Here is a 111164-nt window from a genome sequence, read left to right as displayed (position 1 = left end):
GGTTTCCAGAACGATCAACGAAACGCCCCTGGCGCCGGCGTTGCGGTCGGTCTTTGCCACGATCACAACCAGATCCGCCGTGTGCCCGTTGGTGATGAAGATCTTCGATCCGTTGATCTTGTAGTGGTTGCCATCCTTTTCCGCATAGGTCTGGACGTTCTGGAGGTCAGAGCCCGTTCCCGGCTCGGTCATCGCGATGGCCGCGACATGGTCACCGCTGACCAACTTGGGCAACCACTTTTTCTTCTGTTCTTCGCTGCCATATGCGTTGAGGTAATGGATTACGATAGACTGGATCCCATAGCCCCAACCCGTATCACCGGTGCGCCCTTGCTCGTAAACGGTAATCGCGTCGAACCCGATGCCGCCACCGAACCCGCCATATTCTTCGGCAATCGAGCCGCCCATGACACCCTGTCGACCGACTGTTTTCCAGAAGTCGCGGTCAACAATGCCCTGCTCCGCCCATTTTTCAATGTACGGAGCCATCTCTGTATCGAAAAGCCTGCGTGTACTATCGGCGAACATCTTGTGTTCATCCACTACCCAGCTGGGGGAATTCTTGATCAGAGACATTTATTGTTCCTATCGAGTCATACTTGCATTGAGCAAAAATCAAACAAGCGTTAAATTTCTTGACAACGAACCGGCGCTGTTATGACGGAGCGTCACAAGGCTTCAAACCGTACGAATCCGGGTTTATCCAATCCACGCGCCGCCCATTCGGCTCGTGTAAAAGGCCCGCCAGAGGTTCGGCGGGCCTTTGATGCGTTTTAACCGGTCGTGCCGTGTGCCCTTAAAGCTTTTCGATCAGCTCGGGCACGGCTTCGAACAGGTCGGCGACGAGGCCATAATCGGCCACCTGGAAGATCGGGGCCTCTTCGTCCTTGTTGATCGCGACGATGATCTTGCTGTCCTTCATGCCCGCAAGGTGCTGGATCGCACCCGAAATGCCGACGGCAATATAGAGGTCAGGCGCAACCACCTTGCCGGTCTGACCAACCTGCCAGTCGTTCGGCGCAAAGCCCGAGTCGACGGCGGCGCGTGATGCGCCGACGGCGGCGCCCAGTTTGTCGGCCAGTTTTTCGATCAGCGCGAAATCATCTTCCGATCCGACGCCACGGCCACCCGACACGACCACGCCGGCCGAGGTCAGCTCGGGCCGGTCGCTTTCGGCGACCTTGTCTTCGACCCATTCCGACAGGCCCGAGGCGGTGGCTCCGCCCATGGTTTCCACGGCGGCGGAGCCACCGGTGCCGGCCGCGTCGAAGCTGGCGGTGCGGAAGGACACGACCTTTTTCGCGTCGCCCGATTTCACCGTCTGGATCGCGTTACCTGCATAGATCGGGCGCTCGAACGTATCGGCATCGACCACGCCCGAGACGTCGGTCAGCATCATCACGTCCAGCAGCGCGGCCACGCGGGGCAGCACGTTCTTGGCGTCGGTGGTGGCGGGCGCCACGATATGATCGTAGTCGCCTGCCAGCGACACGATCAGGTCCGCGGTCGATTCCGCAAGGCGATGACCCAGCGCGGGGTCTTCGGCGACCAGTACCTTGGCCACGCCGTCGATTGTCGCGGCTTCTTTCGCGGCGTCGGCGGCGGATGCGCCGGCGCACAGAACCGTCACGTCGCCCAGGGCCTTGGACGCGGTGACCGCCTTTGCGGTCGCGTCCATCGACAGTTCACCATTGTTGACTTCGGCAAGAAGAAGAACAGCCATCACACCGCCCCCTTTTCCTTGAGTTTCACAACCAGCTCGTCGACCGAGCCAACCATTTCACCGGCGGCGCGTTCGGCCGGCTCGGACATCTTGACCACGGTCAGGCGCGGGGTGACGTCGACGCCGTAATCGGCGGCGGTCTTTTCATCCAGCGGCTTTTTCTTGGCCTTCATGATGTTGGGCAGCGACGCATAGCGCGGTTCGTTCAGGCGCAGGTCGACGGAAACGACGGTCGGCATCTTAACCTTGATGGTCTGCAGGCCGCCATCGACCTCGCGGGTGACGACGGCGCTGTCGCCGTCGATGCCCACTTCCGAGGCAAAGGTCGCCTGGCTCCAACCCAGGATCGCCGACAGCATCTGGCCGGTGGCGTTCATGTCGTTGTCGATCGCCTGCTTGCCGCAGAGAACCAGACCGGGCTGTTCTTCTTCCACGACCTTGGCAAGGATCTTGGCCACTGCCAGCGGCTCGATATCCTGGTGTACGTCATCCGCTGCAACGACCAGGATGGCGCGGTCGGCGCCCATGGCCAGTGCGGTGCGCAGGGTTTCCTGCGCCTGCTTGACGCCGATGGATACCGCGACCACCTCTTCGGCCTTGCCGGCCTCTTTCAGGCGGATCGCCTCTTCGACGGCGATTTCGTCGAACGGGTTCATCGACATCTTGACGTTGGCGAGATCGACACCCGATCCGTCCGCTTTGACGCGAACCTTCACGTTGTAGTCGATCACGCGCTTGACCGGCACAAGTACCTTCATAACATCGGTCTCCTTGTATTCTCGATGTGGTATCGACCGCCTCAGCGGTCCTTGAATTCGGGTTTTCGCTTTTCCGAAAACGCTTTCATGGCTTCTGGAAAATCATGCGCGCACAGCAGGACGCTTTGGGCATCACGCTCGATGTCCAGCGCGTCCAGATAGCCACACTCTGCGGAGCTGCGCATCACACGCTTTGCAGTCTGTACGCCGAACATCGGATGCGGGGCGATTTCCCGGGCGATCTCAAGCGCCCGCGCCTCGACGTGCTCGGCCGAAACGCACTCTTCCACGACGCGCAGGTCCTTGGCGGTTCGCCCGTCGATCTCACGACCGGTAAGAACGAGCATCCGCGCCACCCCCGCGCCGGCGCGTTGCTGAAGCAGCCAGCTTGAACCCGTATCCGGACAGCCACCGACGCGCACAAAAACTTCGCACAGCCGGGCATCTTCGGCGGCAACGACAATGTCCGCCGACAAGGCCAGGCTTAGACCCGCGCCAAAAGCCACGCCGCATACCGCGGAAATCAGAGGTTTGCGAAACAGATAGGCCGCACGTCCGCCATCATGAACCTTGTCGACCATTTCGGACGTAGCCCTGGCCCCCCTGGCGACCTCGGACTGGAAGCCGACCAGATCCCCGCCGCTGCTGAAATGTTCGCCACCGGTCATGATGACAGCGCGGATCGTATCGTCTTGGTCGGCTTCTTGCAGGAGCGTCACCAGTTCCTTGACGAACGCAATGCTGTATGGGTTGCGCTTCCCCGGCTGAAGAAAGCGCAGGATGCCAATTGGACCATCCCTCTCAAGGCAAATAAGTTCGGTCATCTCGACATCCATCAGGTTCCGGTCCAGTCCGGCGCGCGCTTTTCCGCAAAAGCCTTGGGGCCTTCGATCGCGTCATTGCTGGCATAGACGACCTCATGCAGGCGCTTTCCCTCTTCCAGACCATCAGCGCAGCCGAGATCCATCGTGGCCCGAACGCTGCCTTTTGCTGCCACAACGGAAAGCGGTGCCGCCCCGGCAATACGCTTGGCAAGCTCATGCGCCCGCTCCCGCACGGCGTCCGGGGAGTCTTCTAGGTAATTGGTAAACCCGTAATCGTGCAATCGTTCGATCGGCATCAGATCGCCAGTCAAAACGATTTCCATGAGGATGGGTTGCGGCAGCATCGACAGCGCCGGAGCCGCCCAAGGCGACCCGCGCCCGATCTTGACTTCGGTAATGCCGACCTTGGTGCCCTTGAGGCCGACACGAAGATCGCAGTTAAGCGTCAGCATCATGCCGCCGGCCATCAGGGATCCGGTCATGGCCGCGATGATGGGCTTCTTGCAGGCGCGCATGGTTTCGTGAAACGGGTCGCGCATCTTGGACAGGATATCGACACCCTCGTCCCGCGCGATCTGGGTGGCTTCCTTGAGATCCAGCCCGGCACAGAACACGCCGCAATCGGCCGAAGTCAGAATGGCCACACGAACGCTGTCGTCCACCTCGATCTTTTCCCAGGCATCCGTCAGCCCGTTCGTTGCGGCCACGGAAAGTGCGTTTTTCCGTTCGGGTCGGTTGATGCTGACGGTCGCGATGCCGTCTTCAATCTTCAGGTCAATAGGGTTCATGATGTCCGCCTCGTTTTATTGGGAAAAACCTGACGCGAATGCCAGGTTTGAGGCTCCCCCGCGACGTGAGGCCGCGGGGGAGCGCAAGGTCATTCAACAGAAAACTTTTCGGAGCTTTCCTCGATCACCTCCCACACCACGTCGAGATAGTCGGCGCTCCAGTCGGTCAGCGGAACCCAGGCCTCGCCGTCCCACTGTTCGATGCGGGTCTTGCCGCCGCCACCGTGGTCTTCCGCAGTTAGCGTGACCGGCGCCATGAGGCCGTTGGCGTCAAAGCCGGAAAGCAATTCATAGCCGGTCTTCATGCTTTCCGGCGTGAGCGGCCAGCCATTCTCGGCAATCGCAATGCGCGCGGCCTCGACCCCGACGGAATAGATTGCCAAGCCGGTATTGTAATACACGTCCCGAACCAGGCTTTCTGGGCCACTGCCCTCGCCGTTGGCATAATAGGTTTCCAGCATCGTCTTGACGATCGGCACTTCCTGGCCACCTGCGACGTTGGTTCCACGAAGAATACCTTTGGCCTCCTCTGTGCCGATGTTGGCGATGTCGACCTCGTTCAGCCAGTTCGATGTCAGGTAACGGTCGATCGGGAAGCGATTGCGACGCATTTCCTTGGAGGCAACCACATGCCCGCCGGCCAGCAGCCAGCTGATCACATAGTCAGGCTTGTCGCGTCGAATCTTGCTCCATGCACCGGACTGGTCCGAACCTGGCAGCGCAACCGGATAGAGTTCCAACTCGAAACCCTCTTTCTCGGAGAGCGTTTTCAGGATCTCGATCGGCTCCTGGCCGAAGGGATAGTCCAGATAGATGAAGCCGATCTTCGCGCTCGCGAGATCTCCGCCCATCTGCTCCTTGATGAAAGCCACATCGTTGGCAGCCTGCTGCCAATAGGTTGGGCCTACCGGGAAAACCCACTCGAACACTTCACCATCCACTGCGTCGCCGCGTCCAACGAACGATTGCATCAGGATGTTGCCATCCTTCATGACGCGGGGCAGGGCCGCGTTTGAAACCGGCGTGGACAGGAAGTTGAATATAAACACCCCGTCCCGCTTGAGCTGCTCATAGCATTCCACACCACGCTGGGGTTCGTTGCCGTGGTCGCGCACGATGATCTCGACCGGATGGCCCTCGATGCCACCGTTGTCGTTGGTGTACATCGCAAGGTCTTGCGCGGCCTGCGCCACCTGAGGCGTCACGAAGGTGTACGATTTGCTGAGGTCAAAGCAAAGCCCGAAGCGGATCGGTTCCTTGTCCTGGGCGGCCGCGACTGTCGCCCCGGTCGCCAATACGGTGGTAAGGGCCACTGCCTTGATATACTGTCTGATCTGCATTGTTATCTCCTGTTGATTGATTGGTGGGCGACTTTATCGTTTGCGGGCGCGGCGCCGCCCCATTGGCTAACTGCCCATCACTCTTTGTATTTGGATGAACTTTCCTTGACCACTTCCCAAACGACATCGCTGTATTCCGCGATCCAGTCGGTTTGCGGCACCCAGGTTTCTCCGTCCCACATCTCGATACGGGTCTTGCCACCGCCGCCGTGATCCTCCGCTGTCACGGTAATCGGTGCCATCAGCCCATTGGCGTCATAGTTTTCAAGCGACTCCAGACCCGACTTGTAGGACTGCGACGTGATCGGAAGGCCTTCCGACTCTGCCGCCCGTCGCGCTGCCTCGAAGATGATCGAGTACATCGCCAGCCCGGTGTTGTAGTAAACGTCCTGGGTATTGACCAGCGGACCCGAGCCTTCGCCGTTATCGTAGAGTTCACTTATGATTTCCGTCCGCAAGGCGATATCCTGCCCGCCCACGACATTGGTGCCGCGCTTCAGCCCGGCGGCCGCCTCTGCACCGATATTGGCGATATCCACCTCGTTCAGCCAGTTGACCGAAATGTACTTCTCCATCGGAATGCGGTTGCGCTGCATCTCTTTCGAGGCAACGACATGCGCGCCGCCGAGCATCCACGAGATCACGTGATCGGGCTTGTCGCGGCGCATTTTCGACCAGGCGCCCGACTGATCGCTGCCCGGCAGCGGAACGGGATAGAGCAGAAGCTCGAAACCCTCCTGTTCCGATAACTTCTGGAGAATTTCGATCGGCTCCTGCCCGAACGGGTAGTCGAAATAGATGTAGCCGACCTTGACGTCCGACAGATCGCCGTCGTGCACCTGCTTGATATAGGCAATGTTGTTGGCGGCCTGCCCCCAGTAGGTCGGACCGGCCGGATAGACCCATTCGAAAACGGTGCCATCCACGGCATCGCCGCGACCGACAAGCGACTGCATGAGAATGCGTTCGTCTTGCATCGCGCGCGGCAGGATCGCCAGAGACACCGGTGTGGACAGCGTATCGAAGACAAAGACCCCTCTCGCGGGTGAGCCGGGTATAGCATTCGATTCCGCGTTGCGGTTCGTTGGCATGGTCGCGCACGATGACTTCAACCGGCTCGCCACCGATACCGCCCTGCATGTTTATCAGCTTTGCCAGATCCATCGCGGCCTGAGAGACCTGGGGCGTGGCAAATGTGTAAGCCTTGCTGAGGTCATAGCAGACCCCCACCTTGAAGGGCTCGGCCGACGCCTGCGACCCGGTGATCAGTCCCCCCACCAGCGAAACTACGGCCAGTGCCTTGGTAAGTTGTTTCATCGTATTCTCCCTGAACGAAATTGGTCTAGTGTCTCAGCTCAGCCAGCGCTTGCGCCGACTGTAATGCTTGACGTTGTGAAAGTCGGTGCCTTCACCGCCGCCAAGATAGAATTCCTGGATGTCGGAGTTGGACTTGAGCGCTTCGGCCGTCCCGTTCATGACGACGCGGCCGTTTTCGATCAGATAGCCTTCCGAAACGATCTCCAGGGCTGCCAGAGCATTCTGTTCCACGAGAAGAACCGACATTCCCTCCTCTTGGTTGATCTTTTTGAGGATGCCGAAAATCTCGGCCACCAGATACGGAGCAAGTCCAAGGCTCGGCTCATCCAGCATCAGCAGGCTCGGCTGGGTCACCAGCGCGCGGCCAATGGCCAGCATCTGCTGTTCACCGCCGGACAGATAGCCCGAGAGCGAATTGCGTCGCTCGGCAAGGCGGGGGAAATAATTGTATATCTTCTCTTTTTCCCCATCCAGGTCCGAGCGGGACATGCCCACCGGTGCGGCTGCCGTCAGATTTTCGTCCGGGGTCAGATGTTCAAAGACGCGCCGTCCTTCGATGACGTGGCAAATACCCATTTCCACACGCTTTTGCGCGAGCATCTCGGTAATGTCGGTACCTTCGAACTTGATCTCCCCCGACTGACCCGTCCGCGTTCGGCTTTCAGCAGACCGCTGATCGCTTTCAGCGTCGTGCTTTTCCCCGCGCCGTTGGATCCCAGAAGCGCGATCATCTCGCCCTTTGGCACCTGGATCGAGACACCCTTTATTGCCAGCATCACGTTATCATACAGCACCTCGACACTGTTCATCGACAGTATGGGCTGGGCTTCGACCTCTTGTTGCATCGTCATTCCTCTTCACTTCCTGAGCTGATCGAAGGGCCAGACCATCAGATAGTCTCTGATGTTGCCGTAGAGTTTTCCCAAACCAAGCGGTTCGATCAGAAGGATAATGACGATCAGTGCGCCATAGACTGCGTTCGGGATGTGAGCGAGTGTTTCAACATCGGTCTGCACGCCAATCCATTCACTCAGCGTGGCGACGAGACCATTCACCAGACCGGGAACAAGAAGGATCAGGGCAACACCAAAATAGGATCCGATGATGCTGCCAAGACCGCCAACGATCACCATCGCAAGAACCTGGATCGAAACCGCAACCGAGAATTGCTCGGGCGCGGCGAGAAAGAAAAAGGTGGCAACAAGCAACGCACCGCTGACGCCCGCGATGAAAGACGAAGTCGCAAATGCCAGGATTTTGTAGTAGAAACTGTTCACACCCAGGATCGCGGCCGCAAAGTCTTTTTCCCGGACAGCGACCAAGGCCCGACCGAGTCCAGTCCGCTTGAGATTAAGCATAAAAATCGTCACCAGCACGCACCATCCGAAGCCAACATAGTAGTAGCCAGTATCAGTGGTAATCTCTTGCCCGAGCAGCGCCAAGGTCGGTGACTGGAGCGACGCGTGTGAGCCCCCCGAGATCGCCGGAGAGTGGGTCAGAACCCAGTCCATCACGAATTGCATAGCGAGAGTAGTGAGAGCGAGGTAGAGGCCCTTGACACGCAAGGCGGCAAAAGCAAACAGGCTGCCGATCACAGATGACGTCAATCCGCCGATGATAAGGGCGAATTCCCACGGCACCCCGAAACGCGCGGCATGGATCGTCGAATAGGCTCCGACAGCCATGACCGCAGCATAGCCGAGGTGAAGCTGCCCCGCCCAACCTGTCACCAGGTTCAGTCCAAGCGCGGCCGCTGTCCAGATCAGCCACGGAAGCATGTAACTGTTCAGATAAAGCGAGGGTAAGATGAATGGCGCGATAATGCCGATCAGGAAGATGAATGCAGCCAGATTCCTGTCAGCAGGTACCTTGAAGATTCGGCTATCCGAAACGTAGTTGGCGTGATGGACGCCAGAAAGTCTGTAAAACATGCCTTATACCCTCTCGATGTCGTGACGACCAAACAAGCCGTGCGGGCGGATTATGACCGTAAGGATGAGCACAGCGGCGACGATAAGCTCACGGCTTCCGCCCCCGACAAGCGGATCGAGGAAATCAGCGCCGACATTTTCCACGACACCGAGGATAATTCCGGCGACCACCGCACCCAGAATACTGTCGAGGCCACCGAGAACGGCAACCGTCAAACCTTTGAGAAGCAGCAGCGACAGCGCCTGGTCGACACCCTGGATCTCGCCCCAAATGACCCCGGCTGCCACGGCGACGACCGACGCCAACGACCAGGACAATCCGACGCCGCGCTCAACCGAAATCCCGACCGACCAGGAAGCCATGTAGTCGTCCGCGATTGCCCGCAGCTTGATACCGGTCCGGCTGCGGAAAAACAGCATGAAGGCAACAAAAAGACCGATCGCGACCCCGGCACCGACAAGGTGAATACGACTGATGAAAATGTCACCGAGGAACAAGGGTTCATAACTGACGCCCAACTCCATGGATCGGGACGTCCCGCCCCAGATCGCGAGCGTCATGCCGCGCAGGAAAATGTCCAGCCCCAGTGTCATCATCAGGATCATGACAACCGGTCGGCCAGCAAGACGGCGCAGAGCAACACGCTCAATGGCAAATCCCAGACCAAACATGATCACCGCGGCAAGCGGGATGGCGAGCCATAGCGGCAGACCCAGGTCGCGCGCCAGAGCAAGAACCACATAGGCCCCGACCATCGTCAACCCGCCTTGCGCCAGATTGGGCACCGAGGAGGCCTTGTAAATTAGCACGAGGCCGATGGCGAAAAGCGAATATAGCAGCCCCGTCAAGGCACCGTTGATCGCAAGCTCTGTTAAAAAGACCCAATCCATTTATACCTCCCTGATGGGAAGGCTTCTTTCGACCTTCCCGACTTCCCCGGTCTCGTAAGTCACCTGAGCGCTTACATGGACCTCTTTTGAACCGTCGTAGAGCGCCGCGATAACATCGGTATAGCGTTCCTCGACGACCTTGCGACGCAGTTTTCGAGTGCGCGTGATCTCGCCATCGTCCGGGTCGAATTCCTTCGGCATGCTGACAAAACGCTTGAGTTGCAGCGGCTCGGTCAGGGCCTTGTTCACCCGCAGGAAAGCCTCGTGCAACAGCGCGGCAACCTCGTCGCGCTGGGACAGATCGGAATAGGATACGTAGGGCACTCCGTTCACCTCGGCCCAGTGGCCGACGGCTTCGAAATCCACGCAGACCATCGCTGTCAGCTCGTCCCGTCCCGCGCCGACTACAGCGGCATCCTTGATATACGGGCTGAACTTCAGCCGGTTCTCGATATAGTTCGGAACATAGCGTTCACCCCCGGCGGTATGCATGACCTCGGAGATACGTCCCAACACCACAAGCTGGCCGTTTTCCTCCAGATAGCCGGCGTCGCCGGTATGCAGCCACCCGCCCTCGAGGGCTTCGGCACTTGCTTCCGGCTTTTTGAAATAGCCGGCAAACACGCTCTCGGAACGCAACAGGATCTCACCGCTTTCATGGATCTTGACCTCGACGCCGGGCGCGGGCTTGCCAACGGTGTGCAGGCGCACCTCGTTCGGTGCCTGCATCGCGCTGATCGCGCTGATCTCGGTCTGTCCGTAGAACTGGCGCAGCTTGATGCCCAGGGCTCGGTAGAAGACGAAAGTGTCTTCGCCGATCGCCTCGCCGCCGGTGAACGCATTCTTCAGGCGGCTCATACCGAACTGGTCCTTGATCGGGCCGAAGACGATCGCCTCGCCCAGCAATCTGCCCACCGGCTCCAACAGGCCGCCGCTCTTGCCGTTCAGTTTACGGGTCTCGGCGGCCGTGGCCCGATCCATGAAGAAGTGGTACAGCCACTTCTTCACCGGGGTTGAATCCTCCATGCCGACCTGGATCGTCGTCAGCATCTGGTCCCAGCTTCTGGGTGCTGCCAGGTAGAAAGTCGGGGCAATTTCACGCATATCCCGCACGACCGTGTCTTGCCGCTCCGGCACGTTCACGGTGAACCGGTACAACAGCGCCGCAGCGACCGTAATGGCGTAATCGCCGACCCAGGCCATCGGCAGATAGGCCAGGATTTCCTCGTTCTCGTCGAATGCGCCTGCCTCATGGCCGTTCCTGGCCGCCGCGAGTACGTTCCTCTGGCTCAGAACGACCCCTTTCGGCTTGCCGGTCGTTCCTGACGAATGCAGGAAAATGGCAGGATCGTCGGGTTTTGCCTTGTTCAGCAGTTCCTCTCGACGGTGCGGATCTTCGTTGAGATCGTGTCGGCCGACTTCGATCAAGTGATCCCATGACATGAGACCGTCGTCCTCATAGAACCCGAGCCCGCGCGTTTCATCGTAGATGACATGAGCGATGCCGCGCGCGCCCGCTTTCCGCACCTCGAGGATCTTGTCGACCTGCTCCTGATCCTCCGCGATGGCTGCAAAAATCTCGACTTCGCCAAGGAAATGCTGAAGCTCTTCAAGCGTCGCCCCCGGATAGGCCGGCATCGCGTAGGCCCCGAGCAGCGAAACCGCAAGCATGCCCTGGTATAGCCGCGCACGGTTGTCGCCCAGAATGAGCACGGCCTTGCCCGGCTTTACACCGAACTTCCGAAGACCGGCCGCGCAGGCCAGAACCTCTTCCACATACTCGGCCCAGGTGCTTTCTTTCCAGATTCCGCGCTCTTTCTCGCGAATCGCGATACTCGACCCATGGATTGACGCGTTCCGCGCCAACAGTTTTCCGAATGTCTCGTTGGCGGTATTCTGCAATGTTACCCCCTCAGCCATGCGACCCTCCAACGTATGCTTCGATCACCCTGGGATCCCTTACGACTTCCTTCGGAACGCCGCTGGCGATCATTTCGCCGTAGTTCAGTGCCAGCATGCGGTCGCAAATGCCGATGATGACATCCATGTGGTGCTCGATCAGAAGGACGCTGACGCCGCGTTCGGCCCGCGCGTCCAGAATGAAGCGGGACATATACCCCTTTTCTTCCTGGTTCATGCCCGCCATAGGCTCATCGAGAATCAGCATCTTCGGTTCTGCAACCAGCGCGCGCGCAAGTTCGACCCGCTTTTTCAGCCCGATCGGAAGCCCATCGACCATCTCGTGCCGGATGCTTTCAAGCTGTAGAAACTCGATCACCTCTTCAACGATCTTGCGGTTCTCGAGTTCTTCGCGCTGCGCGATCCACCAATAAAGCGCCGTGCGCAAGACGCCCTGCTTCATGTGAATGTGTCGCCCGAGGAGGATGTTGTCCAGAACGCTCATCCCGTTGAACAGGGCGAGGTTCTGAAAGGTTCGGGCGACCCCGAGCTTTGCAACCTTGTGCGGCGCCGTGCCCGTGATTTCGTTTCCCGCCAGCCGGACAGTGCCGACATTCGGAGGGTAGAACCCGGTGATCGCATTGGTAAGCGTCGTCTTGCCGCTGCCATTGGGACCGACAAGGCCGAATATTTCCTTAGGTTGAATGACGAGATCCACACCTGTGACAGCGACGATACCGCCAAACCGCCGTTCAATCCCGCGGCACTCCAGTATTGCCCCATCACCGGTACCGACATCTGTTGTTCTTTGCGTCTTCATCTGGATCCTGTTGTCCCCGCTAGGTTCGTCGCTTTTGTCAGGAAATCCGGAAGTAGTCCGGTCGTCCTGTCGGCCAGGGGTCCCCCCACATCTGTTGCCCGCCGTCGATGTTCAGAACTTCCCCGGTCACGAATTTCCCGGAACTGGCCGCCATATATACCACACCTTCTGCGACATCCCATTCGTCGCCGGCGTGCCGCATCGGGTTGGCGTCCTGAAAGGTCGCCGCGCCCTCCTCGGAATAGTTCCCGAAACCGTTGCTTTCGCAGCAACCCGGTGCCACGCAGTTCACTCGGATATCATGCGGGGCCCACTCTACCGCAACGGACTTGGACAGGTAAATAACCCCTGCCCGGGCCGCGCAGGTATGCGCGATGCCGGGCATACCGCGCCAGATATCCGCCACAATGTTGATGATGGAGCCCGATTGCTTGTTGGCAACCCAGTGGCGCGCCGTGGATTGCATCATCCACCAGGTGCCGTTGAGGTTGGTGTCTATGACCGCATTCCAGCCCTTTGGACTGAAATCCAACGCAGCTTGCGGAAACTGACCCCCAGCATTGTTCACAAGAACGTCAACCGCCCCGAATTCCTGGTTCGTCTTGGCGACAAAATCCTCGACCTGCTCAGGCTCCCGGATGGTCATTGGCACAGCGAAAACTTTACCCCCGAAACTTTCGAGGAACTCCCTCGCCAAAGCCAGTTTCTCTTCGTTGCGTCCATTGATCGCCAGATTGGCCCCGAGCCTCGCGAACAGGGTCGCAATTGCCAGCCCCAATCCGCCTCCAGCGCCGGTCGCCACAACGGTTTTGCCGCTGAATAAATCGCTCGCGTAAACGGTTGCACGTTTCGACAGGTCTTCCATCGAAGACCCGAACTGCGTCTTATGCATGACGCCTCCTCCCATTCCCCTTAAGGGGCAGCTGCCGACAATCTAACGCGTGTTAGAAAATTGGTCAAGACACCTTTTCCCACCAGCCCCGCCCGTTATCTCCAATCAGTAAGTCTTTGGAAGTCCGCGGGCTTTTTCTGCTATGAACAACAAAAGCATCTGCGGTGTCACCGGTACGATGCGGAAAAGCAGAGCTTCCCGCACTAACCGCTCCACGTTATATTCCTTGGCGTATCCGAATCCGCCAAATGTAATTTGCGCGGCTTCGGTCGCCTCGACGCCGCAGACCTTTCCCGCATCGTAAAGGGCGGCGGCGTGCATCACCATGAGATTGGCAGATTCCACCCGCGCCCATGCCCGGGCAAGCGGATGCTGAACACCCTGGTTTTGGCCGATCGGGCGGTCAAAAATCACACGTTCGCTTGCATAATGCGCCGCGCGAACCAGTGCGTTGCGCGCAATACCAATACATTCGCCAGCCACCAGAATGCGTTCGGGATTCAACCCGTGCAAAATTTGCCTAAAGCCTTTGCCCTCCTCCCCGATCAGGTCCTCAGCCGGAATCGGTAACCCATCGATGAAGACTTCATTCGAATCGACAGCCTTTCGCCCCATCTTTTCGATCTCTCGCACATCAACGAAATCACGGTTTAGGTCAGTATAGAACAGGCTCAGCCCTTCGGTCGGGCTGCTCACATTCTCTAGCCGCGTTGTTCTGGCCAGAAGCAACATCTTGTCCGCCACCTGCGCGGTAGAAATCCAGACTTCTTGTCCGTGCTCGACATATCTGTCCCCCTGCCGCAATGCCATGGTCGTCAGCTTTGTGGTGTCTAACCCGGTCGCCGGTTCGGTCACGGCGAAACAGGCCTTTTCATCGCCTGCGATCATCGAGCCAAGCATACGCGCGCGCTGCTCATCGGTCCCAAACTTCACCACCGGGTTGAGCCCGAAAATGTTCATGTGGATGGCCGAGGCTCCGCTTGCGCCGGCCCCCGACTCGGCGATTGCCTGCATCATTATGGTCGCCTCGGTGATCCCCAGACCAGCGCCGCCGACAGCTTCTGGCATGGCGATACCCAGCCAGCCGCCATCGGCCATTGCCCTGTGCAGTTCATGGGGAAAACCACCGTTGCGATCCCGATCCAGCCAATAGTCGTCGTCGAACCTTGCGCAAATCCGCAGAATCTGGTCGCGAATCTCTTGTTGGTCGGCGGTCAATCGAGATGTCATAGCGCACCCCCTCCTTCCAATACTACGAGCCCAGCCTCAAACAAGGCAGTGATCCGCTCACCGTCCAAACCAAGTTCACGCAGAATGCTTTGGCTGCCAGCGCCAGGCGGTCGTCCCAGCCAACGAAGTTGACCGGGCGTAGCGCTGAGATGAGGGACATTAGGCTTCATCGGGTTCCGGCCTGACATAAGGCGAGACACACGGACCGTTCGCGCTCTGTCGTCTTGTGGGACAATGCGCGCGCCACAGGTTGACGGCGCGCGTGGGTGCCGCCCAAGGGTCGGAGCTCAGGTCGGTGCTGTGGCACCTGCAGGAGCGCCGTCTTTCTTCGGCGTTTTGATCCGGAAGAACAGCGCATACAGCACCGGCATTGCGATCAGCGTCAGGCCCGAAGCGAACGCGAGGCCACCCATGATTGTGACCGCCATAGACGCAAAGAATGCATCAGGCAAAAGCGGGATCATTCCGAAAATCGTTGTCCCGGCGGCAAGGACCACTGGGCGCAAACGGCTGACCGAGCCATCAACGATTGCTTTATATTCGGGCACTCCATCGGCGCGCTGTTGGTCGATCTCTTCGACCAGAACAATCGCGTTCTTCATCAACATCCCCGAGAAGGACAGGAACCCGAGAAGTGCCGTGGTTACGCTCGGGGCGTTATTCGTGCGCAAGCAGGAGGCCTGAGCGATGCGACCCCGGCATGTGCTCTCCCTTGCGGTCAAAGAGCTTCGCGGGCTGTTGCGCGATCCGCTCCTGCTGGCGCTGGTGTTCTATGCCTTCACCCTTGACATCTACTCCCACGCAACCGCGATGCCCGAGCCGCTGAACCGCGCCAAGATCGGCATCGTGGATGAGGATGCCTCGCCCCTGTCCCGGCGGATTGCTGATGCGTTTCTGCCGCCCTATTTCGTGACACCCGATCAGATCGACATGGCCGAGATGGATGCGCGCATGGATGTCGGCATCGATACGTTCTCACTGGTCACTCCACCAGATTTCCAGAGGGACCTCGTGGCGGGCGCACGCCCCGAGTTGCAGCTCAACGTCGATGCGACAGGGATCAGTCAGGCCTTCACCGGCGCGGGCTATGTCCAGGCGATCGTCGATCAGGATATCGCCGGCTGGACCGGGCAGGAGGCCGTGGCGCCGGTCGATCTTGCGTTGCGCGCCCGTTTCAATCCGGCAATGGAACCGGGCTGGTTCGGCGCTCTGACGGCGGTGATCAGCGCCGTGACCATGTTGTCGATCATCCTGTCGGGGGCCGCGCTGATCCGGGAGCGTGAGCATGGCACGGTCGAGCACCTGCTGGTCATGCCGGTCAGCGCGGTCGAGATCATGACCAGCAAGGTGCTCAGCATGGGCGGCGTGGTGCTGGTGGCGGCAGGGCCGTCGCTGACCTTCATGGTGCAGGGAGTTCTGAGAGTGCCGGTGGCAGGATCAGTGACGCTGTTCCTGGTGGGCGCGGCTCTGCACCTGTTCGCCACCACGTCGCTGGGAATTCTCCTAGCAACGATCTCGGGTTCGATGCCGCAATTCGCCATGCTACTGCTTCTGGTGCTGCTGCCGCTGGAAATCCTGTCGGGTGGGATGACCCTGCGGGAATCAATGCCAGAGGTGGTGCAATACGTCATGCTGGCGGCGCCCAACACCCATTTAATCGCGCTTGCGCAGGCGGTGTTGTTTCGTGGCGCGGGGCTGGCGGTGGTCTGGCCGCAACTGCTGGCGCTGGTGGTGATCGGATTGGCGATGTTCGCCTTTGCCTTGCGACGATTCCGCAGCTTCCTGCGGTAGCACGGCGTAGCCGCTTCCTGGCCATACCTCTTCAGCCGTTGCCGAAAAGCTCTGAATCCTCAACGAGTTTTTGTGCGAGAAGAAGGCTACATTTTAGCGAGTCCCCCAACCCGGCCGCGACCGACCGGCTCATCCAGCGCGTCCAGATGCCTTGCTGGTGATGCCCGACGACGACCAGATCGGCCCCAATTTCGGTCGCAACTTGGGTAATTTTCGCGACGGGATCGCCAAACTCCATGCGGACCTTGGGTGCCAGCCCCAAGGCGGAAAGTCTTTGATGGCCTTCGTCGAGGATCTCCTCGAAATCGGCTTGCTGGTGGGCAAGCGCGCCCGCATCCGCGCCCTGCGCCAGCGCGTTGCCCGCGCCCGTCTCGACCACCGCCAGAAGGATCACATCAGCACCTGTGATCTGCGCCAGCCGCGCTCCCTCGCGCAGTGCCAGTCGCCCTTCGCGCGAGCCGTCGTAACATAGCAGGATCTTGGCGTACATCGGCACGTCTCCGGGACAGGAATAGCACTTGCAAGATAAGTGATATCATCATAATTAGTTCTGCAACTATTGGCAAGCTAATGAAAAGCTAAAACGATGCAGTCCGATTTCGACAAGACCGAGCCTCTGGAGGCTTTCGCACGTTCCATGGCGGCGGCAGCACGCATGTGGAGGCGGTATCTTGACCTCCGGTTTCGCGATCTCGACCTGTCCCAGGCAAGGTGGAGCGTGCTGTTCGAACTATCGCGCAACGAAGAGGTGACGCAGGTCGAACTGGCGCGCACCCTGGGGATCGAAGCGGCGACGCTGGTCCGCCTGCTGGACGGGCTCGAAGGCGCAGGTTTGGTCGAACGCCGACCTTCGGCCAGGGACAGGCGAGCCAAGACGCTCCACCTGACCGAGGCTGCGAGCCCTCTCATCGTCAGGATGGAAGAGATCTCGGCAGCCAGCCGGGCAGAAATTCTTGAAGGAATTTCCCGGCAGGATTTGCGTATCGCAACAAAAGTACTGAGCCGCATCGCGGTCAGATTGGAGATTTTGAGCGATGGTTAAAATGGATGACATAAAGGCGGGCGCAGCCGTTGCGGACGAGGCTGCCCCGGACAAGCCGGTGCCCCCGCGAAGGCGCAGCCGCACAAGATGGACCAGACTGATCGTGATCGGCGCGCTGGTTGCCGTTGCCGTCTGGCTGGCCGCCCCGTGGCTAGCCGCGCGGTTCACGCAGGTGCATATCAACGATGCCCGGATCGCGGCCAAGGTCGTCACCGTATCCAGCGAGGTCGCCGGACGGGTGACGGCGATGCCGGTTCTGGTGGGGGACACTGTCGCAAAAGGCGATCTTGTCGCCGCAATCGACCGCACATCTGCGCAGCCGCAGCTTGATGCCGTCCTGTCGAGACTTGCCGCAACCGATTCGCAGCTGGCCGAGCTTCGGGCACGCAAGGTGCTACTCGAAAAGCAGCTCTCTGCACGGCGGGACGCGGCCCTGAGCGGGATAGCTGCCGCAGATGCAAACCATGAGGCATCGCTCGCCGTATTGACGAACGCCAGGACCCGTCACGAGAGGGCGATCAGTCTTGCCGAGCAGAACATCACGTCGCAACAAGCCCTCGACGAGTCCCAGGCGGCACTGGACATCGCCGCCCAGCAGGAGCGTGCTGCTTTCGCGGCAATCGAAAACGCGCGCGCCAGCCTGGCGATCGTCGAGGCCGACGGCGAGCAGATGAATGTGCTGGAGTCCCAGATTGCGTCCGTTCTGGCCGGACGTGCCGGCATCGAGGCCGACCGCAGCCTGAGGGAAATCGACCTCGCGCATCGCACGATCACGGCCCAGTTCGACGGCATCGTTGATGGGACCTTTGTCGATGTCGGCGAATATGTGACATCGGGCACGCGCATCGCGATGTATCACGCGCCGGATGACTTCTGGATCGACGCAAATGTCAAGGAGACCGACTTCGGCAAAATTCACGTCGGGTCGCGGGCAAGCATCACCGTCGACGCCTTTCCGGGCCGGACCTTCGAGGGCGAGGTGATCGGGATGGGCGGGGTGGCCACCAGCCAGCTTGCGCTTCTGCCCAGCCCCAACCCGTCGGGCAATTTCACCAAAGTGACCCAGCGTCTGCCAATCCGTGTGTCGATCGACGCCGCCGGTACAGAACTCAGGCCCGGAATGATGGTCGAGGTCTATATCGATGTCACAGATTGACCGGTATTTCGAGCGTTACGGCCCCGCCTACAAGTGGCTCGCAACCGGCGCGATCATGGTCGCGACCATTTCGGTCGTTCTGTCCACAACGATCGTCAACGTCGCCATCCCGGCGGTGATGGGCGCTTTCGGCATGAGCGCGGTGCAAGCACAATGGATCTCGACCGGCTTTCTGGCAGCCATGACGGCCACGATGCTGCTGGCCGACTGGACCAACCGCGCCTTCGGGACGCGGCTGACGATGAACGCCGCGATGAGCGTGTTTCTTGCGGGTTCGGTCCTTGGGGGCCTTGCGCCGAACGAGACCATACTGACACTGGCCCGCGTGGTGCAGGGGGCGGCGGCAGGCATCGTCCAGCCTCTGGCCATGATCATGCTGTTCAAGGTCTTTCCGCCCGATAAACGCGGCGCCGCCATGGGGATCTATGGCGTTGGCGTCGTCCTGGCTCCGGCTCTGGGACCCTGGATTGGCGGCTTGCTCATGGACGCTTTCGATTGGCGCTTCGTCTTCTACCTGGGCCTGCCCTTCGCCGGCCTCGCCATTCTGATGTCAAACCTGTTCCTGCCCAGCCGCGAAGAAAGCGGACCGATTCCGGCCTTCGACTTTGTCGGAGTGGCGATCCTGTCGGTCTTTCTGGCCATACTGCTCAGCACGCTGTCGAACGCGCAGCGGCTTGGATGGGAGTCCAACATCATCCTGGCGGGTTTCACGATTTCCGTTGCTTCGGCCATCGGCTTCGTCGCCTGGGAGATGAATACTGCCAAGCCGATGCTCGATATGCGGCTTTTTGCGAATTTCGCCTTCTCCTCGGCCTCGGTCGTGGCCTTCATCATGGGGGCGGGGCTGTTCGGCTCTACCTATCTGCTTCCGGTCTTCGTGCAGCAGATCCAGGGGATGACGCCGACGCAGGCTGGCCTTCTTCTGATGCCCTCGGGCTTTGCGATGCTGCTGGTCTTTCCCATCGCGGGACGATTGTCCGACAAGGTGCCTGCTCCGATCATGATCGCCCTCGGCTTGGCGGTCTTTGCCGGATCCTCTTGGCTAATGGTGGCCGCAAATGTCCATACGGCCTTCTGGACGCTCGCCTGGTGGACGGTCCTTTCGCGCGTGGGGCTGGGTCTCGTGTTTCCCGCTATTTCGTCGGGCGCGCTGAAGGTTCTGCCACCGCACCTTCTCGGCCAGGGCTCGGGCGCATCCAACTTTATCCGGCAACTTGGCGGCGCCTTCGGGGTGAACCTTCTGACCGTGTTTATCGAGCGGCGCACGATCATGCACGCGGATGCCTTTGCCGCGACCCAGACCAGCGACAACGCCACGACGATGGAACTCTTGCGCGAGGTTGCAGGCCTCATGCACGCTGCGGGACTGCCCGACACCCAGCTCATGCCCGCCGCGGCATCTTTCCTGGGTCGGACCGTGATGATTCAGTCCTCGAACGCGGCCTTCCAGGACGGCTTCCTTATCCTATGCGGCATATTCCTGCTCGCGCTGATCCCGACCTGGTTCATGTGGCGCGTCGCTTCCTCTGCTACCTAGGGTCAGGATGCATTGATTTCCGTTGCGCTGCGTGATTCACGGCTCCGAAAACGGAGCGGTGACATGAGCGACCTTTACTGGCTGAGCGATGCGCAGATGGCCAAGCTGAAACCCTTTTTCCCGAAGTCGCATGGCAAGCCCCGTGTGGACGACAAACGGATCTTGAGCGGTATAATCTTCATCAATCGCAATGGCTTGCGTTGGCGCGATGCCCCTGCGGAGTATGGGCCGCATAAGACGCTCTACAGCCGTTGGAAGCGATGGAGCGATAAGGGTATCTTCGCCCGGATGCTTCTCGAACTGGCCGATCAAGGCGGCGGGACTGACACGCTGATGATCGATGCGACGCATCTGAAGACGCACCGCACGGCCTCCAGCCTGGGGCTGAAAAAGGGGGCGCGGTCGCCTGATCGGACGTACCAAGGGCGGGATGAACTCGAAACTGCACGCGGTGACCGATGCGGCAGGCCGCCCGCTACGGATGTTTCTGACGGCCGGCCAACGGAGCGATTACATCGGCGCCCGTGCACTGCTGGACGGCCTTCCTCCCGCCAACCACATGCTGGCAGACCGTGGATACGATGCAGACTGGTATCGCGAAGCCCTTGAAGACAAGGGGATCACGCCGTGCATCCCTTCCCGAAAGAACCGTAAGGTACCAATCCCCTATGACGAAGCCCGATACCGCAAGCGCCACAAGATCGAGAACAGCTTCGCTCGCCTCAAGGACTGGCGACGGGTCGCGACCCGCTACGACAGGTGCCCGAAGGTCTTCCTATCAGCATGCGCATTGGCTGCCGTCGTCATGTTCTGGCTATGAATCCTGACCCTAGTCAGCATTGTCGCCTGGCGAAGCGACCGGGTCTGTGGCACTTCCCAGGCTTTCTATCGGCGAGAGTCGTGCCAGGCTGGTTGTGCCGTCTCGTCACCAAACCCCCCGTCACCATACTGCCACCATCATGTTGTCAGCAGGGAGCGCGGCACGATATGCTGTCACATCGCCGCTCTCTCCTGGTGATGCCCCGATAAGCTCTCCGTATGCGGCGATTCCGGCCCATTGATTTGACATGTTTCTGACGCGTGACGCGCCTGCGAGAAGGTCTGCGTCAGCATATGGAGGTATCACATGGCGGAGGGTGGTGACGGGTTCATGGGGCGGTGCGAGGTCGTGGATCCTCGGGGGCGCGGCAAGCGGCATTGGCCGGATGATGTGAAAGCGCGGATCGTGGCTGGAAGCCTGCAGCCCGGTATCCGGGTAGTGGATGTAGCCGCGCGCTATGATATTCTTCCGCATCATCTTTCGGATTGGCGTCACCATGCACGGCAAGGTCGGCTGGCTCTGCCAGGTCACGTGATGGGCGCGCTTCATGGATTGCCGATGGAGCCTGCCTTTGTGCCGCTGTCCATTCTACCCGAGGCTGCGGGTCAGTGGCTGAGGCATGACCGTATCATCGCCCTTTCTCAACCCCAGGGCAAAAGGGAGATTACCGCAGAGTGTGGGGCAGTTGAACTTTGCGCGTGACACTGCCAAGGATTTTGGATGTCAGCCGTTCCACAACTCTACCAACTGAAAGCCCGCCTTTTAGGGATCAGCCCGATGGGGATTGCTCACCGACTGGGTCGGGCGTTCAACCGCGTTGCAGGAACCGTTGGACGAGCATATCGGCAAGCTGGTGCGCGTCGGACCCGTCGTGTTTCCCGACGACACCCCGGTCAAGATGCAGACCGGCGCGAAGACAGGCAAGGCCCATACCGCGCGGCTCTGGAGTTACGTCCGCTACGAGAGGCCATGGTGCGGACAGGCGCCGCCCTGTGCGTGGTATCAGTTCAGCGTGGATCGGTAGGGGGAGCAGCCCTCCGCCCATCTTCAGGGCCAAAAGGGCACCGTGCATGCCGACGGATTCACCGGCTTCAACAGCCTGTTCGGCGAAGGCCTCGCCAAGGAACAAGCCTGCATGGTCCATGTCCGCCGCAAGTTCGTGGACGGCTTCGAGCGCGATGGATAGATCATCGCGAGGGGCGCCATCGAGCGAATTGCCAGGCTCTCTGCCACCGTTAAACCCGAAAGGCAACTGCCCCACACTTTGCGGTACTCTCTTCCTACCACGCGCTCGCGCAGGCGCTGAAGCTTTGACGCCGGACAGGCCCCGCGAGGACGACGATGCTTGCCACCTACGCGGGCTCCCTGCCCCGGATGCCGGACATGATAGATTTCATCCTTGTCCCTGACCACGGTTCGCGCTGCGATGCCGCCCGAATGGCGGCGGCGGTGTCGAAAATCTGGAAACAGAGCATCCCCAGCGCTGGCATTGCTCCGGACACGGAAACACGCGGCACCCGCCCTGCGACCGGCGTAAAGGACGGGGACACGCGCGTCGACGACCACAGCCCGCACGCTTTGCGGACCGCAAGCAGATTCCCCGCCCCCTCAACCGGCCCCCTCATCCCGGTTCAATGCCGAGGCCTCCGCACCCGAAGGGCTGCCTTCGAGAAAGCCCCGGCCCGACCGGCTGCGCCCCGGCGTCACCTCGCCCGTGTCACCGCCTAGACCGATGTATCCGGTTTTCCGCAGTCGAGGAACAGTTCCCGGCCTTTCGGAACAGGTCAAATCAACTGGAATCCGTGGCGGAGGGCATAGTCCCGACGTCCGGCAAACTCTGCCATCCGGTGTTCCGAAAGTGACACCTGTGACCCGTTTCCATTGCGTTTCGTCGGATGCCGAGGGTGCTCAGAGTATAGTGCAGCTGGAGATCGACGAAGAACTCTCCAATGGCGACGCCTTATCGACGGTTCCCTCCAAAACCTCACAAAGTTCAAACATATAGCGAAGGCGTAGGGAGAAGACCGTCACGCCCGTGCGGCGATGGCCCCCCCCTTGTGCGGTTCCCTCATCATCCTAGGAAGACCGTCCAAAAAACCAAAAACGAACAAGCATTAGAAATTCCTTGTGCCTGTATGATCGGTCAGCTAGGATTCCCTTGTTTTCTGAGGGTTGTTGTGCCGGGCAGACGCTGCCCGGTCCGGATTGGAAGGCGGGGGAATGACGGCTACATCGCTGACATATTGTCTGGAAACGGCGGCTACCCTGCTTCGCGATCGACCCTTTCTGATCAACGACGATGGCGAGACCACGTTCGGAGAATTCGACGCGCTTTCCGGTCGGCTGGCCAATGTATTGTTGGCGCATGGCGTCGCACGGGGCGACGCCGTAGGGCTCTACCTGCCGAGTTGTCCGTTTCTCAGCGCGGGCTATTTCGCCTGCCAGAAGATCGGCGCCATCGCCGCGCCGATCTCAAGCATGAATCGCGCGCAAGAGCTTCGCCCGCTTCTGGAGCGGACGCAGATGCGCGTGATGTTGGTGGATACGGACACAGCAGCCGAGGCCGTATGTGCCTGCAAGGACGTTGCGCACAAGGTGACGATCCTCGCCAGCGGAGATGCGGTTGCCGGCACCGTTCCGCTCGACCTCGCTCCAGCCAGCGTGCAGTGCCCACCACTGCCGCTGCGCCCGGAGGATCCGGCGGCGCTCTTCTTCACCTCTGGGACCACCGGCGCGCCCAAGGGGGCGGTGCAGACCCAGCGCAGCATCACCACGACGCTGCGGGACATGGCGGTTCACGCCGGTTTCAGTTGGGACCGAGAGGTGTTCCTTTGTGCGCTGCCCGTGTTCAACAATTTCGGTGCCACGGTCATGGTGAACGGCGCTGTCTACAATGGCGCCCGCGTTGTCATGCTGGAGCGCTGGGATACCCAAAAAGTGCTCGACGCGATCACTCGGCACCGGGTGACCTATATGGCCGGCGCGCCGACGATGTTCCTGTACATGCTGCGTGAGTTCAATCCCGATCGGCACGACCTGTCCTCAATGCGGCTTGCGGTCGCTGCCGGGGCCCCGGTTTCACCGGAGATTCTGGCGGAGTTCGAAAAGACGACCGGGGTGCCGATACTTGAGCTCTACGGGGCGACCGAGGTTTCCGGCGGAGCCACCGCCCAGCCGCTTGTCGGCGTGCGCAAGCGCGGCTCTGCCGGCGTTCCACTCGGCAATGCGCGCATTGCGATCGTGGACGAGGACGGTGCGCCGGTCCCCACCGGCGAAACCGGCGAGGTGCGTATCTCAGGCGAAATTGTCGGCGCCGGCTACTGGGACGACGAAGAGACGACCGTGGCCAGCTTTTCCGAAGACGGCTGGCTCAGTGGCGACATCGGCTACGTCGACGAGGACGGCTATCTGTTCATCGTCGACCGCAAGAAGGACGTGATCATCGCCGGCGGCTACAACATCTATCCCATTGAGGTGGAAGATCTATTGTTCAGCCATCCGGATGTCGGCGTATGTGCGGTGATCGGCGTGCCCGACGACGTGAAGGGCGAAATCCCTGCTGCCGTTCTCATTCCCCGCGCCGACCGGTCGCTTGACCCCGCCGCGCTGATCGCTTTCTGCCGCGAGAACCTTGCAGCTTACAAGGTCCCGCGCCGCTGGTTCACGGTCGCAGAAATGCCCCATGGCCCCACCGGCAAAATTCTGAAACGCACGCTGCGCGTCTGAGCTTGGCGAAGGGCGCCTGACGGAGGTAACGCCATGAGTTCTTCTGAAAAACCGCTTGCCGGACGGGTGGCTTTGGTCACCGGCGCAGGCGGACCGATGGGTCAGGCCATTGCAACGCGGCTTGCTGCGGATGGGGCCAGCCTTGCGCTCACCGACATCTCCGGCAACCGGCTTGCCGCCGTGCGTGAGGCGATTGCCGAACAATATCCCGACACGGCCCTGCATGCGGTACGCACCGACGCGCGCCGGCACGAGGAAGTAAACGCGGCGGTTGCCGACTTCAAGGACGCCTTGGGCGCTCTCGATATCCTTGTAAACGTCGTCGGCGGGATCCGCGGCGGCGCCTTGATGGAGCCGCTGGTCGGGATGAGTGAGGAGCGTTTCGATTCGACCTTCGAGCTTAACCTCAAGCCGCTGTTCTGGATGGTGAATGCAGTCGCGCCTGATATGGCGCAGACCGGCCGGGGCGCCATCGTCAACGTCTCTTCCGTCACCTATGCCGGCGACGGCGATCAGCCGGAATACGCCGCAGCCAAGGCCGCCGTCGCGTCATTGACGCGCTCGCTCGCCGCTGAACTGGCGCCGGCGGTGCGGGTCAACGCCGTGGTGCCCGGCCTGATCCAAACGTCGGTCATGGACAACGCGCCGCGCGAAATGATCGAGACCTACACGTCGCGCACACTCTTGAAGCGGCTCGGTCGGCCCGAAGACATCGCCGGCGCGGTCTCGTTCCTGGTCGGGCCGGATGCCGACTATCTGACCGGCGTGCTCTTGCCGGTGGCCGGTGGGATTGTCGCAATTCTCTAGGCCGCCCGCATGAGCCTGGAACAACGATCTAACCAACGGAGGAGATATAGAATGAACATTGGCAAATGGACCCGCCCGCTCGGGGCGGTGACCCTCATGCTGTTGCTTGCCCAGGCAGGCGCGGCGCAGGAGACCCTGAAACTCGGTATTTCGGCGCCCATGTCGGGCTCGGCTGCCACCTGGGGCCTCGGTATGGAATGGGCGGCCGAGCAAGCGGTTGAACACGTCAACGAAGACGGCGGCGTCACGGTGGACGGCAAGACATACAATTTCGAGGTCGTGACCTACGACAACAAGTACAGCGCCACCGAAGGTGCGCGCAATGCCCAGACGATGTTGAACCGGGATGGCGTCAAATTCATCGCCGGCAGCATCGGCACCGCGCCGGTCCGCGCGATGCAGGCCCTGACCGAACGCAATGGCGTCATCCTGTTCAATACCGCCTGGGGCAAGAGTGTGAAGGGGCCGCAGTTTCCCTATACCTTTACCCAGATGAACACGCCGTTCGAAATTCTGGAGCCGTTCTACAGCTTCATCAAGGAACAGCACCCGGACCTCGAGACCGCGGTTCTCATCAGTCCGAACGATGCCACCGGGCAGGAACTAGAGCCGGTGGCGGTAGAGACCTGGAAGAGCCTCGGGGTCGAGATGTTGGCAAGCGACTGGTACGAACGCGGCACCACCGAGTTCCAGCCGATTGCCACCAAGATCGCATCGCTCGATCCGGGTCTCGTTGATTTCTCGGCCGCGCCGCCGACCGACGTCGGATCGATCCTGAAAGAGCTTGACGTGCTGGGATGGGAAGGCGTGAAGGTCATGACCGCCGGTACCTCTGTCGAAGCCTTGATGGCGGTGGCAGGGGACGCGGCCGAAGGTGCCTATCTCGGCGCATCGGCGGACTTCAGCAGCGACTCGGCGACCGAAGTGCAGAAAAAGCTGAACGCCGGGGCCCGCGAGGCGCTTGGCGAGCCGCTGAATGGTATCACCATTTCGTCCTACGACGCGATCCTGGCACTGCGCGCCGCGATGCAAGAGGCCGACAGCGTCGATCCGGAGAAGATCAAGGACGTGCTTCCTTCGGTGCGCTTTGACTCGTCGTATGGCCCGTCCGGCTTCGGTGGTGCGGATGTCTACGATTATCCGCAGCAGATGCTCATCCCGGTGATCGTCACTCAGGTGGTGGACGGCAAGGCAGTCGAGTTGACGCGGAGCAATCCCGCCGAACTCGAGGCGTTGAGCAACGACTGAAAAGGTCATTGCCGCAGGCGATTGTCGCCGCCTGCGGTGCCACGGATGAGGTGTCATGGAACTGTTTGTCCAACTACTCGCCAATACCCTGCAAATCGGCGCGGTCTATGTGCTGTTCGCCCTCGGGCTGACGCTGATCTTCGGGGTCATGAAGATCGTGAATTTCGCGCATGGTGCCTTTTTCACTGCTGCGGCCCTGATCGTGACATCGATGGTGCCCTTTGCCACCGTCGAGCTTGGGGTGCCGCTTTGGGCTGGCTACCTTCTGGCGGCCTTCGCGGCGATCGCTGTCGTCCTCAGTATCGGTGCACTGGTCTACAGTATCGGCTTTCAGCATGTGCTGAAGGATCTCAACGGGTCCTTCATCCTGTCCATCGGACTGCTTCTGATACTCAACGGGGCCTATCTTGCGATCTACGGCGGCGCGCCGCGTTCCGTACCGCAGGTCCTGCCCGGCACCGTCAACGTCTTCGGCGCCACCCTGACGGCACAGCGGCTGGCGCTGGTGATTGTCGCCGCCGTGGTGACCGGCGGACTTTATCTTCTCATCGAACGGACGCGGCTCGGGCTTGCCTTGCGCGCCGTGGCGATGGATCAGGAGGCGGCGATGCTACAGGGCATTCCGTATCGTCGTGTCGCTCTATACGGTTTCCTGATCGGCGCCGCGCTTGCCGCCTGTGCCGGCGTTCTGATGGCGCCTATCAACGCCGTGACTCCGGTCAGTGGCGATGAGTTCCTGATCAAGGCTTTCATCATCATAATCATCGGCGGTCTCGGCTCTGTCACCGGCGCCATCACCGGCGGGCTTTTCATCGCAATGGTCGAGAGTGTGGGCGGGTACTTTTTCGACCCGTCGACCGCGACCCTGGCCATGTTCATTCTGGTCATCGGCTTCTTGCTCGTACGTCCTCAGGGAATTCTCGGAAATGTGGAATAAATCGTTCGGGGTATGGGTCTGCGTGGCCCTTGCCATAAGTTCCGTGTTGTTTGCCTTGCTGGCGACGAATGGCTATTACGCCTCGCTTCTCGTCTGGATCCTGACGAATGCGGTGCTCGCCTCGGCCTTGCGTTTCGTGTTGCAGATCGGCGAACTCAATATCGCGACAGCGGCTTTTTTCGGCATCGGCGCTTACACCACGGCGACGACGGCAGTGCTGCTGGGTTGGCCGTTCTGGCTGACGCTTCTGCTTGCGCCGCTGATGGCGGCCGTGCTGAGCGCGCTGTTCGGCTGGGTCACGCTACGCACCAAAGGGCCATACTTCTTGCTGGTCTCGTTCGCGGTGACAGAGGTCATCCGCCTGATATACACGCAAACCAACGTGATCGGGGGCAATTCCGGCCTTGTCGGCATGTTCCCCCCGATGGCGATCGACGCCTATTATCCCGCGCTCGCTATCGCGCTTCTGGCTGCAACGCTGTTCGCCCTCTACGGGTTTGAACGCAGCGATCTCGGTCGGCTGTTCAAGGCGATCGAGAACAACGACGCGATTCCTCGTTCGGTCGGTCTGAATGTTGTCTTCCTGAAGGTCTTGTGCGTCGTAATCGCATCTGCGGCGGTCGGGTTGGCCGGCGGGATCCACGCCTATGCAAACACTGTCATCGCGCCGTCCGACTTCGCCTATTTCGTGGCCGTCCTCGCGCTGGCCTACGTCAAGATCGGCGGCGAGGGACACCCCTTCGGGCCCATCCTCGGGGCGGCGGTGCTGACCCTCGTGGGCCAATGGGTCGCCGGTATCTCCGCGTGGGAGAACATCTTTTACGGCGCGGTCATCGTGATAACGCTTCGCGTCTTTCCGGGCGGTCTGGTCGGTCTGGCCGAACGCGCGCGCGGACTTGTCACAAGGAGCGCACGATGAACGCGGCGACGAGCACGCCCGCGGGTGGCGACGTGATCCTGCGCGCAGAGCATCTGGAGCGACGCTTTGGCGGCCTGACAGCCGTCAGCGACTTCACCTTCGAACTGCGCCAAGGCGAGATCCTCGGTCTTATCGGCCCGAACGGCGCCGGCAAGAGCACAACCTTCAACCTGATCAGCGGCTTTCTGCGACCGAGCGGTGGCCGTCTCTTTTTGAAGGGGCGCGACGTGACCGGCGCGAGCACCAAGACGATAAGCCGTCTCGGCCTTGTGCGCACTTTTCAGCACCACAGCCTGCTCAGCGAAATGAGCGTTGTCGACAACATCCTCATCGGAACCTTTCACCAGCGGCTTGCGCATGAAAAGCGCATGGAAAAGGTGCGCGAAGTCGCATCGATGACCGGTCTGGCCGACCATCTGCAAATAATTGCCGGCAACCTGCCGCATGGCCTGCAGCGAATGTTGAGCATTGCGATCGCCCTCGCCGCCGAGCCGCAAATCCTGTGCCTCGACGAGCCGCTAACCGGGTTGCAGGGCGCCGAAGTTGGTGCGGCGTTGGAACTCTTCGAGAAACTCCGCACGACGCATGGTCTGACCATCCTGCTTGTCGAGCACAACGTGCGGGCGGTCATGCGCGCCTGCGACCGGGTGATTGTGCTCAACTACGGTCGCCTCCTGGCCGAGGGTTCGCCGGAAGCGGTCAGTCGCGATGAGGCGGTGATTGAGGCTTATTTGGGGCGCGGACGATGACTGCTGACACCGAAATTCTATCCGTCGACGGGCTGTGCGTCAGCTACCATGGCGTGCCGGCCTTGCTGGATGTTTCGCTCGAAATCGAGCGTGGAGCCATCACGACGATCGTCGGCTCCAACGGCGCAGGCAAGACGACGCTGATGAAGGCAATCGCCGGATTGCTTGTTCCCGACCGCGGAAGCGTTCACCTCTTTGGCCAGGACGTCGGCGGGAGGACGCCGGCCGAGATGGTGCAGGCAGGCGTGACGCTGGTTCCCGAAGGGCGCCGTCTGTTCGGTCAGATGAGCGTGCGCGACAACCTGATGACAGGCGCCTATAGCCGCGACGACCGGTCGGCAATCCCGGCGGATTTCGAAACCGTGCTCGGACACTTTCCCGCGCTGCGCGACCGGCTGAACGCGCCCGCAAGCGACCTCAGCGGGGGGCAGCAGCAGATGCTGGCCGTCGGGCGCGCATTGATGGCATCGCCTCGTCTCGTGCTGCTCGACGAGCCGACGATCGGTCTCGCTCCGGCTGTCGTTAACACCATCTGTGACATCATCGAGACGATTTCTCGCAACGGTGTCGAGGTCCTGCTGGTAGAACAGAACGCGCATATTGCTCTGGAACTCGCCACTCGAGCCTACGTCATTGAGAACGGGCGCATCGTACTCAGCGGCAGCGGAAAAGAGCTAAAGCACAACGATCAGGTGCGCGAGGCCTATCTCGGCCTTTGAGCGAGGCGCTGCTGGAAGCAGCGGCCCGTCGCGCTCGTCTTCGCTGGCGCTTTGGGTCGAAGATTACGCGCGCATAGGAGTGGGCAAAACCTGGTGGTCGACATGGTAGGTGTCTAACGTCAGCGCCAATGGGGCAGTTTAGGGCGATTTGATAAGAGAGGGTTTCTGGCACATCGTAACCTCTTAGAGTCCGATTCAAAATGGAGTGAGGCTTTTCAAGCCCTTGCGAGTAGCCTTGTCATGCGCCTGATATGCGCGATGATAATCCAGGCTTCGGCACTCTCGATGGTTTTCTCCAAATCCTTTGCCAGGCGGCGGCATTTGCCGAGCCAAGCGAAGGTGCGCTTGACCACCCATCTTCGGGGCAAGACCTCGAACCCAACGGTCGTGTCCGAGCGTTTCACGATCTGAATGACCCAGCGGCCGATGCCGGTCAGAGCGTCGCGCAGCTTTGGACCGGCATATCCACCGTCCGCAAACACATGACGCAGTTTCGGAGCCTCCCGGGCCAGTTGACGGTAAGCGCTTTGCCGATCCCCTCCTGCCGCTCTGGGATCATCTGTGGGAGTCCTGTGCTGAGATTAGGCACAGGAGAGGACGGCAAAATGGACGGCTCTTTAGACGGCTCAGCGGACGGCTACGCGGGCAGGATCGAGATTTACGAGGGCCGGTCGGGTCGGCGAATGCGGAGCGAGGCGGAACGGGCTCGGATCGCGGCGGAGAGCATGGCGCCCGGAGCGAAGGTCTCCGATGTGGCGCGTCGGCACGCAGTGACCCGCTGGCAAGTCTATGACTGGCGCAAGAAGCTGATGGCCGGCGCGCTGGCGCTGCCTGCGGAGACAGCTGACGAACCGATGTTCGCAGCGCTTGTCCTGGAACCGGAGCGGGGCGGGCCTGAAACCAGCCCGAAAGGGTGCGGCAGTGCGATCAAACCCGGCAGGATCGAGATGGTGGTCGACGGTGTGACCCTGCATGTGCCGCCGGATATCGACGACGCGCAATTAACCCGAATGATCCGCGCGATCCGGGCAGCATCGCAATGATCTCGCCGACTGGTGGGCTGCGCGTCTATGTGGCCACGCGCCCGACCGATTTCCGAAAGGGCATGGATGGTCTGGCGCTGTTGGTTCAGGAGACGATGGAGCTCGATCCGTTCAGCGGCGCGGCCTTTGTATTCCGCGCCAAGCGCGCGGACCGCATCAAGGTGCTGGTCTGGGACCAGACCGGAATCGTGCTGATCCACAAGCGCCTGGAAGGTGCGAAATTCGTCTGGCCCAAGGCGCAGGAGGGCGTGATCAAGATGTCGCCAGCGCAGTTCTCGGCATTGTTCGAAGGTCTCGACTGGCGGCTTGTTCGCCCCGAGCGTGTGCGGCGACCAGACTTGGCGGGGTAGGAGCTGCGGCGGAATGACTCGGGGATGATTTGTCGGTGGCAGGGCGCCGCCCCGTGTGCTTGATCGCAGTCATGACCGACACCGCTCTGGCCGAAGAAAACGCACTTCTGAAAGCCCGCCTCGCCGAGACCGAGGCGGCGCTTGTGGATGCGGTCGAGGCGCAGCGGCGACTGGAAAGCATCGTCAGCGAACTGCGGCGAGAGAAGTTCGGGCGGAGATCCGAGAAGCTCGATGCGGAGCAGTTCAATTTGCCGCTCGAAGATGTCGAACTGGCGCAGGGCGTGCTGGAGGCGGCGCAGGAGAAGGCGCGACGCGCCCTGAAGGGACAAGGCGCGGCCGAGAGCGGCAGGCCGAACCGCAATCGGGGTCACCTTCCAAACCATCTGCCCCGGATCGAACGGGTCATCGAACCCGAAAGCACCCTCTGCCCCTGCGGTTGCGGCAGGATGGCCAGGATCGGCGAGGACGTTTCCGAGCGGCTCGACGTGGTTCCGGCCCAACTCCGTGTGCTTGTCACCCGCCGGCCCAAATATGTGGTCCCGGCAGAAACCAGAGATCCTCTTTGTCGCAATTGCTTTGCCGTTTCATCAAAAAGTTCTTACAGGATTCCAGTAGGATGAAGCGTAATCCGACGTGGGTTTTTACGTTTCGATTTCAATTTTTAGCTCGCGTTTCAACAAGCGAGAGAACGGGGCAGAATATGGGGTTTAGAAACCGTGGAGCCGCGGGTTCATGACGCTGCGCGAAAACGAAGCGTCTGACGACGCTTGGGCCAAGGCAACGCGTATCGCGCGAGAGCTGGATCGCATTCTGGACGGGCAAGAGCCTGTGCGCACCGCAGTTTCTCGGGCCGCATCCGAATTGCGTCTCTCGACGCGCCAAGTCTACAACCACCTGCGCCGATATCGCACCGAACGTCGGGTGTCTTCACTGTTGCCAAAGACCGGTGGGGCGAGGCGCGCAAGGATCAGCCCGGCTGTTGAGGAGATCATTTCGGCGACGCTTCGGGAGATGTGGCTTCGGCCCGAGCAACCGGACCTTGCGCCGATCGTCGATGAAATCCGCGCCCGATGCGGCAGCGAAGGGCTTGATCCGCCCGCCTATGTCACCGTTTCCAAGCGTATCCCACGACTGTTCACGCCCGAGGAGATTGCACGACGGCGACATTCAGGAGGGAAAAGCCTGCGGCGTCTGAAACCCCGCCCGGGCTATATCCGGGCCAATCACGCACTCGATGTCGTTCAGATAGACCATACCCCGCCGACATCCAGTTTGTAGAAGTCATCGATGGTCAGGGCATCTATGTCGGACGCCCCTATCTCACTATCGCAGCCGATGTTGCAACACGCGCGATTATTAGCTTCTGCCTGACCCTTGAGCAGCCCTCACGCCTGTCGGTCGCCCTCTGTCTTGCGCAGGCGATGTGCCGCAAGGAGGACTGGCTCGCAGCGCGCGACATCAATCATTCCTGGCCGATGTTTGGTCGCCCGAAGAAGGTCGTCGTGGATTCCGCCATGGAATTCAGAAGCGCCAGTTTTATCCGGGGTTGTGCCGAGTACGGCATTGCAATTCAAAGCCGAAACAAGGGGACCGTCCATCGTGGCGGGGTTGTCGAGCGGCTTCTCGGCAAGGTGAATACGGTGCTGCGCTCCCTGCCTGGCAAGACCGGGCGTTCCATCGCGGATCGGGGTGAGTACCAGTCTGCAGACCGTGCGAGGCTCAATTTTGCAGACCTCGAACGCTGTATCGCGCTGGCGATTATCGATCACAATCTTAGCCAGAATGAACGCAAGCTGACGGTCCCGACCAAGGAATGGGAACGAAAATGCCGTCAGCCGGATGGCCCGGAAGACAACCCTTTCGACGTTCTGCTCAGCTTTCTCCCGAACAAGACACGCAGGATTTCACCTCAAGGTGTCAGCCTGTTTGCCAACGACTATTTCGATCCATGGATGGGCCCATTGGTCGCCCGCCGTGATCGATTGGATGCTCTCGATGTTCGTTTTGATCCTCGGGACATTAGCCACATCTACATCAAGGATCCCGATACAGGAGCTTGGCGCCCTGTGGGGCGGCGGGATGGATTGCTTGAGGCGGTCACCCTCTGGCAGCACAGAGCCGAGAGAAACCGAGCGCGCGAAACCGGCCGCCGCCGCATCGAGGAAAAGACCGCGATCCGCCGCGAAATCGCGGCGACCGTGGATGCCTCAGCAACGAAGAAGCAAAGGCTGAAGGAGATCGCACGGGCCAGGCATGCGGCTGATGCGCCGAAACCCTACCAGAGCCTGACTCCTGCCCAAACACCAATCAGGGAAACGCCTGACCCCGAACGCCCGCGCCGCGTCTTTCCGGTGGAGGACTGGTAAAATGACGGATCACCTCCTGGACTCTGCCGCATCACTTCTCGATGCCGGTGACGCGTGCCGCATCGCCCATATCCGGACGGCCCGTTGGATCAGCCATCCGGTTGCAAGTCGCGCCCATGACGCCATGCGTCTGCTGCTCGATCGGCCAGTAGCTTTGCGCCCCAGAGGGCTCTTGCTGACGGGCCCTTATCATAATGGCAAGACGATGATCGCCGAACGCTTCGCGATTGAACATTTGCGTCAGTCAGAACGTCAAAGGATCTGGGTGATCCAGACCCGAGAGGGTGCCGGGCTGTCTCACTTCTATGCCAGCATTCTTGCCGGGTTGCGCGCGCCTCAGGCGTCTGGTTGGCGGAGCCTGTCGCGCGCGGGCGAGCAGGTGGATCATTTGCTGGACAACTTGAAACCCCGCCTGCTCATCTTCGATGAGTTTCACAGCGCCCTTCGAGGGCGCCGACAAGACGTGAAAGCTATCTTTTCGTTCCTGCGCCGTATCGCACGTGTCCACGACATCTCGCCCGTATTGGTCGGCGAGGTTGCGGTCTATGACGCGGTACACGACACCGAGGAAATGGGATCGCGGTTCGATACGATCCCTGTTCCCAGATGGGCGTATGACGAGGATTTCGCGACGCTCCTCGATAGTCTTGAGACCAGCATGCCTCTCGCCCGAGGCTCGGACCTGTCGCGACCGTCACTGGCTGAGATCATCCATGAATTGTCAGAGGGCTTGATCGGAGAGGTCGTCGATATCGTGAGCAACGCGGCTATCACGGCGATAAGGAACGGCGAGGAACACATTTCTGAAGCGACCATCACCTCGCTTGGTTACACGCCCCTGTCGAAACGCCGAAATGCTCCTTTGCGCCGCGAAATGATGTGACCCAGTCTGCGTCCGAGATCACAGTCACACCTGCGCGCGACTACGGCAATGAGGTGGGGCAAGGCTGGCCCGGCGTTGTTGCACCGGCACCCGGAGAGCTTCTGTCGAGCTGCCTGCATCGGCTGGCCATGGCCAATGGAATTCCACCTCAATATTTTGGGCGGGTTCTGGATATCGTAGGAGGAGATTGGTCTGCGAAGCTTGACCGAGACCTTCCCGGGCGAACCCTCAGTTTGCTAGTCGAACGAACGGGGTTGCCTGCCGAGGACATCGATGGCCTGGCTTTGAACCGCGACCCACTGGCCGGGTTGCGTTTGCGGCAGATCATTGGATCTGGGAGCGCCCGCACATCGGCGTCATCGACCAATCGCCTACAATACTGCCCAGTGTGCCTGAAAGAAGATCACGAGTCCTACTTCCGGCGGGGCTGGACTTTGGTGACGCGTGTTTCCTGCTTTCGGCATGGATGCCGCTTGCGCGATCACTGCCCTACCTGCTGGGGCGGCATCGCGCCTGCTCGACAAAACCGGCTTCTGCCGCAACATTTCTGCGTCTGGTGTGATGCCGATCTGCGAAAACCCACCCTGCCCGCCGAGTATGATGTGCAGCGTCTCGAACGGCTCATCGACGATTTGCTTCGAATGCATGTTGCGGGACATGGACGGCATGAAAATCCATCCCTGTCCGACATGCTTGGGACGACTTGTTTCACGTTCAATGGCGAGCCGACGTCAATTTCGCGCTTGCCGCACCGGGTCCGCTACGCATTGTTCCGCCAGTTGGCCGATGGATTGACGCACCTCCAAAAACGTTCCAAGCATCCTGCAATTGATCTCTGGACCCGCATTGCACTGGCTGCGCCCAAGCATTCCGACTTGGTGGCATCATTGAGTGCAGAGATCACGTTACAGATCACACCGGGACCAAAGACGCGCTCCAGACATCCTGATTTGGCGGACTTACAACAGGTCATCGTTCGCCTTCATTCAAACCGCCGCACATCATTGGCAACGGCTATGCCTGCGAATTGATGACCCCTGCATCCTCCATCTGCTCCCGATCGGGCAGGTCCTGCAGCGACTCCAGATCGAACGCGACCAGGAACTGCTCCGTCGTCACATAGGTATAGGGTGCTCCACGCCGCGGCGACCGTGGGCCGGTTCCGATCAACCCGCGCGCGTGCAGTCGCCCGATCAGATCGCGGCTGATCTCCTTGCCGAAGATGTCCTTCAGCCCGTCCCGGGTGATCGGCTGGTGGTAGGCGATGGCAGCGAGCACCGCGACATCATATTCGTCCAGGTCCAGAAGCTGTTCGCCCACATCCGCAGCGGCCCTGATCGCTGGGGCGTAGGTGGGCCGCGTGCGCAACATCCAGCCGCCGGCCACCTGCGCCACTTCGAAGGATCGTCCTTCGAGATCGGCGACCAGGTCTTCGACCAACAGATCGACCGAAGCCCCCTGCCCCACCACGCGCGCGAGGTCCTCGCGCGGCACCGGCGATGCACTGGCGAAGAGAACGGCTTCAATCCGCCGCATCCATTCACGCCAGCGCAATTCGGTTGGCAGATCGTCCAATTCCCGATCGAAGTCAGTTTCGGCGTGATCCTTGGCCATCGCTCAGATCCCGTAGAGCCGGAAGGTGTCGCGGCCGGTCAACTCGCGTACCGCGACGAGATCGACCAACCGGTCACAGAGCCGTCGTGCGGACCGGTCCGGAAGTGGCAGAGCCGCAGGCGCGACGGCATCTTGGGTCAGGAACATCGAGACGGCGGCCTCCGCGCCTTTGGCGCGCAGCTTCGGAGCGACCGCTTTGAGATGCGCTGCCCGCCGCGCGAGGTCAGTTGAGAGACGCACGGCATCCACCGCCGATGAAACGAGCGCACGATGACAAGCCGAGCGTAGGTCTTCGCCTCGCTTGCGCATGTCGGCCTGTTTCAGGCCTGCGGCCAGAAGCGGCACGACATGATCCCAACCAAGCGCCTGAGCGAGGGTCGCGTCAGCAAGGACGAGCGCGGGCACCTCGGCACGGGGGGCATCGTTTAGTACCGCCTCCAGCACCATTGCCGCGCGACTGACCGGTGCCCCCTGCCCGGCATCGAGCCAATGCGCGATCTGATCACCCTGAAGTTCAGGCAGCGCCCGGACCAGAGCTTTCACGGTCACCGGCCTTTCCGTGGCACGACGCCACGCCAGACAGGTTTCGCCTGCCGGGCCGGGCAGGTCGCCGGGGCGCAGCAGATGGACCACGTCGCGCAGCTCCCTTGCCCGCTCCGGCCGACCCAAAAAAGCGACACAAGCCTCCGTTGCGCGCAGTGCCAGCCGATCCCGTAACAAGGCTTGGGGAACCGCCTCTCGCCCCAACACAAGATGCAGGTGGCTCAGTGCTGCGCCCGACAAAAACGCCACATCTTCAAGGGTTTCGGCGCGTGCCGAGGTGACCCAGGGCGGCATCCGGGGTAAGCTATCACGGTCGCTGTCGAAGGTTGAGCGGGCATATGTCATGCCACAACACTATCTCGCGGCGGCGCTTTTGACTACCATATAGTGTAGAAACCGCCCCTCTTTGTCGAACCTTTATATGTCCAATAAGTTTGCAATATCGTGCCCTTCGTGAGACATAAAACATCCGCTACGCGCGACAGGTGCAGCGACATAGACAGTGTTTGGACTACGCAGACAAGATTCCTTATCCTTAGCGCGTAGTTTTGCATTCATCATATTGATATTGTTAACTTTTACTTGACTGAGCGTAAGTTTCCCGCCCTCGGATGGTCTGGACCACTCCGACGCCATCATCAGCGCCTCATCGCTCGCCAAATCGGCGGTTTGGAAGGCGAGAAAATTGGCCTCTTCGGCCTGTTCGGTGTCGGAAACACCTTCTGAGGCCCCCTGCCCTTCCCCACTATCGAGTGACGCCAGATCGCTACGGCGAAGCACCTCCAACAACCGGCTGCTGCTTTTCAACTGACGCTCGGCTTCGGTCGCCATCTCGCCCTTCTTCAGGTGATCAAGGTGTTGCCCGGTGCCCTCGCCTTTCGCCTCACGCACTGCTTCGAGGATCCGGGCCTTTGGCACACCGTTTAGGTAGGTATCGACCGTCGGCTCCCATCCCGCCTCGTCCATGTCGAGGTCAGCCGCCTGGGCAAGCAAGTGGGCTTGCGCCATCCTCCGTGTCAGACCACTGGGAAGATGCCGGCACCGTAGGCCTTCACCTTCTCGTGGAGTGCGTTGATCCCAAAACTGAGGTAATGCGCGAGCAAGGACAGCCGGCCCCCTTGATCAAGGGAGGTCAGGTAGTCCCAGAGGGCGGCATCGTCGCCAAGCGATAGGTCGGCCTCCCACTCCGTGTGGCGTTCGTCCATCAGCTTGGCCGCCACGCTGTCCTTTAGATCGCGCGCGTGCGCGGACATATAGACGTGAGGCACCGAAGCCTCGAGGCAGTTGCCGCCGAACTGGACGTCCTGAAGGTGTCGTTGACGAGCTTCAGAAGCAGCAGTTTCAAGGCGCCGTCAGGCGAACACCCGACAGCTTCGCGCAGTGCTAGTGTCCGGTGCGCCGTCAACTCCATCCAGCCGCTCGGGCACCCTGCCCCGCCCCACATCTGTCGAATTCCTGACCTGAGTCCATAAGAGCTTCTACGACGAGATGCTTAACGAGTTTCGGATCATTGAACATCCAGACAGCGCACACGAGCCCATCGTTCCAGAACGCATGCGTCAGGATGACGATCGGGAAGTTACTGTTGGGCGCCACCTACCTTTTTCACCGTCGCGCGTCGCGGCATTCATGGATCACTTTGACAAACGGTTTCAGATTGCGGCGCGGTCCTTGAGCGGACGGATCATCGCGATTGCATCCGCCCATCACCGGCTGAACTACATCCACCCTTTCCCAGATGGCAACGGACGTTTCAGCAGGATGATGTCTCATGATATAGCCCTTACAGCTGGGATTGAAGGCCAACGGGCTCTGGTCCTTTTCGCGTGGACTGCCCCGCGGGCTGACCGATTTGGGCGAGAATAAACGAATGATGCATCTTGCCGACAGCCCCCGACGAGGAGACCGTGACGGGCGCGGCGAATTATCCGAGACGGCATTGAAGACGTTCAGCGAATGGCTCCTAAAGGTGACACTCGGCCAGATCAGCTTTTCGGCAAAACTCTTCGTTCTTGGCGAACTGGATCAGCGGTATCGTCGTCCTGTTGCAGAAACCATCGATGACAAGCGAGCGCCGGAACTGATCTCCGCCGTTCTTCGGTACGGCGCCCTCGATAGGGACGACGCGCAGATTGTGCTCAAGACGTCCGAGCGTACTGCTCGCAAAACGCCGAGCAAACTGACCGCTGCCGGATATCTGGCTTCCACCTCGCCCAAGACGTCCGTTTGGTTGGCGTTTCCGTTGGATTATCGAGAACGGCTCTTTCCAAACCTTTTTGGCGATGCTGACCTGGCGGTGGAGCGCTAGAATTACAACGAGAGAACACTATCGTATCCTGCAACGATTGGCGTCGGGAACCACTGTGTCCATTTGGTGCCCAATTTGTCCACCGCGGTGGACATCTTCTGTTCCGAGGCAAGCTAATGATTGCACATCTTCCCTTGAGCTGGTCTTGGCGCGACCGCCTTTGTAGCTCTCGGAAAGATGGCGCTTTCATAAGCGCGGTTTTCAGTCGGACGTCCACCGCGGTGGACGCTAGCCGACACACTCGTTGGTCTTGGACAAGCGTTTAATCAGAGCGGCCGGATCAAATTGGGGTTGACGTTGGCCCAGAGTGATACTGTGAAAGTAGGCTCCAAAATCTCTGATGCGTTGCCCTAGCTGTAGCATGATGAAAATCGCGCACGAAGCCTTCTGTGCTCCTATAGTTTTCTTTGCTTTCTCGAACGTTTCTGGGTGAATGCCCATCATCGGCGCAAGTGTTCGGGCATGGTTTTCAATGTCTAACCAACTTCTAAGTTTCTCTGTCGAGAAAGATGTCGCTTGATTGCAGACTGAAGTTAACAAGTCAGGAGTCAGGGCTTCAGTGCCTACGTTGCTTTCTAAATCTTTTTTTCCTTTTTCAGACTTAGATTGGTGCCGGACAGTTTGTCCGTCATTGGCGGGCAATTCCATCGTTTCTGGTGGGTCATCCGGGGTGGGCAAATTCTGGCATTCTGCGTCTGTGTCGGCGAGCAGTGCGCGGTATTCGGGGAGGCTCAGCTTCCTTCGTAGCGTTTTTCGTGCGTGGTTGATGAATGTGTTGCTGGGATCATGCTCTTCCAAATGGGCGAGCTTTGTAAGGATCTGTTTGCGGACAAATATCCGATCCCGCCGGTTATTCTCTATTTCTTGCGCGATGGTGATAAGCTCGCTCGCACGTTGGAGTAGGGGGGCGAGCGATAATCCATAACTGATGCACTCCCCGCCGGATGAACGAACGCGGTAGCGCTTTCGGTTCGAGCTGTCATTGCGCTTGATGAGTCCGAGTTCAACGAAGCGGTTGATGTGTCTGCGAAGTGTCCGTTCGTCGATCCCGCCAACGCGATGGCAAATGGAGTAATTTGATGCAAAAACCGTTTCGCCATGGCCAGGCTTCAGAAAGCTGAGCATTGCTTGAAGGGTCTGGATGTGACCAGGGCGAAGCCCGAAAACGCTGCGCGCGTCTCTCAGTGCTCGGAAGATGGTCCAGATATCGATTTCAGATGAGGGAGTTGAGCCGCGCGATGCATCGGCACCAGCAGCCTCGATTGATAGTTTTGTAAATGCCATGGTTTGATCACGATGACCGTTTGGCCCACAGCTTCCCTGTCTCTTCCCAAGATTTCATCTGGGAAAAGGCAATAAAAATCAGTTCACCGAATCGGTGACTCTTGACCGGTTTACTGGAGGTTGCTACATCATGAGTGCTAATCGAATGATGAGGGCTCTCCAGGGGAAACTTTGGGGGGCTCTTTTCTTTCTGGCCGTCGCTTTTCTCCTTTGCTCGGGTTCCTCCATGTGGCTTGGGTTAGGACCCAGAGCCGCTCTCATTCCGCCACGTATCGAAGAGTTGCAAAAGCGCAGCTTCCGCATGCTCCTCGAGCCACTGGCCGAATTCAGGGTTGTCCTTTTTGGCGATCTTGATGGCGATCGATTTCTGATCGACTGTCAGCGTTCCGACAGTGTCGCCGCTCTCATTCTTGACGACGGACGTCACGTCGCGATTGGCCGGTTTCTTGTCTGCTCGCGCCTTGTGCGAGCAAGCAGAATAGACCGCCTGAAATCTCTCGGGGCTTGGAGTGTCGTCGGGCAGGGCGGCAATCACCTCTTTGGCCGAATTCACCAAGTCTACCTTGTCCGATAGGGCCGCCAAATCACCCCACTGCCGTCTTCCGATGCCATGTGCCGGCCCGATAAGCTGAACAAGCCCATCAGGCAATTGATCGATAACGACTCGGTGGTTGGACACGCCTTGCCGGGTTAACCCCAAAGCATCCTGAATGACACTAGGTTTATATCCAATCTCCTGCATCTCTTTGATAAACATAGATTTTTCTATGAACGACGGATCGAGTCGAAGGTTGTTCTCCTGACCCTGTGCAATAAGCGAGGCGTCGTCGTCTAATGTGCGAACGATTGCCTTGACCGGTCCTCCGATCTTGCGGATCGCCGCCAGCCTACGGCGCCCGTAGACCACGCGATATCTGTCGGGTTGGCCCGATGGGCGAACCATGATCGGCACTTGTTGGCCATGCTTGCGAATGCTCTGGGCAAGCTCGTCTATGCTCGTATCTTCCAGCACCAACCGATCGCGAAGGCCATCCATGTCAATCTGATCGGGTTCTATGTCCCGGATCGAATTGGCCGTGATTTCGCGCAACGAGTCCCGTAATCCACCAACAGAGCCGGGCAGTTTTGCAGCTTTTTGCAAGGTAGGGGAGGGAGCCGCGCTCTCTTTTTCGTCCTTCGGAGGTTGGTTGAAAATGTTTCTGGCCATCAGCGACGCCCCCATGCCATTTGAATCGTCTGCTCCAGCTCATCGGCAACGCCGTTCACGCTGGTCAGAGCGCGATCAATCGTTTTGCGGATGAACTGGCCGGGATCAACTTCATAGACGGTTTGCTGGGTCATTCCGGCGTCAGAGATTGCGGTAGACTTTAGCATTGGCTCGGTCATGACCTGGCCGGCGAGAATTGATCTCAGGTAGCCAGCCATTTGGGTCTGTGGCCCGTCCGACGGCTCATATCTAGTGATCAAAAATTTCACGAAATCCCATGTCACACGTCGACCGATCGCTTCTTCCACTGCCTTGACCGTTTCTGACGCAAGTTTCAGGAATTGGCTCATGGAAGCGATGTCCAGCATGCCTGGTACGACCGTCACCAGGAGCCCCGTAGAAGCCGCCAATGCTGTGAGGGTCAGAAAGCCGAGTTGAGGGGGGCAGTCGATCAGTACAATGTCGTAATTTGCCTCTACCTCCTCGAGGGCCAAGGCGAGGCGCTCCGCAAAAATGGGCTGCATCCGACGGGCGAGCGCGTTTGCTGTCTCGGTTTCGTACTCCGAGAGCATCAAGCCCGCCGGAACCATGTCGAGCTTGTGAAAGTAGGTCTTCTGGATCACGTCAGCGAGCGGAACTTGGTCCTCATACCTCAGAGCATCATAGATTGTTCCGCCTTCGGCGAACTCGAGTTCAGGCCGAAAGCCGAAAAATGTGGTCAAACTTGCTTGCGGATCGAGATCCAAGACCAAAACACGGTAACCGCGCAAGGCATACCGCTGTGCAAGATGTATCGTCGCTGTTGTTTTTGAAGAACCACCTTTGAAGTTCACGACGGACAGCACCTGAAGCCGGTCGCCATCGCGTCGGCCTGGCCGATAAGATTCGGCGTTCTTTCCCGTGCGCTCCAAGATGTTGCGCAATTCGTCTACTTCTTGGGCTGTGTAGAACCGGTGCCCGCGATTATCAGTATGCACTTCCGGGAAGCTACCGTCCTTGTGCCGGTTGCGCAGGTTAGACGTGCTTACACGCAGGAGACCGGCAACTTCGGTCGAGCTGAAACGCCGCAGGGCTTTACGCTCTTCGGGTTCGAAGGCGATCTTCATCTGCCGATCCAGGGACTCGGCCAGATTGTCGGCAAACGTGCCGATGTCAGAAGAGCCTATGCCTTGCGCATATCCAACGTTACGATCATCCATATCCTGCCGCCCGCTCTTGGCCTCTGTAAAGGCTCTTGATCATTTTGACGGCGCACAACGTGAATGACGCAATTTGCCGTCAGAATGGGAATGCCACGATCCAGCGAGTCCGGCAAGAAGAATCTAGATGTAGTACAAAAGTTATCCACAGCACCAATTGCGATCAATCTGTTGGCGCTTATTTAAGTAATTGAAAGATTATAATATAATCTCGATCCAGTAGATCGTTTCTTGCGAAAGCAGGGCAAACTTACCTGCTGAGAAACCGGCTTGGTATCATTGGTCGATGGTTCCGCTGGATCAATGCGAACCGGATGATTCTTCAAAATATTGGACGACAACAGGTTCAGTTGCGATGGCTTGTAGGCACATTTTCTACGCAGTACCGGCACGGCGATGGGTTTGCTCTTGGAGCAAGATGGACGTACATTGAACGTCGTTTCTCCATACCTTGAGAGGACAAGATGCGGGTCGCCAAATTGGGGAATTATCTGGCTGTCCGTTTGCCCGCCGACCTTGTGCGTGAACTTGGCTTGAAGGATGGTGATGAGATTGACCTGTTAAAGGACGATGAGACTGTGCATGTTCGGCGTCAGCCTCGCGCGGATGAAATCTTCAAAGCACTGAAGCGGTTTCGGGGCAAACTGCCCAGTGAGACGCGTCTGTGCCGCGACGCTGTGCACGAGCGCTGAAATCGCCGAAACGAATGCCGTTTTTTTCTGATCGCGGATGATCCAAAGGCGGATCGAGCGAGGACATCCAAGGGCAGGGGCCCTGGACTTGAATGAGGCTGTAGTAATGCAGGGTTCAGCCGTGAGACCACCGCATCCTCTCTTCTGGAAAGTTATGACATGGCTGTTTTGCGAAGGAGCAAGCCGCTCGATGCTTTCCAGCAGCATTCTACACTGCCTTAAGCTTTTAGCCGGATGCCCTAGCAATTGGGCTATATCCAAGAGTGGCACAAAGTGGTTTGCTTTAAGCGTACTTTATGTGCCATTGACTTATATGCCAATGAAGCATAATTGGTAATCCGAGATGACACGACTGCAGACGGTGGTGGAACTGCCCGAATTCCAAAGGCGCGCCAAAGCAATCATGTCGGAACAAGAGCGCGAGGCTGCAATCAACTTCATTGCTGCTAATCCTAATGACGGAGTGTCACTCGGCGGCGGGCTTCGCAAGGTCCGCATCCCAAGAAGCGGGGGTGGCAAGAGCGGCGGCTTCAGGACGTTGTATGTATTTGGTGGGAACCATATGCCAATCTTTCTGATCACGGTCTTCGCCAAGAATGAGAAGGCCAACCTGTCCAAGTCTGAGCAAGCCGCGGCAGTTGAAATGAGCAAGACGCTTGTCGCTAAGTATGGAGACGGAACATGACTGCATATGAATCGGTGTCGAAGGGCCTGGAGGAGGCGTTGGCATTCGCCGATGGCGACGTGTCCGCCGCCAAGGTTCATGAGGTATCTGTTGGCAATGTCGATGTGGCCGAAGTTCGCCAACGAACTGGTCTCTCACAGACCGAATTCGCTCGAAGCATAGGAGTAGCAAAGGGCACGCTCTTGAACTGGGAACATGGGCGTCGACACCCGACGGGCCCTGCTCAAGTCCTGCTGGCCTTGATCGCAAAGAAGCCATCGGTGGTTCAGGACCTATTGCGAGGGGCTTGATCCGTGGCGCACGCGATCCCTTTGATACTCCTGTCGACGATACCCTGAATGAAGCCTGAGAACTTCTGAGCTCGGAAGCACGGTGAGTGATGTATCATCGGTTAGGAGATAGCGGTAATCCTACATCTACTCCAACATTCCTAGCTTTTCTGCACGTTCAACCAACATCTTCACCGAAGGCGGCTGCCAGCTGGTGCGGCCACGCGGGGTGTGCTCACGCATGGATTCCAGCCTTTCACAAATCGCCTGTAGCGTGATTTCTGGGTCCGCGCCTTTGATGGCAGCCACGATAGCCGGCAGGCGGTCGTCGGTTTCGCGGCGTCCGGCGGGGCCAAGCACTTCATCGGGCAGAAACCCGTCGCGCGTATATGCCTTCACGGCGCGGAGCAGTCGGCTTTGGGTCCAATGACGATCTGGGGGCAGGGGGCCCATTGATGATCCGCAGCACGTCTTCCCAGGCCATATACAGGCGCAGGCGGCGCACATGGGGCACCCTATCTTGCGCGGTCTCGTTCAGGCGCTCCATGTAGCCGTCCTGTCGCGCCAGCCGCACCTTGCGCAGCGCGGCGGGGTCTTTGGTGCGAAGCCCAAGATTGCATCCAACGCGCCCTTTGGCGTGCGCAGAGGCGAGCCCGGCCTTTGTGCGTTCGCGGATCAGAGCGCGTTCGAACTCGGCCGCAGCGCCCAGAACCTGCAGCGTAAACTTACCCTGTGGTGAGGACGTGTCGATTGGGTCTTGGAGCGAGCGGAAGAAGGCGCTTTTGGCCTCCAGTCGCTCAATCACCTTGAGAAGATGCGACAAGGACCGCGCAAGCCGGTCGATCCGCACGACGACCAGTGTGTCGCCGCTCTGGACCCGCTCAATTACACGAGCAAGCACAGGACGCGCGCGATTGCCGCCAGAGGCGTGTTCTTCGAATATCTCGACGCATCCCGCGGTTTGCAGTGCCTCAGACTGGGGTAGGGGGATCTGATCTTCTGTCGATACGCGCGCAAAACCTATCAGGGGCATGAAATCGGGCCGTTTACAATTCAGGGTATCGCCAATAAACGACCATTTGACCACGGCGACGCAAGTCACCCTGCTGGCATTGACGGAATTCGGCCATTGGCATATATTGCCAATGATGGAGGCCCGCTACATGGTGACACGAAACGTCGTTCTGACCGAAACCCAAGACCAGCTGGTCCAGGCTTTGGTGGCATCGGGACGCTATCAAAACGTGAGTGAAGCAATGCGAGCAGGGCTACGGTTGCTCGAACAGGAAGAGGCTCAGTTCGCAGAAATCCGTCAAGGACTGCTCGAGGGATTGGCGCAGGCCAAGGCGGGCCAGTTCGCCGAAGGTAGCGGAGATGATGCGATCCGGCGCGCCTTTCGACAAGCACGCGCGGCTCCATGAGCCGATCCTTTCGGCTGACACGCCGCGCGGAGGCCAGCTTGGTCGAGATTGCTAAGTGGACGATAGCGAAGTTTGGGCACAAGCAGGCCGAACTTTATGAAACAGAATTGCTCAATCGTTGTAAGGAGATCCTGAACGGTCAGGCGCACAGCCGGAACTGTTCAGTTTTGGTCGATAATGCTGAGGATTTACGGTTTGCGAGGGCAGGGGAGCATTTTATGGTGTTCTTAGATCGGTCGAACGAAGTGGTCGTCGTCGATATCCTGCATTCGCGCAGCAATCTTCCACGCCAAGTTGCATCATTGACGGCACTTCGGCATGATTCATCATAGCCCTGCGGCTTTGGTCAGGTTCACGCGGAACCGATCTCGTCGGCGTTGGTAGCGGCGGGTCATTTCGGCCGAGGCGTGGCCAAGCTGTTTCTGGACATAGCGCTCGTCGACCTCGGCCGAACTCGCGAGACCGGCGCGCAGGGAATGGCCGGAGAAGAGGGCCGAGCGGTCTTTTTCTGGAAGGTCGGATCGGATGCCGGCATCGAGGACGCATCGCTTGATCAGCCGCGCGACATGCTTGTCGTTGAGCCGCGTTTCCAATGCGCGCTTGCCATCGCGTGAGGTGCCAACGAAGACCGGCCCGAAATCGATCCTGGCGAAGTGCAGCCATTGCTCGAGGGCGTGGACCGGGCAGCTCTGTTCCTTGGAGCCGCGGCCGATCTCTACCTCGCGCCAACCGGTCTTTGCATTGAGGGTCAGGAGGGCGCCTTTCTCCAGGATCTCGACCCATCCGCCACTGTCTGGCGTGTCGTCCTTACCCGCATCGAGGCTCACGATTTCCGAGCGACGAAGGCCGCCAGCGTAGCCCAGGAGCAGGATCGCGCGATCCCGCAGCCCGCGCAGATCGAAGGGCAAGGCGGCGACCATCGCGAGAATGTCTTCGGCGAGAATTGCGGCCTTCTGTACCGGCGGGCGCGCCTGTTTCCGCTTGATCCCCGCGAGGACAGTCGCGATGTGGCGGTTCTTGCGATCGAGAGTGAATCCCCTTTGTGCGTAGTTCCAGGCGAGACCCGAGAGGCGGCGGTCAATCGTGCTGACCGCGAGGGCAGGGGGGGGCCCGACCCGGCCGCCAGGTCCGCGAGATAGAGTCCGATCATCTCCGGGGACGGGGGCAGTGGCTCCGCGCCTTTCATGCGGCACCAGCGTGCGAAGTGGTCCCAGTCCTTGGCGTAGGCCTTGAGCGTGTTCTCGGACGCCGCAGCCCGGGCGTAATCGCGCGCGGTGTCGACCAGGCGATCCAGCGTGCCCGACCCGGCGACATGGGCGGGCAGGGCGATGCTATTGCCTGCCTCTTGTTCTCTCTCGTCGCCGCGCACATCATCGCGCGCACCGGAGGGCGCTGACGTCGATTTGTCGGTCTCTGAGTCCATCGCTTTCCCTGAAAATCCGCTGATTTTGAGGCTGTGCCGCAGCGTATCTCTTCATGTCCGATAAGGCAAACTTATTGGACATAGCGGAGGCCGGCAAGGTGGGGCGGTTTGCACATCATATTGTAGACGAAAGCGCCGCAAGGGACTAGTGTTGTGGCATGACATATCAGTCCGCCACCATCTCTGAGGACCTGAGCACCCTACCTCGACTGCCCTCTTGGGTCACCTCTGCGCGGGTCGAAACCCTTGAAGATGTGGCCTTTTTGTCGGGGGCGGCTCTCAGCCACCTGCATCTTGTGTTGAGCCGCGATGATTTTCCCCAGACCTTGCTTCGCGAGCGTTTGGCGCTGCGTGCGGCGGAGGCCTGTGTAACCCATCAAGCTCGAGCAGAACGGGCCAGTGAGCTGCGCGACGCGGTAGCATTTTTGCAGCCCGGCGACAGTCCGGGTCCCGCGGGTGAAGTCTATCTGCTCTGGCGCCGGGCGGTCGAACGGCCCGTATCTGTCAAGGCGCTGCATCGGGCATTGTCCGAGGTTGAGGCGGAGCAAATTGCGATTTGGTTGGACGTCGGGCAGGGAGCGCCGATTGCGCGAGCGGCGAGCGTGCTGGGGGCGGTCCTAGAGGATCGACCGCGAGACCACGCCACTGCGCTCGTTTTGGCGGACGCGGCTTTGGGGCAGGCGTTTGGCTGGGCCCACGCCCTCCCGCTCGTCGCGCTTGGCTTCAAGCGAGGGGACTTGCGGAAGACTGGTGATGAGATGCGCTTGGCATGCCACCGTGCGGTTGTCGCCGCGGCTGTCGAAGCGACGCGCGAAGCTGCCGACCTGGCACGGCGGGTGGCCCGGCTGAGAGACCTCGCGCCCAAGCTGCGTGCCAAAGGAGCGGAGGGAGCGGTCACGTTGTTTCTAAACCAAGACGCCGTGGCACCGGCGGCGCTGACGTCCCTCCGCTCGGACAGGGCGGCGCGCCGGTTTTGCGACAGGCTGGTCGAACTGGGTGCCGTGCGCGAGTTGACCGGGCGCGACACGTTTCGGCTCTATGGGGTGTGACGATGGCAAAGGATCACCTCGACAGCGATCTTGATCGAGAGTTGCAGGACCTGCCCGCCGATCTACGCTGGCGGGAATGGATGCGCCGGATCGAGGCGGTGCTCTTTGCGTCCGCTTCGCCGGTGCCGCGTGAGGATCTGGCCCGGGTGGTCGGGCAGGGGTTTCGATCGATCTCATCATCGACGATCTGGCTGCCGATCTTGACGGACGGTCGTTCGAACTCGCGAAGGTCGCCGGCGGATGGCTGTTGCGGACGCGGTCGGCCTATGCGCCAGCGATCCGTGCGGCCGCCGATGTGGGCGAGCAGGATCCCGATCTGCGCGAGTACGACGTCGCCGTGCTGGCGGCCATCGCCTATCACCAGCCGATCACCCGCGACGGACTCAAGGACATTTTCGGCAAGGAGATCAGCCGGGACTTGCTCGGGCGGCTGCATGCACGCGGTCTCATCGGCACGGGACCACGATCCCCACGACGCGGCGCGCCCTACACCTACGTGACGACAGAGCGGTTCCTGGTCGCCTTCGATCTGGGGACGCTCCAGGACCTTCCTGACCGAGAGCAGCTTGCGGATGCCGGATTGGCGGAAGGATGATGCCTGTGCGTCGTGCCATCCGCCCTATCGCTCAAATCTGCGCCATTCATGAGTTATAGAATGGCATCCTATAACTCACGACAAACTCAGGGCAGAGGATTGGCGGACCGGTGGTCAAAGCCGAGTCGTCTTCCAATCGACAGGTCCGTCGCAATCAGGGCGTGTTGATTTCGGCTTCCAGCGCCGAGATTGCGCTCATCACATCATCAAAGCTCGGCGCGTCGCCTATGATCATCTCGCGCATCCCGGCGTAATCCCGGCGGAGGGCTGCCTCGAGCGTCTCGTTTGGAAGCAGGCGCAGTGAGCCTGGCTTCGCGTCTTCGTATCTTGCCCACGCCGCCTTGAAGAACACCGACTTGTGGTGGCCGACCTCGTCGAGGAGGCCGATGTCGGCCAGCGCACGCGTCTTGGCATCATGCCCGATCAGCTGGGACATGTCGTAGTAGTGACGGGACATTCGGTCGGCGAGTGGTTTCTTTACATCCTGATGGAAGAGCATATGGAGGATCGTCGCTTTCTCCCAGAACGTTCGTTCGATCCCGAGCGTTCGGACATCGACAGCATTCAACCCAGGCAGATCAGGAAAGGCTTGTTGGACGTAAGTCACAATTGGCCGTAGTTCAGCCGGGAGCTGTGCCCCACGTGCGCCGAATTCGAACCGAATGACCGGCTGGATGTAGCTGTCACCGTCGGCACGTAGCGAGGGATAGGCGAACAGCACGGTTTGTGGGTCGCCCTCATCAATCGCGAGGGAGAATGGCTGTTCGAGGATTGCGGAGAAAACCGAATTTATCTCTTCAAGCAGGGGCCCGGCGACTGTGGCCTCGGCGGCATCCTGAAGGTCTTGCAGCAGAGATTTGCGTTTGCCGCTAGAGAGGTCAGGGTTCTCTGGATCGCGATCTCCCTCAAACCCGAGTTGGGTGCGGTCGAGCGAGAGATCCACGTCCTCGGAAAACCGGTGGATCACGTCGTAGGCTTTCGAGAGCGACGTGCCTCCTTTGAAGATCAGGTGATCGCCAAAGGAGGGCAGGGCGAAGAGATGCTGGAGCGACCAGCACACCCAAAAGTCCTTCTCGACAATGGCCTTGGCAAACCCGAGTTCCGATGCGGCTTGTCCAAAGGCTTCGTCACGATGCTCATGTGTGTCGTTCGCGAAAGCATCCATGCTCAGGCGTGTGCCACAATCTGCTGGACGACCGGATGCATCCAGGCCGGGGCATGTCGGCTTTGCTTTGCGAGCTGTGCTCGATCCTTGTCGTCCAGCGCCCGGGCGATCTTGCCGATCACTTGATCGTCCACGCGATCCTTGCCGACATAGCGGAGCGCCTGGAAAACAGTGCCTGTCTTCGACCCAGCCCCGACCAGTGTCTTCGGAGAGGCATTGCGGAACTGGATCACCTGCCGCCCGACCGTCTTCGTTCGGGTGGGCCCGTCGGTCATGTAGATCGGATTGGACGGGACCTGGGTGGACAGACCTAACTGGTTCGCCGCCATGGCAGGGGAGGGTTGCAGAACCTGGTTGTCCTTCCGGGCAACAGCGCACGCAATATCATCGGCGGAGGGTGCCAAGAGCCCGAAACGAGGGCTTTGCTTCGGATAGTCGTAGAGCCCACGTGTCAGCCGCCGGATTACACCTTGATCGGCCAGGCGCGATAACGCCTGATCCACGCTTGCGCGCGATCCGATATCGAGGAAGTCCGACGGCGCGAAGATGGCGCCTCGGCCCTTCCCTAGGATGCGTTGCTTGATTTTCGACGTGATCATGGGTCAACTCCATGTCAGAAAATATAGCATGTTTTTCTGAACGTCAAGTGGAGTGGTTTCGGTGAAAATTCGGCACAACGGGCGGAGAGTTGACCTTCGCTGCGGACGGTATGAATGTCGGCTGTCAGGACATAATCCTGCCATGCGTAACAAGTGCTCGATTTGCGCTAAAGCTGCGAAGCAGCTCCGGTATGAGGGCAGCAAGCGTCTGTTCATCGCAAATGCAAAAATATCGAGAAACTCTGGGAGAATTTCAAGGCAAAACAAATGGCGAGCGAGACACGCCACCATACCGAAATCCCTGAACGCCAGCGCAATGATGGAAACTTAATGTTTGTCCACGTCCCGCCAGTCACGGGATTGCGGCGGCGGCAGATTCAACGTTCATGAGGGGCGTCGTGTTTTGACGGACGCCCCCCGTTTGATTGCTGGCGCGACTTGGCACTGTCCTTCAGGACGCCGAGTTCGCCACGGGCTGGGATCTGACCACCCCTTCGTTCAGAACAGATACCGCGGCGCCCGCAACCAAGGCCCAGAAGGGCGCGCTGATGCTTAGGAACGACACGTTCGACATCGCCACTATCAGGGCGACGAAGGCTCCGATCTGGTGGCCCGCTTTCCGGTCGAAGGCGGACTGGAATGCGCTCAGTAGAACAGTGATCATCGCCAGGCCCGCCACCGCGCCGATCAGGGGCCCTGGCAGCGCCATGATGAGCGGCACCGCAACCCCGGCGAATATCCCAAAGACGGCGAAGAGCACGCCGTTAAGCACCGTGGCCGCATAGCGCCTTTCAGGATTCTCACCTGCCTGATCGGAGGAACAGATCGCGGTCATGGGCCCCGCGATATTGGCGTTATGCCCGCCGATGAACCCGGCCAGCATGCCGCCGATGCCCGAGATCACGGTCATAGCGTTGATCGGAGGACGGTAGCCCTCGGCGTAGAGTACCCCGATGGCCTGCGCGTTCTCGGCCCCAATCACGAGCACGGCCAGCGGCACGGCGATGGCCAGGAACGCGTCGACCGTAAAGACGGGTGCGGTGAATTCCGGTGCGACAAAGCTGATTGCCGCCTCGCCCCCCTGGAAGCCTCCGGTTAGGGCTACGGCCACGAGGCCGACGACCAGCGCCGTCAGCACCGGCGGGACGGCCCGCAGGAACCGCATCGACAGGAAGAAGGCGATGGTCGCCGCACCGACCACGATGGGCAGTTTCTCGATTGAGGTAACCGCGCCGATACCGAAACGGATGAGCGCCCCCGCGATCATCGCCATCACGATGGGCATCGGAAGCCAGCGCATCACCTTGCCGATTAGCCCGGTGATCCCCAGCACGAAGACCATCGCGCCCGCCATCAGGAATGCCCCGACCGCCTGTTCGAACGGGAATGTCCCAAGCGCACCTGCGACCAGCGCGGCCCCGGGGATTGAGTAAGCCCCCGTCACAGGCAGCTTGTAGTAAAGCGCCATGAATAGGCTGATCAGCCCGCCGAGCCCGTAGATCGCCAGAAGCCAGGCCACGGTCTGACCTTCGGTCAGACCGCCATTATTGGCGGCACCGATCACGATCAGAGCAGGCCCTGAGCATCCGAAGATGGCCGCGACCAGTCCCGCGCTCGCCGTTTTGATTCCCAGCGCGTCGCGCAGGCCCGAAAGGCCTGCGCCGAAGCCCGGTCCTTTCTCAATCCAGTTTGTCTTTTCCGTCCGTTCCATTTAGGTTTCCCTCCCTTGATTTTGGTTGCGTAGCCGTCTCAGCGGCCGGTAAATTCGGGCTTGCGCTTGGCGTGAAAAGCCTCGACGCCCTCGCGGAAATCTTCCGATTGACGCAAGCGGCTGTAGTTCAGCCCTTCCATCTCGATCGCGGTGCTGAGAAGCGCGTCGTCGGTATCGTTCAGCAGCTTCTTTGCGGTGCGTTGCGCAATCGGTGAAAATTCACGGAGTTCGTTCACGAGGTCGGTCACCGCCTGTTCGAGATCGCCATCTGGCACGCATTCGGTAGCGATGCCCCAGTCAAGCGCCTGCTGGCCCTTGATGCGCTTTGAACGCATGACGATGTCTTTCGTCCGTGTCACTCCGACGATCTTCTGCAGCCGGGCGGAACCACCCGATCCCGGGATTTGGCCAAGTTTCTGCTCGGGCAGCGCATAGCGGCAGGTCTCGGACACAATGCGGAAATCGCAGGCCAATGATAGCTCGAACCCCACGCCGAAAGCGTAGCCGCGATTGGCCGCGATCACCGGCTTAGAGCAGCGTGCAGGGGCCGCGACGTTCCAGGCGAGGTGCGAGACATGCTCGGGACTGGCCTCGAGGAAGCCTTTGATATTGCCGCCCGAGGAAAAATGCTCGCCCTCGGCGGAGACGACGATGATGCGCACGCGGTCATCTTCATCAAGTGCCTCGAAGACAAGGCGCAGCTGATCGCGGGCACCCATCGAGATCACGTTGTAGGGCGGCCGCGCGAGGACGATGTCCGCGCGTTCGCTGGCTTCATCGAGCTGAACGCGAAAACCGTCGAGCTTGGAGAGGCGCGGATCGGTGAAGGTCATCGTCTCGGTCATCGGAGTTTCTTTCATCTGGATGTCTTTCTCTGGAGTTACGCAGTTGTGGTTTCGGCTGGTTCGACCTCGTATTCGCCTGCAACCAGCAGGCGGCGGAGGAGCTTGCCGACAGGGGATTTCGGGATTTCGCGCACGAAGACGTAGCGGCGCGGGCGGCGGAAATTAGACAAGTCGGAGTCGCGGCAATGGGCGTCGAGTTCGTCTTCGGTGACCTTTTCGCCGCGCTTGACGAAGGCGGTAACGACCTTGCCCCAGCGTGCATCCGGCAGGCCGACCACGGCGACCTCGGCCACGGCGGGGTGCAGCGACAGGCAGCTTTCGACCTCGACGGGTGATACGTTCTCGCCTCCGGTGATGATCATATCATCGGCCCGGCCGGTGACGAACAGATCGCCATCTTCGTCGAAGTGCCCGCAATCGCCGGTGAAGTACCAGCCGTCGCGAATAGCCTTCTTGTCCGCTTCGGGGCGGTTCCAGTAGCCCTCGAAAGCTTCATCTCCCTGCATGGAGGCGACGATTTCGCCTTCTTGTCCGGGTGCACAGGTCTGGCTGACATCGGTCGTGCCCAGCGGAACCACGCGCAGTCTCTGGTTGATCGCAGCGCGGCCCGCTGATCCGGGTTTGGCGGCAGCGTCCTGGCAGATGGAAAAGGTGTAGATCTCGGAAGAGCCGTAATGATTCACGAAAAGCTCGGGCTGGAAAGCCTCTGCCAGTTTCCGCAAAAGACCGTCTGTCATGGACGCCCCGGCAAAACCGAGCTTGCGCACGCTGGCCACCCGGTGCGGTGTGAAGCTCGCGTGATGTACGATGTCATGATAAAGCGTCGGCACCAGATAGAGATTGTCGACATCATGTCTTTCGATCGCATCGAGCGCGTCTGGTACATTGAAGCGCGGCAGGCACACGAAGGCACCGCCGATCACGCTGGCCGACAGGAGCGAACGGATCCCCATCGTGTGATAGAGTGGCATCACGCCCAGCGTGCGCTCGCCATGCCCGTACATGTTCTGCGCCACATGGGCGATGGCCGCGGCCCGTTCGGCCCGGTGGCGGCGCGGCACGCCTTTGGGCTTCGAGGTCGTGCCGGATGTGTAAAGCATGACGGACATATCGTCGGCCCCGGCTTGCGGCGCCGCATCGGCGGCACGGCCTGCCAGCATTGCGGCAAGGCCCTGATCGCCATCCAACGGCAGTACGTTGAGGTCCGCCGCAAGGGCCGATCCGGCCACGGCCTCGGACGCGGCATCGTCATGCACCAGAACGCGGGCCTCACTGTCGCGCAGCGCATGGTCCAGTTCATCGGCGGTGACGCGCCAATTCACGGGCGTGATGACGATCCCGGCAATCTGGCAGGCCCAATGCAGCGAGGCATTCTCCCACCGGTTCTGCATCGCCGTGACCAGCATGTCGCCCTTGCGAAGTCCGATCTGGCCAAGCGCATCCACAAGCGCGCTGATCCGGCAATACCAGTCGGAATAGGTGATCGTCCGGTCGACTTCGGCAATTGCCATCGCGCCGGGATCGCGTTCGACGGACGCGATAAAGCTGGTTCCGAGGTCAAGCATCGATTGGTCCTCCCTTGATGCGGTTACGGGCGGCCAGCGCCGCCTGAACGATGGGCGCATAGCCGGTGCAGCGGCACAGGTGGCCCGAGAGCGCCTCGCGGATCGCGTCTTCCTCCGCGTCCGGTTGACGCGAAAACAGCGCGTCGAGGGTCATCAGAATGCCGGCCGTGCAGAAGCCGCATTGCAGCGCGAAATGTTCGCGGAAGGCCTCTTGCAGCGAGGTCAGCGCATCGCTCTTGCCCAGACCCTCGACCGTGCGGATCTCGCAGCCCTCGGCCTGTTGGGCGAGCATCAGGCACGCGCGGGCAGGCTCGCCGTCCACCTGCACCGTGCAGGCACCGCAGACGCCGTGTTCGCAACCAACATGGGTGCCCGTCGCGCCGATCTCGTGGCGCAGCACGTCGCTCAGAAGTTTGCGCGGGGAGACGCGGAGCGATACGGGCCGCCCGTTCAGGGTGAAGCGCAGCGCGTGCGTCTCGTCTTGGGTCAGTCGCGGCATGACGAAGCCTCCTTCAAGGTTGCGCGGCCGAGCTTGCGGACCAGGTCGCGGCGATAGCGCGCGGTGGCATGCAGGTCGTCGCGGGCCTGAAGGTGCCACGCGAACTCGTTCAGCCGGTCGTCGAGATCGGCTGTGTCTGCCGGCAGCTCGAGTGTGCATGGCGTGTCGGCGACGCCGCCCACGGTCAGCGCGGCGGTGTCGTCAGGTCGGGCCACCGCAGCGCAGGCGACGATGGCAAAATCACCATGGCGGCGGGCGACCTCGCGGAAGGAGTAGCCGGTGCCCGTCTGCCTGGTCGGGAAGGTGACCGAGGCGATCATCTCTCCGGGGGCGAGGTCTGTGGACATCATGCCCTGAAAGAAATTCTGCGCCGCGACCGTCCGCGTCTTGCGGCGGCGGCGCAGGGTCACGCTGCCGCCGAGCGCGATCAGGCACAGCGGCAACTCGGCGCTGGGATCGGCATGGGCGACGGAGCCGCAGACCGTGCCGCGATTGCGCAGCTGCATGTGCCCCACCCAGGGAAGCGCGGCATGCACCAGCGGCAGGCGGTCTGCAAGATCGGGCCAGCGTTCCAGCGTGCTCTGGCGCACGGCGGCCCCAAGGGTGACACGGTCGCTCTTGGTCTCGATCCGCGACAGCTCGGGGATGCGGGTGATGTCGACAAGCGTTGCGGGACGCGCGAGGCGCATGTTCAGCATGGGCACCAACGACTGGCCGCCGGCGATGACGCGGGCCTCTGTGCCGCCCTGATGCAGCGCTTCCAGAGCCTCACTCATCTCCGTCGCCGCGACAAGATCGAACGGGGCGGGTTTCATGACCTGCCTCCTTTGGTGACTCGATTGAGAAGACTTCTCAGGCGGGCCATGGGGCCGCTCTGCGCGCCGCCGCCGCAATGGCGGGCCAGGGCGCGGAAAAACTCGCCGATCACGACCTTCGCCGCGCCGTCCAGAAGCCGTCCGCCGACCGAGGCGACCTTGCCGCCGATCTCGGCCTCGTAGCGATAGGCGATCTCGGTGCCGCCTTCGGTGTCGGTCAGCGTGATGCGGCCTTGCCCGCCGCCCGTACCCAGTGCGCCCACGACTTGCCCTGAAAGGGTGACCGCATTGGGCGGGTCGAGGTCTGACAGGTCGATACGAGCCTTGTAGCGCCCGCGCACGGGTCCGACGCCAAGCGTCACATCCGCCTCGAAGCGCGTCTTGCCGACCTTCTGGACGCCATGCGAGCCGGGGATGATCGCGTCGAGCGTCGCTGGGTCGAGCAACATCTGCCAGACATCCTCGCGGCTGGCCTGCACCACGGCGCGGCCTTCGCCGGTGAGCTTGCGGCCGCCTGCCGTGGCCTCGGCTTTCGTCTCGGGCACAGGCTCTTTCGGCGCGGGCTCCGCGCCGAAGATCAGAGGCGCAAGCTTGGATGCCGTCGCAGGCAACACGATGTCGGGCGCGCCTTCCTCGGAGGCCAGTGCGTCGGCCACCGCATTGGCGATGCAGACTGGCGTCGACATGCAGTTGCCCTCGCCCACACCCTTGGCCCCAAGCGGCGTGAACGGCGACGGTGTTTCGTGATGCAGGATGATCGGCTCGGGCACCTCCATCACCGTGGGCAACAGGTAATCGGCGAGCGTGCCCGACTGGAACGAACCGTCGGCACCGTATGAATATTCCTCGAGGAACGCGGCGCCGACCGCCTGGGCAAAGCCGCCCCGCACCTGGCCATCGACCATGGCCGGGTGCAGGATCCGTCCGCAATCGTGCATGGTCACGTAGCGGTCGATCCTTGGCTCGGCTGTTTCGGGGTCGATTTCTATTCCACAGAAATCGAAGATGAACCCGTGACAGAGCGAGGAATTCACCCCATCCTGCGGCGTCGGTGCCTCCAACTGCGGCGGGGTCCAGTAGACGGTCTCGCGCATGGTCTGGTCCAAGCCATCGGGCAGCGTGCCCGGCGCCCAATGCGCCGTGGCGGCAACCCGTGCGAAGGACACGTTGTTGTCGGGATTGCCTGCGGCACCGATGCGGCCCGCCTCGAAGGTCACGTCGCCCGGCGGGATATTCAGCTGCGAGGCCGCGACCTTTGCCAGCTTGTTGCGCAATCGATCCGCCGCGATTTCGGTCGCACCAGCGACGGCGGGGGCAAAGCGCGACGCGTAATTTCCCGACGCGATAGACCAGCTATCGCGCATCGTGTCCACATCGGCCAGAACGCGCACCGCGTCTATCGGCAGGCCGAACTTGTCAGCCACGACCTGAGCCAATACTGTCCGGTGGCCCTGGCCCTGGGGGACCGAGGCGACCTTGACCGTCACCGAGCCGAGCGGGTCGATGGAGATGGTCGCCGTGGCCTGCGCACCGTTCTTCGGCCCGGCCTTGGCGCGCTCTTCGGGTGTCAGGACGGTGGTGATGTAGCCCATGTTCGACACCGAGGGCTCCACCACGCAGGCAAAGCCTATGCCATAGCGCCGGCCTTCGGCGCGGGCCTTGTCGCGGCGGGCGTAAAGCTCGTCCAGCCCGCCTTCCGCGACGGCGCGGTCCAGCGCCGTGGCGTAGTCGCCCGAATCGTAAAGGGCACCGCTGGCCGTGCGGTAGGGAAAGGCTTTGGCGGGGATGAGATTGCGGCGGATGACCGCAAGCGGGTCCAGCCCGAGCTGCCGCGCAATGGTCTCCATCAACCGCTCCAGCGCGAAATAAATCTGCGGTCCGCCGAAGCCGCGATTCAGCCCCGTCGGCGTCTTGTTGGTCAGCACGATGCGGTTGCGGATCGCCAGGTTCGGGATGTCGTAGGCACCGGTCATGTTGCCGTGCATCCGGTAGAGCGTGGCAGGCTCTGGCGCGCGCAGATGAGCGCCGCAATCCTCGACCTGGTCCCAGTCGAGCGCGGTGATCCGTCCATCCGCCGCCACCGCCGCCTCTATCCGTGTCTGACGATTGGTGGCCGAGACGCTGGCCGACAGATGCTCCAGGCGGTCCTCGATCCACTTGACCGGTGCGCCCGCAATTCGCGCAGCGATAGCCGCAAGGATCATGTAAGGAAAAACACCCTGCTTGATCCCGAAGGAGCCGCCTGAATCGGGCGGCGTACGCAGCCGCAGCCGGTTGCCCGGCACGTTCAGCGATCGGGCAACCACCGCATGGATCGAGAAGGGTCCCTGGAAATTCGCGGTGACGTCATAGGCATCCTCGCCGGCCTCGTAGCTGGCGATGACGCCGTAAGTCTCGATGGGCGTGCAGGCACTGCGCGGATAGGTGACGTCGATGCCGATCCGGTGCGGAGCGGCGTCGAAGGCCGCCTCGGGATCGCCGTAGCGGAAGCTGCGCTCGTTGATGAGATTGCCGCCGAGGCTGGGATGCAGCACCGGTGCGTCCGCGGCCAGCGCTGCCTCGGGCTCCAAGACGGCATCAAGCGGATCGTAGTCGACCTCGACAAGATCCGCGGCATCCTCGGCAAGGTAGCGGTCGGTCGCGACGATCATCGCCACCGGCTCGCCGACATACCGCACGCGGTCCACCGCCATGGGCCAGCATTCGACATCGGCTTTCACGCCGACGGTCATCGACCGGGTGCGCGCCGCAACATCTTCTCCGGTGATCACGGCAACGACGCCCGCCGCCTGCGCGGCCTTGACAGTTTCGACTGACCGGATCGCCGCATGGCCGTGGGGCGAGCGGACAAAGGTCAGCGCCAAGGTGCCCGTGGCAACCGGCAGGTCGTCGATATAGCAGCCGCGACCGGACAGCAGCGCCGGGTCCTCGACGCGCAGCGCGGACCGGCCAAGCAGCTTCTCTGAAACTGTATCGTTCATGTCTCCTCCCGGCTTGGCATAAGCAAGCCCTTGGGAGAGGACGTTAGACGCAGGTCTGCTGGCCTTGCGATCCCGCCAGGTCTCAGACCTTACCAAGGAGTCTCAAAAAGCGGGATCAGATGGTACGCGCAGGGTCGAGACATTGCGGAAGACGCTGGGCGAGGAGCCGGCATGGTCGTGGAAGAATCGCGAAAAATGCGCCGGGACAGAGAAGCCAAGATCGTTGGAGATGGCCGAGAAACTGCGCGTTTCCTTGGCCACGGCCTGCACCGCACGCTCCACCCGCTGGGTGTTCAGGTAGACCCGGGGCGAGATTCCTGTATTCGCCTCGAACAGCCGGAAGAAATGCGCACGCGACAGGCCGCATTCGCGGGCGAGCCAATCCATCGAGACGACGCTGGCCGGATCCTCGCGGAGAAGGACCAAGGCCCGTGCGATCCGTCGGTCGGGCATGCGCGTCGCTTTGGCCTGTGCCCGAAGCGAAGGTTGCACATCGCGCCAGGGGGCCAGCCGCTCGATAATGGAGATCATCAGCCGCCCGATCAGCCGCTCATGCGTTGCGGCGTCACCGGGCGCCCGCACCATCGCCTCTGCTGTCTCACCGACCTGCCTCCGGATTTGCGGCGAGATGGCACCGCCTGGCTGCGGAAAAAAGTCCGGTCCGGCGCTCGCCTCCCAATTGCCGCGAAACGCGCCAAGCCAACTCGGTTCTATATACATTGCGAGGATGATGGTTGGCGGTTGATCCGTGCGGTGGACGTAGCTGTGATGCGCCCACGCATTGATTAGAACCGCGCTTTCGTCGGTCAACATCACGCGGCGCCCACCCACATCGAACTCGGTATCGACACCTTCGACCTTCAGAAGGACGTGGCATTGCGCATGGGCGTGCTTAACCAGAGGCCGGTCCATATCAAGCAGAGCGACCCGCCCGAAAGGCCCAATAGCAATCCTCAGAGCAGACGACATTCGAAATCGTTACCAGTTTTTTTGATCGGGTCAATCTTGCTCGACTGCAGGCATTTTGACGGCTCCGTGTTTCAGCACGTCTTCGGTGTCACTTGATAAGTCTGTGACGCTACGCGTTTCGCGCCGTTGCCGGATACCAAGCTTTTTCATTTTGGAACGCATTCCGATAGACCAAAAATGTTTCGTTGGTGTTGGCATCGCTCCGTCTAAGCGCAGCGGTGCGTTGCCATCTCAAAGACCCTCGGGCGACAAGGTAGCCATGTTCTTCCTATCGCACCTAAGCCCGAGCTTTTCCAGATCTCAGGTGTATGTGCGGAGCAAAGCCTTGCATCGTTATTCGTGTTTCACAGATGCGGCGATTAGACACCGAATGGTCGATCCGAAGGACACAGGGCTACTTCCGGTCCTTCGCCGCAAAGTCCGTGAAGGTCGGGTTTGGGCCGTCCAACTCAAGTATTTATGCTCGATGCATCTCTTCTGATCTTTCCTGCTTGAACCCCAAGTGTCAGAGCAAACAAAACTTGGATCCAAAAGGACGCTTGGCCACCAGAAACGAATTCATAGAGTGTTCTTGATGCGCTGAGTTCGGCATGCTTGGAAGTCAGTTCGAGATAGGATTCCAAGTTGGAGCACATGCCGATATCTTCCGCACCATCGTAGCAGATGTTCATATGCAGACCTGATGCAGCCTCATGTTCTTCGGTCGGAGAATACGTTTGCATTCTATGTTGGCCGACAAAGTGAGCTGCGCGACAAGAAGACTCGCAGGTCGTACCGACTATCGTTGGATAAGTCTGAAAACACGCTGGCGGCGTATCATTGGTTTGGTTCAAAACGTCATTCCACCAAATCCCGCAGGAATTCATTATCCACTCCGTGCGGTAATTGAGTCTGGACTTGGCCGATAGGGAAGCAGCCGCGGCGTCAGAAACCGCTTGTTGCTTCCGGGACGCACTTATGTCGGCAACGGCTGCAGCAATACCGACCAAAGCAACTGACAAAAGTATGTACTCTGTAAGCTCCCAAAATCTATCCGAGCGCTTTGACAACACGAAAATGGAGGCCAACGAAGTGGCCAGAAAAACTAGAAAGACTATCAATAGCTGCATGAAGAACCCTCGGTATCCACTCCGATAGCGCCACAATGCGTATGAATTAGTAGACCAATGTCCTCACTGGAGAAGCTGCAACGCAGCACTGACTACTTTGTCGGATGTCTCCTAAGGGCCGGGTCTTGACAACCTACTGTGTAAGGCTCATTTTCGATTCAGGCCAATGCGCTGGCCGGTGTGCCCGCCATGCGAAGCTATGCAGCGTCTCATTCACGAATATAACAGACATCATGCCATAGGCAGGGTCTGATTAGCAGCGGGCACCTAGTCGGATCCGGTTGGAAACGGATGATGACAAAGACATCAAAAATCGACGCGCTGAAGAAACTCGCTAAGCATCACGCAAGGTCTTCTCGAACAACTCAAGCCAAAGCGCTGGACCAAATTGCTGTACACTTGGGGTTCTCGCATTGGGGTGCGCTAAAGGCACAAGAGAAGAAAGGTTGGCAACCGACTGACGAGTGCATTGCGTCGTTGAAGGAAGCGGTCGAGAGTACAAACCCATTTGCGAGGGGTGCGGAGGGCAGCTTCGGAACTCTTGGTGCAAACATGGATGGTCCAGAAGTTCAAAAGAGCGGAACCGTTGATGGCGTCCCATACCTCATGTTTGTTTTTCAAGATGACATTCAAATGGAAGGCGAGGGCTGGCGAATTGTAGTTCCAGAAGCGCCGAATGCGTCTCCGATTGTGAGTATCGATGAGCGGTTTTCGGAGGAGTGCCGTCTGAACGAGCCAAAGCTTCTGAGTGAGGCTTTGGCAATTGCTGAGGTCGAAGCGAAGAAGGTCCAGGCGCGCATTTCATCGGACTGGTCTCGACGCTCCACAAAGCCAAATGCAAAAGGTGTCGTTCGGCACCCACTTTTTAGTGAGATGGACAGACGACGCATAGAGTCGGATACTTGGTACTGCCTCCATTGCAATTCGAAGGTCTCAGGGCATGAGATTGCAAAGAACCTATGGCATTGCCCATCTTGCGGGGCGTCGCCTATTGATATCTTCAGCGTGCCTTTCTGGCTCGAAGAGGGTGACGATCAACCAACGCCTTATCGCTCGCCGAAAAATGGTGGTCGCGGCGAGCCAGTGATAGAAGTCATCGACAATCGTCTCAGGCTCGAGTTGAGCGAGGATAACGTAACGCTTTTGATCCGAAGCGCGCTTCTTGATGATGCGGCAAACGCTGGTGAACGCTTGGGGGCGCTTTTGGCCGAGATCAGCTTTGATGAAGAACTTGGAGTTTGGGTCACTTTTGAAACTGACTATTGGCCAGAGGAAAAAGAAGCTATCCAAGCCCGAGCCGTGGCCAAAGCGCTTGGAGTTTCGTTTGATCAAGACATCGTACTTTGCGAGCCGCCATTCGCCTGGCCAGGGATTGCTGAGTTCAGCTCGAATACGCTTGAGTACACACAAACGATGTTGCGTGCCTACGAAGAGCAAACGACGGGACAAGCCAAGCCCAACGAGTAAGAGAAGCGTGGCCGGGGCCTAGCGAACCCGGTCACTCCTTAGGGGTGTGTCACTAAGTGTAGCATCAGATCTTCGCATTTGATGACCACTTTGGGCCGTGGGTGGCGGCCCTGACCGGACATCCAAGAGTCGGCTTGGTTGCCAGACAGATGGTCGCATTCCGCACATTCGCTGCAGACGCGAAGTCACTGCTAAGACGGCGTCCTTGATTGCAGACTTTGCCGCCGTACAGAGGGTGTTCACCCGGCGGTCAAGCGGTTCTGAGCTATTTTCGACATTACCCGCTCTGAGGAACTATGTTGTTAGAGTGAACATCTCTTGCTGGCGCGTTGTGTACGGTTGAAATTGGTGGTCTTGTGAATAGATGGAAGCACTCGAAAACCTTCTTCAACTGCCCTATCAAACGCTCGCGATCTTGGTCGCGGGATACCTGTCGTATCGTTTGGCTTACACAGGCCGTGACACTACACACCGCACGCTAGACACTTTGGCGATAGCGCTTGTGTTTGCATTCGTTGCGCAGGCTGCGACAGCGGGCCTCTTGATCCTCTATGACTGGAAGTATCTTGTCTCGACGGATAGAGAATTGCCGCTGTGGGTGGGCTACGGGGCAAGCGTCGGCGGGATCATCTTCGCCCTTATTACTGCGGCGATTTGGCGACGTGCCAGCGTAAATAGCCTTCCAGCGTTCTTGCGAAAGGCAGGAATTTCTTCATCGGATAGAAACGTCGCGGCATGGGAAACCGTTATCAACCGCGAAGAATCCGGCCCGACCCAGATTACCGTTCTCAAAAAAGATGGGATGACGGTTCAATGCGAGCGGCTTGACGACTTCAAAGATGCGCCGTTCGGTCCGGTGATATTAGGGCAAGACGGCTCAATCGCAATGTATGTGACGGATTTCCGGGACAAAACCGGACAATGGGAAACGGTCAGCCCAGAGCATGGCGACTGGGGACCGGAAATTACAGTCATTCCTGCCACGGAGATTTCGGAAGTGCGTATTCGTCACAACCCGTCACTTCTTAGGCGGTGGAGGCGAGGACGGAGCGCTGGGAGTGGGTCTGGCGTTATCGGGGATGTAGACGGGTCCACCCCCTGACTGCATTTCAAATACTTGCATAGTGCTACCTCTTGGGTGGTGGCGGCGAAGATGGTGCCGCTGGTGCGGGACGGGTATTTGTTTCGGGGGTTGGTCGTGATGGCGGCAAAGAAGGACGCGGCGGTGTTGGTGGGGCTGATGGCCTTTTAGTCATTGACCTACCTTTTCGGCTTAGGGGGCGGCGATGATGCGGGTTTGCTGGCAACCGGTTGCTGCGATCTTTCGATCAACACTCGTGAGCTAGACTGGCGCGGGGCAGGTCTAGGCGATGGCTTGGACGATAGTGACTTGGCCATGTATTCTACCTCTTTGGTTTGGGTGGTGGAGGCGCGCCCGGCGCAGCGGCGCAGGGCTGCTGTGATCGTTGGACCCGGACTTCACCCCGCTGCCGCGGGATTGGCTTGGGCTTTGGTGGCGGTGTTGGTTTCTTTGCCATGCCTACCGCTTTGGCTTTGGAGGTGGTGACGCCGAAGGGGCACTTGCCATCGGTTGTTGTGAATTGATCGAGACGCACACACCATTCTCAGGCCTAGCAATCAGAATTGTGACCTTCTCAGCCTTACTTTCGTTTCTGCTTTTACTCATGCCAAAATCTTTCCGAGTCCACAGTATGCCAGAACATAATGAAAACACGGCGATGTTTCTAGCATGATCTGAGATGTGGTCACATGCAGACCACAACATGTTGAGTGGCGCCATTTTGGAGGATCCCACGTGAAGGGAAGACCGAGACTAAGGCTCGTTTATTGATACGAAAGGGAAAGCGCTGAAGGAGGCGCGGCAGATGATCTGCTAGCTCACCCGTTTTTCGCTTCCGCTTCGATCCGTAGCTCTAGCTCATGAGCTTCTGACACACCCAAGCTGACAAGACGCCCCAGGATGGCATCGATGCGGCTGCGTGATGGGTGAGACCTGCTATACAAAGACGGATCATCGACCGCCGCCTCATTCAACCATTCCGCGACTTTGCGACCGATTCCGAGCTCATGCCACATCGAGCGGTCGCCGTCTGTTACTTCGAGCCAAGTTTCGATCGCATTCAACAGAAAATCGAGATGTCGTGCAGTCGGAGCGACATTTAGGGTGTTCATCGTGCAGAGCGCGACGAAAGCGGTAGGACCGCCTGACATCATCGGGCGTAGCGTTTCAAGAATTGGATCAACTCTGTCGAACACAGCCGGAACAAGATAAGTCTTTGCTCCAGAAAAGGGGTTGTGGAGGTTCATAAGCAACATGCCGATCATTGGACCGGTTTCTATGTCGATCCCGAGTTCTCCCCGGCGCCGATCCCAAGACCATCGATTCAACTCAATCGCACGCGCAACCATCTTCTGCCGCAAAGCTGACGCCCGAACTGACGGCCGGTCCGGCTCATTAAAATAGTGAACATCAGCGGCATGTATGACCGTTTCAGCAACATCGCAAAATGACCGATCAGGTAGCTCAACTATCAGCAGAAGAAGCGATAAGAACTGATCCTCCGCACAGTCCATCAAAGCGGTTGTTGCCAAGGCGTAGAACTGATTGTTCCAATCGCTTGGTGTCTGACTGAGCTCAGCATCAGCGGAATAGCCGTGACCATTAATTCGTGCTGACCATGGCGCGTATGATTCAATGATCTCAACGTACCAGGCGGGCCGAGCGCTTCCTTCAATATTCAGTAGACTCAACCAGCGTGAAAGCTCTTGATCATTGGCGTGAACGACCGCCTCCCTGAAACTACGCCTCTGGGATGCGCCATCACTTTCGAGATTAATTTCTTCACCGTTCAGTTTGGCAATTACACGCGGTCGACGCGAAAATGCCGGCGTCTCTTCCGGAAGCTCTGGCCAAGACGGCTCGGATCCGCCATTGAGCCAAGCGATCTCGGCTTCAACCGCATCAGCGTCCTTCCCCGCTTTATCCTCCTCGTAAGCCTCTTGAGTAGATGCGTCCTCGTCATAAGGATTCCAACGCCAACGGCAGCAAGTGAAAGCGATACGGATTGCAGCTTTGATCAGTCTCGGCTCGGCATCTCTTATGCTCGCGTGTGCTGCCGCCATAGAAACGGCGGCGGCCTGGTCTTGTCGAGCGACAGTTCTCAGTAGCTGGTCACGGTCCTCGATCCGCCGTTTCCGATGCCAAAGATGGATTAGAGTGCATATACCCTGCGCCGGGCGATTGTAGTCCAGCCGTTCTTTCGAACCGTAGCGGTCGACCTCTTCCGCCAAGGCGGTGGCAATCACGGTCCGAACCCAGTCCTCATGCTCGTTAAGGAGAGTATCCGCACCGTCCCGCGCTAAAAGCATGGCCGTCGAAATCAACCGCGTCGATCGTGACTTGAGATGATCTGTATCGCTAAAGTCAGGCAGATCGCCGGCAGCGTATTCGACGGCCTCGCGCGCCAAATCCGGCGAACCTTTCGCGGGATCGCTGATAGCCAGCTGAATTCTCACCTCAATCGTGCTGGAGCGCTCATGTGCCTGTCGGCGGGCATCGAGGCGTTCGAGATGCTCAGCCTCAGCCGGTGGCGACTTGTATGCGAGGCCTCCTTCGACTTCTACCCAGTTCGCCCGGTCGAGCATATTCAGTGCATAGGATCCCATGAACGCCGGGTCGCCGAAATTCGCTTCGTCGCTATATGAGCTGGCTTTTTCGACGGCCTCAGCCAACAAGGAGCGCACCTTCTGCCCGGAGGCATCCTCGCCGATGTAATAGGGGATAAGTCGCTCGAGAGAGACGGAGCGCGATTGACGCTCTGCAAGATCAGCAAGCGTGACGCGGCCATTGGGCTCCTTCTGCAGCATCATCGCACCTCCAAGGCTCTCCAACGTCAAACGGGTGCGATCGTTGGCAAGCAGGTCGGGGCTAGCCACAAACGGGACGAGTGCATCGCGCGTGGTCGGCCAATGCGATAGCAGCACGTCAAGCGCGATCAGCAGATAGGCGGCGCAGCTACCTTCCGGTCCGAGGATGTCCCGAAGAACCGCGTCAACATCTTCACCTCTGTCGAGGCGCTCTTGTGACCAAGCTTCGAGTGCCATCAGTCCAGAAGACGCAGAGTATTCCTGCGCTTGGCTGGAGCGTGACCAGTAATACGTCTGAACCCAAGGAAAGTAGCGCGGCTTCCCATCGAACACGATGGTGAAGCCGTTCGTTTCCGCCTTCACGCCATCCGCGCGATGCGCGACCGCCGCGTCAACGAGTGCTCGGATTAGGCCGAGTCCGATCTCGGGGGCTGCATCAAGCAAATCGAGAAAGGGAGGCTGCGCTGGTGACACCGGCATGTAGTCGGTATCCGCAAAGCCGAACGCGCCGTTCAGGGAGTCGCGTCTTGATCGACCTCGACGTGGCTGTTCAATAAGACTGAACGTGATAATTCCCGCAAGCTCGTTCGGCGCGACGCTGGCCAAGGCCTTGCTGAACGGCCTTATTGCCTTGACCTTGTAGTGATCGTTCTCTTTCGCGATCGCGCTCAAATAGGCCTTCGTGTCTTCCGGCGCGTGTGACGCGCTCAGAAGCGCCATGTTCCGAAGGTCTTCGATCATCGTCGCGCGGCTTGAACGTTCTGTCCATGGCGCATCCTGAGCACCCGGGATCGTGACGGTGGATGCACGCAGGTCAAGCTGCATAAGCCACCCAAACAACATCTTCGCCGTAAGCTGCCCGAGTTCAGGAATGCTCATCAATGTTAGAAACTGGACTTCAACGAGCTTCAGAACAGCAGCTATCGCTTGCACTGGAATTTCGCTGGCTTTCACAGCGCACCACGTGAGAACCCTGGGCGCCGATAGCGTCGTGGCGATGCGCAATGAGCCCGGTGCCCCTACAGAAAGCTCAAAACCCTTCGCGGCGATCTGCTTGAAGGCGGATGCGGCCGAGATCGTTTCCGTCGCGACGATGGCGGTACAGATCTCGACGAGCAGCTTGCCACCGTCGGCAAGCAATGCGGCGCGGCAGTGGTTCAGAAGCTGCGACGACAACTCGGATCGCACGATCGCCATTAGCGCTTGGCGACGCCATGCATCATGGGCGCCTGGTCGCGAGAGGGCCCCAAGGAGGGCTGTCCAGTTCGAGCCGTTCGGTCCCTGTTCGAGCGCGAAGCGACCGGCAAATTCGATACCACGTGCTACCCGCGGCGATGGCGGTACGGAAAGATCGACGTTGTGGAGCAACGTGATGTCTTCGTTGAGGCGCGCGCCGATCGCCCAATCGCGGAGCACGTCATGGTAGAAGCTGAGACGGTCGCGCTTCGGTTCGGACAGGGTCCGGCTACGCAGTAGATGAGTTCGTGCCGGTGTGTCCATCGACGCATCTACCAGGTCCTGTCCTGCCAGCGCCGCTTCTGCTAGCTCGGCCAAGAGCCTTTGCGCCGGGCGGACATCATCTGGATTTGCGCCATCGGCACTCTTCCACCATCGGTCGGCGAGCGCCGCTTCAGTACGAATGTTGGCCGCGCTCGGGACCTTGAGCAATTGGGCCAACCGATAGAGATTGCGCGCAATGCTCGCGGCCGGATGATCCTGCGACAACAGCGCGCGCAATTCCGGGGCGGCAGTGCCCAGGGCTGCAACCTCGTCATCGTTCAGTTCGCCCACGACCACTTGGCCGGGCGTACCCAACTTCGCGAGCGCGTCCTCGGCGACCCAGCCAGTGTCTTCGACGCCGACTTCGGGCCGTTTGGACACGACTACGGAGAAGCCTGGGACCTCTGCAATCTCGCGCAGCAAGTCATTCACTGTGCGGCGGCGCTCGACGGACGTGAACATCTCGAGCCCGTCGATGAACAGCACCCCTCCGCCACTTGCCGCCAGGTCCCACAAGAATTCCTTCGCGGTTCCGGAAACATGGAGACGTTGCGCGAGCGCCGACCATCCGCCATCGGGCGTGCCTACAGGATCAAGGACGATGACATGGCCCTCACGGCCTATCCGCTCCGCAAGATGTTTAAAGACCCAAGATTTCCCCACGCCCGGTTGGCCGGTGATCTCGACGAAGCGATGCTCGTCGCGCGCTTTTTCGAGATCGGCAAGCGCGTCGAGGCGGGAGAGATTGACGCCGCCGACCGTGGCCCCGATCTCCATGAGTGCGTGGCGCGACATCTCCGCCAGTTTGGCGCGTGCGAGCGAGAAACTCTGACCGCCTGCGAGGTGGAAGCCAAGCGTCGTCAGTCTCTCGATGAGCGATTGGCGAGTGAGTGAGCCACCCGCTTTACCCGTCTCGATGACGATTTCGATGAGATTGCTCCAAAGTGCCTCGGCGCGTGTCGCATCCTCCTGCGCGAGGACTTGACGGGCTAGTGTCAGAGCATGGGCCTTCGCCTCCGGTGCAGCAGACTCGAAATCGAACTCGAGGATCATGAACCTGCGGATAATGGTCCAGACGGCTTCGTCCTCGTCCGCCACTCCGTGAGCTACAAGATTGCTGCGGAACGCTTTGGCGAAACTGCGCATCTCTTCGCTGGCGACACCTGGGAGGGCTAACCGCGCGAAGAATTGAACGCCGCTTCCCGATCTGCGCGCCCATTCGAGCACGTCCTGATAGGGGCCAGAGATCGAATAGCTGGTCCGCTGGGTCGCAACCGCCAGTAAATGACGGTCCGTCGGCTTCTGAGCGGGATTGCTGCGCACGATCTGTTCGCAGACGCCCTTAAAGATAGGGTCTTTGGGCGAAAAGCGGATGGTTCTTTTGGACTGGATCTCGAGGGTCGCTGTGCCCTTGTCCGACACGCCATGGATAATCAGGTCGTCAAGCGCATAGCCTTCGTTTTCCCCTTGCAATTGTACTTTCTCAATCCGGGCATTGGGAAGACCGCGCGCTTCGCTGTCCGCAAGCATCTGCAGGAGATAATAGGCGCCAAGCTCGCCCTCAATATAGGTCCCGGCGCCTCCGCGCCCGACTGGACTAGAGCCTTTCTTTTCGTGATTCAAGCATCCCTCGGGAATCTGGCTCATTGCGTCGGTCGTCTTTGGATCTTTGCTGACATGTGCCAACTCGATAGCGGAAACACAGGCCCAATTCGATTATTTTCTAAGGTTCTCTGTGGTGACAATTGGAAGGGTCCACACTCATGAGCTTCGTGGCACACTGGTGTCCGAGACGCAGGCATTCAATGCTTTGAAGCTCCAAACCTCACGCTTCATATTGATTGATCAAGTACAGACTTAAGTTCCTTGCCGAATGTCCGCTTCGTGGCAAATGGCTCCTCATGCTTTGCACTAGCAGCGAAGGTCAGCTTTCGCCCTAGTTTCTGAGAATGTCCAGAATATCTGCCCGCTCCAACGTGCGTCGTAGCGCGTAGTTTGAAGCCTGGACATAGATCTCGGTGGTCCTGAGGCTGGCATGTCCGAGCAAGGCCTGGACCATCCGGATATCGATACCTTCCTCGATCAGCAGTGTTGCGGCGGAGTGCCGGAACCGGTGCGGGGTCAGGTGTGGTTCGATCCCGAGGCGCCTGGATAACGCCCGTAGCCGTTTTCGGAACGTGGCCGAGCGGAGCCGACGACCTTCCGTGTTCAGGAACAAGGGCGCCGCGAGAGAGCCCTCGTTGCAACGCACCTCACAATGTCGCCGGAGCTCCTCCTGCAGCTCGCGATTTGGTACAAAGACGATGCGCTCCCTACTTCCCTTGCCATTTACGAGGATCTGGCCTCCGTCCGGCGAGACGTCGCGAACCCTTACATTGGTCAGCTCGCTGATCCGTAGCCCGGTCACGATCAGCAGCTTGATGATCAGGAGCGTGACGGCAATTTCAGAGGCCGGTGTCGCGTCATGCTCGCCCGGCTTCGACCGCACAGCGAATGTGGCTTCACCCTCTTGGAGAACCGCTCTGAGGGTGTCTCGATCGATGGGACGCGGCAGGCGGCGCGGGATCCTGACAGAGATGCGGACGTCCGTGAACGGGGAGGGCAGGGCGCTGTTTCGATCTTCGCGCCAGGCGAAGTAGGACTTGACGGTCACGAGACGCCGCTCGATGGTCGCCGGCTTGGCACCCAAAGCGTCGCGCAGATGGCGGTGGTAGGCGAGGATGTCGTCCCTCGACAGCGGGTCGCTGAGTTGGTGGGCCTCGGCGAAGCGCGCGAAAGTCTGCAGATCCTGTGCATAGGCCCGCAGGGTGTGATGTCCGACGCCGCGCTCATCGCGGCAGGCGCTGACGAAGGCATTGTGGTTGAGATGACGCATGCTGAACTCCATTGTTGGGTTCAGCCAGTTCAACACAGGCAGGTCATCAGCCAGAAATCGGCCACTTCAGCGGTAACGATAATGGGACCCATTATGGTTTGCCAGAAATCGAGGCGCCCCTAAGGGCGCACTTATGCAAAGCCGCCACCTGCGGCGCCGAGTTTTGCAGGACGAGATTCAAAGGATCGCGCCCTGAAAAGACGGCTGACCCCGTGTTCCAAGTCGGGGCATGGGCCGGGGTCAGCAGCGGCGTCCGTTGGCGTCGTTCACATTGTGAGGCGGGGTAGGGCGCATGGCCAGCTACCACCTCTCCGTGAAGACGATCAAACGCAGCGCCGGGCGCTCTGCCACGGCGGCGACCGCCTACCGTGTCGGGGAGCGCATCGAGTGCCAGCTTGAAGGCCGCATCCACGATTACACCCGGAAGCAGGGCATCGAGGAGACCTTCATCCTGACCCCGAAGGACGCGCCTGATTGGGCTACGGATCGGTCCCGCCTCTGGAACGAAGTCGAGGCCAGCGAGACCCGCCGCAACTCCGTCACAGCCCGCGAGTGGGAGCTGGCTCTGCCGTCAGAGATCAGCGCCGAAGACCGGTCCCAGATCACCCGCGACTTTGCCCAAGAGCTGGTCAGCCGATACGGCGTGGCCGTCGATGTGGCGATCCATACGCCGCACCGCGAGGGCGATCAGCGCAATCATCACGCCCACGTCCTGACCTCCACCCGGAAGCTTGAACCCGAGGGCTTCACCGCCAAGACCCGCGTACTCAACTCTGCAAAAACCGGCGGCGTCGAGATCGAGCAGATGCGCGGGGTCTGGGCCGATCTACAGAACCGTGCGCTGGAGCGGGCAGGGGAGGTGGAGCGGGTTGATCATCGCAGCCTGGAGGCGCAGCGCGAAGAGGCTTTGAAGCGGGGCGACGCGCTGACGGCCGAGGAGCTGGACCGCGACCCGGAGCTGAAGCTGGGACCGGCGGCCAATTCCATGGAGCGCCGGGCCAAGGCGATGGCCGAGCGTCAGGGCCGCGAGTATGTGCCGGTCACGGAGCGCGGGGCCGTGGTCCACGCCGTCCGTCAGGCGCGCGCCGCCTTCCGCGAGCTGCGCGAGCGACTGGACATCGCGCGGGAGACCTACGGGGCCGAGCGGGACGCGGGGCAGGGGCGAGTCTCGGCCGGTCTGGCGGCACTCCGGGCGGCGGCCGCAAAGGAACGTGGCACGCGGTCCGGACCGGAGGATATGCGCGAGCGGCTGGCGCGGGTTGTCGGACGGTCAGAGGACCGGGACGACACGCCGAAGCCGGAAGGCCGCAATTTCGCGCGCGAGCGTCTGAAAGAAATCATGGAGAAGGACGCGGGCCGCGATGGCCAGGCGGCGGTTCACAAGCTGGACGGTCACAGTGATCCCGAGCTTGGCGAGGAGACCGGGCGCGAGGAGCGCAAGCCGTCCGTGAACGAGCGGCTAAAGGACGTGCTGAACAAGCCGCGCGAGCGGCTGGAATCGGACAACGAGCGCGATCAGGAGAAGGAACGGGAGGTCGAAAACGAGCGCGAGATTGACAGGGATATAGACCGTGACCCCGGCCTCAGTCACTGATCTACCGCCCGTCTTCGACGGGATTAAGGCGGTGTGTTTCGACGCCTTCGGAACGCTGGTCGAGATCACCGATAAGCGGCTAGCCTTCCGGCCGTTGTTCAAGGCTCTGCCGCCGGAGAAGCGGCGCGCGCTGAAACTCCGGCTCATGCGCGAGGATCGGCCGTTCACGGACTGGCCTGAGGCGCTTGGGGCCGAGGTCGATCCGATGACGCTTCTGGAGGTGATGGAGCGGATGATGATCGAGACCGGCTCCATCGCCCTGCGCCCCGGCATGGCGGGCATCTGGGCGCGGTTGCGCGGCGAGGGGCTGAGCCTGGCACTCTGTTCCAATCTCGCCAGCGATTATGTGACGGCCTTGCGGAGCGCATTGCCTGACCCGCCAGACGTGGAGGTGCTGTTCTGCAAAGTCCGGGCGATCAAGCCGGAGCCCGCGATCTATGCGGCGATGTTGGACGGGTTGCAGGTCGATCCGGGCAAGGTGCTGTTAATCGGGGATAACCCGCGCGCCGACATCGAGGGGCCGCGCGCAGAAGGGATGAAGGCGATGCACATAGACGAGCTGGTCGCAGCGATGCAGCCAGGATGAAGGTCAGGGAGAGGGCGCGGCCCTCCCCCTCGGGCAACCCCATTCGACGGCACCGGGTCCTCGCGCGTCGCGCTGCGGGCCGCACCACTGCCATCGAATAAGGTGGCCTCGCCCCCTCCCGCGTTCGCCACGTGGCAGATTTGCGAGGCGGATGCCTGCAAATCAGCAGTATTTTAGTGCATTTTATGCTTTGAGCAGCGCATCGATCACCGCACATTCGGGTGCGGCATCACCTGTGCAACGGGCGACAGTTTCCGACAGGACTCGCTCAATGCGCTCAAGATCAGCAATTTTTGCCTTCACATCTTCAAGGTGCGCTTCGGCGACAGTCTGGACCTGAGCGCACGTCTGGGTGCGGTCGTCCACCAATCCGAGCAGCCCACGAATTTCTTCCAACGAGAACCCGAGATCACGGGACCGCATGACGAATTTCAATCGTCTGACAAGCGCATCGTCATAGCTTCGATACCCTTTGGCGGTGCGCGGCGGGTCCGGCATGATCCCAACCGTTTCATAATATCGGATTGTTTCAAGGTTGCAGCCGGTCACCTGCGCAAGTTGGCCTCGACTGATAGGCTTCACGCTTCTGTTATCCATTTTTCTCAAAAGACCCCTTGAGCCTGTATCAACTACAGACCTTAGGAAGATTGAAACAGCCGAGCAAGGACGATTCGATGAACCAGAGCATGAGTGCGGAAATTTCAGGCCAAGATGGCCAAGAAAATAACGATATAGCCAAGGGCTGGGGTGCGACCGGGTTTGGCGTACTGGGCGCTTTGGAGATGACGTCCTGCTGCATCCTGCCGCTTGTGCTGGTGAGTTTCGGCGTGACGGGTGTCTTCATCGCGCAGCTCGGCGCGCTTTACGCCTACAAATGGTACACCTTCGCGCTGAGCGCGGCGTTCCTCGGCTACGGGTTCTACAAGGCCTACAAGCCGGTGCCTGTTGAGTCCTGCGCGGATGGCACCTGTTCCCGTCCGATCAATCGCAAGGGCATGCGTGCGACCCTTTGGGGCGCAACGGCCGTTGTCGCCGTGGCGATGGCCTTTCCGTACATCACGCCCTTCATCCTGAAATTCTGAGCAAGGATTAAACCCATGAAACACATTCTGCTATCATCAGTGCTGGCGGTCGCCGCGCTTTCCTCACAGGCTCTCGCGGAAGAACAGACGGTCGAGATTGCGGTCAGCGAACTCACCTGTCCGTCCTGCTCGTTCATCGTTGCAAGTTCGATGCGCGGTGTCCCATCTGTCGAGATCAACGACTTCGTGGAGGGTCCTGAATACGGGCATGGCGTTTACAACGTCACCTTTGACGATGCCGAGGCCAGCGTGGAACGGATCATCGAGGCGGTGATGGCGAATGGCTATCCGGCTGAGGTTTTGGCGGACTCCGCGTCCTGAGGCTTCCTATGCGTGACAACCGGATGGGCGGCCTTCTGGCCTTCGGTGTTGCGGCACCGATCAAGATCGTCTGCTGCGGCGGCGGAACAGCTCTGCTCGCCGCAGTGTTCGGCGGCGTCGGAGCCTGGCTGTCGGGGTTGGGTGGCATTGCTATCGCTTTGGTGGCCGCGCTCGCGTTTCTGGTCGTTCGGGAAGTCCGCCGCGCCAGCAAACGACCGGCAAAAACCAATCGCTCTCCAGACAGAAAGAACGCGACTTGACCCAAACAACTGAAAACCCTGACCGCTTGCTGAAATGGGGGCTGGGCGGCGCGTTGTTTGCAGCGCTGTGCTGCTTCACACCCCTTTTGGTCGTCGTCATTGCCGGAGTCGGTCTTTCGGCGTTCACCGGCTGGCTCGACTACGCGCTGTTTCCGCTCATGTTCGTCAGCCTCGCCGTGGTGGCACAGGCGCTCTGGTTGCGCGCCGGGCGGCCGGGGCCGAGCCCAAAACTCTGGGCCACGGCCCTCGCGGCCGTGCTGTCGGTCCTCATCATCTGGCTTGAGTTCCGCTTTGCCCTCCGCATCACCATCGGCGCTTTCCTGGCTATCGGCCTCTACGCCATTTTTCTCAACCGTACGAACTCCAAAGGAGCGACACAATGATGATGGGATGCTGCACGGGCCGCGGCATGTTCTTCGGCTTGCTTGGGATGGTGACACCGGTGATCGCCATCGGTGCGATCCTTTATCTGGTCTTTGCCAAGCGGCAGACCCCGAAAATGCGAGAGTCGCACTGACATGAAAGACTTGGGCAAGAATGATGACGGAAACGGCGGATACGACCTGATTGTCATCGGGGCGGGATCGGCAGGATTTTCCGCCGCGATCACAGCGGCGGACGTTGGCAAGCGGGTTGCTCTCGTTGGGCACGGCACCATCGGCGGCACCTGCGTGAACGTTGGTTGTGTGCCGTCCAAGGCGATGATCCGTGCAGCCGAGGCGATCCACGGCGCACATGCAGCCAAGCGGTTTCCCGGCCTGTCGGGTGACGCAAAAGTCGATGATTGGAAAACGCTGATCCAGTCGAAAGACGATCTGGTGGCAAGCCTGCGACAGAAGAAGTACGCGGACCTGCTGCCGGAATATGCCGGGGTCGATTATATCGACGCCGGTCCAGCGCAACTGACTGAGGGCGGTATAATTGTTGGCGGCCGCACCATGACCGCGCCCAAGGTGATGATCGCCACCGGCGGGCATCCGGTTCTGCCGACCATTGACGGGATCGAGGAGATCGGCGCACTCGACAGCACCAGCATGCTGGAGCTTGAAACTCTGCCGGATAGCCTGATCTTCATCGGCGCGGGTTACATCGGGGCGGAGCTGGCCCAGATGATGAGCCGAATGGGCGTGAAGGTTACGCTGGTCGCCCGGTCGCACCTCTTGCCGGGCGCGGAACCGGAGGTTTCTGAAGCACTTGCGGCGGCGTTCACGGCCGAGGGCATCACGCTTCTGACGGGTTTGAGTTATGACAGCGTGCGCCGCGATGAGACCGGCGTGACCCTGCGAGTCATCCAGGACGGTAAACCCGTTGAGGTTACGGCGGATCATCTGGTTTCCACCGCAGGACGGCGGGCCAATACGGTTGGTATGGGCTTGTCAGAAATCGGAGTGGAGACCGACGCGCGCGGCTCCATCGTTATTGGCGACGACATGCAGACGACGGTGCCGGGCATCTATGCGGCAGGCGACGTGACCGACCGTGACCAGTTCGTTTACATGGCAGCCTATGGCGCGAAGCTGGCCGTGAGAAACGCCGTTCTGGGAGAAGCGCAAAGCTACGACAATTCCGTCATGCCCTGGGTAGTGTTCTCAGACCCGCAGGTGGCCGGGGTTGGACTGAGCGAGCAACAGGCGCGGGACGCCGGGTTCGATTTGAAAACCTCCATCGTGCCGCTCGACCAGGTGCCGCGCGCGCTGGCCGCCCGTGACACGCGCGGGCTGATCAAGCTGGTGGCGGACAAGAAAACCGACAGATTGCTCGGCGGTCAGATCATCGCGCCCGAGGGGTCCGACACGATCCAGACGCTTGTCATGGCGCTGAAGTTCGGCATGACGACGAAGGCACTCGGGGAGACGATCTTCCCCTACCTGACCACCGTGGAAGGCCTGAAGCTGGCCGCACAGACCTTCGATATGGACGTGGCGAAGCTCAGCTGCTGCGCCGGATGACAATTCCCACAAGGATTAAGACATGAGTGAGACGTATGACCTGACTGTAATCGGGGCGGGTATGGCCGGAGTCGCAGCGGCGAACAAATGCGGCGCGGCCGGGTGGCGCGTCGCCATTGTCGATGCTCTGCCCTACGGCGGCACCTGCGCCCTGCGCGGTTGCGATCCCAAGAAGATTCTCCGGCGCGGCGCGGAAATCGTCGATGCGGCGCGGCTGCTGGACGGCAAAGGGATCGACCCGGCCGGGCTGGCGATCAACTGGTCCGATCTGATGGCCCACAAGCGCGGGTTCACCGATCCAGTTCCGGACAAGATGGAGAAGGGCTTGAAGGGCAACGGCGTCGAGACGTTGCACGGTGCCGCGCGGTTCATCGGCGACAATACACTCGAAGTTGACGGGAAGGCCTACGACGCTCACCGTTTCCTCGTCGCAGCTGGAGCCATCCCGAGACCCCTCAGTTTCGCCGGTGCCGGTCTGATGATCGACAGCACGGAGTTTCTGAACCTTGAGGCTCTGCCCAAGCGCATCCTGTTTGTCGGCGGCGGGTTCGTGTCTTTCGAATTTGCCCATATCGCGGCACGGGCCGGTGCCGCGCCGGTCATCGTGGATCGTGGCGCGCGCCCTTTAAAAGGCTTTGATCCCGATCTGGTCGAAATGCTGATCGCCCGCGGTGCTGATGTCGGTGTGGAGGTGCAGCGCGAAACCGAGATCGTCTCGATTTCGAAGTCCGGTGCAGCCTTCGCGGTCGAAGTGAAGTCGGGCGGCGAGACCAGGACCGTCGAGACCGATCTGGTCGTTCATGGCGCGGGCCGCATCGCTGCGCTCGCCGATTTCAATCTTGAGGCGGCTGGTGTAGAACATGGCGACAAGGGCATTGTCGTGGCACCGCATTTGCAAAGCACGACCAACAGTGCCGTTTTTGCCGCCGGGGATTCCGCCGATACCGGCGGCATGCCCCTGACCCCCGTTGCCGTGATCGAAGGAAAGGTCGCGTCCTCGAACATGCTTAAGGACGCCCAGACCGCGCCGGACTACGCGGGTACTCCGACGGCGGTGTTCACGGTGCCTGAGCTGGCCCGCGTCGGAATGCTGGAGGCCGAGGCAAGGGAGGCTGGTTACGATGTCGATGTGCGCTTCACCGACACTGGCGGCTGGTATTCGAACTACCGGATCGGTGAGAAGTCCGCCGCCGCGAAGGTCTTGATCGACAAAGCCAATGACAGGATTCTCGGGGCGCATCTGTTCGGCCCGGAGTACGGCGAGTTGATCAACTTCTTCGGGTTGGCGATCAAACTGGGGCTGACCTCAAAACAGCTAAAGTCGATGACCGCGGCTTATCCAAGCGTCGGTTCGGATTTGGGGTCGCTTCTTTGAGTTCAGGTGATTTCCTCCGATAGACCTGATCATACTCGGTAGGTTAGCCTCATCGGATGAACACAGCTCTTATCTACGTCGCCGCTGCGCTGGCCGAAATTGCCGGATGCTTTGCGTTCTGGGCCTGGCTTCGGCTGGACAAGAGCGTGTACTGGTTGGCGCCGGGAATGCTCTGCCTTGCTGCGTTCGCCTGGCTGCTTGCGCTGAGCCCTGCCGATCACGCGGGCCGCGCCTATGCGGCCTATGGAGGCGTCTACATCCTATCGTCCCTTCTATGGCTTTGGGCAGTGGAGGGCCATCGCCCGGACCAATGGGATGTCATCGGAGCGGTTGTTTGTCTTGTCGGCGCAGGCATTATTCTCTGGGCACCGAGGGCCATTTGAGACGCGGCTATAGACGGTGTGCAGCGCTGATGCGTCGGATTGATTGTATCGCCTTTTGGTTCACGCGCTCCGACAACCCGGCTGCGCTTTTACAGTTCGCCGCATTGGTAGAGCAGGTTCAGTTAAAGGCCTCGAAAGCAACCATTCGTCGTGGTGCGCGACTACCGCAATGGGATAGCCCTTGCAATTACCTCTCCGCCTAAAACGCTCCTTTGTGCGACTCCCGGCAGTGTGCCGGTCTCGCTGTGTGCAATAGCCGGGTCAGGGGATCGACGGGCTGACGCTCGCTCACCCCGACCCGACAGTTTTCAATTTCTATTGATCCGCCTGCCATCCCGGCGGGGTCGTGAAAACCGGCAAGCGCCGCCTTCGGCGTCGGTTCCGGTCGAGAATCCCGGTTCCTCCCACGCGCGAGGCGCGCGGTTCCCTCCCAAATTCACGTCCTCCACCCGGATGTCACGGCCCCGCCGGGCCGCGTCACTCGAAGGAGGGTCACAAATGTCCGCAGAGAAGTTTGACGTTTACACCAATGTCACCAATCAGATCATCGCGCAGATCGAGGCGGGAACGCCGCCCTGGCGCAAGCCGTGGACCGGCGGCGGGGGAGCAGTCAGCCTGCCGGAACGGTTCAACGGCGAAGCGTATCCGGGGATCAACATCCTTGTGCTTTGGGCCACGGCGATGAGCAAAGATTACAGCTCGGCCCGCTGGATGACGTTCAATCAGGCCAAGCAGCTCGGGGGCCATGTCCGCAAGGGCGAGAAATCCGCCACCGTCGTGGAATACGGCACCGTCGAGCGCAAGGACGAGACCGGCGAGGAGCGCCAAATCCCCTAAGGGAGGGCTTACCGGGTGTTCAACTCCGACCAGATCGAGGGTCTGCCCGCCGAGTTCTACGTTCTGCCCGAACCGCGCAGACGGATAGGATGGCCGCCGAGTAACGGCCCACCTGCCGAACGATCTAGCCCCCATCAGCAGACGGGGGCCTTTGCGTTCTAGCGTGATCCGGGTGGCGGCGGTTTCAGGGTGACCTGTCGGCGGGCAGCCCGAAGCTACCCGCCGACAGGCCCGGCGCTTCGCGCAGGCGGGCATGAGATGCCCGGAATCGATTCTATCTGCCGATGGCAGAAAACTGCGGACGAAACTCGTATCGCCGCCTTAGAAATGCGTGGCCCAGCGGGGATGGCTCTCGTCAATGACCAAGGCGTGGCTGTGCCTACGATGTCCTTGCAGATGGGGGTGATCGAGCGGCAGATTGTCGTGGGTGTGCTCTAGCTCGACAGGATCGCTTGCGGGCCAGAGCTTCAATGCAACGAGCATTCCAATGCCAGCGAGGACGGTCAGTCCGGCCAGCGCGGGAACGACGCCATAGGCCGTCAGCAGCCAGCCAGATAGCGGATAGGTCACCAGCCAGCAGGCGTGCGACAGCGCGAATTGCGCCGCGAAGAGTGCCGGGCGATCTCCGGCATGGGCGGAACGGCGCAGCAACCGGCCCGAAGGGGTGAGGACGGCGGAATACCCAAGTCCCACCAGCAACCAGGCTGCCAGAAGGATCGACCAGCCGAGCCCGGCTGCCAGAACCGTCACTCCCAGCCCCAGAAGTGTCGCCACCATCAGCAGCGCGCCACCGAACATCACAGGCCGGTCCGGCAACGCATCCAGAACACGCGGCAAAGCCAGAGCGGCCGTCATGGAACCCGCGCCGAAGGCGAACATCGTCCAGGCCAGTGCGCTCTCGGACAGGCCGAGCTCTCCGCGCACCAGAACGACGGTATTGACCAGCACCATCGCGCCTGCCGCCGCCGCCACGAGGTTCAGGGCCAGAAGCCCGCGAAGGCGCGGGGTGGCAAGGTAGATGCGGATGCCCCGTGTGGTTCGATCATAGATTCCGCGCGGCTCGGATCGACGGGGGCTCGGCAGCAGCATCGAGACGACCAGGAGGGCCGAGGCGGTAAAACCTGCCACCGTGCCGATGAACAGCGCGTTGTAAGACATCACTGCCAACAGAAGCGCGGCCAGGGTCGGGCTGACAATGTTTTCGAGATCGTAGGCCAGCCGGGACAGCGACAGCGCGCGTGTATAGCGCGCCTCTTCGGGCAGAACGTCCGGGATCGTCGCCTGAAAGGTCGGCGTGAAAGCGGCGGAGGCCGATTGCAGCAGGAAGATGAGTACGTAGACCTGCCAGACCTCAGTCACGAAGGGCAGCGCCAGCGCCACACCCGCCCGCACCAAATCAAGCGTCACCAGCAGCGCGCGGCGCGGCATCCGGTCTGCGAAGGCCCCGGCAATGGGGGCAATGCCGACATAGGCCACCATCTTGATCGTGAAGACCGTGCCTAGCACCAGCGCCGCGCCATCCCCCGCGAGATCGAAGGCCAGGAGGCCGAGTGCTACCGTCGCGAGCCCGGTGCCCAGAAGGGCGACGACCTGCGCCAGAAACAAGTGGCGGTAGGTGCGGTCGGACAGGATATCGAGCATGGCGGACCTCAGAGATAGCGGGCGATCGCCCGCAGTTCGGCGCGATCGGTCTCAAGGCCCTCTGCGTCCAGGCAATGGTCCATGTGATCATGGATCAGCGCCCGCTTGGCGTTTGTGACGGCCTTTTCGACCGCCTGCATCTGCTGGGCGATCTCCAGGCATGGCTTGCCCGCCTCGATCATCTCGATCACGGCGCGCAGGTGGCCGTCAGCGCGTTTCAGACGGGCAATCAGGGCGGGATGGGTTGCATGAACCGGGGGATTTGTCATAAGGAAGGCTTATCCTCCCCTGGGGGATAGAACAAGATGGTGCCGCGACGCACCACGCGAGCGACGAGCGGGCAGGCAGGCAGGCAGGCAGGCAGGCAGGCAGAGATGATGACAACCTTACGGACAATCGGACAAGCCGCCTTCGCCACGCTTCTCTGCATGGCCCTGCTGGTCTGGTCAGTGCTACCCACGACCTCTCATGTACCTAATGTCCTCGATGTGATCCAAGAGCATTCGGAAATGATCGCGGAACATGGTCATTCACATGGTTTCGAGGAAGATATTCTCTGGGCCATGCACGGCCACAGCCATGACAGTATCGATCACGATCACAGTCAAGCGGTCGTGCCCGGTCCCGATCTGTCGTCGCAGCCGCTTGATATCTACAGAACCGCATGGCGGCTGAGTTCGGCCACGTCGAACACGTTACGGATAAACCAGATCGAACGCCCTCCGCGCGTCTGATCGGCCGCGCCATCGGCGCGTTGCATTCGATCATCAACACATATGCGGAGTTAAATCCATGACTACAGTCCATCGGGGCTCGACCGATCTCGGCATTCGCCGGATCGTGATCCTGTCCTCCATTATGCTGTCAGCGCTCATTCTGAATGCGGGACAAGCACTTGCCCATGCCGTGACCGAAGGTGACGCAGGCTATATCCAGGAAATCTGGGGGGTAAACATCATCCCCTTCATGTATCTCGGTGCCAAACACATGGTAACCGGATACGATCACATCCTGTTCTTGTTCGGCGTCGTTTTCTTCCTCTACAAGATGAAGGACGTCGGCATCTACGTGAGCCTCTTCGCCCTCGGCCATTCGACCACGATGCTGGCGGGTGTCTGGTTCGGGTGGGGCATCAACGCCTACATCATCGACGCCATCATCGGCCTCTCGGTCGTCTATAAGGCGCTCGACAATCTGGGGGCTTACCAGCGCTGGTTCGGGTTCCAACCCAACACCAAGGCCGCGACGCTGATCTTCGGCTTCTTCCACGGCACGGGCCTAGCGACCAAAATCCTTGACTACGAGATCGCTTCGCATGGGCTGCTGGCCAACCTCCTGGCCTTCAACGTCGGTGTCGAGCTCGGCCAGATCATGGCGCTCGCCGTGATCCTCATCGTCATGGGCTACTGGCGGAAATCCCCGAACTTCTTCCGCCAGGCCTACACCGCCAACGTCGTCATGATGTCCATGGGGTTCATCCTCATGGGACTGCAAATCACCGGCTATTTCGAGGCCGCATAAGGAGACAAACAGATGTTCAACGCAGAAAAACCCAGCCTCGACGAGCTGCCGAGCTCCGCGCAGCTCATCCGTTCCACGGCCATCGCAGCGGTTAGCGCCGTCGCGATCCTCGTGACCGTCGTCCTGCCCGCCGAATACGGCATCGACCCGACCGGGATCGGCGGCGCGATCGGTCTGGCCGAAATGGGAGAGATCAAAACCCAGCTCGGGGAAGAGGCCGAGGCCGACAGGCTGTTAGAGCTTGAAGCTGAGGAGCAGTCAAGCCTGATGAACGACATCTTCGGGCTCTTTGTCGGCACAGCCCACGCGCAGGAAGCCGAGATCTGGCGCGACGAAACCACCTTCACGCTGGCACCCGGTGACAGTGCCGAGTGGAAGCTGGTCATGGAAGAGGGCCAAACGGTGGAATACCGGATGCTGGTCGAAGGCGGTCGGGTGAATTTCGACATGCACGGCCACGGCGGCGGCAATTCGGTGACCTATGAAAAGGGCCGCGGTTCGACGGGCGACGAGGGCGAGATCATTGCGGCATTCGACGGCGAACACGGCTGGTTCTGGCGAAATCGAGACAGTGAGCCCGCGACCGTGACGATCCAGGTGCGCGGCGAATACACCGAATTCAAAGACGCAAGTTGACACGAGGGCAGCCATCCGCATGAAAGTAAGCGGATGGCTGCTGGCTTCGAAACAGACCTTGGGTAAATATGCAGTCTCACCTCGAATTTTCCTCTGAAACCATCCGCCGGCATTCGTTGGCCAATCGGCGAGTACCAATGTCACGCCGATGTTACAGGATAGTTCTTGACCTCCCCCTACTGGAAGCTTGCATAAGAATTGCATGATCCGCGCTTTCCGCCTCATTTTGATTCTGGCTTTCAGCTTCGGTGCCGTGATTGCACCGGATGGGGTGTCGGCCAGTATGTCGGACGCGGCCACTACGCAGATAGACGCCGCCGAGAGCCAAGATCAGCTTTGCTACGGATGCGTCCCCGCAGGATTTTCTGACGCGGTGCCCTGCGAGGGCGGGTGTCCTGTTCCTTGCGGCTCCAGTGGAACGGCCGGCATCATCGCCAAGGTTTCGTTAGCGCAGCTCGCCATGCCCTTTGGTATTGCCGTCCGCGGTGCCGAACCTTTGATCCCACTCGGCGCGAATCCGTCGCTTGATCCATTCCCTCCCAAACTGCCTCTCGGAACCTAAAACCGGCCTCGCCTGCTGCGAGGCCTGATTGTTGCCTTGGCCGAAGCTGGCTGAGTGCGACCTTTTCAGATCAAGGCAGTTGCGATGATCCTCCACAGACCGATTTCACGAAGGCACGTGCTTCGCACAGGTGCCGCATTCACAGCTCTATCCGCTCTGTCACCTGCACAAATGGCGATGGCCGATCCAACTGGGGACCCATTCGTCCTACGCGCGGCATCTGGACAGGCCGCCCTGCGCCCGTCACCATACGGCCCGACTAATGTCTGGAACTATAACGGATCCGTCCCCGGCCCTAAAATCCGAGTACGCCAGGGCGACCGAATCCGCGTTCTGGCTCAAAATGGGTTGGATGAAGGGACCACAATCCATTGGCATGGCATCCGCACGCCCAATGCGATGGACGGAGTGCCGTTCCTTACACAGGATCCGATCCCGGTTGATGGCGATTTTCTCTACGAGTTCTATGCGCTGGATGCGGGCACGTTCTGGTACCATCCGCACCAGCGCAGTTCGGAACAGGTCGGACGCGGGCTTTACGGGCCGCTGATCGTCGAGGAGGCGGACCCGATCCGCGTCGATCGCGACGTGACCTGGATGTTGGACGACTGGCGCATGACCCGGGACGGACAGATTGCGGATGACTTCGGCAACCGCCATGACGCGATGCACGGCGGTCGTATTGGCAATTCCGTGACCATCAACGGTCAGATCCCCGAACGCATCTCGGTGCAATCCGGTGAGCGCATCCGCTTGCGGCTAGTCAACGCGGCGAACGCGCGGATATTCGGGCTGGATTTCGGGGGTCTTGCCCCCGTCGTGGTTGCGCTGGACGGTCAACCCGTGACGCCCCATGCCCCTGACGGCGGGGTCGTGGTGATCGGCCCGGCGATGCGTGTCGATCTGGTCATCGACTTGACCGGCAAGCCCGGAGATGCCGTGACCGTCATCGATGCCTTCTACGAGGGACTTGAATACCGTCTGGTCGATCTTGCCTACGGGCCGGACAGGCTGCGGGACAAGGTGCCGGATTGGTCGATGGAGCTGCCGCCCAACCCGCTGGCCGAACCGGTCATGGCGTCGGCCGCGCGGCACCGGATCGTCTTCAACGGCGGAATGATGGGGCAGATGATGATGGGCGGCGGCATGGGGTCGATGATGGACCAGATGCGCGATGGCAACATGTGGTTCATCAATGGAGAAGCCGCGACGGGTCATATGATGGACCCCTTGCTGGTCCTGCCGCAGGGCACGTCGCACGTGTTCGAGATGGATAATCGCACCGCTTGGCACCATCCGATCCATTTTCATGGGCATTCGTTCCGTGTGATCGCCCGCAACGGACAACCGACTCGGTATCGCGAATGGCAGGACACCGTCCTGATGGCACCCGAAGAACGGGTCGAGATCGCCTTCGTCGCGGACAATCCCGGTGACTGGATGTTCCATTGCCACATTCTGGAACACCAGGCGGCGGGCATGATGGGCGTCATCCGTGTCGAACACGGCACGACCAAAACCTGAAACTTACACACTTAGGACCATGAAAATGAATGAACCGATGAAGAAGATACTTGGATTTGCCAGCCTCGGTACGGCAGGTGCCGTCGCCGTCCTTGCGATGAGCCTGAATGCCGCGCCTGCCGCGGCGCAGGAGGTCACGCTCTACAAGAACCCACAATGCGGATGTTGCGAGAGTTACGCGGACTATCTGCGCGAGAACGGTTTCACGGTGGAGGTGAAGCCGACCCACGATCTGGCGGAGATCAGCCGCGATGCGGGCATCCCGGATGACTTCCAAGGCTGCCATACAGCCTTTTTGGACGATTACGTCGTCAGCGGCCACGTGCCGATTGATGTCGTCAACAGGCTGCTGGAAGAGCGCCCGGAAATTGCCGGTGTGACTCTTCCCGGCATGCCATTGGGGTCGCCGGGTATGGGCGGCGCGAAACAGGAGCCCTTCAAGATTTACACCGTCGAGGAAGGTGTGAGCCCGACCGTATATGCGGTCGAATGATCAATCGCGCGTTCTGGTGCGAACCCGTGCCAGACCGGCTTCAAGGGAAAACAATGGATGGAATGCATGATGATGGACGGTGGAATGATGGGCGGCGGCATGATGATTGCGATGGGCCTCGTCTGGTTGCTGATCGTGGGTGTGCTGGTGCTCGCGGCGATCGCCTTGGTCAAATACATCCGCTCGGACAGCGGAAAATAGAAATGTGCCAGAATGCGGATTGAGGGTGCCAGCAGCGGCGACAGCCTGTTGTCGATGGGATTGGTCTGGGCGCTTTGCGTCCTGCTTATCCTGTCGTTGCTCGCGGCACTTTTCATTCTTTGTATGTGGTTCGTAACAAAAAGGCGGAAGTGCCGTGAAAAACACCATTAGGCTCGCTGCGGTCCTGCTCGCCACAACGGTTTTGCCAGTAGCAGCGCAGAGCGACGTGCTCATGGGCGAGCGCCTTTATCAAGAAAATTGTGCCAGTTGCCATGGGGCGAACCTGGAGGGGCAACCAGATTGGCGCACACGATTGCCGAACGGCAAGTTGCCTGCCCCGCCGCACGACGCCTCCGGCCATACCTGGCATCACCCCGACCGCGTATTGCTCGACATCGTGAAACGCGGACCGGCGGCGATTGTCGGGAACGGGTACGAAAGCGACATGCCCGGATATGAGGATGTGCTGACAGACGATGAGATCACGGCGATCATTGACTACATCAAGAGCACATGGCCCGCCCGGGTTCGCGCGTCGCAGGAAAGCCGCACCCTCGCGGGTGAACAGGCACAACCATGACGCATGAAGTCGCCAGCAAAACCGAACCCGTGGCGCGGCGCAGCATCTCCGGGTTTGTGCTGGTTCCGCTTGTGGCTCTGGCCCTCATGGTTCTGTTCGGCTGGGGGCTTTTCAAGGGTGGCGACGACTTGCCGTCGGCACTTCTCGGCAAACCCGTGCCCGACTTCGCGCTGCCCCCGGTGCTCGGCCGAGAAGAAGGTCTTTCGACGCAGGACCTGATCGGACACGTGTCACTGGTGAACGTCTTTGCGTCGTGGTGTGTGCCCTGCCGTGCCGAACATCCGCTGTTCATGGAGTTGAGCGCAACCGGTGAGGTGCCGATCTACGGAATCAACTACAAGGACCCGCCCGATCAGGCGCGCGCCTGGCTCGACGAGTTGGGTGATCCCTACGCGCGCATCGGGGCCGACATTAACGGACGCGCCGGTATCGAATGGGGCGTCTATGGCGTGCCCGAAACCTACGTCATCGCCGATGGCACCATCGCCTACCGCCATGTCGGTCCGATCACGCGAGCGATCCTGCAGGATACGCTGCTGCCGATTGTCCGCGATCTGAAAACCCAATCCGCTCAGGAGTCAAAATAATGAATTATCTGAAACTGGCCCTGTATATTTGGGCACTGTCCGTCGGCACGGCGTTTGCCGGACCGCAGGGGTTCGCCCTGCACGATACCCCGCAGCCTGTCGCCAATGTGCGCTACGAGAAAGATGACGGCAGCCGCGGAGACATGGAAGACTTTCGCGGCAAGGTGATCCTCGTGAACGTCTGGGCAACCTGGTGCGTCCCCTGCCGCGAAGAGATGCCGACGCTGGATGCGCTTCAGGCGGAACTTGGCGGCGACGACTTCGAAGTGGTTGCCCTTTCCATCGACCGGGCCGGATCACAAATCGTTCGGCGTTTCTACGACGAGATCGGTGTCACCAATCTCAATATGTATGTCGACCAGACCATGCTTTCGATGACCGCGCTGCGCACCGTTGGCCTGCCAACGACGATCCTGATCGACGCGCAGGGGCGGGAGCTCGGGCGACTGGTCGGACCAGCCGAATGGGACGAGCCCGAAATGGTGTCCTTTCTGCGCGGATTTATCGAATGAGTTCCCCAGAAGACGTTCCCTCACCCTTGACCTTCCAGTTGCTGGAATGACTATCTCACTAACATCGAAAGGATTTTTCGGATGACCGACGTAATACCGTCCAGCGACGCAGCCACTTCAGGCATTTCCAGTGCTGGCAGCAGGCCCCCGTGGTTAACGCGCAGGCGATTGCTTTTCGTCGGTGCGGCAACTGTGATGGGGAGTGGCATGGCGCTGAACTGGGGATGGCTCACCGCGATCGGGCTCGCGCCTGTTCTGGTCTCGCTGGCCCCCTGCGCTGCGATGTGCGGTCTCGGTTTGTGCATGAAGGGCGGGTCCGGCGGACAATGTAAGGATGCGAAAACAGCCAATCCCATTCAAACTGAAAGAGGCGACACTTGAACAGTTTTCTGACCCGTCGCGCAGCCTTGGCGATACTTGCGACCACGATTTCGTCTCCGGCCTTCGCCAATCATCCGGGTGAAAACCTGGATGCACGTATGTTCGAGATGGAACCCTACTTCCAAGCCATCGATGCAGCGCAGGCTTCGGATTTCGAGTTGCGGGATTCCGAGGGGAATACTGTGCGCTTGTCAGACTTCGGCGACAAGGTGGTCATCCTGCACTTCATCTACGCCAATTGCCCGGATATCTGCCCGCTCCACTCCCAAAAGATCGGGGCCATTCAGGCCTCGATCAACGACGGGCCGATGAAAGATTTGGTACAGTTCATCTCGATCACGACCGATCCGGTGAATGACACGCCGGACCTGCTGCGCGATTACGCGGATCGGCATGGACTCGATACGAGCAACTGGGTCATTCTGACCAAGCAGCCTCATCAATCTGATGACGTAACGCGCCTTCTGGCGCGGGAATATGGGATGGAGTTCACGATGACTGCCGACAGCGACATGATGATGCACGGAGCGGTCACCCATGTCGTGGACATCGGCGGACGGTTCGCCGCAAAACTCCATGGCATGGACTTCAAGAACGTGAACCTGATCCTCTACGTCAGCGAGTTGATCAACAACGACCGACATCGACGCCGGGAGCCCAGCTGGTGGGACCGGCTGACAGGTGTGTTTCAATGAGTGTCGTCGCGACTGGCGTCAGGCTGTCCTCGACAGACGGAATCTCCCTGACAGCTCTGCGTCGGTATTTTTCGGTAATAATCCCGGCCAATCTGATCTGGGAGTTCGCACATATGCCGCTCTACACGATCTGGAAAGAGGGCACTTGGGGGGAGATTGTCTTCGCAGCCGTCCATTGCACGGGTGGCGATATCCTGATCGCCATGAGCACGCTGATGCTTGCGCTCATGCTGTCGGGTCGGGGCTGGCCCCTGGTTGCCTCCACGCGGCGGTCTGTGACTGTCCTTACGGTGGTATTCGGGCTGGGATACACGCTGTTCAGTGAATGGCTCAACATCGTGATCCGCGCGGCCTGGGCCTATTCGGACCTGATGCCGATCATTCCGATCCTTGATGCGGGCCTGTCACCTGTGCTGCAATGGATCGTGATCCCGCTGACCGCGTTCTGGTGGGCCTTGCGGCCCTTCAACGCCGATCGTGAAAAATGACGGATATCAGCGGCATCGGCATTTTCGCGGCCTTTCTGGCGGGGGCCATTTCGTTCCTGTCGCCCTGCGTCCTGCCGCTGGTGCCGGGCTATGTCTCCTATATTGCGGGCCAGCCGGATTTGCGCACGACGCGTTCGGTCGGCCTGCGGGCGCGCGCCGGGGCGCTCGGGTTGAGCGCCTGCTTTGTCTTGGGCTTTTCGACAGTCTTCGTCGCACTCGGGGCTGGGGCCAGTGCGCTCGGATCCCTGCTGCTGACATGGCGCACCGAGCTGAACTATCTCGGCGGCGCGATCATTATTCTTTTCGGACTGGTCATGCTGGGTGTCTTTCGTCTGGATGCGTTCTCGCGCGATACCCGTTTCAATCTCGACATTCCCGCCGGTCGCTCGTTTGGCGCCTATGTGCTGGGGCTTGCCTTCGCCTTTGGCTGGACACCTTGCATCGGACCGATCCTCGGCGCGATCCTGACACTCAGTTCGACCTCCGGCAGCATGTCGGACGGCATCTGGCTGCTGTCGATCTATTCCGCTGGTCTGGGGGTGCCCTTCCTGCTGGCGGCGCTCTTCACCGACGCCATCGCCGCGCGGGTAAGGCAGATCGGCAAGGCCGGCCGCTGGCTCTACAAAGGCGCGGGTATTGCCATGATCATCATGGGAGTTGCCATCATGACCGGGCAATTGTCACGGTTTGCCTATTGGCTGCTGGGGACGTTTCCTTTTCTCGCGACAATCGGCTGACGAACCTCGAACCAGCTCTTGGCGTGATGGTTGGTAAGTGGGGATCATCTCCACCACTCAAATAGGTCGTACACGCCGCGCCCCTGTAGAGGTCGCGGGGCCGTCAGCCGATCAGGTAGACCCGGATCGGCATCCAGATCCCCATCACCACCATCATGACGTTTTCGGTGAGCGAGACGAACCCCAGCGGCACGTTGCTGTCACCGCCGACGCAGGCGCATTTCAACTCGCGCTTGTCGATGTAGACCGCCTTGAAGACCGATACCGCACCTACGGTGCCGATGAACAAGGCCAGGGGTGCCGAAAGCCAGGTGAGCGCTCCGGCGACCATGAGGATACCCGCGAAGGCCTCTCCGAAGCGATAGATCTTGCCGTAACCTGCGGATTCTCCAAATGGTTGGAGGGGAGTCGGGGCTCAGGCCACAGTTTTCAAAGGATGGAAACGTTGACAGAATGCTTTCCATGATACATTTAACTTACTATGACGATCGCACTCACCATTTCAAGATTGCGTCAGATGATGCTTGGTATCATCTGCGTGCTTGCTTTGGCTACAGTTCCGTCGTCTGCGCTACATGCTCAGATGGGCGGACATGGCGAGCCGGTTGGCACAGATCATAACGCCGAAACGATGTCTGAATTAAATGATAGTGGTCACGGCCATTCCACTGCAACTCATTGCGGAGAAAGCGACCGCGTTGCAAACGCGGATGACGAACATGACGGCATTCAATGCTGCATCGGCTTCTGCTTTTCGGCTGTTCTCGATGAAAGAAACGTGTTCCGGTCGCGCGACGAGCCAAGCGCGCGTCACGTAGCTGTCGACCGCCTGATCGTATCGTTCGAACCGGACAGCCCACAACGCCCACCACGAGTCTGACTTAGCCGCCGATCCGGTATGCGGATCTTCTGAGTGCGCCTGCAAAGCGTTCTCGAATTTCTCAATAAGTCAGGTCTAAACTAATGAAAATTGCTATACTTCTGGGCGCATCTGCGCTCGTGCTTGGGGCATGCACGTCAGAGCCCACGCCACTTCCGAGCGTTGCCAGCCAAGAGGCTACGTTCAATGGTACAATCTCATCCCCCTTGTCTTACAAAAACCCCTGGCCGGGTACACGTTTCGCGGCCCAACTGGCCCGCGCGACTGGCGCGAGGTCAACGAAGAGCAATCGGAGGCAAACTGATGATTTTGACGAGACCTTTACTTGCGCTTGGTCTGCCAATGACACTGGCAGCATGCGCGACGGCGGTTCCAGATGCCTACACGGACCAGAAAGCCGGGTTTTCGATTGTGTCAACCCAGACCGCGGCGGCCATCGGCAAAAGAACAGCTTTTGCGCAGACCCAAGCCGAGAACGCGGAATTGAAAAAACAAGTTCACGCAATGGTCCATCAACGAACGATCTCGGCAGACACGGCGGTGCAGGTCGCGCTCTTGAACAACAAGGGGCTGCAAGCCTCCTATGCCAATGTCGGACTTTCGGCTGCAGAGGCTTGGCAGGAATCAACGCCGGAGAATCCGATCGTTGCAATCGGAGTGCTTGGCATCGGAGCTGCGGAATTGGGCGCTTACCGGGCGATAGAAGGGTTGTTTCGAGCGAACATCCTTGACGCGCAAACGCGGAAGCAACGTGTTCTGCTGGCAGATGCGAATTTTCGGGCCGCACAGATGAATGCGGTGAATGACACGCTTGCGCTTGCCAACCAGACGCGAATGGCGTGGATCAACGCCGTGGCTGCGTTTGAAACTGTAACGTATCTCAAGCGTGCCAAGGCCACTTCCGACGCCGGGTCAGAACTTGCGGCCCGGCTGGGCGAGACCGGCGCGCTGAACAAGGCCGGTCAGGCGCGGGAACAAGCGTTCAATGCCGAGCTGGCTGGACAGCTGGCACAGGCCCGACTGAATGCAACCCAAGCCAAAGAAGATCTGACGCGGTTAATGGGGCTGTGGGGCACCGAAGTGAATTACTACGTGCCCGATGCTTTGCCAGCGCTCCCGAGGTCGGTTGGGCCAATCACTAACCTGGAAGCTAAAGCCCTTCGAAACCGGTTCGACCTGCGGGTCGCTAAACTCGGGCTTGAAGCGCAGGCGGCTGCATTCGGGCTGACCGATCAAACGCGGCTTGTGACCGATCTCGAGCTCATCGCTGGTTTCGAAGCAGAGCGGGAAAGAGAGGACGGTAACCTTGAAACTGAAACTACCCCGCAGATTGAGCTGGAGTTCGCCATCCCGATTTATGACACCGGCAAGGCGCGGATGCGCAAAGCCGAGCTGATGTATCTTCAGGCGGCAAATGTTCTGGCTGAGCGCGCGGTCAATGTGCGGTCCGAAGCACGTTCTGCTGAGACCGCTTATCACGCATCTTACAAGATTGCGCGTCACTACCGCGACGTTCTTGTGCCGCTGCGCAAGACCATCGAGGAAGAAGGCCTGCTGTCCTACAACGGCATGATTACCAACACCTTCGAATTGCTCACGGATGTGCGCGAAAAACTTGGTTCCTCGCTCGAGGCGGCCAATGCCAAGCGTGACTTCTACTTGGCCCAGGCGAACTTGACTGCCGCCATATACGGCGGTGGCGCAGGCGGAATGGGCGATGGAGAGGGCGTATCACTTGCCGCCGGTGGCGGCGCAGGACACTGAAAGGAATATGACATGCTGAATAGACGTCAATTACTCGGAGCCGGCGCCGCAGGTGCAACGCTGGTCTCTTCAAAAGCCTGGGGTCAAACCTTGAACATGGGGTTGCCAGAGGCTGCGCAGATGGACAGTGCGGCAACGGCGATCACGGCGCGTCCCAATTCTGGGCCGGACTACACGCCTGTGGTCACGCTGAACGGGTGGACCCTGCCGCACCGGATGAACAACGGGGTGAAGGAATTCCACCTCGTCGCCGAACCGGTCGAGCGCGAACTCGCTGATGGAATGATCGCGCATTTGTGGGGCTATAACGGCCAGTCCACGGGTCCAACGATCGAAGCGGTCGAAGGTGACCGGGTCCGCATCTACGTCACCAACAAGCTCCCCGAGGCGACGACGATTCATTGGCACGGGATGATCCTGCCTTCCGGCATGGACGGGGTCAGCGGACTGAGCCATCCCGGCATCCCGGCGGGCAAGACCTACGTCTACGAGTTTGACCTGATCAAATCCGGCACCTTCATGTATCACCCGCATGGCGATGAAATGGTGCAGATGGCGATGGGGATGATGGGCATGTTCGTGGTCCATCCCAAGGACCCCACGTTCATGCCGGTGGATCGTGACTTCCTGATCATGCTCAACGCCTTTGACATTGATCCCGGCACCTACGTGCCGCGCATCATGACCATGACCGACTTCAACTTGTGGACCTGGAACAGCCGGATCTTCCCCGACATCGATCCTCTGGTAGTCAACAAGGGAGACCGGGTGCGTGTGCGCGTCGGCAACCTGACGATGACAAACCATCCCATCCACATGCACGGCTATGACTTTAAGGTCACCTGCACGGATGGCGGCTGGGTGTCGCCTGAAGCGCAATGGCCAGAGGTCAGCATCGACATCCCCGTGGGCGCGATGCGCGCCTATGAGTTCGTCGCGGACCATCTGGGTGACTGGGCGATCCACTGTCACAAGTCACACCACACGATGAACGCCATGGGCCATGACGTGCCGACGTTCATCGGGGTCAACAAGAAGCCGCTGACGCAGAAGATCCGTCAGTTCCAGCCGGAATACATGCCTATGGGCACGAACGGGATGGGCGAGATGGCGAAAATGGAAATGCCGCTGCCCGACAATACCATCCCGATGATGACGGGTTGGGGCCCTTACGGCCCCATCGAGATGGGCGGCATGTTTTCGGTCGTAAAGGTGCGGGACGGCATCGACGCGGACGATTACTCCGATCCCGGCTGGTACGAGAACCCCCCGGGCGAGATGGCCTACGAATGGACCGGCGAGTTGCCTGAATTCGCCTCCAACAACAGCCCCAGGACCATTCTCACACAGAAACCAGCCTCGAAGGGCTGAGCAGCCCTTCGTCATCTCTAACCAAACCAACCTACAGGAAAATGAAATGAAAAACCTTCTTCTGACAACAAGCCTCGCGATCGCGCTTTCCACACAGGCCTATGCTACAGGCACGCACGGCGGTGGACATGATGAAAACCAGCCTACCGAACAGACAGAAATGATGGTCGGCATGCCGGGTGACCCCGCCAAGGTGGATCGCACAATCGACGTCACTTTGCTCGAAAACGATGAGGGCCAGATGCTGATCGAGAGCGAAGAGATGACCATCAAGGAGGGTGAAACCATCCGCTTCAACATCACCAACAAGGGTGAGTTGGAGCATGAGTTCGTACTCGACACGGTCGAGCGCAATGCCGAGCACAAGATCGAAATGGCCAAGATGGACATGGAGCACGACGATCCGAACCGTATCCGTCTCGATGCGGGCGCGTCGGGTGAGGTTGTCTGGACTTTCGCGAATTCCGGTACGTTCGAAGCAGCATGCCTGATCCCGGGCCACTACGAAGCCGGCATGCACCGTGAGGTCGCGGTCGGTGACCAGATAGCTCAGGCTGGCGTGGAGTACACGAGCGGGACCATCAAGAAAATCGACGCGGAGGCCGGCAAAGTCACAATCATTCACGGCCCTCTCGTCAACCTTGATATGCCCGCGATGACCATGGTGTTCCGCGCTGACGAAGCAATGATGGCCAAGATGGCGGAGGGTCAGGAAATCGAGTTCGTTGCCGACCGGGTTGAGGGCAAGCTTACTGTCACGCAGATGAAATAATCACTTAGATGTTCGGGTGGCGCGGTTGCCACCCGAACACTACTACCATCCGAGCGCGAACACTTTAATTGGCATCCAGATGCCCATGAGCATCATCATCAGGTTTTCAGTCAGAGAGATGAAACCCAGTGGCACATTGCTGTCACCGCCCACACAAGCACATTTAAGCTCGCGTTTATCGACATAGACCGCCTTAAAAACGCTTGTAGCTCCCACCGTTCCAATGAACAGCGCAACCGGCGCCGACAGCCAAGTGAGAGCGCCAGTAACCATAAGGATACCAGCGAAAGCTTCCCCAAACGGATAGAGGTAGCCGTATCGGACCCAACTGCGAGCCAGTAGATCGTAATTCAGGAACATTGTAGAGAAGCTCTCGACATCCTGCAGCTTCTGCACGGCGAGAAAGCACATGGAAATGGCGATGAACCATTCCGCCGCGCGCAGCGTGAAGATGCTACCGAAGCTTGCCCAGCTGAGGCCGAGCGCTAAGAAAAACGCGACCGAGAAGATCGCAATGACTGGCCGATAACTGGTTTCGTCGCCTTCCGTATTGTCGTTGCCGAAGTGCACTCGCAAAGCCTCGTAACCACCGATCCGCTCACCGTCGATGAAAGTCTGTGGCGTGGTCTCGACGCTGTGCTGTTCCATGAAGGCATCGGTGTCCTCCCGGGTGGTGAGATGGTAGTCCTCGACCTCATACCCCTCCCTTTCAAGAAGATCCTTCGACTTCAGGCCATAGGGACAGAGATGACCCGGCATCACCATGCGATAGAGCTTCGCCGTGCTAGGAGTTGCCTGCTGGTCCATGTCAGCCCCCGCAGCTGTAGAAGCCGCGGTAGCCGGCGGAGAGACCGGCGTCGAGCTCCAGCGTCATCGTCGCCTCGACCGGCTTGCTGCCCACCGAGTCAAGCGCCGCTCCGTCCTCGGCGGCGGTGAGAAGGATCGCCAGACCCTCGGTGCCTAGTTCCCCGGCCGCACCTTGGTCGATCCGCACGAGGTCGCCGCTCAGCTTGACCAGCCCGACGGCCTCACCATTCACTTCGCCAAGTGCCAGAGAAGCCGGACTGCCAGTGGTGTAGTTGAAGGTGCAGGCCGCGCCATTGGGCAGAAGCTGAGCGATCTCCTCCTCGGTCAGGAAACCGGGATCGAGCACGGCGATGTTCGCGGTAGAAAGGGCTTCGTCGAGGTTCACGATGCGAGGGCTCACGGGTTTCTCAGGCTCGGATACGTCACCCGATGCCTCCATCTCGTTGATGAGATAGCGCATTTCAGCGATTTCCTTGTCCTGCGCATAGATGATCTCGTCCGCCAGTTTTCGAACACGGGGATCAGAGATGTTGGCGCGGCTGGATGTCATGATCGCAATGGAATGGTGCGGGATCATCGCGCGCATGTAGCTGGTGTCCCCAACTGTGGCCTGCCCACGCACCAGCCAGAGAGATCCGGCGAATGCGACGGCAGCGCCGGCGAAGATCGCCGCATTGATCGCCTTGCTGGTATACATCGATAGCATGAAGACCAGCATGATGATCGCCATCGTTGCACCCATCAACAATGCCATGTAAGCCCTCGTTTCGGACCAAAAAATGTGGGAAATCAGATAAGTATTCAAATACATCAGTCCGAACATTACAACCGTGGAGGTCGCAATCATGGCTGCAAATCTCCAATATGACATGTTGTACTCCTTCTGCTTTCACTGTCGTCGCGGACATAGCAACAACAACCATCCAGCGCTGGAGGGTTCCAGGTTTTCGGGGCATTAAGTCATCTGACGCTTCTAGTCCTTCCCGCTCGTAACCACGAGAAAGATGGTGGAGGCCGAGCAACTAATTAGGAGAAAGCCATTCAGTGCCTCGGCACCGGCCAGAAAACGCAGATGGTCCGTGGGGTAGATATCGCCGAGGCCGAGGGACGAATAGTTGACCAGGGAAAAGTAGAAAACGTCCATAAACGTGTCGACGTTCTCCTGTTCAAAACCGCCGATACCGATGAGTTCACCGAAACTGAAGCCGAGGGCATAAAGTCCGGCTTCAATGATGTGGGCAAGCGCAAGCGTATAAAGAGCAATAAGGAGACGTGCGGACTGCGTGGACGGCGTCCCACGCGCCTGGTTCATCACAAGGGTCATCGCACGGACGTGCACCAGCCCGCTCGACCCGAACAGAACGACAACCAGAAGGATGGCCCAAACCACGTCTTCGGACCCGACTAAGTTGATTTGCGGCGGTCGTCCTCGTCGCGCCGTTTCATGGCCAGATCGGCTAGGATCGGGCAGTCCGGGCGGTGATCTCCGGCACACTCCTGGACGAGATGCGCGAGTGTCGCTCGCATTTCCTTTAACTCGGCGATCTTGCCGTCGATTCGCTCAAGATGTTGCTTGGCGATCTCCTTCACCACGGCGCTGGCACGCTCTTCGTCTTCGTAGAGTGCAAGAAGATTACGGCAATCTTCAATTGTGAAACCGAGCGCACGGGCGCGTCCCAGAAACGCCAGCTTGTGCGCGTCACTTTCACGGAACGTGCGATAACCGTTCGAACTGCGCAAGGGCTTGACCAGTCCGATATCTTCGTAGTAGCGGATCGTCTTGGCGGGCAGCCCGGAAAGGTCGGCCGCATCTCCGATATTCATTGCATGATCCTCCTTATTGAGCAGCGACAGGGGCAGGGGACAGAGAGTCCGCCCCTTCAGATTTCAAGCTGCTGGCTTCATCCATGGCCGGGCGGATCCGGCGCAAGCGCAACGCGTTAGTCAGCACAAAAACTGAGCTCAACGCCATTGCCCCGGCGGCCAGCACCGGCGACAGCAAAAGCCCGAAGGCCGGGTAGAGCACACCTGCCGCCACCGGGATCAGCGCGACATTGTAGCCGAAGGCCCAGAACAGGTTCTGGCGGATGTTGCGCATGGTCCGCCCGGACACATTGAGCGCGTTCACTACGCCGCGCAAATCACCCGACATCAGCACGACATCGGCAGATTCGATGGCAACATCGGTGCCGGTGCCAATGGCGATGCCCACATCCGCATGCGCCAGCGCGGGCGCGTCGTTGATGCCGTCCCCAACGAAGGCGATCTGTTGGCCGCCTTGCTGCAGTTCATCCAGCGCCGCCACCTTGCCATCGGGCAGGACACCCGCGATCACGTGGTCGATGCCGATCTCCCGCGCGATGGCCTCGGCCGTTTCGCGCTTGTCGCCGGTGATCATCGCGACCTTCAGCCCGAGACCATGCAGCGCCTCGATGGCGGCGCCGCTGGAGGGCTTCACCGGGTCGGCCACGCCGATAACCGCCGTGACCTTTCCATCCACGGCCGCGAAAAGGGCCGTCCGGCCCTGCTCCGTGAGCCGGCGCTCGGTATCGGCCAGCGCCTCGATGCTCAGTTCCTCGCGGGTCATGAGGCGATCCGCGCCGACAATCACGTCGTGCCCCGCGACCTTGGCGCGCACGCCGTAGCCGGTGATCGAGTCAAACCCCTCGACCGCGTGACGCGCCACGCCCTCGGCCTGCGCCGCGCGCATGATTGCCTCGGCAATGGGATGTTCGGACTGCGCCTCGACAGCCGCGACTAGCGCCAGAACCTCGGCCCGCTCAGATCCGTCGGCCAGAACGAGGTCGGTTAGTTCGGGGCGGCCCTCGGTCACGGTGCCGGTCTTGTCGAGCGCGACCATGTCCACGCCCGTCAGCTGTTGCAAAGCGTCGCCCTTGCGGAAGAGGACACCCATCTCGGCCGCGCGTCCTGTGCCAACCATGATGGAGGTGGGCGTGGCCAGCCCCATCGCGCAAGGACAGGCGATGATCAGCACCGAAACGCCTGCAACGAGCGCGTAGGACAGCACGGGCGCCGGTCCGATCAGCAGCCAGATCAGAACGGTCAGCGCGGCCAATGCCATAACCGCCGGTACAAACCAGAGCGTGATCCGGTCCACCATGCCTTGGATCGGCAGCTTGGCGCCCTGAGCTTCCTCGACCATGCGGATGATCTGCGCCAGCGTCGTGTCCGCCCCCACGCGGGTCGCGCGGAAGCGGAAGCTGCCGCTGCCGTTCACCGTGCCGCCGGTGACGGGATCGCCCTCGGACTTCGCCACGGGCACCGGCTCGCCGGTGATCATGCTCTCGTCGACATGCGCGCTGCCTTGGGTCAATTCACCGTCCACCGCGATGCGCTCGCCCGGCCGGACGACGAGGATGTCGCCGACGCGGATGCGCTCGATCGCCACGTCCCGTGCCTCGCCGTCCACCAGAACCCGCGCCGTGCGGGCTTGAAGGCCCAGCAGTTTCTGGATCGCGGCCCCCGTGCGGCCCCTGGCGCGCGCTTCCATCCAGCGGCCCAGAAGGATTAGCACGACGATAACCGCTGCGGCCTCGAAATAAACGGCACGCGCCGCCTCGGGCAGCACGGTGGGCGCGAAAAGCGCGGTGATAGAATAGACATACGCGGCCCCGCTCCCCACCGCGACAAGGCTGTTCATGTCGGGCGCCCCTTTGAACAGGGCCGGAAACCCCTTGGTGTAGAAATGGCGTCCGGGCCAGAACAGCACCACGGTCGTCAGCATGAACTGGATCATCCAGCTGGCCTGATAGCCGATGGTGCGCCCGATCATCTCGTGCATGCCCGGCACGAGATGCGCTCCCATCTCGAGCAGGAAGACAGGCAGGGCCAGTGCCGCCGCGAAAACGGTCCTGCGGGCGAGCGCATGAGCCTCGGCGTCCTTGCGCGCGCCGCGATCCTCTGCAGCATCTTCGATCAACTCGGCCGGGTAGCCCGCCGCCTCGGCGGCCTGCAACAGGTCAGCCGGATCGACAACGCCTTCGGGATAGGTCACGGTCGCGGTTTCCGACGCGAGGTTCACGTCCACGTCGAGCACGCCCGGCACCACCGCCAGCGCCTTGTCCACCCGTCCCACGCAGGAGGCGCAGGACATGGACGAGACGTTCAGGCGCACGGTCTGAGTGCGGGCGGGATAGCCGGCATTGTCCAGCGCCCCGATCACCTCGGGGATCCGGGCATCCGAGTCGATCCGGACCTGCGCCGTTTCGGCGGCGAGGTTCACGTTCACTTCGTCGATTCCGGGCAATGCTAAAAGCGCACGCTCGACTCGGCCGACGCAGGACGCGCAAGACATGTTCTGAACAGAAAAACGCAACTCTCTTGAGCTCGGCATGAACGTCTCCCTCATCTCCTGCAGGATAGCTAATGGTTCCCCCCGCTGGAAGGTCAACGGCGCCGAGACATTTTTTCGCCCTTGACCTTCCCATGCGGGAAGTAAGCATCCAATGCCGAGAACTGGAGAAAACAGATATGCGCAGCTACAAGGTTCCGGATATGAGTTGCGGCCATTGCACCGCAACGATCGAAAAGGCGATCAAGGCGATAGACCCAACAGCGTCCGTGACCTGCGATACGGGTACGCGGCAAGTCGAGGTTGATAGCGTTCTGAACGAGCACGCCCTGACGGAGGCGATCCGAAATGCCGGTTACGGTGTCACTGCTGCTTCGACGACCTGAAGATCACCGGTACCGGGCAATTCCGGCGCCAGTTATCCATCGTCGCATGAGGTTCATTCCTTTTCGCGGGCCTCATCGACCAAGGCTTCCAGTTGGTCTTGTTCGACCAAACCGGGAACCAGGTTGTCGCCGATCACGAATGACGGTGTGCCGTTGAAACCCAACGCCTGCGCCAGCCGCATCGATTCGTCGATGTGCGCCTGGACCTCCGGCGCTTCCATGTCCGAACGCAGCTGGTCCACGTCAAGGCCGATTTCTTCGGCGATCCGCAGGACAGACGCCTCTTGCGCACGTTCCTCCATGCCCATAAGCGCCCAGTGGAATTCTTCATACTTGTCCTGATTGCGTGCCGCCAGGGCTGCTTTCGCGGCGAAGACGGACCCGTCACCGAGTATCGGCCATTCGCGAAAGACGAGCCGCACATTCGGGTCCGCCTCGATCAAACCTTCAACCTCCGACATGGCACTGCGGCAATAGGGACAGTTGTAGTCGAAAAACTCCACAACAGTGACGTCCCCATCAGGATTGCCCAGCACCGGCGCGTTCGGATCCTCTTCCAAGAGCTGGCGTTGTTCCTTGAGCACGTCCGCCGCGGCCTCTGCCTGCGCGGTCGCTTCCTGCTGTTCGAGAAGCTGCACCGCTTCCATGATGATCTGGGGGTTTTCCAGAATCGCTTCTAGGGCCAGTTCCTTGACGCGTTCCTCGCTCAAGGCCTGTGCAAATGCGGAAAACGGCAACAGGATACTCAGGGCGAGCATTGCCAATCGAAGCGATATCATTTTCAGTTTCCTCGTTTCTGCTGTTCTGCCTCGCTGCGGGCGGCCTGGACCTCTCTCTGACGGTCGGGCCATGTGGATTTGATGAAGGCGAGGATGTTCCATATCTGCGCATCGGTCAGCTCGTCACCGAAACCGGGCATGCCGCTTTGGAAATCCACACCCTGCTTCGCGAGAGTCTTCTTTCCGCCGAGCTTGGTATAGTCGAACAGAACACTATCAGGATGATGCCAGGTGTGACCGGTTTCGTCATGCGGGGGTGCGGGCAGGATGCCATCCTCTCCGGCCGAGCGCCATCCGACCTGTCCCTCGAGATCGGCGCCGTGGCAAGAGGCGCAATACTCCTGGTAGAGTTTTTCGCCCTCGGCCAGATCGACCGTCTGCCGCAACGTCGCGGTGCCGGATGTGCCACTACCCGCCATCATCCAGGCGCCAACGCTAGCCGCGCCGACCACGAGTAGAAAGAGGACAAGCGAGCGTCGCATCATGTCACCTTCATCCAGGTCATCATGCCCGAGGCCGCGTGGCTGAGCATGTGGCAATGAAACAGCCAATCGCCGGGATTGTCGGCCACGAAACCGATCGTGCGGGTCTGGCCGCCGAACATCAGGATCGTGTCGCGCAAGGGCCCTAGGCCGCCATCCTCGCTGATCTCGCGGAAATGCAGCGCATGCAGATGCATCGCGTGAGGAAAGGACGTTTCGTTGTAGATCTGCAGCTTGACCGTTTCCCCATTCGCGACATCGACAAGCGGGGTATCGTTCATGCCGATTGTCCCGTTGAAAGACCAGAACTGGTTGGCGTCCACCAACTCACGAAAGCTTTTCTTCTCGCCATTCAGAAACGCGCTGTCGAGCGTGCCCATTGCGCCGCCCTGCATGTGAAGCCGTATTGTCTTGGCATCTTCTAGGCCGGTGACTTCCATCCGCGGGTTGGCAGGCAACGCCTCAGGTGCCTCACGACGCTTGTCCGCGGCCCGCCCGGTCACGCGGAACGCCGCCTGCGAGACCCCCTCCTGATCCTCGATCCGCACGAGGTGCGCGGTCTCGCCCGGCGCGGCTGTCACGTCCGCGATCACATCGGCCCGCTGGCCGGGGCCGAGGATCAGCGGCTCAGCCAGAGGCTGGGTCTGTGACAGCGGCATACCGTCCAGTGCAACCGTCCAGCCCTCCATGCCCTTGAGTGCCAGCACGAAAATCCGGGCATTGGCCGCATTCACGAGGCGCAGGCGCAACCGCTCGTTCTGACGCACGTCAAAGGCAAGGTCATGCCGACCGTTGCTGACGATGAAATTCCCGCGCCGCCCGGCATGGCTGCGGTCGTGGCGCGAGGTGAAATCCGGGTCGATCTGAGCGGTCTCGGGGCTTAGCAGCCAATCATCGAGTATTAGCACTTCTTCGCGGTCCACGTCCGTCGGACTGGGTTCCTCGACGATCAACGCGCCGTAAAGACCGCGCGCCACCTGCTCGGTCGAGCGGTTATGCGCGTGATACCAGTAGGTCCCGGCGTCCGGCACGACGAAATCATAGTCGAAGTTCCGGCCCGGATCGACCGCTGGCTGAGTCAGGCCCGCAACCCCCTCCATCGCGTTGTCGATGCGAACGCCATGCCAGTGGACGGAACTTGCCTGCGGCAGCTCGTTCACGAAGCGGCGGCGCAGGCGCGCGCCTTGCGCAAGCCGGATCTCAGGTCCAGGCATCACGCCGCCGTAACTCCAGATTTCGGTCTCGGGATAGCCATCCGGCGCCAATTGGATGCTGGCCGGCTGGGCTTCGAGAAATTCGACATCCGAAGCCGCTGCGAGCGATCGGCGCGGTAAGGCGAAAGCCGCGGTGGCCATCGCACCCTGCATCAGAAAGTCACGTCGCGTCGGCATTGGTTTCCTGTGTTTCGATCACGGGACACGCCCGAAGGAAATGCTCAGTTGATCCCGTTCTCCCTCTGCAATTCACGTACATAGCGTGCGATCAACTCGACGTCGCCATCAGTCAAACCTTCGACCGGCGGCATGTTTCCGAAATTCCAGTGATGCGCGCGCACACCGTTTTTCGCGGCCATCACGAACGCCATGTCGGAATGGTGGTTCGGTTCGTAGATCTTGTGCACGAGTGGTGGTGCGACCTCGTTCTGGCCTGCCGCGTTCTTGCCGTGACATTCCGCACATTTCGCCTCGTAGGCCCGCTTGCCCATCTGCGCCTGGTCCGAAAGCTCCGCCGGCAGCGAAACTTCGACCATGGGGGCGCCCGATTCCAGATCACTGGTGTCGGGAGGTACCACCGAATGGCCCATCCCCTGCTGGGGTTGCTGCGCGATTTTCCAGTAGACTATTGCGCCGCCCAACACGAAGAAGGCCAGAATGGCTAGAACTGTCTTGTTCATTTGATCCTTACTTCAGATAAGTTTGACTTGGGTGCCGATTGGAGTCCTGTCGAACACTTCGATGATATCTTCGTTGTAGAGACCGATGCAGCCGCTGGAGGATTTGCGACCGATCTTGCGCGTGTCGCCGGTCCCATGGATGCGGTAGTACTGCCAGGTCAGATGCATGGCGCGCACGCCCAGCGGGTTCTCGGGGCCGGGGGCGACATATACCGGCAAAGACGGATCGCGCTCGCGCATCGACGGAGTGGGCACCAAATCCGGCGCATCGTCCTTGTAGACGATCTCGCTATAGCCACGCCGCGTGAGTTCGTCGCCCTTAGGAACCGATGTGGGGTAGATGCGCATCTCCCCATCCGCGGTCCAGTGCTGAAGAACTCTGGTGTTGGTATCGGAAAGCAGAATTCCTTTGCCGAGCGCGTCAAAGTGATCCTGCCAGCGATGCAACCGGAATGACGAAATATTCCGGCGAACCGAGTCCGAACTCTTGGGCCCGCAACACCGATGGTGCCGCAAGAGCAACGAGCCCTCCAACCGAAAAGAATAGAAAGCCTCGGCGTTTTATTGCCCTGGGGGTCTTGTCTTCCATCGTCCGTCTCCGCGCATTCGATCCCTGAATGGTACTCTTGAACCGCCTTCCCGCACTGGAAGGTCAAGAATGGTCGGGATGAAAACTCCGTGAAATACGTAACGGTTTGTATCGCTCACCTCCCTGCAGGATAAGCCTTTAGCAGGGTTTCGAATTACGGGGCCTCGACATTATGAAAATGGCCAAATCACGAGTAGAGCTTTCCAATTCAAGTAACATGATGAACTTTGGGATATGAGTCTGCTGTGCGGTCACACTTGCGCCGGTTTTGTTTTATGCTGTGGCAGGTCGTGTATCTGTTGGCTTCTCGAGCAACACGTTCATACTCGCGCCTTTGGCATGATGTCTGGGAGGTCATTTCGGCGAAGCGGGAAAGGGCATGATGGCTTAGCCTTGGAGTTCTTGCTTGCGGCGCCGAAACTCATCTTCGTCGATCTCACCGCGTGCATAGCGTTCCTTGAGGATCTCCATCGCATCGCGAGTTTCGCCCAAACGGTTGCTGGTGAGCATACGGAAGAAGAATACGGTAACCGCGATAATCACCCCCCAGAAAAGGATCATGCCGAAACCTCCCCACCAACCATGACCATCTCCCCACATCATGTGTCCAAAGGTGTTATCAGCAATGCCGCCTGGATCCGCGAGGGCCGAGACTGTGCCCGCAAACAGAGCGATTACGCTGGATTTGACCGTCATATAGGCATTCATGATACTGTCTTTTCTTGCTGGTTGGAACTTTGTGAAAACGGCAAATCGAGTCGCGCAAGAAGCCCGCCGTCCGGGTGGTTCTGCAAAGTTATATCGCCGCCATGCGAGCGCAGGATGGTGCGTGCGATTGACAGGCCGAGACCGGTGCCACCCGTCTCGCGTGAGCGTGACGTCTCGACCCGAAAAAATGGTTCGAAAACCTCTTCTAGCTGCGTCTCCGGGATGCCGGGACCATGATCACGAACCCAGATTGATGCCCTGTCATACTCGCGGCTATACGTGACCTCGACCTCGTCGCCGTAACGTACTGCATTCTCAATGACGTTCCGCAAAGCTCGGCGCATGGATTGAGGCCGAAGCCTCATCTGAAGCGGTGTGTCCGTTTCGAGTCGGAATGCGTTGAGCATGTCACTCTTCAGCTCAGTGAGAAATTCGCCCAATTCTATTGTTTCAGGAGGTTCACTTATTGCCATGCCCCGAGCGAAAGCCAGTGTGCGCTCGACCATATCCTGCATTTCCTCGATGGATTTCACCAAGGCGTCGCGCGTCTCTTCCTCCTCCACCATCTCGGCGTGAACCCGCAAAGCGGTCAGTGGCGAACGCAAATCGTGACCCAGAGCGGCCATTATACGCGTCTTGTCAGCAACCGTGCGTACCAGTCGCTCCTGCATGTGATTGAAGGTATCCGTCAGTTCTCTGACTTCGTTTGGCCCCGCGACTGGAAGTGGTTTGTTTTCCTCTCCCCTACCGAGCCTCTCTGCGGCTTGCGCCAAGCGCCTTAACGGCCAGGTAAGGCGAGCAAGCAAGTACCAGCAAGCAACACCGATTAGGAACGCCGCCGTGAAACCAAAACTCACCGCAGAAAAGATTGGCCACTGTAGCGGCGGTCGCTGAAAGCGCGTATCGACATTCAGCCATGTGCCATCTTCGAGAGCGATAGATAATGTTAATTCAAGCCCTGAGATCTTGTCATGCATCATCTGCTTGTGCTCTGCGACTATTTGCGGCGACACTGAACTCATTGGTGGGAATGCGCGCTCAAACTCATGCAATTCTACTCGGATTTCGCGACTGTCTTCAGGGCTAAACAATGACCTGACGCGCGCTTCGACAGCTCCTCCGGCGCGGTGATCAAGATGATCAACAGCCGCCTGCGAGTCGATCCGAAACCGTGCCAGCGGCGAGTCTGCGGCTCGAAGAATGGAAGCTCGCAAGTCCGTTGGAGCCTGTTCGAGTAGCAGGGTCACATTCGCCGCGCGCCCGGCCGCTTCTGCCCCTATAGCAGCACGCACGGCGAGACTGCGCTCGTCCACGAACAGCCAAATGCTAATCGCCTGAGCGACGGCGAGACTACCGATGATGAGCAAAAGAAGCTGGACGCGTAGATTATCGAGGCGCTTGCGGATCACTGCTGCACCTCGACATCCGTTGAAAGGCAATAGCCCCCGTTTCGAACCGTTGTGATGATCTTCGGACGACCTGGGTTGTACTCGATCTTCCGCCTGAGGCGGCTGATCTGGTTGTCAATCGTCCGGTCGAAAGCGGCCGGTGTTCGTCCGACTGTCAGATCAAAAAGCTGTTCTCGGCTCATCACGATACGCGGGCGCTCGAGCAAGATCGTCAGAAGTTTGAATTCTGATGTCGTCAGTACGTCCTCGCGGCCATCCTCTGCGAAAAGGCGGCGCGTATCGGTTTCGAGCGTCCAGTCCGCGAACCTGACCCTGCTGCCCGTAAGACTCCCGGCGAGCGCTTCCGGTTTCTGCGCGCGGCGCAGAATTGCCTTTATCCGCGCCAGTAGCTCGCGAGGATTGAAGGGCTTGGGCAAATAGTCATCCGCACCGACTTCGAGGCCGATGATGCGGTCCATTTCCTCGCCAAGCGCTGTCAACATGAGGATTGGGGCCAGCCCTGTGGTGGACAGACGACGACAGACCGATATCCCGTCTTCGCCTGGCAACATCACGTCGAGAACAATAAGGTCATAGCGGCCAATCTTGAGTAGACTATCCATCTGGGAAGCGTCGACCGCCGTCGTCACGCGCATGTCATTCTTTTCCAGGTATCGCGCAACCGCTTTGCGAATTTCGGCGCTGTCATCGACCAGAAGTATGTGCGGAGATTTTGTCATCTTTTGTACCTAAGCGATGGAAGGATCGTTGCCGAGAAAATTTGTCACTTAATGTAACAAAGCCGCACTTTGCGACAGATTGATACACACGTGCCGTTAGCAGCGTTCCAAACCCAAGTCATACTTCATCGGCGAACAATTCATGTAGGAGAAAAGGAGAAAGTGAATGAGACGTAAACTGGCACTGATTTTTTGTACAACCGTCGCTGTGTCTGGTGGTGGTGTTGTCTTGGCAGACAACGGCTACGGTACCGGGCATCACGAACTGCCCAAGCGAGGTGATGCCACCCATTCGGGAGATACAATGAAAGACCACTTTCGGCACATAGACCGCAATCAGGACGGCATGGCGTCGCGCGAGGAGGTTGAAGCCCACGATGAACGTGACAAATGGTTCAAGCGAAACGCTTTGCTCGGGGAGTTTGTTAATCCAGGTTTTTAGTTGTGAAGAACTCTCACAAAAGGTCAGGGTGGCTTGCTGAACGAGAGCGTGATCGAATTCTGCTCTCGCAGGCTTAGCTTTTGATTGAAGGAAGCTATCTCAAGCAGCTGAGCCGCTACAAGTTTTTCAGAGTTGACTAAATTGGCCACGCCGTCACGGCCCTTATTTCCGGAACGGCGTGGTGCTTTGTTTCAGCCTAGATTGCCAGCAGGGCTGTTGTACACACCGCAGCGTTGCTTATGCTGATTTGGCACTAACTAATCAGCTCAACTGCTTTGTCAGTAATCTTGCATAGCGGTGGACCTAAAACTGCAGTGTCCGCTTTGGCTGAAATCGCCAGAACCTATGGTATTTGAACGAATTGATTCCCACGCGCTCACCTGTTGCGCGGTCAATGCGTACCACAAGGTTACGCTCGCGTGCACTCGACCAGATTGCATCTTTATCCGCTGCAACGCCGTGCAGGTTTCCTCCAAGTTCAAACGAATCAAGAGTTTCACCACTGTCGGCATTATCAATTGAAACCTTGCCGACGTCAGACTCGCTGACAATCAATTGACGGGCCTCGGCATCCAGCACCATGTGCTTGGGTGGACCTTGCAGTTTGAAGTTGCGCGTAACAATCCCGTCTTCAGCGATCGAGTTCGCTGATCGCGTCATTCCCGGCGTTGGAAACGAAGAAATAGCCCCTCTTTGGCTCGGCGATTACATATTCCGGGATCGGCCCCGTGGCGACGATCGCAGTAACCTCACCGCGTTCCAGGTCGATCAGCGAAACAGCATCGAGTCCAGGATGCGTCACCGCGGCGAAGCGTTCGTCCGACGAAACCCCGACATAGTGAATGATGCCGGGAACTTCGATGCGACGCAGGATTTCATGACTGTCCGCGTCGACCAAGGTGACCAGACTCGAAGTGGCCGGGCCGGCATCTTCTCTGCTTCCATGGTTAGCTACGTGATCCTCCTCAGAAACTTCGGAAGGCTTGGGCACCATGCCGACTTCGGTTTCCGTAAGACTACCGGCAGCCAGGATGCCGCGGTTTGTTGCGCCTGCCAGTCCGTGAACGTTGTCGAGACCCTCGATGCGGCCAACAACCTCAAAGGCTTCATTTAGATGAAGTACTGTTGCGAGTTCTCCTTCCGGATTTTACACATCGGCTATTGCAGCGCTGCTAGTGAGTACTAGTGCACCGATTGCCAGTAACGGCATTCTCATAGGGTCGCTCCTTGTTTGCGCATGGGTTTCCGTGTTGATTTCCGACGCTACCCGAACCGGAATCGATGAACTGCGTCGACTGTGCGTTCTCTATCGCGAGGCGAAGCACGGATGAAAGGAAAGCCATAGCCGTTACGAAACTTAATCTGACTGCGGCGCACTTTGAGCGCCACAGTCGTATTCTAGCTACAGAGAATTTGACTTTCCTTAGTCAGCAAGAGCGCCTGCTTTATAGCCTCATTGGCCTCGCTGCGGATTGCCAAGGCGCTCTTCGAACATGCTCTTGAACTCTGATGCAGCCTGCATATGGGCCTCCATCTCCGCGCGCGTGACCTTGCCGTCCTTGTTTTGATCGGCGTGATCGAAATGGCCGCTCATCGTATCGTTCATGTGGATGTTATTATCGCGGTCGGGCAGATCATGATGCCCGGTTATATATCCCGTGTCCGCGAGCGCTGCGCCGCCGAGAGCCGTAGCAAATGCGGTTGCGAGAATGAGCGTGGTCTTACGTTTCATTGAAAGCCTCCATTTTGACGGGTTGCAGGACCAAAGTGGCAAATGCGACGTGTCTTGCAACAGGCTCCCGGCGCTGTCGTGTAACAGTCTGTCGCAAAAGCCGACCTGGTTACATTTGGTGACAGATTCCCTCGGTATCTGACGCTTGATCCTGTCGATCCTAGACAGGATGAACGTGAGCCGGTTCGATGAAAGGACTGCCTATGACACCAGTAGCGGCCCTGAAGATTGTCCTTGCGATGGTGCTCTGGGCCTTGTGCTTTCCGGTCATCGTGGTCGGGCTCAAATACTCGCCTCATCTAACTTTTGCCGCCATGAGGGCGCTCCTCGCAGGCGGCGTGCTCACAGTTTTGGCGCTGATCTTAGGGCGACCATTTCCGCGAGGGCACCGGGTTCGGTTGACGCTAGCGGGAGTTGGCTTCGGTGCGACGAGTCTTGGCTTTCTTGGGATGTTTCATGCGGCGGAGTTTGTCTCACCGGGCCTTGCGACGGTAATAGCGAATACGCAACCTCTTCTGGCAGCTGTCCTCGCGGCGTTCTGGCTTGGGGAAAAGCTGTCCTTGATTGGTAGCATAGGCTTGTTTGCCGGATTTGCAGGGATCGTGCTAATTGCTCTGCCCGATTTTCTGGATGATGGAAACGAGAGTTATGTTATAGGCGTTTTGTAAATCATTCTTGCAGCCGCTGGCGTTACGTTTAGCAACGTCCTGATAAAATCCATTGCAGGAAAGGTGGACAGCCTTTCGGCAATGGGAGAGCAGATGCTGTTAGGCAGCGTACCACTCGTCATTGCGGCGATGTCCATGGAGGAGCCAACTACAATTAACTGGGCGCCCGCATTCATCGCGTCGCTTCTCGTCCTGGCCATGGCAGGATCGGCACTTGTCTATTGGCTGTGGTTCTCAGCGCTTGAAACAGTCCCATTGAATCGGGCCAATGCCTTCAGTTTTCTTATTCCGGTTTTCGGACTGACCTTGGGCATCGTTGTCTATGGCGAGTGGCTCTCTGTCTTACAAATTGTAGGTATCGCTATGATATTTTTGGGAATAGCGATGGTTCACCGCGGAAAGGAACGGACACTCAATGAGGTTTGAAGACGCAATCTTGCGAAGCAAACGAGAACCGGTCGTTCATCCGTCACCTTCGATGAACGAATTTGGGCGCCGCGTTATTTCGATTTTAATGCAATGTGCTCACATCTCAATGAAATGGAGGGATGAGATATGACGGAGCCAGACAAAAAAACACGGGAACCCGCCCAAGACCGCGACCCCGCCGAGATCGCGCTTTCAGAGGGTCGGCAAGCCTTTATGGGATTTCTGGTGCGCCGCTTGGGCAACAAGGCGGATGCGGACGATGTTTTGCAGGAATTCTGCGTTCGGGTGCTGACGCGCAAAGACCAGCTGCGAGATGTGGAGCGAATGGATTCCTGGCTCTATGCCATCTTGCGATCGACGATGAACGATCATTTCCGTAAGTTGGCTCGCCGGGGGCGCCTCGCCGAAGCGTATGGCAGAGAACCCGAGGCATTGGCTGATGATGCCCCCGCACAGATGGCGCAATTTTGCCGTTGCCTGGGTGGTCTGGTCCCGGCGCTGCGGGCAGCAGATGCAGAATTGATTCGTCGGGTCGACTTCGCAGAGGAGGACCGTGCCGCGGTCGCCGTCGACATGGGCCTGACCCGCAACGCGCTTGGCGTGCGTCTGCATCGTGCCCGCGCGGCCTTGCGCGATGCGCTGACGGGTCATTGTGGCAAGTGCTGCAAGACAGGTTGGGATGACTGCTACTGCCCTCCGATCGGCTGCGAAAACCCCGAAGATGAGACCCACTGTGCTCCCAAGGACGCATCGAACTGATGCTAGGTGAATAGGCCCAGCTTGTAATGGATTCCGCCAGGAAGCGTCGACTTACGGGAAAGCCCAGGTCTGGGCGTCATGGCAGGGACACCAAAATGATCAGCGGAGAGGAAAATATATCGGATCAGGCAATCCATGAGCGCCTTGCCTCCTCAACGGAGTTGTTTCGTCTCGTTCACCGGATAGGCTGCGCATGCGCGTCGCATTCGCACCATGCCGATGCTCCGGTTTCCCAAAAACTCTTTCGGAGGATCGAAAGTGACGACCAGAGTCTGGTTGAAGCGGCCAGAATTTTGGGCCTCGGACCCAAGGACTGCGCCTACCTCCTTGCCGGATTACGTCGCGATATGGCGACCGAACTCGTGGTTCTGCTGCTAGATACCGAAAGACCGTCTCCTGTTGTTTCAAATGAGACCAGCAATTCAAAGCTACTGAAGTAGCGGCCTGATAGCAGCAAAAACCAACCGAACAGCGCTGCGGCTAATGGCCGTCGTGAACTCGACCAACAGCAAGCGACGGGGAACAAGATGTCCA

At 59.8% G+C, this 111164-nt stretch carries 112 protein-coding genes and 12 pseudogenes (1 of these 124 cut by a window edge); 65 read left to right on the top strand and 59 right to left on the bottom strand.

The window, feature by feature from the left end:
- The 16 genes and pseudogenes from ACSQ76_RS23030 to ACSQ76_RS22955 all read right to left on the bottom strand — a co-directional run.
- Window positions 1–576: the start of an acyl-CoA dehydrogenase family protein gene (locus ACSQ76_RS23030; protein ID WP_082647424.1), read on the bottom strand. It extends 582 nt beyond the left edge of the window; 576 of the gene's 1158 nt are visible here — the first part of the coding sequence; it begins with the start codon at window positions 574–576; its stop codon lies off the left edge, out of view.
- A 220-nt stretch (window positions 577–796) separates the two neighbouring features.
- Window positions 797–1723 carry an electron transfer flavoprotein subunit alpha/FixB family protein gene (locus ACSQ76_RS23025; RefSeq protein ID WP_437158476.1) on the bottom strand — a complete coding sequence of 309 codons (927 nt, stop codon included), beginning with the start codon at window positions 1721–1723 and terminating at the stop codon, window positions 797–799.
- On the bottom strand, window positions 1723–2481 hold the full coding sequence (locus tag ACSQ76_RS23020) for an electron transfer flavoprotein subunit beta/FixA family protein (protein ID WP_057817231.1): 759 nt from the start codon (window positions 2479–2481) through the stop codon (window positions 1723–1725). Before ACSQ76_RS23020 ends, ACSQ76_RS23025 begins: the two co-directional genes overlap by 1 nt.
- Window positions 2482–2522: 41 nt before the next feature.
- Window positions 2523–3305 carry an enoyl-CoA hydratase/isomerase family protein gene (locus tag ACSQ76_RS23015; RefSeq protein ID WP_057817297.1) on the bottom strand — a complete coding sequence of 261 codons (783 nt, stop codon included), beginning with the start codon at window positions 3303–3305 and terminating at the stop codon, window positions 2523–2525.
- Window positions 3306–3316: 11 nt separating this feature from the next.
- On the bottom strand, window positions 3317–4093 hold the full coding sequence (locus ACSQ76_RS23010) for an enoyl-CoA hydratase/isomerase family protein (protein WP_057817234.1): 777 nt from the start codon (window positions 4091–4093) through the stop codon (window positions 3317–3319).
- A gap of 89 nt (window positions 4094–4182) precedes the next feature.
- The gene (locus ACSQ76_RS23005; RefSeq protein WP_057817236.1) at window positions 4183–5433 is read right to left on the bottom strand and encodes an ABC transporter substrate-binding protein; all 1251 of its coding nucleotides are present in this window, start codon (window positions 5431–5433) and stop codon (window positions 4183–4185) included.
- 77 nt (window positions 5434–5510) lie between these two features.
- A complete protein-coding gene (locus tag ACSQ76_RS23000; protein WP_437158475.1) occupies window positions 5511–6524 on the bottom strand; it encodes an ABC transporter substrate-binding protein in 1014 nt (337 codons plus the stop codon).
- 1 nt (window position 6525) lies between these two features.
- Window positions 6526–6750 (bottom strand): annotated as a pseudogene (locus tag ACSQ76_RS22995) (ABC transporter substrate-binding protein); the annotation flags it as partial.
- A 33-nt stretch (window positions 6751–6783) separates the two neighbouring features.
- Window positions 6784–7595 (bottom strand): annotated as a pseudogene (locus ACSQ76_RS22990) (ABC transporter ATP-binding protein).
- Between the two features lie 12 nt (window positions 7596–7607).
- Window positions 7608–8681 carry a branched-chain amino acid ABC transporter permease gene (locus ACSQ76_RS22985; RefSeq protein ID WP_437158474.1) on the bottom strand — a complete coding sequence of 358 codons (1074 nt, stop codon included), beginning with the start codon at window positions 8679–8681 and terminating at the stop codon, window positions 7608–7610.
- A 3-nt stretch (window positions 8682–8684) separates the two neighbouring features.
- Window positions 8685–9572, bottom strand: coding sequence for a branched-chain amino acid ABC transporter permease (locus tag ACSQ76_RS22980; protein ID WP_437158473.1), 888 nt, complete (start codon window positions 9570–9572; stop codon window positions 8685–8687).
- A complete protein-coding gene (locus ACSQ76_RS22975) occupies window positions 9573–11492 on the bottom strand; it encodes an AMP-dependent synthetase/ligase (RefSeq protein ID WP_437158472.1) in 1920 nt (639 codons plus the stop codon). It abuts the gene before it with no gap.
- Window positions 11485–12291 carry an ABC transporter ATP-binding protein gene (locus ACSQ76_RS22970; RefSeq protein ID WP_057817246.1) on the bottom strand — a complete coding sequence of 269 codons (807 nt, stop codon included), beginning with the start codon at window positions 12289–12291 and terminating at the stop codon, window positions 11485–11487. Before ACSQ76_RS22970 ends, ACSQ76_RS22975 begins: the two co-directional genes overlap by 8 nt.
- 37 nt (window positions 12292–12328) lie before the next feature.
- Window positions 12329–13183 carry an SDR family oxidoreductase gene (locus ACSQ76_RS22965; protein WP_057817248.1) on the bottom strand — a complete coding sequence of 285 codons (855 nt, stop codon included), beginning with the start codon at window positions 13181–13183 and terminating at the stop codon, window positions 12329–12331.
- Between the two features lie 105 nt (window positions 13184–13288).
- Window positions 13289–14413: an acyl-CoA dehydrogenase family protein gene (locus ACSQ76_RS22960; RefSeq protein ID WP_437158471.1), complete on the bottom strand. Its 1125-nt coding sequence runs from the start codon at window positions 14411–14413 to the stop codon at window positions 13289–13291.
- 287 nt (window positions 14414–14700) lie between these two features.
- Window positions 14701–15066, bottom strand: a pseudogene (locus ACSQ76_RS22955) (efflux RND transporter permease subunit); the annotation flags it as partial.
- Between the two features lie 34 nt (window positions 15067–15100).
- On the opposite strand from ACSQ76_RS22955, the gene ACSQ76_RS22950 reads away from it, so the two are divergent.
- Complete coding sequence (locus ACSQ76_RS22950) at window positions 15101–16204, top strand: ABC transporter permease (protein WP_437158470.1); 1104 nt, start codon at window positions 15101–15103, stop codon at window positions 16202–16204.
- A gap of 31 nt (window positions 16205–16235) precedes the next feature.
- On the opposite strand, the gene ACSQ76_RS22945 is transcribed toward ACSQ76_RS22950, so the two are convergent.
- The gene (locus ACSQ76_RS22945; protein ID WP_437158469.1) at window positions 16236–16694 is read right to left on the bottom strand and encodes a universal stress protein; all 459 of its coding nucleotides are present in this window, start codon (window positions 16692–16694) and stop codon (window positions 16236–16238) included.
- A gap of 96 nt (window positions 16695–16790) precedes the next feature.
- On the opposite strand from ACSQ76_RS22945, the gene ACSQ76_RS22940 reads away from it, so the two are divergent.
- The 13 genes and pseudogenes from ACSQ76_RS22940 (at window position 16791) to ACSQ76_RS22880 (ending at window position 29864) form a co-directional block, all read left to right on the top strand.
- Entirely contained in the window at window positions 16791–17246 is a 456-nt protein-coding gene (locus ACSQ76_RS22940; protein WP_437158468.1) for a MarR family transcriptional regulator, read from the top strand.
- A 103-nt stretch (window positions 17247–17349) separates the two neighbouring features.
- Window positions 17350–18402: an HlyD family secretion protein gene (locus ACSQ76_RS22935; RefSeq protein WP_437158467.1), complete on the top strand. Its 1053-nt coding sequence runs from the start codon at window positions 17350–17352 to the stop codon at window positions 18400–18402.
- Window positions 18389–19939 (top strand): DHA2 family efflux MFS transporter permease subunit, encoded by a 1551-nt coding sequence (locus ACSQ76_RS22930; protein ID WP_437158466.1) that lies wholly within the window; start codon window positions 18389–18391, stop codon window positions 19937–19939. Before ACSQ76_RS22935 ends, ACSQ76_RS22930 begins: the two co-directional genes overlap by 14 nt.
- A gap of 63 nt (window positions 19940–20002) precedes the next feature.
- A protein-coding gene (locus tag ACSQ76_RS22925; protein WP_437158465.1) for an IS5 family transposase occupies window positions 20003–20759 on the top strand; the annotation gives its coding sequence in 2 pieces (ribosomal slippage) (window positions 20003–20334 and window positions 20333–20759; 759 coding nt in all).
- Window positions 20760–21065: 306 nt separating this feature from the next.
- Window positions 21066–21461 carry a transposase gene (locus tag ACSQ76_RS22920; RefSeq protein WP_074940510.1) on the top strand — a complete coding sequence of 132 codons (396 nt, stop codon included), beginning with the start codon at window positions 21066–21068 and terminating at the stop codon, window positions 21459–21461.
- Window positions 21462–21546: 85 nt separating this feature from the next.
- Window positions 21547–21942 (top strand): annotated as a pseudogene (locus tag ACSQ76_RS22915) (IS66 family transposase); the annotation flags it as partial.
- Window positions 21943–22979: 1037 nt separating this feature from the next.
- Window positions 22980–24485 (top strand): class I adenylate-forming enzyme family protein, encoded by a 1506-nt coding sequence (locus ACSQ76_RS22910; protein ID WP_437158464.1) that lies wholly within the window; start codon window positions 22980–22982, stop codon window positions 24483–24485.
- A gap of 33 nt (window positions 24486–24518) precedes the next feature.
- Window positions 24519–25292, top strand: coding sequence for an SDR family NAD(P)-dependent oxidoreductase (locus ACSQ76_RS22905; protein ID WP_437158463.1), 774 nt, complete (start codon window positions 24519–24521; stop codon window positions 25290–25292).
- 9 nt (window positions 25293–25301) lie between these two features.
- The gene (locus ACSQ76_RS22900) at window positions 25302–26540 is read left to right on the top strand and encodes an ABC transporter substrate-binding protein (protein ID WP_437158462.1); all 1239 of its coding nucleotides are present in this window, start codon (window positions 25302–25304) and stop codon (window positions 26538–26540) included.
- A gap of 55 nt (window positions 26541–26595) precedes the next feature.
- Window positions 26596–27477 carry a branched-chain amino acid ABC transporter permease gene (locus ACSQ76_RS22895; RefSeq protein ID WP_057817273.1) on the top strand — a complete coding sequence of 294 codons (882 nt, stop codon included), beginning with the start codon at window positions 26596–26598 and terminating at the stop codon, window positions 27475–27477.
- On the top strand, window positions 27467–28396 hold the full coding sequence (locus ACSQ76_RS22890) for a branched-chain amino acid ABC transporter permease (RefSeq protein WP_437158461.1): 930 nt from the start codon (window positions 27467–27469) through the stop codon (window positions 28394–28396). Before ACSQ76_RS22895 ends, ACSQ76_RS22890 begins: the two co-directional genes overlap by 11 nt.
- Window positions 28393–29145 (top strand): ABC transporter ATP-binding protein, encoded by a 753-nt coding sequence (locus tag ACSQ76_RS22885; RefSeq protein ID WP_057795829.1) that lies wholly within the window; start codon window positions 28393–28395, stop codon window positions 29143–29145. Before ACSQ76_RS22890 ends, ACSQ76_RS22885 begins: the two co-directional genes overlap by 4 nt.
- Window positions 29142–29864: an ABC transporter ATP-binding protein gene (locus ACSQ76_RS22880; protein WP_082647426.1), complete on the top strand. Its 723-nt coding sequence runs from the start codon at window positions 29142–29144 to the stop codon at window positions 29862–29864. The genes ACSQ76_RS22885 and ACSQ76_RS22880 overlap by 4 nt, the downstream gene beginning before the upstream one ends.
- Window positions 29865–30079: 215 nt before the next feature.
- Here the strand turns inward: ACSQ76_RS22880 and ACSQ76_RS22875 are convergent.
- Window positions 30080–30361: pseudogene (locus tag ACSQ76_RS22875) on the bottom strand (transposase); the annotation flags it as partial.
- On the opposite strand from ACSQ76_RS22875, the gene tnpA reads away from it, so the two are divergent.
- The 7 genes and pseudogenes from tnpA to ACSQ76_RS22840 all read left to right on the top strand — a co-directional run bounded on the left by tnpA (window position 30347) and on the right by ACSQ76_RS22840 (window position 35537).
- Complete coding sequence (gene tnpA, locus ACSQ76_RS22870) at window positions 30347–30907, top strand: IS66-like element accessory protein TnpA (protein WP_437158484.1); 561 nt, start codon at window positions 30347–30349, stop codon at window positions 30905–30907. The pseudogene ACSQ76_RS22875 and the gene tnpA overlap by 15 nt on opposite strands.
- On the top strand, window positions 30904–31257 hold the full coding sequence (gene tnpB / locus ACSQ76_RS22865; RefSeq protein WP_437158460.1) for an IS66 family insertion sequence element accessory protein TnpB: 354 nt from the start codon (window positions 30904–30906) through the stop codon (window positions 31255–31257). Before tnpA ends, tnpB begins: the two co-directional genes overlap by 4 nt.
- Before the next feature lie 71 nt (window positions 31258–31328).
- Window positions 31329–31832 (top strand): annotated as a pseudogene (locus ACSQ76_RS22860) (IS66 family transposase zinc-finger binding domain-containing protein); the annotation flags it as partial.
- Window positions 31833–31989: 157 nt separating this feature from the next.
- On the top strand, window positions 31990–32535 hold the full coding sequence (locus ACSQ76_RS22855; protein ID WP_437158459.1) for a helix-turn-helix domain-containing protein: 546 nt from the start codon (window positions 31990–31992) through the stop codon (window positions 32533–32535).
- A 143-nt stretch (window positions 32536–32678) separates the two neighbouring features.
- On the top strand, window positions 32679–33623 hold the full coding sequence (locus ACSQ76_RS22850; RefSeq protein WP_437158458.1) for a Mu transposase C-terminal domain-containing protein: 945 nt from the start codon (window positions 32679–32681) through the stop codon (window positions 33621–33623).
- Window position 33624: 1 nt separating this feature from the next.
- Window positions 33625–34506, top strand: coding sequence for a TniB family NTP-binding protein (locus ACSQ76_RS22845; RefSeq protein WP_437158457.1), 882 nt, complete (start codon window positions 33625–33627; stop codon window positions 34504–34506).
- Entirely contained in the window at window positions 34503–35537 is a 1035-nt protein-coding gene (locus tag ACSQ76_RS22840) for a TniQ family protein (protein ID WP_437158456.1), read from the top strand. Before ACSQ76_RS22845 ends, ACSQ76_RS22840 begins: the two co-directional genes overlap by 4 nt.
- Here the strand turns inward: ACSQ76_RS22840 and scpB (ACSQ76_RS22835) are convergent.
- The 3 genes and pseudogenes from scpB (ACSQ76_RS22835) to ACSQ76_RS22825 form a co-directional block, all read right to left on the bottom strand.
- Window positions 35521–36120: an SMC-Scp complex subunit ScpB gene (gene scpB / locus ACSQ76_RS22835; RefSeq protein WP_437158455.1), complete on the bottom strand. Its 600-nt coding sequence runs from the start codon at window positions 36118–36120 to the stop codon at window positions 35521–35523. The two genes, ACSQ76_RS22840 and scpB (ACSQ76_RS22835), sit on opposite strands and share 17 nt — an antisense overlap.
- Before the next feature lie 3 nt (window positions 36121–36123).
- Entirely contained in the window at window positions 36124–37008 is an 885-nt protein-coding gene (locus ACSQ76_RS22830; RefSeq protein WP_437158454.1) for a DUF1403 family protein, read from the bottom strand.
- 279 nt (window positions 37009–37287) lie between these two features.
- A pseudogene (locus ACSQ76_RS22825) lies at window positions 37288–38074 on the bottom strand (DNA-binding protein); the annotation flags it as partial.
- Window positions 38075–38079: 5 nt separating this feature from the next.
- Between ACSQ76_RS22825 and ACSQ76_RS22820 the strand changes: the two are divergent.
- Window positions 38080–38971: pseudogene (locus ACSQ76_RS22820) on the top strand (Fic family protein); the annotation flags it as partial.
- A gap of 228 nt (window positions 38972–39199) precedes the next feature.
- Here ACSQ76_RS22820 and repC read toward each other — a convergent pair.
- The 3 genes from repC to repA all read right to left on the bottom strand — a co-directional run bounded on the left by repC (window position 39200) and on the right by repA (window position 42661).
- Window positions 39200–40255, bottom strand: coding sequence for a plasmid replication protein RepC (repC, locus tag ACSQ76_RS22815; RefSeq protein WP_437158453.1), 1056 nt, complete (start codon window positions 40253–40255; stop codon window positions 39200–39202).
- 238 nt (window positions 40256–40493) lie between these two features.
- Window positions 40494–41462 carry a plasmid partitioning protein RepB gene (gene repB / locus ACSQ76_RS22810; protein WP_437158452.1) on the bottom strand — a complete coding sequence of 323 codons (969 nt, stop codon included), beginning with the start codon at window positions 41460–41462 and terminating at the stop codon, window positions 40494–40496.
- The gene (repA, locus tag ACSQ76_RS22805) at window positions 41462–42661 is read right to left on the bottom strand and encodes a plasmid partitioning protein RepA (protein WP_437158451.1); all 1200 of its coding nucleotides are present in this window, start codon (window positions 42659–42661) and stop codon (window positions 41462–41464) included. The genes repB and repA overlap by 1 nt, the downstream gene beginning before the upstream one ends.
- 464 nt (window positions 42662–43125) lie before the next feature.
- Between repA and ACSQ76_RS22800 the strand changes: the two genes are divergently transcribed.
- From ACSQ76_RS22800 to ACSQ76_RS22790, 3 genes are all read left to right on the top strand, one after another.
- Window positions 43126–43353 (top strand): AbrB/MazE/SpoVT family DNA-binding domain-containing protein, encoded by a 228-nt coding sequence (locus ACSQ76_RS22800; protein WP_437158450.1) that lies wholly within the window; start codon window positions 43126–43128, stop codon window positions 43351–43353.
- A gap of 343 nt (window positions 43354–43696) precedes the next feature.
- Window positions 43697–44038, top strand: coding sequence for a type II toxin-antitoxin system RelE/ParE family toxin (locus tag ACSQ76_RS22795; RefSeq protein ID WP_437158449.1), 342 nt, complete (start codon window positions 43697–43699; stop codon window positions 44036–44038).
- A complete protein-coding gene (locus tag ACSQ76_RS22790) occupies window positions 44035–44328 on the top strand; it encodes a helix-turn-helix domain-containing protein (RefSeq protein WP_437158448.1) in 294 nt (97 codons plus the stop codon). Before ACSQ76_RS22795 ends, ACSQ76_RS22790 begins: the two co-directional genes overlap by 4 nt.
- A gap of 126 nt (window positions 44329–44454) precedes the next feature.
- Here the strand turns inward: ACSQ76_RS22790 and ACSQ76_RS22785 are convergent.
- Window positions 44455–45340 (bottom strand): annotated as a pseudogene (locus tag ACSQ76_RS22785) (recombinase family protein).
- A gap of 130 nt (window positions 45341–45470) precedes the next feature.
- Between ACSQ76_RS22785 and ACSQ76_RS22780 the strand changes: the two are divergent.
- Together ACSQ76_RS22780 and ACSQ76_RS22775 are read left to right on the top strand one after the other, a co-directional pair.
- Window positions 45471–45728: a type II toxin-antitoxin system ParD family antitoxin gene (locus tag ACSQ76_RS22780; RefSeq protein ID WP_437158483.1), complete on the top strand. Its 258-nt coding sequence runs from the start codon at window positions 45471–45473 to the stop codon at window positions 45726–45728.
- Window positions 45725–46060, top strand: coding sequence for a type II toxin-antitoxin system RelE/ParE family toxin (locus tag ACSQ76_RS22775; protein WP_437158447.1), 336 nt, complete (start codon window positions 45725–45727; stop codon window positions 46058–46060). Before ACSQ76_RS22780 ends, ACSQ76_RS22775 begins: the two co-directional genes overlap by 4 nt.
- Here ACSQ76_RS22775 and ACSQ76_RS22770 read toward each other — a convergent pair.
- Window positions 46055–47151: pseudogene (locus tag ACSQ76_RS22770) on the bottom strand (tyrosine-type recombinase/integrase). The gene ACSQ76_RS22775 and the pseudogene ACSQ76_RS22770 overlap by 6 nt on opposite strands.
- A 158-nt stretch (window positions 47152–47309) precedes the next feature.
- Between ACSQ76_RS22770 and ACSQ76_RS22765 the strand changes: the two are divergent.
- Both ACSQ76_RS22765 and scpB (ACSQ76_RS22760) read left to right on the top strand, forming a co-directional pair.
- Window positions 47310–48200, top strand: a complete 891-nt coding sequence (locus ACSQ76_RS22765; protein WP_437158446.1) for a DUF1403 family protein — start codon at window positions 47310–47312, stop codon at window positions 48198–48200.
- 2 nt (window positions 48201–48202) lie between these two features.
- A pseudogene (gene scpB / locus ACSQ76_RS22760) lies at window positions 48203–48795 on the top strand (SMC-Scp complex subunit ScpB).
- Window positions 48796–48949: 154 nt separating this feature from the next.
- Here scpB (ACSQ76_RS22760) and ACSQ76_RS22755 read toward each other — a convergent pair.
- The 10 genes from ACSQ76_RS22755 to ACSQ76_RS22710 form a co-directional block, all read right to left on the bottom strand.
- Window positions 48950–49960 (bottom strand): nucleotidyl transferase AbiEii/AbiGii toxin family protein, encoded by a 1011-nt coding sequence (locus tag ACSQ76_RS22755; protein ID WP_437158445.1) that lies wholly within the window; start codon window positions 49958–49960, stop codon window positions 48950–48952.
- 2 nt (window positions 49961–49962) lie between these two features.
- Window positions 49963–50559 (bottom strand): DUF6088 family protein, encoded by a 597-nt coding sequence (locus tag ACSQ76_RS22750; RefSeq protein WP_437158444.1) that lies wholly within the window; start codon window positions 50557–50559, stop codon window positions 49963–49965.
- 451 nt (window positions 50560–51010) lie between these two features.
- The gene (locus ACSQ76_RS22745; RefSeq protein WP_437158443.1) at window positions 51011–52270 is read right to left on the bottom strand and encodes a benzoate/H(+) symporter BenE family transporter; all 1260 of its coding nucleotides are present in this window, start codon (window positions 52268–52270) and stop codon (window positions 51011–51013) included.
- Between the two features lie 38 nt (window positions 52271–52308).
- On the bottom strand, window positions 52309–53115 hold the full coding sequence (locus ACSQ76_RS22740; RefSeq protein ID WP_152476994.1) for an enoyl-CoA hydratase/isomerase family protein: 807 nt from the start codon (window positions 53113–53115) through the stop codon (window positions 52309–52311).
- A 35-nt stretch (window positions 53116–53150) separates the two neighbouring features.
- Complete coding sequence (locus ACSQ76_RS22735) at window positions 53151–54680, bottom strand: AMP-binding protein (RefSeq protein ID WP_437158442.1); 1530 nt, start codon at window positions 54678–54680, stop codon at window positions 53151–53153.
- Window positions 54673–55179: a (2Fe-2S)-binding protein gene (locus ACSQ76_RS22730; RefSeq protein ID WP_152474361.1), complete on the bottom strand. Its 507-nt coding sequence runs from the start codon at window positions 55177–55179 to the stop codon at window positions 54673–54675. The genes ACSQ76_RS22735 and ACSQ76_RS22730 overlap by 8 nt, the downstream gene beginning before the upstream one ends.
- Entirely contained in the window at window positions 55167–55994 is an 828-nt protein-coding gene (locus ACSQ76_RS22725; RefSeq protein WP_437158441.1) for an FAD binding domain-containing protein, read from the bottom strand. The genes ACSQ76_RS22730 and ACSQ76_RS22725 overlap by 13 nt, the downstream gene beginning before the upstream one ends.
- Window positions 55991–58975 (bottom strand): xanthine dehydrogenase family protein molybdopterin-binding subunit, encoded by a 2985-nt coding sequence (locus tag ACSQ76_RS22720; protein ID WP_437158440.1) that lies wholly within the window; start codon window positions 58973–58975, stop codon window positions 55991–55993. Before ACSQ76_RS22720 ends, ACSQ76_RS22725 begins: the two co-directional genes overlap by 4 nt.
- A 102-nt stretch (window positions 58976–59077) precedes the next feature.
- Window positions 59078–59887, bottom strand: a complete 810-nt coding sequence (locus tag ACSQ76_RS22715) for a helix-turn-helix domain-containing protein (protein WP_437158439.1) — start codon at window positions 59885–59887, stop codon at window positions 59078–59080.
- Between the two features lie 506 nt (window positions 59888–60393).
- Complete coding sequence (locus ACSQ76_RS22710) at window positions 60394–61053, bottom strand: hypothetical protein (RefSeq protein WP_437158438.1); 660 nt, start codon at window positions 61051–61053, stop codon at window positions 60394–60396.
- A 291-nt stretch (window positions 61054–61344) separates the two neighbouring features.
- Between ACSQ76_RS22710 and ACSQ76_RS22705 the strand changes: the two genes are divergently transcribed.
- Together ACSQ76_RS22705 and ACSQ76_RS22700 are read left to right on the top strand one after the other, a co-directional pair.
- Window positions 61345–62520, top strand: coding sequence for a hypothetical protein (locus ACSQ76_RS22705; RefSeq protein WP_437158437.1), 1176 nt, complete (start codon window positions 61345–61347; stop codon window positions 62518–62520).
- Between the two features lie 364 nt (window positions 62521–62884).
- Window positions 62885–63622, top strand: coding sequence for a hypothetical protein (locus ACSQ76_RS22700; RefSeq protein WP_437158436.1), 738 nt, complete (start codon window positions 62885–62887; stop codon window positions 63620–63622).
- A gap of 797 nt (window positions 63623–64419) precedes the next feature.
- On the opposite strand, the gene ACSQ76_RS22695 is transcribed toward ACSQ76_RS22700, so the two are convergent.
- Both ACSQ76_RS22695 and ACSQ76_RS22690 read right to left on the bottom strand, forming a co-directional pair.
- A complete protein-coding gene (locus ACSQ76_RS22695) occupies window positions 64420–69555 on the bottom strand; it encodes a hypothetical protein (protein ID WP_437158435.1) in 5136 nt (1711 codons plus the stop codon).
- 289 nt (window positions 69556–69844) lie between these two features.
- Complete coding sequence (locus ACSQ76_RS22690) at window positions 69845–70783, bottom strand: tyrosine-type recombinase/integrase (RefSeq protein ID WP_437158434.1); 939 nt, start codon at window positions 70781–70783, stop codon at window positions 69845–69847.
- A 292-nt stretch (window positions 70784–71075) separates the two neighbouring features.
- On the opposite strand from ACSQ76_RS22690, the gene mobQ reads away from it, so the two are divergent.
- The gene (gene mobQ / locus ACSQ76_RS22685; RefSeq protein WP_437158433.1) at window positions 71076–72377 is read left to right on the top strand and encodes a MobQ family relaxase; all 1302 of its coding nucleotides are present in this window, start codon (window positions 71076–71078) and stop codon (window positions 72375–72377) included.
- Complete coding sequence (locus tag ACSQ76_RS22680) at window positions 72355–72963, top strand: HAD family hydrolase (RefSeq protein WP_437158432.1); 609 nt, start codon at window positions 72355–72357, stop codon at window positions 72961–72963. Before mobQ ends, ACSQ76_RS22680 begins: the two co-directional genes overlap by 23 nt.
- A gap of 183 nt (window positions 72964–73146) precedes the next feature.
- On the opposite strand, the gene ACSQ76_RS22675 is transcribed toward ACSQ76_RS22680, so the two are convergent.
- On the bottom strand, window positions 73147–73560 hold the full coding sequence (locus tag ACSQ76_RS22675) for a MerR family transcriptional regulator (protein ID WP_437158431.1): 414 nt from the start codon (window positions 73558–73560) through the stop codon (window positions 73147–73149).
- Between the two features lie 89 nt (window positions 73561–73649).
- On the opposite strand from ACSQ76_RS22675, the gene ACSQ76_RS22670 reads away from it, so the two are divergent.
- The 9 genes from ACSQ76_RS22670 to ACSQ76_RS22630 all read left to right on the top strand — a co-directional run bounded on the left by ACSQ76_RS22670 (window position 73650) and on the right by ACSQ76_RS22630 (window position 79170).
- Complete coding sequence (locus tag ACSQ76_RS22670) at window positions 73650–74045, top strand: mercuric transporter MerT family protein (RefSeq protein WP_437158482.1); 396 nt, start codon at window positions 73650–73652, stop codon at window positions 74043–74045.
- 15 nt (window positions 74046–74060) lie between these two features.
- On the top strand, window positions 74061–74366 hold the full coding sequence (locus ACSQ76_RS22665) for a periplasmic mercury ion-binding protein (protein WP_437158430.1): 306 nt from the start codon (window positions 74061–74063) through the stop codon (window positions 74364–74366).
- 8 nt (window positions 74367–74374) lie between these two features.
- Entirely contained in the window at window positions 74375–74626 is a 252-nt protein-coding gene (locus ACSQ76_RS22660) for a hypothetical protein (protein WP_437158429.1), read from the top strand.
- A complete protein-coding gene (merF, locus tag ACSQ76_RS22655) occupies window positions 74623–75009 on the top strand; it encodes a mercury resistance system transport protein MerF (RefSeq protein WP_437158428.1) in 387 nt (128 codons plus the stop codon). Before ACSQ76_RS22660 ends, merF begins: the two co-directional genes overlap by 4 nt.
- Window positions 75006–75143 (top strand): hypothetical protein, encoded by a 138-nt coding sequence (locus ACSQ76_RS22650; RefSeq protein ID WP_437158427.1) that lies wholly within the window; start codon window positions 75006–75008, stop codon window positions 75141–75143. The genes merF and ACSQ76_RS22650 overlap by 4 nt, the downstream gene beginning before the upstream one ends.
- A gap of 1 nt (window position 75144) precedes the next feature.
- Window positions 75145–76575: a mercury(II) reductase gene (gene merA, locus ACSQ76_RS22645; protein WP_437158426.1), complete on the top strand. Its 1431-nt coding sequence runs from the start codon at window positions 75145–75147 to the stop codon at window positions 76573–76575.
- Window positions 76576–76597: 22 nt separating this feature from the next.
- Window positions 76598–77950 carry a dihydrolipoyl dehydrogenase family protein gene (locus tag ACSQ76_RS22640; RefSeq protein WP_437158425.1) on the top strand — a complete coding sequence of 451 codons (1353 nt, stop codon included), beginning with the start codon at window positions 76598–76600 and terminating at the stop codon, window positions 77948–77950.
- 56 nt (window positions 77951–78006) lie between these two features.
- Entirely contained in the window at window positions 78007–78333 is a 327-nt protein-coding gene (locus ACSQ76_RS22635) for a YnfA family protein (protein WP_437158424.1), read from the top strand.
- Window positions 78334–78831: 498 nt separating this feature from the next.
- Entirely contained in the window at window positions 78832–79170 is a 339-nt protein-coding gene (locus ACSQ76_RS22630; protein ID WP_437158423.1) for an ArdC-like ssDNA-binding domain-containing protein, read from the top strand.
- A gap of 321 nt (window positions 79171–79491) precedes the next feature.
- Here the strand turns inward: ACSQ76_RS22630 and ACSQ76_RS22625 are convergent, their stop codons facing one another.
- Complete coding sequence (locus ACSQ76_RS22625; protein WP_437158422.1) at window positions 79492–80811, bottom strand: MFS transporter; 1320 nt, start codon at window positions 80809–80811, stop codon at window positions 79492–79494.
- 8 nt (window positions 80812–80819) lie between these two features.
- Window positions 80820–81080, bottom strand: a complete 261-nt coding sequence (locus ACSQ76_RS22620) for a metal-sensing transcriptional repressor (protein ID WP_437158421.1) — start codon at window positions 81078–81080, stop codon at window positions 80820–80822.
- Between the two features lie 159 nt (window positions 81081–81239).
- Here ACSQ76_RS22620 and ACSQ76_RS22615 point away from each other — a divergent pair, with 159 nt between their 5' ends.
- The 13 genes from ACSQ76_RS22615 (at window position 81240) to ACSQ76_RS22555 (ending at window position 89728) form a co-directional block, all read left to right on the top strand.
- Window positions 81240–81545, top strand: a complete 306-nt coding sequence (locus tag ACSQ76_RS22615; protein ID WP_437158420.1) for a hypothetical protein — start codon at window positions 81240–81242, stop codon at window positions 81543–81545.
- A gap of 58 nt (window positions 81546–81603) precedes the next feature.
- Window positions 81604–82332 (top strand): HupE/UreJ family protein, encoded by a 729-nt coding sequence (locus ACSQ76_RS22610; RefSeq protein ID WP_437158419.1) that lies wholly within the window; start codon window positions 81604–81606, stop codon window positions 82330–82332.
- 12 nt (window positions 82333–82344) lie between these two features.
- Window positions 82345–82968 carry a transmembrane anchor protein gene (locus ACSQ76_RS22605; protein WP_437158418.1) on the top strand — a complete coding sequence of 208 codons (624 nt, stop codon included), beginning with the start codon at window positions 82345–82347 and terminating at the stop codon, window positions 82966–82968.
- A gap of 202 nt (window positions 82969–83170) precedes the next feature.
- Window positions 83171–83530 carry a hypothetical protein gene (locus ACSQ76_RS22600; RefSeq protein ID WP_437158417.1) on the top strand — a complete coding sequence of 120 codons (360 nt, stop codon included), beginning with the start codon at window positions 83171–83173 and terminating at the stop codon, window positions 83528–83530.
- Window positions 83531–83614: 84 nt separating this feature from the next.
- Window positions 83615–85054, top strand: coding sequence for a multicopper oxidase family protein (locus ACSQ76_RS22595; RefSeq protein ID WP_437158416.1), 1440 nt, complete (start codon window positions 83615–83617; stop codon window positions 85052–85054).
- A 25-nt stretch (window positions 85055–85079) separates the two neighbouring features.
- Window positions 85080–85547 (top strand): DUF411 domain-containing protein, encoded by a 468-nt coding sequence (locus ACSQ76_RS22590; RefSeq protein ID WP_437158415.1) that lies wholly within the window; start codon window positions 85080–85082, stop codon window positions 85545–85547.
- A gap of 66 nt (window positions 85548–85613) precedes the next feature.
- Window positions 85614–85748, top strand: a complete 135-nt coding sequence (locus ACSQ76_RS22585) for a hypothetical protein (protein ID WP_009503829.1) — start codon at window positions 85614–85616, stop codon at window positions 85746–85748.
- 154 nt (window positions 85749–85902) lie between these two features.
- Complete coding sequence (locus ACSQ76_RS22580) at window positions 85903–86328, top strand: c-type cytochrome (RefSeq protein WP_437158414.1); 426 nt, start codon at window positions 85903–85905, stop codon at window positions 86326–86328.
- A complete protein-coding gene (locus tag ACSQ76_RS22575; RefSeq protein ID WP_437158413.1) occupies window positions 86325–86915 on the top strand; it encodes a DsbE family thiol:disulfide interchange protein in 591 nt (196 codons plus the stop codon). Before ACSQ76_RS22580 ends, ACSQ76_RS22575 begins: the two co-directional genes overlap by 4 nt.
- A complete protein-coding gene (locus ACSQ76_RS22570) occupies window positions 86915–87427 on the top strand; it encodes a TlpA family protein disulfide reductase (RefSeq protein ID WP_437158412.1) in 513 nt (170 codons plus the stop codon). Before ACSQ76_RS22575 ends, ACSQ76_RS22570 begins: the two co-directional genes overlap by 1 nt.
- Window positions 87428–87804: 377 nt before the next feature.
- Window positions 87805–88503 carry an SCO family protein gene (locus ACSQ76_RS22565; RefSeq protein WP_437158411.1) on the top strand — a complete coding sequence of 233 codons (699 nt, stop codon included), beginning with the start codon at window positions 87805–87807 and terminating at the stop codon, window positions 88501–88503.
- Window positions 88500–88991 carry a hypothetical protein gene (locus tag ACSQ76_RS22560; RefSeq protein WP_057796931.1) on the top strand — a complete coding sequence of 164 codons (492 nt, stop codon included), beginning with the start codon at window positions 88500–88502 and terminating at the stop codon, window positions 88989–88991. The genes ACSQ76_RS22565 and ACSQ76_RS22560 overlap by 4 nt, the downstream gene beginning before the upstream one ends.
- Complete coding sequence (locus tag ACSQ76_RS22555) at window positions 88988–89728, top strand: cytochrome c biogenesis CcdA family protein (protein WP_437158410.1); 741 nt, start codon at window positions 88988–88990, stop codon at window positions 89726–89728. Before ACSQ76_RS22560 ends, ACSQ76_RS22555 begins: the two co-directional genes overlap by 4 nt.
- Window positions 89729–89831: 103 nt before the next feature.
- Here ACSQ76_RS22555 and ACSQ76_RS22550 read toward each other — a convergent pair.
- A pseudogene (locus ACSQ76_RS22550) lies at window positions 89832–90104 on the bottom strand (glutaredoxin); the annotation flags it as partial.
- Between the two features lie 105 nt (window positions 90105–90209).
- On the opposite strand from ACSQ76_RS22550, the gene ACSQ76_RS22545 reads away from it, so the two are divergent.
- From ACSQ76_RS22545 to ACSQ76_RS22530, 4 genes are all read left to right on the top strand, one after another.
- Window positions 90210–90608 carry a hypothetical protein gene (locus tag ACSQ76_RS22545; RefSeq protein WP_437158409.1) on the top strand — a complete coding sequence of 133 codons (399 nt, stop codon included), beginning with the start codon at window positions 90210–90212 and terminating at the stop codon, window positions 90606–90608.
- Window positions 90609–90911: 303 nt separating this feature from the next.
- Window positions 90912–92372 (top strand): TolC family protein, encoded by a 1461-nt coding sequence (locus ACSQ76_RS22540; protein ID WP_057796934.1) that lies wholly within the window; start codon window positions 90912–90914, stop codon window positions 92370–92372.
- 12 nt (window positions 92373–92384) lie between these two features.
- Entirely contained in the window at window positions 92385–93743 is a 1359-nt protein-coding gene (locus ACSQ76_RS22535; RefSeq protein WP_152477320.1) for a multicopper oxidase family protein, read from the top strand.
- A gap of 46 nt (window positions 93744–93789) precedes the next feature.
- Window positions 93790–94515: a copper-binding protein gene (locus ACSQ76_RS22530; RefSeq protein WP_437158377.1), complete on the top strand. Its 726-nt coding sequence runs from the start codon at window positions 93790–93792 to the stop codon at window positions 94513–94515.
- A 42-nt stretch (window positions 94516–94557) separates the two neighbouring features.
- Here ACSQ76_RS22530 and ACSQ76_RS22525 read toward each other — a convergent pair whose 3' ends face one another.
- The 5 genes from ACSQ76_RS22525 to ACSQ76_RS22505 form a co-directional block, all read right to left on the bottom strand.
- Window positions 94558–95322: a MauE/DoxX family redox-associated membrane protein gene (locus ACSQ76_RS22525; protein ID WP_437158408.1), complete on the bottom strand. Its 765-nt coding sequence runs from the start codon at window positions 95320–95322 to the stop codon at window positions 94558–94560.
- 1 nt (window position 95323) lies between these two features.
- Window positions 95324–96193, bottom strand: a complete 870-nt coding sequence (locus ACSQ76_RS22520; protein ID WP_437158407.1) for a DUF305 domain-containing protein — start codon at window positions 96191–96193, stop codon at window positions 95324–95326.
- Between the two features lie 102 nt (window positions 96194–96295).
- Window positions 96296–96712, bottom strand: a complete 417-nt coding sequence (locus ACSQ76_RS22515) for an ion channel (protein ID WP_437158406.1) — start codon at window positions 96710–96712, stop codon at window positions 96296–96298.
- A 14-nt stretch (window positions 96713–96726) separates the two neighbouring features.
- Window positions 96727–97146, bottom strand: coding sequence for a Cu(I)-responsive transcriptional regulator (gene cueR / locus ACSQ76_RS22510; protein WP_437158405.1), 420 nt, complete (start codon window positions 97144–97146; stop codon window positions 96727–96729).
- Between the two features lie 13 nt (window positions 97147–97159).
- A complete protein-coding gene (locus tag ACSQ76_RS22505; RefSeq protein WP_437158404.1) occupies window positions 97160–99676 on the bottom strand; it encodes a heavy metal translocating P-type ATPase in 2517 nt (838 codons plus the stop codon).
- Window positions 99677–99813: 137 nt separating this feature from the next.
- Between ACSQ76_RS22505 and ACSQ76_RS22500 the strand changes: the two genes are divergently transcribed.
- A complete protein-coding gene (locus ACSQ76_RS22500) occupies window positions 99814–100020 on the top strand; it encodes a heavy-metal-associated domain-containing protein (protein ID WP_437158403.1) in 207 nt (68 codons plus the stop codon).
- 53 nt (window positions 100021–100073) lie between these two features.
- Here the strand turns inward: ACSQ76_RS22500 and ACSQ76_RS22495 are convergent, their stop codons facing one another.
- From ACSQ76_RS22495 to ACSQ76_RS22455, 9 genes are all read right to left on the bottom strand, one after another.
- Entirely contained in the window at window positions 100074–100778 is a 705-nt protein-coding gene (locus tag ACSQ76_RS22495; RefSeq protein ID WP_437158481.1) for a DsbA family protein, read from the bottom strand.
- Between the two features lie 23 nt (window positions 100779–100801).
- A complete protein-coding gene (locus ACSQ76_RS22490) occupies window positions 100802–101221 on the bottom strand; it encodes a c-type cytochrome (protein ID WP_425442947.1) in 420 nt (139 codons plus the stop codon).
- Window positions 101222–101280: 59 nt separating this feature from the next.
- On the bottom strand, window positions 101281–102672 hold the full coding sequence (locus tag ACSQ76_RS22485) for a multicopper oxidase family protein (RefSeq protein WP_437158402.1): 1392 nt from the start codon (window positions 102670–102672) through the stop codon (window positions 101281–101283).
- A gap of 44 nt (window positions 102673–102716) precedes the next feature.
- Window positions 102717–103175, bottom strand: a complete 459-nt coding sequence (locus tag ACSQ76_RS22480) for a c-type cytochrome (RefSeq protein ID WP_437158401.1) — start codon at window positions 103173–103175, stop codon at window positions 102717–102719.
- Window positions 103176–103187: 12 nt separating this feature from the next.
- Window positions 103188–103523: a L,D-transpeptidase gene (locus ACSQ76_RS22475; protein ID WP_437158400.1), complete on the bottom strand. Its 336-nt coding sequence runs from the start codon at window positions 103521–103523 to the stop codon at window positions 103188–103190.
- 73 nt (window positions 103524–103596) lie between these two features.
- Complete coding sequence (locus ACSQ76_RS22470) at window positions 103597–103764, bottom strand: hypothetical protein (RefSeq protein ID WP_437158399.1); 168 nt, start codon at window positions 103762–103764, stop codon at window positions 103597–103599.
- Window positions 103765–104151: 387 nt separating this feature from the next.
- The gene (locus ACSQ76_RS22465; RefSeq protein ID WP_245890553.1) at window positions 104152–104472 is read right to left on the bottom strand and encodes an SHOCT domain-containing protein; all 321 of its coding nucleotides are present in this window, start codon (window positions 104470–104472) and stop codon (window positions 104152–104154) included.
- Window positions 104469–105881 carry an ATP-binding protein gene (locus tag ACSQ76_RS22460; protein WP_437158398.1) on the bottom strand — a complete coding sequence of 471 codons (1413 nt, stop codon included), beginning with the start codon at window positions 105879–105881 and terminating at the stop codon, window positions 104469–104471. The genes ACSQ76_RS22465 and ACSQ76_RS22460 overlap by 4 nt, the downstream gene beginning before the upstream one ends.
- The gene (locus ACSQ76_RS22455) at window positions 105878–106600 is read right to left on the bottom strand and encodes a response regulator (protein WP_437158397.1); all 723 of its coding nucleotides are present in this window, start codon (window positions 106598–106600) and stop codon (window positions 105878–105880) included. The genes ACSQ76_RS22460 and ACSQ76_RS22455 overlap by 4 nt, the downstream gene beginning before the upstream one ends.
- A gap of 166 nt (window positions 106601–106766) precedes the next feature.
- Here ACSQ76_RS22455 and ACSQ76_RS22450 point away from each other — a divergent pair, with 166 nt between their 5' ends.
- Window positions 106767–107042, top strand: a complete 276-nt coding sequence (locus ACSQ76_RS22450) for a hypothetical protein (protein ID WP_437158396.1) — start codon at window positions 106767–106769, stop codon at window positions 107040–107042.
- Between the two features lie 303 nt (window positions 107043–107345).
- On the opposite strand, the gene ACSQ76_RS22445 is transcribed toward ACSQ76_RS22450, so the two are convergent.
- The 3 genes from ACSQ76_RS22445 to ACSQ76_RS22435 all read right to left on the bottom strand — a co-directional run bounded on the left by ACSQ76_RS22445 (window position 107346) and on the right by ACSQ76_RS22435 (window position 108774).
- Window positions 107346–107624, bottom strand: a complete 279-nt coding sequence (locus ACSQ76_RS22445; RefSeq protein ID WP_437158395.1) for a YncE family protein — start codon at window positions 107622–107624, stop codon at window positions 107346–107348.
- A gap of 49 nt (window positions 107625–107673) precedes the next feature.
- Window positions 107674–108036 (bottom strand): YncE family protein, encoded by a 363-nt coding sequence (locus tag ACSQ76_RS22440; protein ID WP_437158394.1) that lies wholly within the window; start codon window positions 108034–108036, stop codon window positions 107674–107676.
- Window positions 108037–108495: 459 nt separating this feature from the next.
- Window positions 108496–108774, bottom strand: a complete 279-nt coding sequence (locus ACSQ76_RS22435) for a hypothetical protein (protein WP_437158393.1) — start codon at window positions 108772–108774, stop codon at window positions 108496–108498.
- A 203-nt stretch (window positions 108775–108977) separates the two neighbouring features.
- Between ACSQ76_RS22435 and ACSQ76_RS22430 the strand changes: the two genes are divergently transcribed.
- The 4 genes from ACSQ76_RS22430 (at window position 108978) to ACSQ76_RS22415 (ending at window position 111070) form a co-directional block, all read left to right on the top strand.
- Window positions 108978–109442: a DMT family transporter gene (locus ACSQ76_RS22430; RefSeq protein ID WP_437158392.1), complete on the top strand. Its 465-nt coding sequence runs from the start codon at window positions 108978–108980 to the stop codon at window positions 109440–109442.
- Window positions 109443–109868: a DMT family transporter gene (locus tag ACSQ76_RS22425; RefSeq protein WP_437158480.1), complete on the top strand. Its 426-nt coding sequence runs from the start codon at window positions 109443–109445 to the stop codon at window positions 109866–109868.
- A gap of 129 nt (window positions 109869–109997) precedes the next feature.
- Window positions 109998–110630, top strand: coding sequence for an RNA polymerase sigma factor (locus ACSQ76_RS22420; protein WP_437158391.1), 633 nt, complete (start codon window positions 109998–110000; stop codon window positions 110628–110630).
- 95 nt (window positions 110631–110725) lie between these two features.
- The gene (locus tag ACSQ76_RS22415; RefSeq protein WP_437158390.1) at window positions 110726–111070 is read left to right on the top strand and encodes a hypothetical protein; all 345 of its coding nucleotides are present in this window, start codon (window positions 110726–110728) and stop codon (window positions 111068–111070) included.
- The last annotated feature ends 94 nt before the right edge of the window (window positions 111071–111164 follow it).

The sequence above is a fragment of the Roseovarius sp. B08 genome (genome assembly GCF_051417955.1).
Taxonomy (GTDB): Bacteria; Pseudomonadota; Alphaproteobacteria; order Rhodobacterales; family Rhodobacteraceae; genus Roseovarius.
The sequence above is the reverse complement of the archived record's forward strand: the minus strand, read 5'-3'. Positions and strand labels throughout refer to the sequence as shown.

What these genes read in the sequence shown, in the direction of transcription:
- ACSQ76_RS22975 (WP_437158472.1), bottom strand. Translation starts at nt 11,492, where the DNA reads ATGGCTGAGGGGGTAACATTGCAGAATACCGCCAACGAGACATTCGGA.
- ACSQ76_RS22895 (WP_057817273.1), top strand. Translation starts at nt 26,596, where the DNA reads ATGGAACTGTTTGTCCAACTACTCGCCAATACCCTGCAAATCGGCGCG.
- mobQ (WP_437158433.1), top strand. Translation starts at nt 71,076, where the DNA reads ATGGCCAGCTACCACCTCTCCGTGAAGACGATCAAACGCAGCGCCGGG.
- ACSQ76_RS22855 (WP_437158459.1), top strand. Translation starts at nt 31,990, where the DNA reads ATGACGCTGCGCGAAAACGAAGCGTCTGACGACGCTTGGGCCAAGGCA.
- ACSQ76_RS22640 (WP_437158425.1), top strand. Translation starts at nt 76,598, where the DNA reads ATGAGTGAGACGTATGACCTGACTGTAATCGGGGCGGGTATGGCCGGA.
- ACSQ76_RS22700 (WP_437158436.1), top strand. Translation starts at nt 62,885, where the DNA reads ATGGAAGCACTCGAAAACCTTCTTCAACTGCCCTATCAAACGCTCGCG.
- ACSQ76_RS22660 (WP_437158429.1), top strand. Translation starts at nt 74,375, where the DNA reads ATGCGTGACAACCGGATGGGCGGCCTTCTGGCCTTCGGTGTTGCGGCA.
- repC (WP_437158453.1), bottom strand. Translation starts at nt 40,255, where the DNA reads ATGGCATTTACAAAACTATCAATCGAGGCTGCTGGTGCCGATGCATCG.
- ACSQ76_RS22710 (WP_437158438.1), bottom strand. Translation starts at nt 61,053, where the DNA reads ATGCAGCTATTGATAGTCTTTCTAGTTTTTCTGGCCACTTCGTTGGCC.
- ACSQ76_RS22475 (WP_437158400.1), bottom strand. Translation starts at nt 103,523, where the DNA reads ATGCGCATCTACCCCACATCGGTTCCTAAGGGCGACGAACTCACGCGG.
- ACSQ76_RS23015 (WP_057817297.1), bottom strand. Translation starts at nt 3,305, where the DNA reads ATGACCGAACTTATTTGCCTTGAGAGGGATGGTCCAATTGGCATCCTG.
- ACSQ76_RS22495 (WP_437158481.1), bottom strand. Translation starts at nt 100,778, where the DNA reads ATGCTCGCCCTGAGTATCCTGTTGCCGTTTTCCGCATTTGCACAGGCC.
- ACSQ76_RS22625 (WP_437158422.1), bottom strand. Translation starts at nt 80,811, where the DNA reads ATGCTCGATATCCTGTCCGACCGCACCTACCGCCACTTGTTTCTGGCG.
- ACSQ76_RS22830 (WP_437158454.1), bottom strand. Translation starts at nt 37,008, where the DNA reads ATGACATATGCCCGCTCAACCTTCGACAGCGACCGTGATAGCTTACCC.
- ACSQ76_RS22930 (WP_437158466.1), top strand. Translation starts at nt 18,389, where the DNA reads ATGTCACAGATTGACCGGTATTTCGAGCGTTACGGCCCCGCCTACAAG.
- ACSQ76_RS22765 (WP_437158446.1), top strand. Translation starts at nt 47,310, where the DNA reads ATGACATATCAGTCCGCCACCATCTCTGAGGACCTGAGCACCCTACCT.
- ACSQ76_RS22630 (WP_437158423.1), top strand. Translation starts at nt 78,832, where the DNA reads ATGTCCGCAGAGAAGTTTGACGTTTACACCAATGTCACCAATCAGATC.
- ACSQ76_RS22775 (WP_437158447.1), top strand. Translation starts at nt 45,725, where the DNA reads ATGAGCCGATCCTTTCGGCTGACACGCCGCGCGGAGGCCAGCTTGGTC.
- ACSQ76_RS22790 (WP_437158448.1), top strand. Translation starts at nt 44,035, where the DNA reads ATGACTGCATATGAATCGGTGTCGAAGGGCCTGGAGGAGGCGTTGGCA.
- ACSQ76_RS22440 (WP_437158394.1), bottom strand. Translation starts at nt 108,036, where the DNA reads ATGGTGCCCAAGCCTTCCGAAGTTTCTGAGGAGGATCACGTAGCTAAC.
- ACSQ76_RS22880 (WP_082647426.1), top strand. Translation starts at nt 29,142, where the DNA reads ATGACTGCTGACACCGAAATTCTATCCGTCGACGGGCTGTGCGTCAGC.
- ACSQ76_RS22755 (WP_437158445.1), bottom strand. Translation starts at nt 49,960, where the DNA reads ATGGATGCTTTCGCGAACGACACACATGAGCATCGTGACGAAGCCTTT.
- ACSQ76_RS22900 (WP_437158462.1), top strand. Translation starts at nt 25,302, where the DNA reads ATGAGCCTGGAACAACGATCTAACCAACGGAGGAGATATAGAATGAAC.
- ACSQ76_RS22650 (WP_437158427.1), top strand. Translation starts at nt 75,006, where the DNA reads ATGATGATGGGATGCTGCACGGGCCGCGGCATGTTCTTCGGCTTGCTT.
- ACSQ76_RS22430 (WP_437158392.1), top strand. Translation starts at nt 108,978, where the DNA reads ATGACACCAGTAGCGGCCCTGAAGATTGTCCTTGCGATGGTGCTCTGG.
- ACSQ76_RS22465 (WP_245890553.1), bottom strand. Translation starts at nt 104,472, where the DNA reads ATGAATGCCTATATGACGGTCAAATCCAGCGTAATCGCTCTGTTTGCG.
- ACSQ76_RS22890 (WP_437158461.1), top strand. Translation starts at nt 27,467, where the DNA reads ATGTGGAATAAATCGTTCGGGGTATGGGTCTGCGTGGCCCTTGCCATA.
- ACSQ76_RS22800 (WP_437158450.1), top strand. Translation starts at nt 43,126, where the DNA reads ATGCGGGTCGCCAAATTGGGGAATTATCTGGCTGTCCGTTTGCCCGCC.
- ACSQ76_RS22610 (WP_437158419.1), top strand. Translation starts at nt 81,604, where the DNA reads ATGACTACAGTCCATCGGGGCTCGACCGATCTCGGCATTCGCCGGATC.
- repB (WP_437158452.1), bottom strand. Translation starts at nt 41,462, where the DNA reads ATGGCCAGAAACATTTTCAACCAACCTCCGAAGGACGAAAAAGAGAGC.
- ACSQ76_RS23005 (WP_057817236.1), bottom strand. Translation starts at nt 5,433, where the DNA reads ATGCAGATCAGACAGTATATCAAGGCAGTGGCCCTTACCACCGTATTG.
- ACSQ76_RS22725 (WP_437158441.1), bottom strand. Translation starts at nt 55,994, where the DNA reads ATGAAACCCGCCCCGTTCGATCTTGTCGCGGCGACGGAGATGAGTGAG.
- ACSQ76_RS22920 (WP_074940510.1), top strand. Translation starts at nt 21,066, where the DNA reads ATGGCGGAGGGTGGTGACGGGTTCATGGGGCGGTGCGAGGTCGTGGAT.
- ACSQ76_RS22675 (WP_437158431.1), bottom strand. Translation starts at nt 73,560, where the DNA reads ATGGATAACAGAAGCGTGAAGCCTATCAGTCGAGGCCAACTTGCGCAG.
- ACSQ76_RS22490 (WP_425442947.1), bottom strand. Translation starts at nt 101,221, where the DNA reads ATGATGGCGGGTAGTGGCACATCCGGCACCGCGACGTTGCGGCAGACG.
- ACSQ76_RS22960 (WP_437158471.1), bottom strand. Translation starts at nt 14,413, where the DNA reads ATGACATCTCGATTGACCGCCGACCAACAAGAGATTCGCGACCAGATT.
- cueR (WP_437158405.1), bottom strand. Translation starts at nt 97,146, where the DNA reads ATGAATATCGGAGATGCGGCCGACCTTTCCGGGCTGCCCGCCAAGACG.
- ACSQ76_RS22715 (WP_437158439.1), bottom strand. Translation starts at nt 59,887, where the DNA reads ATGGACCGGCCTCTGGTTAAGCACGCCCATGCGCAATGCCACGTCCTT.
- ACSQ76_RS22695 (WP_437158435.1), bottom strand. Translation starts at nt 69,555, where the DNA reads ATGAGCCAGATTCCCGAGGGATGCTTGAATCACGAAAAGAAAGGCTCT.
- ACSQ76_RS22445 (WP_437158395.1), bottom strand. Translation starts at nt 107,624, where the DNA reads ATGGTGCTGGATGCCGAGGCCCGTCAATTGATTGTCAGCGAGTCTGAC.
- ACSQ76_RS22530 (WP_437158377.1), top strand. Translation starts at nt 93,790, where the DNA reads ATGAAAAACCTTCTTCTGACAACAAGCCTCGCGATCGCGCTTTCCACA.
- ACSQ76_RS22740 (WP_152476994.1), bottom strand. Translation starts at nt 53,115, where the DNA reads ATGACCGAGACGATGACCTTCACCGATCCGCGCCTCTCCAAGCTCGAC.
- ACSQ76_RS22690 (WP_437158434.1), bottom strand. Translation starts at nt 70,783, where the DNA reads ATGCGTCATCTCAACCACAATGCCTTCGTCAGCGCCTGCCGCGATGAG.
- ACSQ76_RS23020 (WP_057817231.1), bottom strand. Translation starts at nt 2,481, where the DNA reads ATGAAGGTACTTGTGCCGGTCAAGCGCGTGATCGACTACAACGTGAAG.
- ACSQ76_RS22480 (WP_437158401.1), bottom strand. Translation starts at nt 103,175, where the DNA reads ATGAACAAGACAGTTCTAGCCATTCTGGCCTTCTTCGTGTTGGGCGGC.
- ACSQ76_RS22415 (WP_437158390.1), top strand. Translation starts at nt 110,726, where the DNA reads ATGATCAGCGGAGAGGAAAATATATCGGATCAGGCAATCCATGAGCGC.
- ACSQ76_RS22520 (WP_437158407.1), bottom strand. Translation starts at nt 96,193, where the DNA reads ATGTCATATTGGAGATTTGCAGCCATGATTGCGACCTCCACGGTTGTA.
- ACSQ76_RS22485 (WP_437158402.1), bottom strand. Translation starts at nt 102,672, where the DNA reads ATGCCGACGCGACGTGACTTTCTGATGCAGGGTGCGATGGCCACCGCG.
- scpB (WP_437158455.1), bottom strand. Translation starts at nt 36,120, where the DNA reads ATGGCCAAGGATCACGCCGAAACTGACTTCGATCGGGAATTGGACGAT.
- ACSQ76_RS23010 (WP_057817234.1), bottom strand. Translation starts at nt 4,093, where the DNA reads ATGAACCCTATTGACCTGAAGATTGAAGACGGCATCGCGACCGTCAGC.
- ACSQ76_RS22985 (WP_437158474.1), bottom strand. Translation starts at nt 8,681, where the DNA reads ATGTTTTACAGACTTTCTGGCGTCCATCACGCCAACTACGTTTCGGAT.
- ACSQ76_RS22970 (WP_057817246.1), bottom strand. Translation starts at nt 12,291, where the DNA reads ATGAAGACGCAAAGAACAACAGATGTCGGTACCGGTGATGGGGCAATA.
- ACSQ76_RS22585 (WP_009503829.1), top strand. Translation starts at nt 85,614, where the DNA reads ATGATGATGGACGGTGGAATGATGGGCGGCGGCATGATGATTGCGATG.
- ACSQ76_RS22750 (WP_437158444.1), bottom strand. Translation starts at nt 50,559, where the DNA reads ATGATCACGTCGAAAATCAAGCAACGCATCCTAGGGAAGGGCCGAGGC.
- ACSQ76_RS22545 (WP_437158409.1), top strand. Translation starts at nt 90,210, where the DNA reads ATGACGATCGCACTCACCATTTCAAGATTGCGTCAGATGATGCTTGGT.
- ACSQ76_RS22455 (WP_437158397.1), bottom strand. Translation starts at nt 106,600, where the DNA reads ATGACAAAATCTCCGCACATACTTCTGGTCGATGACAGCGCCGAAATT.
- repA (WP_437158451.1), bottom strand. Translation starts at nt 42,661, where the DNA reads ATGGATGATCGTAACGTTGGATATGCGCAAGGCATAGGCTCTTCTGAC.
- ACSQ76_RS22635 (WP_437158424.1), top strand. Translation starts at nt 78,007, where the DNA reads ATGAACACAGCTCTTATCTACGTCGCCGCTGCGCTGGCCGAAATTGCC.
- ACSQ76_RS22780 (WP_437158483.1), top strand. Translation starts at nt 45,471, where the DNA reads ATGGTGACACGAAACGTCGTTCTGACCGAAACCCAAGACCAGCTGGTC.
- ACSQ76_RS22595 (WP_437158416.1), top strand. Translation starts at nt 83,615, where the DNA reads ATGATCCTCCACAGACCGATTTCACGAAGGCACGTGCTTCGCACAGGT.
- ACSQ76_RS22555 (WP_437158410.1), top strand. Translation starts at nt 88,988, where the DNA reads ATGACGGATATCAGCGGCATCGGCATTTTCGCGGCCTTTCTGGCGGGG.
- ACSQ76_RS22940 (WP_437158468.1), top strand. Translation starts at nt 16,791, where the DNA reads ATGCAGTCCGATTTCGACAAGACCGAGCCTCTGGAGGCTTTCGCACGT.
- ACSQ76_RS22420 (WP_437158391.1), top strand. Translation starts at nt 109,998, where the DNA reads ATGACGGAGCCAGACAAAAAAACACGGGAACCCGCCCAAGACCGCGAC.
- ACSQ76_RS22905 (WP_437158463.1), top strand. Translation starts at nt 24,519, where the DNA reads ATGAGTTCTTCTGAAAAACCGCTTGCCGGACGGGTGGCTTTGGTCACC.
- ACSQ76_RS22705 (WP_437158437.1), top strand. Translation starts at nt 61,345, where the DNA reads ATGATGACAAAGACATCAAAAATCGACGCGCTGAAGAAACTCGCTAAG.
- tnpA (WP_437158484.1), top strand. Translation starts at nt 30,347, where the DNA reads ATGACGCAGTTTCGGAGCCTCCCGGGCCAGTTGACGGTAAGCGCTTTG.
- ACSQ76_RS22600 (WP_437158417.1), top strand. Translation starts at nt 83,171, where the DNA reads ATGATCCGCGCTTTCCGCCTCATTTTGATTCTGGCTTTCAGCTTCGGT.
- ACSQ76_RS22730 (WP_152474361.1), bottom strand. Translation starts at nt 55,179, where the DNA reads ATGCCGCGACTGACCCAAGACGAGACGCACGCGCTGCGCTTCACCCTG.
- ACSQ76_RS22980 (WP_437158473.1), bottom strand. Translation starts at nt 9,572, where the DNA reads ATGGATTGGGTCTTTTTAACAGAGCTTGCGATCAACGGTGCCTTGACG.
- ACSQ76_RS22560 (WP_057796931.1), top strand. Translation starts at nt 88,500, where the DNA reads ATGAGTGTCGTCGCGACTGGCGTCAGGCTGTCCTCGACAGACGGAATC.
- ACSQ76_RS22505 (WP_437158404.1), bottom strand. Translation starts at nt 99,676, where the DNA reads ATGCCGAGCTCAAGAGAGTTGCGTTTTTCTGTTCAGAACATGTCTTGC.
- ACSQ76_RS22435 (WP_437158393.1), bottom strand. Translation starts at nt 108,774, where the DNA reads ATGAAACGTAAGACCACGCTCATTCTCGCAACCGCATTTGCTACGGCT.
- ACSQ76_RS22735 (WP_437158442.1), bottom strand. Translation starts at nt 54,680, where the DNA reads ATGCTTGACCTCGGAACCAGCTTTATCGCGTCCGTCGAACGCGATCCC.
- ACSQ76_RS22500 (WP_437158403.1), top strand. Translation starts at nt 99,814, where the DNA reads ATGCGCAGCTACAAGGTTCCGGATATGAGTTGCGGCCATTGCACCGCA.
- ACSQ76_RS22885 (WP_057795829.1), top strand. Translation starts at nt 28,393, where the DNA reads ATGAACGCGGCGACGAGCACGCCCGCGGGTGGCGACGTGATCCTGCGC.
- ACSQ76_RS22470 (WP_437158399.1), bottom strand. Translation starts at nt 103,764, where the DNA reads ATGGAAGACAAGACCCCCAGGGCAATAAAACGCCGAGGCTTTCTATTC.
- ACSQ76_RS22605 (WP_437158418.1), top strand. Translation starts at nt 82,345, where the DNA reads ATGTTCAACGCAGAAAAACCCAGCCTCGACGAGCTGCCGAGCTCCGCG.
- ACSQ76_RS22540 (WP_057796934.1), top strand. Translation starts at nt 90,912, where the DNA reads ATGATTTTGACGAGACCTTTACTTGCGCTTGGTCTGCCAATGACACTG.
- merA (WP_437158426.1), top strand. Translation starts at nt 75,145, where the DNA reads ATGAAAGACTTGGGCAAGAATGATGACGGAAACGGCGGATACGACCTG.
- ACSQ76_RS22535 (WP_152477320.1), top strand. Translation starts at nt 92,385, where the DNA reads ATGCTGAATAGACGTCAATTACTCGGAGCCGGCGCCGCAGGTGCAACG.
- ACSQ76_RS22570 (WP_437158412.1), top strand. Translation starts at nt 86,915, where the DNA reads ATGAATTATCTGAAACTGGCCCTGTATATTTGGGCACTGTCCGTCGGC.
- ACSQ76_RS22615 (WP_437158420.1), top strand. Translation starts at nt 81,240, where the DNA reads ATGGCCCTGCTGGTCTGGTCAGTGCTACCCACGACCTCTCATGTACCT.
- ACSQ76_RS22965 (WP_057817248.1), bottom strand. Translation starts at nt 13,183, where the DNA reads ATGCATAAGACGCAGTTCGGGTCTTCGATGGAAGACCTGTCGAAACGT.
- ACSQ76_RS22745 (WP_437158443.1), bottom strand. Translation starts at nt 52,270, where the DNA reads ATGGAACGGACGGAAAAGACAAACTGGATTGAGAAAGGACCGGGCTTC.
- ACSQ76_RS22525 (WP_437158408.1), bottom strand. Translation starts at nt 95,322, where the DNA reads ATGGACCAGCAGGCAACTCCTAGCACGGCGAAGCTCTATCGCATGGTG.
- ACSQ76_RS22795 (WP_437158449.1), top strand. Translation starts at nt 43,697, where the DNA reads ATGACACGACTGCAGACGGTGGTGGAACTGCCCGAATTCCAAAGGCGC.
- ACSQ76_RS22590 (WP_437158415.1), top strand. Translation starts at nt 85,080, where the DNA reads ATGAATGAACCGATGAAGAAGATACTTGGATTTGCCAGCCTCGGTACG.
- ACSQ76_RS23000 (WP_437158475.1), bottom strand. Translation starts at nt 6,524, where the DNA reads ATGCCAACGAACCGCAACGCGGAATCGAATGCTATACCCGGCTCACCC.
- ACSQ76_RS22950 (WP_437158470.1), top strand. Translation starts at nt 15,101, where the DNA reads ATGCGACCCCGGCATGTGCTCTCCCTTGCGGTCAAAGAGCTTCGCGGG.
- ACSQ76_RS22450 (WP_437158396.1), top strand. Translation starts at nt 106,767, where the DNA reads ATGAGACGTAAACTGGCACTGATTTTTTGTACAACCGTCGCTGTGTCT.
- ACSQ76_RS22620 (WP_437158421.1), bottom strand. Translation starts at nt 81,080, where the DNA reads ATGACAAATCCCCCGGTTCATGCAACCCATCCCGCCCTGATTGCCCGT.
- ACSQ76_RS22665 (WP_437158430.1), top strand. Translation starts at nt 74,061, where the DNA reads ATGAAACACATTCTGCTATCATCAGTGCTGGCGGTCGCCGCGCTTTCC.
- ACSQ76_RS23025 (WP_437158476.1), bottom strand. Translation starts at nt 1,723, where the DNA reads ATGGCTGTTCTTCTTCTTGCCGAAGTCAACAATGGTGAACTGTCGATG.
- ACSQ76_RS22945 (WP_437158469.1), bottom strand. Translation starts at nt 16,694, where the DNA reads ATGTACGCCAAGATCCTGCTATGTTACGACGGCTCGCGCGAAGGGCGA.
- ACSQ76_RS22910 (WP_437158464.1), top strand. Translation starts at nt 22,980, where the DNA reads ATGACGGCTACATCGCTGACATATTGTCTGGAAACGGCGGCTACCCTG.
- ACSQ76_RS22670 (WP_437158482.1), top strand. Translation starts at nt 73,650, where the DNA reads ATGAGTGCGGAAATTTCAGGCCAAGATGGCCAAGAAAATAACGATATA.
- tnpB (WP_437158460.1), top strand. Translation starts at nt 30,904, where the DNA reads ATGATCTCGCCGACTGGTGGGCTGCGCGTCTATGTGGCCACGCGCCCG.
- ACSQ76_RS22850 (WP_437158458.1), top strand. Translation starts at nt 32,679, where the DNA reads ATGTGCCGCAAGGAGGACTGGCTCGCAGCGCGCGACATCAATCATTCC.
- ACSQ76_RS22845 (WP_437158457.1), top strand. Translation starts at nt 33,625, where the DNA reads ATGACGGATCACCTCCTGGACTCTGCCGCATCACTTCTCGATGCCGGT.
- ACSQ76_RS22720 (WP_437158440.1), bottom strand. Translation starts at nt 58,975, where the DNA reads ATGAACGATACAGTTTCAGAGAAGCTGCTTGGCCGGTCCGCGCTGCGC.
- ACSQ76_RS22575 (WP_437158413.1), top strand. Translation starts at nt 86,325, where the DNA reads ATGACGCATGAAGTCGCCAGCAAAACCGAACCCGTGGCGCGGCGCAGC.